The sequence below is a fragment of the Sphingopyxis sp. GW821-FHT12F08 genome (assembly GCF_058806755.1).
Genome location: NZ_JBXAQA010000006.1, coordinates 57,672 through 168,374, shown reverse-complemented (window position 1 = coordinate 168,374; position 110,703 = coordinate 57,672). Strand labels below are relative to the sequence as shown.

The 110,703-nt window shown below is 67.1% G+C and carries 107 protein-coding genes (2 of these 107 running past the window's edge); 57 read left to right on the top strand and 50 right to left on the bottom strand.

Annotation, left to right across the window (positions count from 1 at the left end):
* Positions 1–1,509, top strand: the 3' portion of a protein-coding gene (gene guaA, locus AC1RNQ_RS16840) for a glutamine-hydrolyzing GMP synthase (protein WP_493172905.1). 51 nt of this gene lie to the left of the window's left edge; 1,509 of the gene's 1,560 nt are visible here — the last part of the coding sequence; its start codon lies beyond the left edge, outside the window; the stop codon is at positions 1,507–1,509.
* 202 nt (positions 1,510–1,711) lie between these two features.
* Here guaA and AC1RNQ_RS16835 read toward each other — a convergent pair whose 3' ends face one another.
* The 5 genes from AC1RNQ_RS16835 to AC1RNQ_RS16815 form a co-directional block, all read right to left on the bottom strand.
* The gene (locus tag AC1RNQ_RS16835; RefSeq protein WP_493172903.1) at positions 1,712–3,268 is read right to left on the bottom strand and encodes a carboxylesterase/lipase family protein; all 1,557 of its coding nucleotides are present in this window, start codon (positions 3,266–3,268) and stop codon (positions 1,712–1,714) included.
* Positions 3,269–3,306: 38 nt separating this feature from the next.
* On the bottom strand, positions 3,307–5,514 hold the full coding sequence (locus AC1RNQ_RS16830) for a TonB-dependent receptor (RefSeq protein ID WP_493172902.1): 2,208 nt from the start codon (positions 5,512–5,514) through the stop codon (positions 3,307–3,309).
* A gap of 180 nt (positions 5,515–5,694) precedes the next feature.
* Positions 5,695–6,717: a sugar phosphate isomerase/epimerase family protein gene (locus AC1RNQ_RS16825; RefSeq protein WP_493172901.1), complete on the bottom strand. Its 1,023-nt coding sequence runs from the start codon at positions 6,715–6,717 to the stop codon at positions 5,695–5,697.
* Between the two features lie 23 nt (positions 6,718–6,740).
* Positions 6,741–7,901: a Gfo/Idh/MocA family protein gene (locus AC1RNQ_RS16820; RefSeq protein WP_493172899.1), complete on the bottom strand. Its 1,161-nt coding sequence runs from the start codon at positions 7,899–7,901 to the stop codon at positions 6,741–6,743.
* Positions 7,898–9,415, bottom strand: coding sequence for an MFS transporter (locus AC1RNQ_RS16815; RefSeq protein ID WP_493172897.1), 1,518 nt, complete (start codon positions 9,413–9,415; stop codon positions 7,898–7,900). The genes AC1RNQ_RS16820 and AC1RNQ_RS16815 overlap by 4 nt, the downstream gene beginning before the upstream one ends.
* A 111-nt stretch (positions 9,416–9,526) precedes the next feature.
* Here AC1RNQ_RS16815 and AC1RNQ_RS16810 point away from each other — a divergent pair, with 111 nt between their 5' ends.
* Positions 9,527–10,537: a LacI family DNA-binding transcriptional regulator gene (locus AC1RNQ_RS16810; protein WP_493172895.1), complete on the top strand. Its 1,011-nt coding sequence runs from the start codon at positions 9,527–9,529 to the stop codon at positions 10,535–10,537.
* Positions 10,538–10,554: 17 nt separating this feature from the next.
* Here AC1RNQ_RS16810 and AC1RNQ_RS16805 read toward each other — a convergent pair whose 3' ends face one another.
* Entirely contained in the window at positions 10,555–12,243 is a 1,689-nt protein-coding gene (locus AC1RNQ_RS16805) for a GMC oxidoreductase (RefSeq protein ID WP_493172893.1), read from the bottom strand.
* A gap of 14 nt (positions 12,244–12,257) precedes the next feature.
* Positions 12,258–12,827: a gluconate 2-dehydrogenase subunit 3 family protein gene (locus tag AC1RNQ_RS16800; protein ID WP_493172891.1), complete on the bottom strand. Its 570-nt coding sequence runs from the start codon at positions 12,825–12,827 to the stop codon at positions 12,258–12,260.
* A 207-nt stretch (positions 12,828–13,034) separates the two neighbouring features.
* On the opposite strand from AC1RNQ_RS16800, the gene AC1RNQ_RS16795 reads away from it, so the two are divergent.
* From AC1RNQ_RS16795 to AC1RNQ_RS16760, 8 genes are all read left to right on the top strand, one after another.
* Positions 13,035–13,436, top strand: coding sequence for a c-type cytochrome (locus AC1RNQ_RS16795; RefSeq protein WP_493172890.1), 402 nt, complete (start codon positions 13,035–13,037; stop codon positions 13,434–13,436).
* A 39-nt stretch (positions 13,437–13,475) separates the two neighbouring features.
* The gene (locus AC1RNQ_RS16790; protein WP_493172888.1) at positions 13,476–14,498 is read left to right on the top strand and encodes a sugar phosphate isomerase/epimerase family protein; all 1,023 of its coding nucleotides are present in this window, start codon (positions 13,476–13,478) and stop codon (positions 14,496–14,498) included.
* Between the two features lie 173 nt (positions 14,499–14,671).
* Positions 14,672–15,220 carry a YdeI/OmpD-associated family protein gene (locus AC1RNQ_RS16785; RefSeq protein WP_493172886.1) on the top strand — a complete coding sequence of 183 codons (549 nt, stop codon included), beginning with the start codon at positions 14,672–14,674 and terminating at the stop codon, positions 15,218–15,220.
* A 60-nt stretch (positions 15,221–15,280) separates the two neighbouring features.
* The gene (locus tag AC1RNQ_RS16780; protein WP_493172884.1) at positions 15,281–15,571 is read left to right on the top strand and encodes a type II toxin-antitoxin system Phd/YefM family antitoxin; all 291 of its coding nucleotides are present in this window, start codon (positions 15,281–15,283) and stop codon (positions 15,569–15,571) included.
* An 18-nt stretch (positions 15,572–15,589) separates the two neighbouring features.
* Entirely contained in the window at positions 15,590–15,961 is a 372-nt protein-coding gene (locus AC1RNQ_RS16775; RefSeq protein WP_493172882.1) for a type II toxin-antitoxin system VapC family toxin, read from the top strand.
* 22 nt (positions 15,962–15,983) lie between these two features.
* On the top strand, positions 15,984–16,565 hold the full coding sequence (locus AC1RNQ_RS16770; RefSeq protein ID WP_493172880.1) for a hypothetical protein: 582 nt from the start codon (positions 15,984–15,986) through the stop codon (positions 16,563–16,565).
* Positions 16,566–16,578: 13 nt separating this feature from the next.
* Entirely contained in the window at positions 16,579–17,064 is a 486-nt protein-coding gene (locus tag AC1RNQ_RS16765) for a GFA family protein (RefSeq protein WP_493172878.1), read from the top strand.
* Between the two features lie 76 nt (positions 17,065–17,140).
* Entirely contained in the window at positions 17,141–18,373 is a 1,233-nt protein-coding gene (locus AC1RNQ_RS16760; RefSeq protein WP_493172876.1) for an MFS transporter, read from the top strand.
* Positions 18,374–18,380: 7 nt separating this feature from the next.
* Here the strand turns inward: AC1RNQ_RS16760 and AC1RNQ_RS16755 are convergent, their stop codons facing one another.
* The gene (locus tag AC1RNQ_RS16755) at positions 18,381–19,085 is read right to left on the bottom strand and encodes a helix-turn-helix domain-containing protein (RefSeq protein ID WP_493172874.1); all 705 of its coding nucleotides are present in this window, start codon (positions 19,083–19,085) and stop codon (positions 18,381–18,383) included.
* 47 nt (positions 19,086–19,132) lie between these two features.
* Complete coding sequence (locus AC1RNQ_RS16750; RefSeq protein ID WP_493172872.1) at positions 19,133–19,570, bottom strand: YybH family protein; 438 nt, start codon at positions 19,568–19,570, stop codon at positions 19,133–19,135.
* Positions 19,571–19,691: 121 nt separating this feature from the next.
* Between AC1RNQ_RS16750 and purT the strand changes: the two genes are divergently transcribed.
* From purT to AC1RNQ_RS16720, 6 genes are all read left to right on the top strand, one after another.
* Positions 19,692–20,870 (top strand): formate-dependent phosphoribosylglycinamide formyltransferase, encoded by a 1,179-nt coding sequence (purT, locus tag AC1RNQ_RS16745; RefSeq protein ID WP_493172870.1) that lies wholly within the window; start codon positions 19,692–19,694, stop codon positions 20,868–20,870.
* Between the two features lie 345 nt (positions 20,871–21,215).
* Positions 21,216–21,833, top strand: a complete 618-nt coding sequence (locus tag AC1RNQ_RS16740) for a TVP38/TMEM64 family protein (protein WP_493172868.1) — start codon at positions 21,216–21,218, stop codon at positions 21,831–21,833.
* The gene (locus AC1RNQ_RS16735; RefSeq protein WP_493172867.1) at positions 21,818–22,285 is read left to right on the top strand and encodes an AAC(3)-I family aminoglycoside N-acetyltransferase; all 468 of its coding nucleotides are present in this window, start codon (positions 21,818–21,820) and stop codon (positions 22,283–22,285) included. Before AC1RNQ_RS16740 ends, AC1RNQ_RS16735 begins: the two co-directional genes overlap by 16 nt.
* 60 nt (positions 22,286–22,345) lie before the next feature.
* The gene (gene polA, locus AC1RNQ_RS16730) at positions 22,346–25,156 is read left to right on the top strand and encodes a DNA polymerase I (RefSeq protein ID WP_493172866.1); all 2,811 of its coding nucleotides are present in this window, start codon (positions 22,346–22,348) and stop codon (positions 25,154–25,156) included.
* Between the two features lie 2 nt (positions 25,157–25,158).
* Complete coding sequence (locus tag AC1RNQ_RS16725) at positions 25,159–25,662, top strand: hypothetical protein (protein WP_493173313.1); 504 nt, start codon at positions 25,159–25,161, stop codon at positions 25,660–25,662.
* A gap of 127 nt (positions 25,663–25,789) precedes the next feature.
* Positions 25,790–26,461, top strand: a complete 672-nt coding sequence (locus AC1RNQ_RS16720; protein ID WP_493172864.1) for a CDP-alcohol phosphatidyltransferase family protein — start codon at positions 25,790–25,792, stop codon at positions 26,459–26,461.
* A gap of 163 nt (positions 26,462–26,624) precedes the next feature.
* On the opposite strand, the gene AC1RNQ_RS16715 is transcribed toward AC1RNQ_RS16720, so the two are convergent.
* The gene (locus AC1RNQ_RS16715) at positions 26,625–27,515 is read right to left on the bottom strand and encodes a prephenate dehydratase (protein ID WP_493172863.1); all 891 of its coding nucleotides are present in this window, start codon (positions 27,513–27,515) and stop codon (positions 26,625–26,627) included.
* Positions 27,516–27,682: 167 nt separating this feature from the next.
* Between AC1RNQ_RS16715 and AC1RNQ_RS16710 the strand changes: the two genes are divergently transcribed.
* Entirely contained in the window at positions 27,683–28,348 is a 666-nt protein-coding gene (locus tag AC1RNQ_RS16710) for a c-type cytochrome (protein ID WP_493173311.1), read from the top strand.
* Positions 28,348–28,770, top strand: coding sequence for a c-type cytochrome (locus AC1RNQ_RS16705; RefSeq protein WP_493172862.1), 423 nt, complete (start codon positions 28,348–28,350; stop codon positions 28,768–28,770). Before AC1RNQ_RS16710 ends, AC1RNQ_RS16705 begins: the two co-directional genes overlap by 1 nt.
* Before the next feature lie 46 nt (positions 28,771–28,816).
* Here the strand turns inward: AC1RNQ_RS16705 and AC1RNQ_RS16700 are convergent, their stop codons facing one another.
* Complete coding sequence (locus AC1RNQ_RS16700; RefSeq protein ID WP_493172861.1) at positions 28,817–29,692, bottom strand: LOG family protein; 876 nt, start codon at positions 29,690–29,692, stop codon at positions 28,817–28,819.
* A 194-nt stretch (positions 29,693–29,886) separates the two neighbouring features.
* Positions 29,887–30,588, bottom strand: a complete 702-nt coding sequence (locus AC1RNQ_RS16695) for an extensin family protein (protein ID WP_493172859.1) — start codon at positions 30,586–30,588, stop codon at positions 29,887–29,889.
* 164 nt (positions 30,589–30,752) lie between these two features.
* On the opposite strand from AC1RNQ_RS16695, the gene AC1RNQ_RS16690 reads away from it, so the two are divergent.
* From AC1RNQ_RS16690 to AC1RNQ_RS16670, 5 genes are all read left to right on the top strand, one after another.
* Entirely contained in the window at positions 30,753–31,364 is a 612-nt protein-coding gene (locus AC1RNQ_RS16690; protein ID WP_493172857.1) for a ferric reductase-like transmembrane domain-containing protein, read from the top strand.
* 2 nt (positions 31,365–31,366) lie between these two features.
* Positions 31,367–31,687, top strand: coding sequence for a PepSY domain-containing protein (locus AC1RNQ_RS16685; protein ID WP_493172855.1), 321 nt, complete (start codon positions 31,367–31,369; stop codon positions 31,685–31,687).
* Between the two features lie 101 nt (positions 31,688–31,788).
* The gene (locus AC1RNQ_RS16680) at positions 31,789–32,919 is read left to right on the top strand and encodes a phosphoserine transaminase (RefSeq protein ID WP_493172853.1); all 1,131 of its coding nucleotides are present in this window, start codon (positions 31,789–31,791) and stop codon (positions 32,917–32,919) included.
* A gap of 199 nt (positions 32,920–33,118) precedes the next feature.
* Positions 33,119–34,705 (top strand): phosphoglycerate dehydrogenase, encoded by a 1,587-nt coding sequence (gene serA / locus AC1RNQ_RS16675; protein ID WP_493172851.1) that lies wholly within the window; start codon positions 33,119–33,121, stop codon positions 34,703–34,705.
* Between the two features lie 178 nt (positions 34,706–34,883).
* Positions 34,884–35,996, top strand: coding sequence for an ATP phosphoribosyltransferase regulatory subunit (locus tag AC1RNQ_RS16670; protein ID WP_493172849.1), 1,113 nt, complete (start codon positions 34,884–34,886; stop codon positions 35,994–35,996).
* Between the two features lie 96 nt (positions 35,997–36,092).
* Here the strand turns inward: AC1RNQ_RS16670 and AC1RNQ_RS16665 are convergent, their stop codons facing one another.
* The 3 genes from AC1RNQ_RS16665 to AC1RNQ_RS16655 all read right to left on the bottom strand — a co-directional run bounded on the left by AC1RNQ_RS16665 (position 36,093) and on the right by AC1RNQ_RS16655 (position 37,798).
* Positions 36,093–36,470 (bottom strand): DOPA 4,5-dioxygenase family protein, encoded by a 378-nt coding sequence (locus AC1RNQ_RS16665; RefSeq protein ID WP_493172847.1) that lies wholly within the window; start codon positions 36,468–36,470, stop codon positions 36,093–36,095.
* Positions 36,467–36,886 carry a GFA family protein gene (locus AC1RNQ_RS16660; protein ID WP_493172845.1) on the bottom strand — a complete coding sequence of 140 codons (420 nt, stop codon included), beginning with the start codon at positions 36,884–36,886 and terminating at the stop codon, positions 36,467–36,469. Before AC1RNQ_RS16660 ends, AC1RNQ_RS16665 begins: the two co-directional genes overlap by 4 nt.
* A gap of 90 nt (positions 36,887–36,976) precedes the next feature.
* The gene (locus tag AC1RNQ_RS16655; RefSeq protein WP_493172842.1) at positions 36,977–37,798 is read right to left on the bottom strand and encodes an alpha/beta hydrolase; all 822 of its coding nucleotides are present in this window, start codon (positions 37,796–37,798) and stop codon (positions 36,977–36,979) included.
* 264 nt (positions 37,799–38,062) lie between these two features.
* On the opposite strand from AC1RNQ_RS16655, the gene AC1RNQ_RS16650 reads away from it, so the two are divergent.
* Positions 38,063–39,352, top strand: a complete 1,290-nt coding sequence (locus tag AC1RNQ_RS16650; RefSeq protein WP_493172840.1) for an adenylosuccinate synthase — start codon at positions 38,063–38,065, stop codon at positions 39,350–39,352.
* Between the two features lie 327 nt (positions 39,353–39,679).
* Positions 39,680–40,423: a class I SAM-dependent methyltransferase gene (locus AC1RNQ_RS16645; RefSeq protein WP_493172838.1), complete on the top strand. Its 744-nt coding sequence runs from the start codon at positions 39,680–39,682 to the stop codon at positions 40,421–40,423.
* A gap of 5 nt (positions 40,424–40,428) precedes the next feature.
* Here the strand turns inward: AC1RNQ_RS16645 and AC1RNQ_RS16640 are convergent, their stop codons facing one another.
* Together AC1RNQ_RS16640 and AC1RNQ_RS16635 are read right to left on the bottom strand one after the other, a co-directional pair.
* Positions 40,429–41,019 carry a hypothetical protein gene (locus AC1RNQ_RS16640; protein WP_493172836.1) on the bottom strand — a complete coding sequence of 197 codons (591 nt, stop codon included), beginning with the start codon at positions 41,017–41,019 and terminating at the stop codon, positions 40,429–40,431.
* Positions 41,016–41,345 (bottom strand): PadR family transcriptional regulator, encoded by a 330-nt coding sequence (locus AC1RNQ_RS16635; protein WP_493172834.1) that lies wholly within the window; start codon positions 41,343–41,345, stop codon positions 41,016–41,018. Before AC1RNQ_RS16635 ends, AC1RNQ_RS16640 begins: the two co-directional genes overlap by 4 nt.
* Positions 41,346–41,424: 79 nt before the next feature.
* Between AC1RNQ_RS16635 and AC1RNQ_RS16630 the strand changes: the two genes are divergently transcribed.
* From AC1RNQ_RS16630 to AC1RNQ_RS16620, 3 genes are read left to right on the top strand one after another with little or no spacing between them, the layout of a single operon-like run.
* Positions 41,425–42,039 (top strand): hypothetical protein, encoded by a 615-nt coding sequence (locus AC1RNQ_RS16630; protein WP_493172832.1) that lies wholly within the window; start codon positions 41,425–41,427, stop codon positions 42,037–42,039.
* A gap of 38 nt (positions 42,040–42,077) precedes the next feature.
* Entirely contained in the window at positions 42,078–42,578 is a 501-nt protein-coding gene (locus tag AC1RNQ_RS16625) for a L,D-transpeptidase family protein (RefSeq protein WP_493172830.1), read from the top strand.
* Between the two features lie 10 nt (positions 42,579–42,588).
* Positions 42,589–43,179 carry an NADPH-dependent FMN reductase gene (locus AC1RNQ_RS16620; protein WP_493172828.1) on the top strand — a complete coding sequence of 197 codons (591 nt, stop codon included), beginning with the start codon at positions 42,589–42,591 and terminating at the stop codon, positions 43,177–43,179.
* Here the strand turns inward: AC1RNQ_RS16620 and AC1RNQ_RS16615 are convergent.
* On the bottom strand, positions 43,176–44,492 hold the full coding sequence (locus tag AC1RNQ_RS16615) for a spinster family MFS transporter (protein WP_493172827.1): 1,317 nt from the start codon (positions 44,490–44,492) through the stop codon (positions 43,176–43,178). The two genes, AC1RNQ_RS16620 and AC1RNQ_RS16615, sit on opposite strands and share 4 nt — an antisense overlap.
* 110 nt (positions 44,493–44,602) lie before the next feature.
* Here AC1RNQ_RS16615 and AC1RNQ_RS16610 point away from each other — a divergent pair, with 110 nt between their 5' ends.
* The gene (locus AC1RNQ_RS16610; protein ID WP_493172826.1) at positions 44,603–46,195 is read left to right on the top strand and encodes an amidase; all 1,593 of its coding nucleotides are present in this window, start codon (positions 44,603–44,605) and stop codon (positions 46,193–46,195) included.
* Between the two features lie 270 nt (positions 46,196–46,465).
* On the opposite strand, the gene AC1RNQ_RS16605 is transcribed toward AC1RNQ_RS16610, so the two are convergent.
* Together AC1RNQ_RS16605 and AC1RNQ_RS16600 are read right to left on the bottom strand one after the other, a co-directional pair.
* The gene (locus AC1RNQ_RS16605; protein ID WP_493172824.1) at positions 46,466–46,954 is read right to left on the bottom strand and encodes a DUF2721 domain-containing protein; all 489 of its coding nucleotides are present in this window, start codon (positions 46,952–46,954) and stop codon (positions 46,466–46,468) included.
* The gene (locus AC1RNQ_RS16600) at positions 46,954–48,174 is read right to left on the bottom strand and encodes an LL-diaminopimelate aminotransferase (RefSeq protein WP_493172822.1); all 1,221 of its coding nucleotides are present in this window, start codon (positions 48,172–48,174) and stop codon (positions 46,954–46,956) included. Before AC1RNQ_RS16600 ends, AC1RNQ_RS16605 begins: the two co-directional genes overlap by 1 nt.
* A 115-nt stretch (positions 48,175–48,289) precedes the next feature.
* Between AC1RNQ_RS16600 and AC1RNQ_RS16595 the strand changes: the two genes are divergently transcribed.
* The 3 genes from AC1RNQ_RS16595 (at position 48,290) to clpS (ending at position 51,499) form a co-directional block, all read left to right on the top strand.
* Positions 48,290–50,074: a PHA/PHB synthase family protein gene (locus tag AC1RNQ_RS16595; protein WP_493172820.1), complete on the top strand. Its 1,785-nt coding sequence runs from the start codon at positions 48,290–48,292 to the stop codon at positions 50,072–50,074.
* A 121-nt stretch (positions 50,075–50,195) separates the two neighbouring features.
* Positions 50,196–50,951 carry a phasin family protein gene (locus tag AC1RNQ_RS16590; RefSeq protein ID WP_493172818.1) on the top strand — a complete coding sequence of 252 codons (756 nt, stop codon included), beginning with the start codon at positions 50,196–50,198 and terminating at the stop codon, positions 50,949–50,951.
* Positions 50,952–51,172: 221 nt separating this feature from the next.
* Positions 51,173–51,499, top strand: a complete 327-nt coding sequence (clpS, locus tag AC1RNQ_RS16585; protein WP_144037631.1) for an ATP-dependent Clp protease adapter ClpS — start codon at positions 51,173–51,175, stop codon at positions 51,497–51,499.
* Between the two features lies 1 nt (position 51,500).
* On the opposite strand, the gene AC1RNQ_RS16580 is transcribed toward clpS, so the two are convergent.
* Entirely contained in the window at positions 51,501–51,992 is a 492-nt protein-coding gene (locus tag AC1RNQ_RS16580; RefSeq protein ID WP_493172815.1) for a winged helix-turn-helix transcriptional regulator, read from the bottom strand.
* Between the two features lie 91 nt (positions 51,993–52,083).
* Here AC1RNQ_RS16580 and AC1RNQ_RS16575 point away from each other — a divergent pair, with 91 nt between their 5' ends.
* Both AC1RNQ_RS16575 and AC1RNQ_RS16570 read left to right on the top strand, forming a co-directional pair.
* Positions 52,084–52,815, top strand: coding sequence for an SDR family oxidoreductase (locus tag AC1RNQ_RS16575; protein ID WP_493172814.1), 732 nt, complete (start codon positions 52,084–52,086; stop codon positions 52,813–52,815).
* Positions 52,809–53,411: a 2-hydroxychromene-2-carboxylate isomerase gene (locus tag AC1RNQ_RS16570; RefSeq protein WP_493172812.1), complete on the top strand. Its 603-nt coding sequence runs from the start codon at positions 52,809–52,811 to the stop codon at positions 53,409–53,411. Before AC1RNQ_RS16575 ends, AC1RNQ_RS16570 begins: the two co-directional genes overlap by 7 nt.
* A gap of 51 nt (positions 53,412–53,462) precedes the next feature.
* On the opposite strand, the gene AC1RNQ_RS16565 is transcribed toward AC1RNQ_RS16570, so the two are convergent.
* Positions 53,463–54,476, bottom strand: a complete 1,014-nt coding sequence (locus tag AC1RNQ_RS16565) for a DUF3011 domain-containing protein (protein WP_493172810.1) — start codon at positions 54,474–54,476, stop codon at positions 53,463–53,465.
* Positions 54,477–54,727: 251 nt separating this feature from the next.
* Here AC1RNQ_RS16565 and AC1RNQ_RS16560 point away from each other — a divergent pair, with 251 nt between their 5' ends.
* Both AC1RNQ_RS16560 and murA read left to right on the top strand, forming a co-directional pair.
* Complete coding sequence (locus AC1RNQ_RS16560) at positions 54,728–56,092, top strand: TIGR02594 family protein (RefSeq protein WP_493172808.1); 1,365 nt, start codon at positions 54,728–54,730, stop codon at positions 56,090–56,092.
* Positions 56,093–56,139: 47 nt separating this feature from the next.
* On the top strand, positions 56,140–57,423 hold the full coding sequence (murA, locus tag AC1RNQ_RS16555; protein WP_493172806.1) for a UDP-N-acetylglucosamine 1-carboxyvinyltransferase: 1,284 nt from the start codon (positions 56,140–56,142) through the stop codon (positions 57,421–57,423).
* 28 nt (positions 57,424–57,451) lie between these two features.
* Here the strand turns inward: murA and AC1RNQ_RS16550 are convergent, their stop codons facing one another.
* The 5 genes from AC1RNQ_RS16550 to AC1RNQ_RS16530 form a co-directional block, all read right to left on the bottom strand.
* On the bottom strand, positions 57,452–58,726 hold the full coding sequence (locus AC1RNQ_RS16550; RefSeq protein ID WP_493172804.1) for an alpha/beta hydrolase family protein: 1,275 nt from the start codon (positions 58,724–58,726) through the stop codon (positions 57,452–57,454).
* 45 nt (positions 58,727–58,771) lie between these two features.
* Positions 58,772–59,728 carry a DMT family transporter gene (locus AC1RNQ_RS16545; protein WP_493172802.1) on the bottom strand — a complete coding sequence of 319 codons (957 nt, stop codon included), beginning with the start codon at positions 59,726–59,728 and terminating at the stop codon, positions 58,772–58,774.
* Positions 59,729–59,894: 166 nt separating this feature from the next.
* On the bottom strand, positions 59,895–60,905 hold the full coding sequence (locus tag AC1RNQ_RS16540; RefSeq protein ID WP_493172800.1) for a threonine aldolase family protein: 1,011 nt from the start codon (positions 60,903–60,905) through the stop codon (positions 59,895–59,897).
* A 44-nt stretch (positions 60,906–60,949) separates the two neighbouring features.
* Positions 60,950–61,135: a hypothetical protein gene (locus AC1RNQ_RS16535; RefSeq protein ID WP_493172798.1), complete on the bottom strand. Its 186-nt coding sequence runs from the start codon at positions 61,133–61,135 to the stop codon at positions 60,950–60,952.
* A gap of 139 nt (positions 61,136–61,274) precedes the next feature.
* Positions 61,275–62,492, bottom strand: coding sequence for an argininosuccinate synthase (locus AC1RNQ_RS16530; protein ID WP_493172796.1), 1,218 nt, complete (start codon positions 62,490–62,492; stop codon positions 61,275–61,277).
* A 143-nt stretch (positions 62,493–62,635) separates the two neighbouring features.
* On the opposite strand from AC1RNQ_RS16530, the gene AC1RNQ_RS16525 reads away from it, so the two are divergent.
* The gene (locus AC1RNQ_RS16525; RefSeq protein WP_493172794.1) at positions 62,636–63,709 is read left to right on the top strand and encodes a tetratricopeptide repeat protein; all 1,074 of its coding nucleotides are present in this window, start codon (positions 62,636–62,638) and stop codon (positions 63,707–63,709) included.
* A 141-nt stretch (positions 63,710–63,850) separates the two neighbouring features.
* Here AC1RNQ_RS16525 and AC1RNQ_RS16520 read toward each other — a convergent pair whose 3' ends face one another.
* The gene (locus AC1RNQ_RS16520) at positions 63,851–64,354 is read right to left on the bottom strand and encodes a hypothetical protein (protein WP_493172792.1); all 504 of its coding nucleotides are present in this window, start codon (positions 64,352–64,354) and stop codon (positions 63,851–63,853) included.
* 131 nt (positions 64,355–64,485) lie between these two features.
* Here AC1RNQ_RS16520 and AC1RNQ_RS16515 point away from each other — a divergent pair, with 131 nt between their 5' ends.
* From AC1RNQ_RS16515 to AC1RNQ_RS16505, 3 genes are read left to right on the top strand one after another with little or no spacing between them, the layout of a single operon-like run.
* Positions 64,486–65,460: a helix-turn-helix transcriptional regulator gene (locus AC1RNQ_RS16515; RefSeq protein ID WP_493172790.1), complete on the top strand. Its 975-nt coding sequence runs from the start codon at positions 64,486–64,488 to the stop codon at positions 65,458–65,460.
* A gap of 46 nt (positions 65,461–65,506) precedes the next feature.
* The gene (locus AC1RNQ_RS16510) at positions 65,507–66,847 is read left to right on the top strand and encodes an acyltransferase family protein (RefSeq protein WP_493172788.1); all 1,341 of its coding nucleotides are present in this window, start codon (positions 65,507–65,509) and stop codon (positions 66,845–66,847) included.
* A gap of 11 nt (positions 66,848–66,858) precedes the next feature.
* On the top strand, positions 66,859–67,296 hold the full coding sequence (locus AC1RNQ_RS16505; RefSeq protein ID WP_493172786.1) for a DUF1801 domain-containing protein: 438 nt from the start codon (positions 66,859–66,861) through the stop codon (positions 67,294–67,296).
* A gap of 12 nt (positions 67,297–67,308) precedes the next feature.
* Here AC1RNQ_RS16505 and AC1RNQ_RS16500 read toward each other — a convergent pair whose 3' ends face one another.
* The 3 genes from AC1RNQ_RS16500 to AC1RNQ_RS16490 are packed head-to-tail and all read right to left on the bottom strand — an operon-like array spanning position 67,309 to position 70,667.
* Entirely contained in the window at positions 67,309–68,082 is a 774-nt protein-coding gene (locus AC1RNQ_RS16500) for a molybdopterin-binding protein (protein ID WP_493172784.1), read from the bottom strand.
* Positions 68,079–68,927: a cytochrome b/b6 domain-containing protein gene (locus AC1RNQ_RS16495; protein ID WP_493172782.1), complete on the bottom strand. Its 849-nt coding sequence runs from the start codon at positions 68,925–68,927 to the stop codon at positions 68,079–68,081. The genes AC1RNQ_RS16500 and AC1RNQ_RS16495 overlap by 4 nt, the downstream gene beginning before the upstream one ends.
* Positions 68,928–68,957: 30 nt before the next feature.
* Complete coding sequence (locus AC1RNQ_RS16490) at positions 68,958–70,667, bottom strand: class I adenylate-forming enzyme family protein (RefSeq protein WP_493172780.1); 1,710 nt, start codon at positions 70,665–70,667, stop codon at positions 68,958–68,960.
* Positions 70,668–70,744: 77 nt separating this feature from the next.
* Between AC1RNQ_RS16490 and lgt the strand changes: the two genes are divergently transcribed.
* From lgt to AC1RNQ_RS16460, 6 genes are all read left to right on the top strand, one after another.
* Positions 70,745–71,626, top strand: coding sequence for a prolipoprotein diacylglyceryl transferase (gene lgt / locus AC1RNQ_RS16485; protein ID WP_493172778.1), 882 nt, complete (start codon positions 70,745–70,747; stop codon positions 71,624–71,626).
* Positions 71,613–72,674, top strand: coding sequence for a class I SAM-dependent methyltransferase (locus AC1RNQ_RS16480; protein WP_493172776.1), 1,062 nt, complete (start codon positions 71,613–71,615; stop codon positions 72,672–72,674). The genes lgt and AC1RNQ_RS16480 overlap by 14 nt, the downstream gene beginning before the upstream one ends.
* Positions 72,671–73,189, top strand: coding sequence for a GNAT family N-acetyltransferase (locus AC1RNQ_RS16475; protein ID WP_493172774.1), 519 nt, complete (start codon positions 72,671–72,673; stop codon positions 73,187–73,189). The genes AC1RNQ_RS16480 and AC1RNQ_RS16475 overlap by 4 nt, the downstream gene beginning before the upstream one ends.
* Positions 73,186–73,947 carry a peptidoglycan editing factor PgeF gene (gene pgeF / locus AC1RNQ_RS16470; protein WP_493172772.1) on the top strand — a complete coding sequence of 254 codons (762 nt, stop codon included), beginning with the start codon at positions 73,186–73,188 and terminating at the stop codon, positions 73,945–73,947. The genes AC1RNQ_RS16475 and pgeF overlap by 4 nt, the downstream gene beginning before the upstream one ends.
* A 106-nt stretch (positions 73,948–74,053) precedes the next feature.
* Entirely contained in the window at positions 74,054–75,337 is a 1,284-nt protein-coding gene (locus AC1RNQ_RS16465) for an MFS transporter (RefSeq protein ID WP_493172770.1), read from the top strand.
* 74 nt (positions 75,338–75,411) lie between these two features.
* Positions 75,412–76,737, top strand: coding sequence for a cystathionine gamma-synthase family protein (locus AC1RNQ_RS16460; protein WP_493172768.1), 1,326 nt, complete (start codon positions 75,412–75,414; stop codon positions 76,735–76,737).
* A gap of 138 nt (positions 76,738–76,875) precedes the next feature.
* On the opposite strand, the gene AC1RNQ_RS16455 is transcribed toward AC1RNQ_RS16460, so the two are convergent.
* Positions 76,876–77,595, bottom strand: coding sequence for an HAD family hydrolase (locus AC1RNQ_RS16455; RefSeq protein ID WP_493172766.1), 720 nt, complete (start codon positions 77,593–77,595; stop codon positions 76,876–76,878).
* A gap of 97 nt (positions 77,596–77,692) precedes the next feature.
* Between AC1RNQ_RS16455 and AC1RNQ_RS16450 the strand changes: the two genes are divergently transcribed.
* From AC1RNQ_RS16450 to AC1RNQ_RS16425, 6 genes are read left to right on the top strand one after another with little or no spacing between them, the layout of a single operon-like run.
* Complete coding sequence (locus AC1RNQ_RS16450) at positions 77,693–78,799, top strand: ABC transporter permease (RefSeq protein WP_493172764.1); 1,107 nt, start codon at positions 77,693–77,695, stop codon at positions 78,797–78,799.
* On the top strand, positions 78,799–79,653 hold the full coding sequence (locus tag AC1RNQ_RS16445; protein WP_493172762.1) for an ABC transporter ATP-binding protein: 855 nt from the start codon (positions 78,799–78,801) through the stop codon (positions 79,651–79,653). The genes AC1RNQ_RS16450 and AC1RNQ_RS16445 overlap by 1 nt, the downstream gene beginning before the upstream one ends.
* Before the next feature lie 9 nt (positions 79,654–79,662).
* A complete protein-coding gene (locus AC1RNQ_RS16440; protein ID WP_493172760.1) occupies positions 79,663–80,604 on the top strand; it encodes an MlaD family protein in 942 nt (313 codons plus the stop codon).
* Positions 80,605–80,618: 14 nt separating this feature from the next.
* Complete coding sequence (locus AC1RNQ_RS16435; protein ID WP_493172758.1) at positions 80,619–81,239, top strand: ABC-type transport auxiliary lipoprotein family protein; 621 nt, start codon at positions 80,619–80,621, stop codon at positions 81,237–81,239.
* Positions 81,240–81,249: 10 nt separating this feature from the next.
* A complete protein-coding gene (locus AC1RNQ_RS16430) occupies positions 81,250–81,666 on the top strand; it encodes a RusA family crossover junction endodeoxyribonuclease (RefSeq protein WP_493172756.1) in 417 nt (138 codons plus the stop codon).
* Positions 81,663–82,331 carry a hypothetical protein gene (locus tag AC1RNQ_RS16425; protein WP_493172754.1) on the top strand — a complete coding sequence of 223 codons (669 nt, stop codon included), beginning with the start codon at positions 81,663–81,665 and terminating at the stop codon, positions 82,329–82,331. The genes AC1RNQ_RS16430 and AC1RNQ_RS16425 overlap by 4 nt, the downstream gene beginning before the upstream one ends.
* A 46-nt stretch (positions 82,332–82,377) precedes the next feature.
* Here the strand turns inward: AC1RNQ_RS16425 and pepN are convergent, their stop codons facing one another.
* Positions 82,378–84,972 (bottom strand): aminopeptidase N, encoded by a 2,595-nt coding sequence (gene pepN, locus AC1RNQ_RS16420; protein WP_493172752.1) that lies wholly within the window; start codon positions 84,970–84,972, stop codon positions 82,378–82,380.
* A 46-nt stretch (positions 84,973–85,018) separates the two neighbouring features.
* Between pepN and AC1RNQ_RS16415 the strand changes: the two genes are divergently transcribed.
* Complete coding sequence (locus tag AC1RNQ_RS16415) at positions 85,019–85,810, top strand: Rossmann-fold NAD(P)-binding domain-containing protein (protein WP_493172750.1); 792 nt, start codon at positions 85,019–85,021, stop codon at positions 85,808–85,810.
* Here the strand turns inward: AC1RNQ_RS16415 and AC1RNQ_RS16410 are convergent.
* The 14 genes from AC1RNQ_RS16410 to AC1RNQ_RS16345 form a co-directional block, all read right to left on the bottom strand.
* Positions 85,807–87,072 (bottom strand): DUF445 domain-containing protein, encoded by a 1,266-nt coding sequence (locus AC1RNQ_RS16410; RefSeq protein WP_493172749.1) that lies wholly within the window; start codon positions 87,070–87,072, stop codon positions 85,807–85,809. The two genes, AC1RNQ_RS16415 and AC1RNQ_RS16410, sit on opposite strands and share 4 nt — an antisense overlap.
* Before the next feature lie 64 nt (positions 87,073–87,136).
* Positions 87,137–90,550 carry an efflux RND transporter permease subunit gene (locus tag AC1RNQ_RS16405; protein WP_493172747.1) on the bottom strand — a complete coding sequence of 1,138 codons (3,414 nt, stop codon included), beginning with the start codon at positions 90,548–90,550 and terminating at the stop codon, positions 87,137–87,139.
* Positions 90,551–90,590: 40 nt separating this feature from the next.
* Positions 90,591–91,796: an efflux RND transporter periplasmic adaptor subunit gene (locus AC1RNQ_RS16400; RefSeq protein WP_493172745.1), complete on the bottom strand. Its 1,206-nt coding sequence runs from the start codon at positions 91,794–91,796 to the stop codon at positions 90,591–90,593.
* Positions 91,797–92,077: 281 nt separating this feature from the next.
* A complete protein-coding gene (locus AC1RNQ_RS16395) occupies positions 92,078–92,356 on the bottom strand; it encodes a GlsB/YeaQ/YmgE family stress response membrane protein (protein WP_493172743.1) in 279 nt (92 codons plus the stop codon).
* A 106-nt stretch (positions 92,357–92,462) separates the two neighbouring features.
* The gene (locus AC1RNQ_RS16390) at positions 92,463–92,726 is read right to left on the bottom strand and encodes a GlsB/YeaQ/YmgE family stress response membrane protein (RefSeq protein ID WP_493173309.1); all 264 of its coding nucleotides are present in this window, start codon (positions 92,724–92,726) and stop codon (positions 92,463–92,465) included.
* Between the two features lie 1,214 nt (positions 92,727–93,940).
* On the bottom strand, positions 93,941–94,930 hold the full coding sequence (nadA, locus tag AC1RNQ_RS16385; RefSeq protein ID WP_493172741.1) for a quinolinate synthase NadA: 990 nt from the start codon (positions 94,928–94,930) through the stop codon (positions 93,941–93,943).
* Positions 94,931–95,001: 71 nt separating this feature from the next.
* Positions 95,002–95,715 (bottom strand): adenylate cyclase, encoded by a 714-nt coding sequence (locus tag AC1RNQ_RS16380; protein ID WP_493172739.1) that lies wholly within the window; start codon positions 95,713–95,715, stop codon positions 95,002–95,004.
* Positions 95,716–95,783: 68 nt separating this feature from the next.
* Complete coding sequence (locus AC1RNQ_RS16375; RefSeq protein ID WP_493172737.1) at positions 95,784–96,425, bottom strand: DUF4230 domain-containing protein; 642 nt, start codon at positions 96,423–96,425, stop codon at positions 95,784–95,786.
* On the bottom strand, positions 96,422–97,207 hold the full coding sequence (locus AC1RNQ_RS16370; protein ID WP_493172735.1) for a hypothetical protein: 786 nt from the start codon (positions 97,205–97,207) through the stop codon (positions 96,422–96,424). Before AC1RNQ_RS16370 ends, AC1RNQ_RS16375 begins: the two co-directional genes overlap by 4 nt.
* On the bottom strand, positions 97,207–98,124 hold the full coding sequence (locus tag AC1RNQ_RS16365) for an MBL fold metallo-hydrolase (protein ID WP_493172733.1): 918 nt from the start codon (positions 98,122–98,124) through the stop codon (positions 97,207–97,209). The genes AC1RNQ_RS16370 and AC1RNQ_RS16365 overlap by 1 nt, the downstream gene beginning before the upstream one ends.
* Positions 98,125–98,339: 215 nt before the next feature.
* Positions 98,340–100,067 (bottom strand): M56 family metallopeptidase, encoded by a 1,728-nt coding sequence (locus AC1RNQ_RS16360; RefSeq protein ID WP_493172731.1) that lies wholly within the window; start codon positions 100,065–100,067, stop codon positions 98,340–98,342.
* Entirely contained in the window at positions 100,064–100,432 is a 369-nt protein-coding gene (locus AC1RNQ_RS16355) for a BlaI/MecI/CopY family transcriptional regulator (protein WP_077031943.1), read from the bottom strand. The genes AC1RNQ_RS16360 and AC1RNQ_RS16355 overlap by 4 nt, the downstream gene beginning before the upstream one ends.
* 470 nt (positions 100,433–100,902) lie before the next feature.
* On the bottom strand, positions 100,903–101,751 hold the full coding sequence (locus AC1RNQ_RS16350) for a hypothetical protein (RefSeq protein WP_493172729.1): 849 nt from the start codon (positions 101,749–101,751) through the stop codon (positions 100,903–100,905).
* Positions 101,752–101,846: 95 nt separating this feature from the next.
* Positions 101,847–103,118: a S8 family serine peptidase gene (locus AC1RNQ_RS16345; protein ID WP_493172727.1), complete on the bottom strand. Its 1,272-nt coding sequence runs from the start codon at positions 103,116–103,118 to the stop codon at positions 101,847–101,849.
* Positions 103,119–103,226: 108 nt separating this feature from the next.
* Between AC1RNQ_RS16345 and AC1RNQ_RS16340 the strand changes: the two genes are divergently transcribed.
* Both AC1RNQ_RS16340 and AC1RNQ_RS16335 read left to right on the top strand, forming a co-directional pair.
* Entirely contained in the window at positions 103,227–103,715 is a 489-nt protein-coding gene (locus AC1RNQ_RS16340; RefSeq protein WP_493172725.1) for an RNA polymerase sigma factor, read from the top strand.
* Positions 103,712–104,413 carry an anti-sigma factor family protein gene (locus tag AC1RNQ_RS16335; protein ID WP_493172723.1) on the top strand — a complete coding sequence of 234 codons (702 nt, stop codon included), beginning with the start codon at positions 103,712–103,714 and terminating at the stop codon, positions 104,411–104,413. The genes AC1RNQ_RS16340 and AC1RNQ_RS16335 overlap by 4 nt, the downstream gene beginning before the upstream one ends.
* A 10-nt stretch (positions 104,414–104,423) precedes the next feature.
* Here the strand turns inward: AC1RNQ_RS16335 and grxD are convergent, their stop codons facing one another.
* From grxD to AC1RNQ_RS16320, 3 genes are read right to left on the bottom strand one after another with little or no spacing between them, the layout of a single operon-like run.
* Positions 104,424–104,765, bottom strand: a complete 342-nt coding sequence (gene grxD / locus AC1RNQ_RS16330; protein WP_493172721.1) for a Grx4 family monothiol glutaredoxin — start codon at positions 104,763–104,765, stop codon at positions 104,424–104,426.
* Positions 104,766–104,814: 49 nt separating this feature from the next.
* Positions 104,815–105,048 (bottom strand): BolA/IbaG family iron-sulfur metabolism protein, encoded by a 234-nt coding sequence (locus AC1RNQ_RS16325; protein ID WP_493172719.1) that lies wholly within the window; start codon positions 105,046–105,048, stop codon positions 104,815–104,817.
* A 10-nt stretch (positions 105,049–105,058) separates the two neighbouring features.
* Positions 105,059–105,382, bottom strand: coding sequence for a DUF1476 domain-containing protein (locus tag AC1RNQ_RS16320; RefSeq protein ID WP_493172717.1), 324 nt, complete (start codon positions 105,380–105,382; stop codon positions 105,059–105,061).
* A 211-nt stretch (positions 105,383–105,593) separates the two neighbouring features.
* Between AC1RNQ_RS16320 and AC1RNQ_RS16315 the strand changes: the two genes are divergently transcribed.
* Together AC1RNQ_RS16315 and AC1RNQ_RS16310 are read left to right on the top strand one after the other, a co-directional pair.
* Positions 105,594–108,695, top strand: coding sequence for a CHAT domain-containing protein (locus AC1RNQ_RS16315; RefSeq protein ID WP_493172715.1), 3,102 nt, complete (start codon positions 105,594–105,596; stop codon positions 108,693–108,695).
* Between the two features lie 4 nt (positions 108,696–108,699).
* Positions 108,700–110,703, top strand: partial view of a CHASE2 domain-containing protein gene (locus tag AC1RNQ_RS16310; RefSeq protein WP_493172713.1) — the 5' portion only. 87 nt of this gene lie beyond the right edge of the window; the window shows 2,004 of its 2,091 coding nt (coding positions 1–2,004); the start codon lies at positions 108,700–108,702; its stop codon lies beyond the right edge, outside the window.

Below are 110,703 nucleotides of genomic sequence, written 5' to 3'. Positions count from 1 at the left end.
GTCACCCAGCTCATCGCCCGCCGCGTCCGCGAGGCCGGGGTGTATAGCGAGATCGTCCCCTTCAACAGCGCGGCGGAGGGTTTCGCGCGGATGAAGCCGCAGGGCGTGATCCTGTCGGGCGGCCCCGCATCGGTCACCGACGAAGACAGCCCGCGCGCCCCCCAGGTCATCCTCGACAGCGGTCTGCCGATCCTCGCCATCTGCTATGGCCAGCAGACCCTGTGCGTCCAGCTCGGTGGCACTGTCGAAGGCGGCCACGCCGCCGAATTCGGCCGCGCCGACGTCGAAATCCTGAAACCCAGCCCGCTGTTCGACGGCTTTTGGGAGGTCGGCAACAAATATCCAGTGTGGATGAGTCACGGCGACCGCGTCACCGAGGCACCCGAGGGGTTTGAGATCGTCGGCACCTCGCCCAACGCGCCCTTCGCTATCTGCGTCAACGAGGCGAAGCGCTATTACACCACCATGTTCCACCCCGAGGTGGTTCACACCCCCGACGGCGCGAAATTGCTGTCGAACTTCGTCCACAAGATCTGCGGGCTCGCCGGCGACTGGACGATGGCCGAATTCCGCGCCACCAAGATCGCCGAAATCCAGGCGCAGGTCGGCGACCAGCGCGTGCTCTGCGGTCTGTCGGGCGGCGTCGACAGCGCGGTCGCGGCAGTGCTGATCCACGAAGCGATCGGCGAACAGCTGACCTGCGTCTTTGTCGACCACGGCCTGCTGCGCATGAACGAGCGCGAGCAGGTCGAGCGGCTTTTCCGCGATCATTATAACATCCCGCTCGTCGTGGTCGATGCCGAGGAGCGCTTCATGCGCGGCCTCGCCGGCGTCACCGACCCCGAAAAGAAGCGCAAATTCATCGGCGCCGAGTTCATCAACGTCTTCGAGGAAGAAGCGAAGAAGATCGGCGGCGCCGATTTCCTCGCGCAGGGCACGCTCTATCCCGACGTCATCGAGAGCGTCTCCTTCACTGGCGGGCCGAGCGTCACGATCAAGAGCCACCACAATGTCGGCGGCCTCCCCGAACGCATGAACATGAAGCTCGTCGAGCCGCTGCGCGAACTCTTCAAGGACGAGGTAAGGCTGCTCGGCAAGGAGCTGGGACTCCCCGACATCTTCGTCGGCCGCCACCCCTTCCCCGGCCCCGGCCTCGCGATCCGCATCCCGGGCGAAGTGTCGAAGGACCGCTGCGACATCCTGCGCAAGGCCGACGCGGTCTATCTCGAAGAGATCCGCAACGCCGGCCTCTACGATGCGATCTGGCAGGCCTTCGCGGTGCTGCTCCCGGTCAAGACCGTCGGCGTGATGGGCGACGGGCGCACCTACGACCATGTCTGCGCGCTCCGCGCCGTCACCTCGACCGACGGCATGACCGCCGACATCTACCCTTTCGACGCGAGCTTCCTCAGCCGCTGCGCGACGCGCATCATCAACGAGGTGCAGGGCATCAACCGCGTGGTCTACGACTATACGTCGAAACCCCCGGGCACGATCGAGTGGGAGTGACCAACGGCTCCAGCTTGGACAATTTTCTCAGTTTTTACAACAATTTATGCGCACCTTTCGCACATTACACGATTAACCAATCCAAAACCCAAGATCGGCTGACCATCAACCGGAAACAAAGCTGATCGGACTGCCGGCATGATGGAGTGGCCGGTTTGAGACAATCGGCTCTTGGGCGCTGATTCTGGAATACAGACGTCGCTCAGTTCGGCTCTGAGCGGACAATGTCGAGTCTCTCGGTCCACAGATCGCTGCCGGATCGCGCGACGCCATCTGCCGCGAAATCCATCACCTCGCCGGAACGAAAACGGGGCCAGTCCGCCAGGCCCGGTCCATTGGGATTTCCGTTCTTTACGAAGTTGACGACAAAGCTGCTGATCGTCCCCGCCACGGCCCGGTCATTCGCCGTCGTTGCCGGCCCGTATTTGGTCGCCACCGTGTCGAGGAAATAGGGAATGTCGCTGGCATGCGCGGCGCCCTTCGCCCCTTCGCGCGCCGTTTCCGCAACATAGGAAAAACGATAATGATAGGCTGGCTGCCCGGCGGCGGCCACGCGACCGGCGACATAGCGCGCCGGCTCGACCATGAACCGGTCGCCACCGACCTTCAGCATCACGTCGAAGAAGGCGGCATCGCCCTTGGGGTCATACATCGCCTTCGCTTTCGCCGCATTCGCGCCGAAGCTTTCGAATATCTGCTCTTTCGTCGTCGCGGGCACGAAGCCGATGTCGGCGCTGGTCGCGCCGACCATCACGGGCACGGGCGCCTGTTCGCCGCGATCGAACATCGCCTCGACGCTGCCGGTCAGCGTCATGCCATCGGTGAAAGGCCTCGACCAGGTCGGCGGACCCGATGGCGGCGCGAAAAGGCTGGCGAGATTGAGCCCCGACACGATGCGCTCTGCAGGCAGCGCGCGCAGCGCGGCGAGCGCCGCGGCGTCTGTACCTTCGACGCCGGCGCTCTTCGCGAAACTGTGTCCGATCGCCGCCGCCGAGGGCAGACCGGGCAGGTCGCGCGCCATTTCGCGCTGCTGGCTGGCGGTGCGCCCGCCGCCCGACATGATGATCGCGCCGCGGAACAGGCCGCGCGCGGCGGGGGCGCCGAGCAGGCTATGCACCGACATGCCGCCGGCGGACTCGCCCATGATCGTGACTTGATCAGGATCGCCGCCAAAGGCCGCGATATTGTCGCGGGTCCAGCGCAGCGCGGCCTGTTGATCCATCAACCCCCAGTTGCCGACGGGACCTTCGCCGGCCGCCGGCAGCGCCGGATGCGCAAAGAAGCCGAAACGCCCGACCCGGTAATTGAAGCTGACGAAGACGACCCCGGCGCGCGCGAGGGCGGACCCGTCGTAAACGGCTGGCGAAGACCCGCCATTCACGAACCCGCCGCCATAGATCCAGAAAAGGACCGGCAGCTTCTTGCCCTTCGCGTCGGCTGGCGCCCAGACATTGACGGTCAGGCAATCCTCCGAGGGCGGTGTGCCGAGGGGCGCGGCATCGCTCGGGAACGGCAGCTGCATGCAGTCGTGCCCGAAGGCGGTCGCATCGCGAACGCCTTCCCAGGGAATCACCGGCTGCGGCGCGCGCCAGCGGAGCTCGCCCACCGGCGGAGCGGCGAAAGGAATGCCGCGAAAGGTCGCGACATCCCCTTCGACCGAGCCCGCGACATTTCCGCCGGTCACCGGCACGACAGGCGCCAGCTGGGCAGCAGCCGGAAGGGCGGCTCCCAGCAAGGCAACAGCGGCGAATATTCTCATGGCCCATTCTCCCTGTCGTTTGATGCCTGCTCCGGCAGCTAGAATTTGAAGCCGGCACGAACGCCATAGGTACGCGGATCGGCGAGCTGGGCCGTGGCGAACGTGCCCGTGGCAGCCGTCGTCACGACGATATTGTCCTCGAGATTCTTGGCGAAGGCCTGAACATACCAGCGATCGTCCGGTGCATTATAGGCGAGCAGCAAGTCGGTCTTGGTATAACCCGGCACGCGGAACTGGTTCAGCGTGCCGAGCGCCGCCAGCCGGTAATCGTCCGAAGCACGCGTCCGGACACCGGCCTGGATGTTGCCGCCATTCCCCAGTTCGAACGTGTGGGTATAGCCGGCCGTGAAGACGTAGGACGGCGAACGGTCGAGCTTCTTGCCGGACCAGTCGACGGTCGGTGTCGGGAAGAAATCGGCGTAGCGCGCGTTGAGCCAGGAAACCGAGAAATCGAACTTGCTCGACGGCGCGGGTGTGACGACGCCTTCGAGTTCGATGCCGTCGACCTTGGCGGCGGCGGCATTGGTCGTGACCTGGCACGGGCCGCCACAGATGGTCGACAGCTGACTGAGCTGGATCCCCTTGTAATCATAATGGAACACCGAGGCGTTGATCCGCACCGCATTGTCGAGGAACCGGGTCTTCAGGCCGATTTCATAGGATGTCAGCGTTTCGGGATCATAGTAGAGCGCCTCCGCCGGGAGGGTGCAGGCTGCGCTCGTGCCAACTTCGCAGCCATCGTTGAAACCGCCCGCCTTGTATCCGGTCGCCACCACGCCGTAGAGGAGCGTGCGGTCGTTGATGTCGAAGTCCGCACCGACCCGCCACGTCGTCTTGGAAAACTTCCGGCGCGCAATATTGGGGGTCCGGATATCGCCGGGCTGATCGCAGGCAACCGAACCACAGCGAACGGTGAAGCCGATGCGCGACTTGTCATCGTGCGAATAGCGGATGCCGGCGGTCAGGCGGAAAGTCTCGGCGAGGTTATAGGTCAGCTGACCGAACCCGGCCCAGGATTCCGCGATCGTCGGATCCTGCGGGAAACCGAAAGCATAGCCGACCGTGCCCGGCGTCGGCGACAGCAGACCGAAGATGTGGAAAGCGATGCCCGATTTTTCCTTGAAATAATAGACGCCGGCCTGCGCCTTGAGCGGACCGTCGCCATTCGTCGACAGGCGCAGCTCCTGGCTGTTCTGCCAATAATTGCCGTCGAAGCGGTTGCGGAAGGCCGCAACGCCGGCGCCCAATATGGAAGCGCTGTCGGCCTGCCGCTCGAACTCGCGATAGGAGCCGAGATAATTCACCGTCACCGGACCGAGATCGTAGCTCAAGTCGGCGAGGATACCCCAGGTCGAATCGTCGCGCGCAATCGAACCGCCAAAGGGCGCGCGCAATGTCCGGAGCGTTTCGGAATCGCTGCTGTTCCCGACATAGACCGGATCGACCCCGCTCGTGGAAAAGCCGGAAAAGAAATTGCTCGTCAGGACCGAATTGATCGTCATGCCCTTGATCGACGAATAGTCACCGCGAAGCACCAGTTCGCCGTCGCCGAGGTCGAAAAGGGCGGAAAGGCGGCCCGAGATATTCTTCTTGTAGGGATCGAGCGACGTCGTCCACGCCGGCCCCTCGATCAAATAGCTGTCGCGCCGGTCATAATTGGCGGCGGCGCGGACCGCGATGCCGTCGCTGACCGGAAGATTGACCATTGCTGTGATCTGCTGCGTATCGAAATTGCCGTAGCCCGCATCGAGCGAGCCGCCGAACTCGCCGAGCTTCGGCTTGTTGGTGATGATGTTGACAAGGCCGGCAGTGGTGTTGCGGCCAAAGAGCGTGCCCTGCGGACCGCGGAGCACCTCGACGCGCTGGATATCGAAGAAGCTGACCTCCTGCGCCTGCGTTCGCGCGATATAGATGCCATCGGTCATGAAGGCCGCCGACGGGTCGCCCTTTTCGGTACCGTCGGTGCTGGTCACGCCGCGGATCGTGATCTGGAGGCCGTTGGAGCGATCGATCGACAGGTTCGGCACCTGCTCGGCCAGCGTCGTCGGGTTCGTGATCCCCGCCGACACCAGCGCTTCACCGCTGACCGCAGTCAGGGCGACCGGCGTTTTCGACGCCAGCGATTCGGTACGCGTCGCGGTGACGACGATGTCGCCGTCCTGCGGCGCTTCCTGCGCTTGCGCGAGCGCGGGCGACGCGATGAGTGCGACGGTGACGCAAAGACGAATTCGCAGACGATGTGCCATTGACTCTCTCCCTCCTGTTTTATCTTTGAACTCGATTACAGTTCACGTTTTCCGAGGGTAAAACCCATGCAATCGGCGGAGTCAAGTAATCGATTACAAATTTATCTTCAATCGCTTCATTTTTCTATTTGATAACGTTATCATTTGAGCTCCTGAGTGCGAAGCTTCCCCGGCGGCGGCTCAGCCCCTGTCCGCGCCTCCGGCAAAGTCGTCGAACGCCCGGTCGGTCACGCGGATGATGCGATCCGCGATGAACCCGGCACCCTCGCGCGCGCCGTCCTCGGGATGCTTCAGGCAGCATTCCCATTCGAGCACCGCCCAGCCTGGAAAATCATATTGCGCGAGCTTCGAGAAGATCGTGCGGAAGTCGATCTGCCCATCGCCGAGCGACCGGAAACGTCCGGGGCGGTCGATCCAGGCCTGATACCCGCCATAAACCCCCGACCGGCCGCTCGGCCGGAATTCGGCGTCCTTCACATGGAAGGCCTTGATGCGTTCGTGATAGAGATCGATGAAGGCGAGATAGTCGAGCTGCTGCAGCAGGAAGTGGCTGGGGTCGTAGAGGATGTTCGCACGCGGGTGATCGCCGACGGCGGCAAGGAAACGCTCGAAAGTCGCGCCATCGTGAAGGTCCTCGCCCGGATGGATTTCATAGGCGACATCGACCCCGACATCGTCGAAGGCGTCGAGGATCGGGCGCCAGCGGCGCGCCAGCTCGGCAAAAGCCTCCTCGATCATCCCCGCCGGACGCTGCGGCCATGGATAGAAATTCGCCCACGCGAGCGCGCCCGAGAAGGTGACATGGGTATCGAGCCCGAGATTGCGGCTCGCCTTCGCGGCGAGCAGCAGCTGTTCGGTCGCCCATTGCCGGCGCGCCTCGGGCTTGCCGTGGAGATGCGCGGGCGCGAAGGCGTCGAACAATCGGTCCTGTGCAGGATCGACCGCGATCAGCTGCCCCTGGAGGTGCGTCGACAACTCGGTGATCGCAAGGCCATGTTCGGCGAGCGCGCCGGTCAGCTCGTCGCAATAGTCGCGGCTCTCCGCCGCAAGCTCGAGGTTCACCAGCCGCCCGCCGGTCGGAAGCTGGAGTCCCTTGTAGCCGAGCCCGGCCGCCCAGCCCGCCATTCCGGCGAGGCTGTCGAACGGCGCTTCGTCGCGCTCGAACTGTGCCAGGAAGATCGCGGGGCCTTTTATCGTTCGCATGGGAAACCTTTCGGAGGGGAGGGTCAGGTGTGCGGCCCGGCTTCTTCGACCGGTTGCCATGTGCCGCCTTGCGCGGAGGATCGAAGCGCGGCGTCGACGAAGCGCAGCCCGCGCACGCCATCCTCGATCCCGCAGAGCGGCGTCTGCGCAATCGGGGTCGCGGTACGGATCGCGCCGGCGAAATCGCGGTAAATGTTCGCGAACGCCTCGATGAAGCCTTCGGGATGCCCCGCGGGAAGCCGCGTCGCGCTGGTCGCGAGCGGCCCGAGCCACGGCCCGCCCGCGCTGACGATCTCGTCGGGGCGGTCGGGCCAGCGCAGGTAAAGATGCTGGCTGTCGGCGTGCGACCATTGCAGCCCGCCGCGCTCGCCCCAGATGGAAAGGCGCAGATCGTTGCGCGCGCCCGCCGCCACCTGCGTCGCGGCAACCAGCCCGCGCGCGCCGCGCGCGAAGCGCAGCAGCAAGCTCGCATCATCGTCGAGCCGGCGTCCGGGCACGACTGCCGCGAGGTCGGCAAGCAGATGCTCGATCCGCTCGCCCGAGACATATTCGGCAAGGTTGAGCGCATGGACACCGATGTCCGAAATGCAGCCACCGACGCCGGTGCGCGCGGGATCGGTACGCCACCCCGCTTGCTTGTTGTCCCCCTGCTCGACCGGATCGGCCAGCCAGCCTTGCGGATATTCGACATGGACCCGGCGGATGCGCCCAAGGTCGCCGCGTGCAACGCGCTCGCGCGCCTCGCGCACCAGTGGATAGCCGGTGTAGGTGTAGGTCACGGCATAGAGCGCGTCCGAGGCCGCGACATGGCCCTGCAACGCCAGCGCCTCGTCCAGCGTCGCGGTCGCGGGCTTGTCGCTGATGACGTGAATCCCGGCTGCGAGCGCCGCGGCCGCGATCGGCAGATGCGTGTCATTGGGGGTCGCGATCGCGACAAGGGCGATGCCGTCGGGGCGACCCGCTTCGGCCGCGAGCATCGTCGCGACATCGGGATAGGCGCGCGCAGGATCGATGCCATATCCCGCTGCCGCCTCGAGCGAACGCGCATGGTCGCGGCTGAACACGCCGGCGCGCAGGCGCACTTCGCCATCGAGCTCGGCCGCCATGCGGTGCACCGGCCCGATGAACGAACCGGGGCCGCCGCCGACCATCGCCATAGCGAGGGGTTGCGCGGGCAAGGTCATGCTTCGCTCCGCGCCGCCGCCAGAGTGACAGGGGCGTAGCCCCCGCGCGACCGGAAGAAGAGGATGAGCGCGAGATAGATGGCGAGCATCATCACCGGCAGCAGCGCGACTTCCCGCAGCGCGCCCTTCTTGCCCTCGACCACCACGGTCTCGACCGCGCGCCGCTCGGCCTCGGGTGCTCGCGCGACCGATGCGGCGTCGAGCGCGCGGTACGATCCGAATACACCCTGCTTCGGCGCGGACAGATGGGTATCTGCCAGCCGCGTTTCGTGTGCCCGGTCATAGGCGGCGAGCCCGGCGGCGGTCGAACGGTCCTGGATCGTGCCGAGCAGGCTCGCGCCGACGATACCGGCCGCGAGCATCCCCGCGCCCGCCATGACGTTCACCGTCACCGCGCCGCCCTTGGGAAAACGCTCCGACGCCACGGCGAGGCTCGTGCCCCAGAAGAAACTCTTGCCGATGCCGTAAAGCGTTGCCGCCGCCAGCAGCGCCGCGCCGCTCGATCCCGCCATCCAGAACAGGCCGATCGCGGCGAGCGCCGACGCGATCGCCAGCGTTCCGAGCGGCGTCGCGACGCGCACGATCGACCCCGCGAACAACCGGATCACGAAGACGATCGCGGCGGTGTAGACGAGCACCCAGCCCGCCTCGATCCCCCAGCGTGCCAGTTCGGGCTCCATCAGCGACACGATCCAGCTGTCGGTGCTGAGCTCGGTGATCGCGAGCGGGATCATCACGAGGACGAGGACGATGTAAAGCGGATGCCCCGCCGAGCGGGCGTAGAGCGCGTAGAGCGCGGTGAGCGCCGCGATCGCGAAGACGACCAGCATCCCGGGCAGGTCGGCGACGCGCCCGATCTCGACGCACATCAGCGACAGGATCACGAAGGCGCTGACGAAGCCCGCCTCCTTCAGCATCTCGCGATAGGAAACACCGGCCGCGACGCGCTCGCTCACGGGGAAACGCTGCCCCCACAGCGCGATCGCATAGATGAGGACGGGGACCGCCATGATCGCGGTCTTCGCGCGCCAGTCGACATGCGCGCCGAAGGCGATGGCGATCACCCCGCCCAGCATCAGCCCGAGCGGCCAGGCTGCGTGCAGCCGGTTGAGCCAGCGCGGCTTGTCCTCGTGGTAGAGCGTTGCGACGAGCGGGTTGGCCGCGGCTTCGACCGCGCCATTCCCCAGCGCCATGACGAAGGTGCCGGCATAGAGCGACCAATAGCCACCCGCGGTCACCAATATGCCGAGACCGACGATGTGGCACACGGCCGCGAAGCCGAAGGCGCGGCGGAATCCGATCCGGTCGATCACCAGGCTGAGCAGCACGATGGTGATCGCGAAGGGCCACAGGCCGACGCCCAGCAATTCGCCCTTCTGGGTCTCCGACAGGCCGAAAGCGACGCCCCATTCGTCGACAACCATCGCGCGCAGCACGAAGCAGAAGGATGTCGCCGTGATCGCGGCGAAGGATATGCCGAAAAGCCGCCGCCGCGAATCAAAAGGTCCGTTCACCAACCCCTCCTCCTTTATGTAATGGATTACATTATGCACAGCGACGTTGAATCGCAAGGCCAATAATACTAAGCTTACCAACGCTTTTCACGATGAGAGAACGTTTTCCGAATGACAACGATCGCAGATGTTGCACGCGCGGCTGGCGTTTCGACCGCGACGGTGTCGCGCGCGCTGAGCAACCCCGACGCGGTCAGCGAGCCGCGGCGCAGCCAGGTGCTGCAGGCGGCGAAGGCGCTCGGCTATGCGCCGAACTATGCCGCGCAGAGCCTGCGCACTACGCGATCGCAGCGGATCATCCTGACCGTTCCCGACATTTCCAACCCCTTTTTCTCCGCGGTGATCCGCGGCGCCGAGGAGGCCGCCCTCGCCGCGCGCTACTCGCTGCTGATCGGCGACACGCATCACGACAGCGAGCGCGAGGAATATTATGCCGCGATGCTGACGCGCCGCGAGGCCGACGGCATGATCTTCCTCGGCCACCGGCTCGCGCCGACAATGATCGCATTGGTCGCGAAGCAGGGCGTCGAGGCGCCGATCGTCAACGGCTGCGAGTTCGAGCCCGGGCTCAACGTCTCGAGCGTCCACATCGCCAACGCCGTCGCGGCCGCCGAGGCGATGCAGCATCTTTATGACTTGGGGCACCAGCGGGTCGGCGTGATCACCGGCCCGCTGCTGAGCCCGATCAGCCGCGACCGGTTGAGCGGCGTTCAGGGCGCCGCGGCGGGGCAGCGCCTGTGGGATGAGGTGCTGGTGCGTACGGGCGATTTCTCGGTCGATTCGGGTGAAGCGCTGACCCACGAACTGATGGCCGAAACAAATCCTCCGACCGCCATCTTCTGCTTCAGCGACGAAATGGCGATCGGCGCGATCGCGGCGCTGCGCGAACGCGGTCTCGATTGCCCGCGCGACGTTTCGGTCGTCGGGTTCGACGACATCCGCTACGCCCGCGCCTTCCACCCCGCGCTCACCACGATCAGCCAGCCCAAGGAAGCGATCGGGCGCAAGGCGGTCGAGATGCTGCTCGCCATCCTGTCCAAAAAGGCCGAGGGCCTCGCCTCGATCACCCTGCCCCACGAACTCGTTGTCCGCGAAAGCACGGCGCCTCCACGCACCCGCTGAGGCCGCGGCCAGCCCCTTCAGAGCTGGCCGGCCTTGAGCCGCTCGACCGCATGATTGGCCGCGCGTGCCGTCAGCGCCATATAGGTCAGCGACGGATTCTGCGCCGCGGTCGACGTCATGCACGCGCCGTCGGTCACGAACAGGTTGGACACCTCGTGCGCCTGATTGAAGCCGTTCAGATAGGATGTCTTCGGATCGCGCCCCATGCGCGCCGTGCCCATTTCGTGGATCGCGAGGCCGCCCGGCGGGATCGCGGTGCGGATCGCCTGCACGCCGACCGCGCCCCCCGCGGTCAGCATCGCCACCGCCTCTTTCGATATATCCTCGGCCATCAATTTCTCGTTCGCGCCCCATTCGAACCGCGTGTTGAGGATCGGGATACCCCATTTATCCTTCTTCTGCGCGTCGAGGCTCAGCCGGTTGTCATAATAGGGCAGGCACTCGCCGAAGCCAGCGATATAGATGAACCACGGCCCCGGCTCGCGCAGCGACTTTTTCAGCGGCGCGCCGAAACCCGGCGTCATCGCGCCGCGCGTCCAGTTGCTCCGCGCCGCGGAACCCTGCAGGCCATAGCCGCGCACGAAGGGCGCATCCTTCTTTCCGACGTTGCGGAACCGCGGCATATAGAGGCCCGCGGGGCGGTTGCCGACGGGCAAGCTGTCGAGCATCCCCGGGACGATGCCGAAGGCACCGCCGCTCATCAGATGGTCCATCAGATAATGGCCGAGCACTCCGCTGCTATTGCCGATGCCGTCCGGATATTGCTCGCTCGTCGAATTGAGCAGGATCTGGGTCGAGCCGAGCGTCGACGCGTTCAGGAAGACGATCCGCCCGCGATAGGTCGTGCGCGTTCCCTTGGCCGAATCGATGACGCGCACCCCCGACACCTTGCGCGTAGCGGGATCGTGATCGAGCCCCTCGACGATCGCGTCGGTGACGACGGTGAGGTTGCCCGTCGCCTCGGCGGCGGGAAGCGTCGAGCTGATCGAGCTGAAATAGGATCCGGTCGAACAGCCGCGCTGGCACGGCCCGCAATAATGGCACGCCGCGCGGTCGCCCAGATCCTGCGTCAGGATCGCCGACGGCGCGATCATCAGCCGGCGGTCGGGATAGGTTTTTGCGATCCCCTCGGCGACATGCGCCTCGCAGCGGTTGAGCGGCATCCCCGGCTGGAAACGGCCGACGGGCGCCGTCGGCGCGTCATAGTCCGACTGCCCCGAGACGCCGATGAAGCGTTCGACATGGTCGTACCAGGGGCGGATGTCCTCATAGCGGATCGGCCAGTCGACGCCGTGGCCGTCCTCGGCGTTTTCGGTGAAGTTGATCGGCCCCAGCCGCGGCGTGACGCGCCCCCAGGTGAGCGAGCGGCCGCCGAGATGATAGCCGCGGATCCAGCTGAACGGATGCTCGGCATCCTGCCCATAGGGATGCGCGCTGTCGTTCACGAAGAAGTGGTCGGTCGACTCGCCAAAGGCATAGCAGGTGCGCTGGATCGGATAGTCGCGCTCATAGCGATGCCGGTCGCCGAGGTTGCGGAAAGGGAATTCCCAGTCGGCCTTGTGCTCGCCGACATAATCTTCGGGGGTGATCGACCGCCCGCGCTCGATGAGCAGGACCTTCAGTCCCTTTTCGGTCAGCTCCTTCGCCGCCCAGCCGCCCGAGATGCCCGAGCCGACGACGATCGCATCGAAATCCTGATTCGACATGGTGATGCTCCCGATCAGAAGGCGCTGAAAGGCGACAGCGAGTAGAGGATGAAGGAATCGGCGCGGTCGCCCGGTTTGAACGGCGCGTCGGGAAGATATTCGTTCGGAACCATCTCGAGCCTGAGCTCGACCGATGCGCCGAGCTCGCTCGTGTAGTAGCCATAGACGGTGAGCCGCTTCATCAGCACAGCGAAAGGCGTGCGGGGTCGCGCGCCCGCGCCGGGCGCCGCCATCGCCGCTTCGGCGGCGGCAAGCTGCTTGCCGAACCATGCATCCTTTTCGGCCTGCGCAAGCTCGGCAAACGCCTTGCCGTGCTCCGCCCGCGTCGCATCGTCAAAGGCCGCCATCCCGTCCATGAAATGCGCCTGCTCGGCCGGGTTGAACCAGTTCGTCACCATCATTTCGATGAAGCCGGGCACGTCCGCCGCCTTCGCTCCGCCGGTGTCGGTCGCGGGGATGATCGTTTCAGCAATCTCGGCGATGAGTCTGCGCGCGTCCGCAGACCAGGACCCTGGCGCCGCCATGGCAGCGCGCGCGCCGGGGGTTATCAACCCGACGCCGAGGAATGCGGCGAGCTTGAGCAAATCGCGGCGGCCGGTGAAGGCGCCGCCGGCAGTCCCGTCGGATGGCATTGACCTCTCCCTTGCTTATGTTATGATGATTACGTAATCGATTGCAAATGCCCGTGCAAGAGGATAAATCGATATAAATATATGAATGAGCGGCTCTCTGGTGACAGGATATGTAATCATTTACATATACCGGAATCCGGGATCAAAAAGGGATCGAGGATGAACAAGAAGGCTATGCCCGTAGCACGGATCACGGTCGCATTGACGACCGGCGCATTGCTGTTTGCGATATCGGGCGTCGCCGCCACCGGCGCCGACGCCCCCAACCCAAAAGCGCGCGTCGCGTTTCAGGCCTGCGCCGCCTGCCATTCGGACAAGGCCGGCGTCACCCGGCTCGGGCCGAGCCTCGCCGGCATCTTCGGCAAACCCGCGGCGCAGGCGAAGGGCTTTCGCTATTCCCCCGCGCTCGCCAAGGCGAAGCTGCGCTGGGACCGCAAGACGCTCGATGCTTTCATCGCCAATCCCAAGGCCGTCGTGCCCGGCAATCGCATGAGCTATCCCGGCGTTTCGGACCCCGCCAAACGCGCCGCGATCATCGATTATATGCAAGGCCTGCGCTGACAGCGGGAAAACGAAAACAAGACGGAAAGGGACAGGATTATGAAGGGTCGCCACATCGCACCGCTCCTGATGATATCGTCGGCGCTCGCGGCCGGGAGCGCGTCCGCCCACGACCACAGCGCGCACAAGAAGGCACCCGCCGCCGGCCAGTGCCTTGGCCTGCCGGTCGAAAAGATCGCGATCCAGACCTATGTCTTCGCCAGCACGCTCGCCGACATTCCGGTCCCCGCCGAATGGGACATGTTGCCGGTCGGTGAGAAGTTCGAGCGGCTGAAGCCCTCCTTTGCCAAGCTCGCCGGCGCGAAGCCCGACCCCGCGCAGCTCGAGTCGGTGCTCAGGCAGATTTCGGCGATCGGCTATCGCAATATCGAGGGCATGGACCTGATCGGCGGCAGCGACCCGGCCGCCTATGCGAAGCTGCTCAAGGACAATGGCTTGCAGGCGGTGGCGAGCCATACGAACCTCGACAAGGAAAAATGGCCCGCGACGCTTGCGGCCGCCAAAGCGCGCGGACAGCGCTTCATCGGCTCGGGGGGCTTCGGCGCGCCCGGGCTCGACACGCTCGACCATGTCCTCGAGACGGCGCGGAACCTCAACGCGCTCGGCGAAGCCGCCAGCGCCGAGGGGCTCACCCTCTATGTCCACAACCATACCGGCGAGTTCGACAGCCGCTTTCCCTATGACCATGGCGACGGCAAGCCGGTGATGACCAGCGCGTGGGAGATCGTCGCCGCGAACACCGACCCGCGCTTCGTCCAGTTCGAGGTCGACATCTTCTGGGCGCGCCTGGCATTCAAGCCCGACCGGCTCGACGACCTCCTCGCCTTCCTCACGAAATACCGCAACCGCATCGCGTTGCTGCACATGAAGGAACTTGCCGCGAACGGCGCGGTCACCGACATGGGGGCCGGGACGACCGACTGGCGCCGCGTGATCGAAGCCGCCGGGCCGCAGATCGCCTATTATATCTATGAGTTCGACTTCCCGTCGGACCCGGCGAAATCGGCGAAGATCGGCTTCGACTATCTGGGTTGCGGCGGGCGGAAGCAGGCTGACGGGTGAGCCACCGGTCGGGCTTGCAAAAGCATATTTTTGACGGACCCCTGCTCGGTCATTTCGGACGAGATTTTTTATTATTATTTTGCAATTCGTTATAGCGACGTGAACATTTGAGTGGGAGTGACGCCGTGGCCGCGGTCCATGTAGATTCCGCAAGGGTCCACGAATTCGTGGACATGGATGGCTTCCACGACTGGCTTGCGGCCAATCACGCCACCGAACGCGAGGTGTGGATCAAGATCCACAAGGTCAGGTCGGGCCTGCCCTCGATCACCGCCGAACAGGCGATCCACGCCGTGTTGTGCTGGGGCTGGATCGACGGCATCCGCAAATCCTTCGACGAAAAAAGCTTCCTCCAGCGCTATTCGCCCCGCGGGCCCAAGAGCGTGTGGAGCCAGATCAACATCGACAATGTCGCGCGCCTGACCGCCGAAGGAAAGATGACCGAACATGGCCTCAAACAGGTCGAGGCCGCCAAGGCCGACGGCCGCTGGGACCGCGCCTATCGCGTCAAGGGATCCGAAATCCCCGAGGACCTCCAGGCCGCGATCGACGCCGAGCCCGCCGCGAAAGCCATGCTGGCAAAGCTGACCGCGCAAAACCGCTTCGCGCTGATCTTCCGCCTGGGGGCCATCAAGACCGAAGCCGGGCGCAAGAAGAAGATCGCCGACCTCGTCGCGATGCTCAGCCGCGGCGAGACCTTCCACCCGCAGAAGGCGAAATGACGAGCGCCCACCGGGCGCAACCTTGACCAACCAGCTTGGCCAAGCTAATTTGCCCAAGCCATGACCATCCATGTCAACATCGGCGAAGCCAAGACGCGCCTGTCCGAACTCGTCGCCGCCGCGCTGCGCGGCGAGGAGGTCATCGTGCAGCGCGACGGCCAGCCCAAGGTTCGTCTGGTCGCCCTTCCGGAAGCCGAGGAAATGGACCGCGAGGCGCGGGCGGCCAAGCGTCGCGCGGCCTTTGGCTGCCTCGCCGAAAAATATGCGGCTTATCCGCCCGAAGCTTTCGACGTCCCCCCGTCGATGACCGACGAGGAATATGAAGAGCGCATCAAGCGCAAATTCGGCTGACCGGACTCCCGACCCTTCATGCAGCTGCTGCTCGACACCCACATTCTCGTCTGGCTCGTTCTCAACGACAGGCGGCTGACCGACGCGCAGCGTGAGGTGCTCGAGGAACCGGACAACGAGCTTATGGTCGGCCCGACGGTCACCTATGAATTGACACATCTCCAGCAAAATAACCGGATACCGCTCAGCGAGCCGATCGATCGCCTTCAGCAACTCGTGGGCTTTACGCTGGTTGACCTTCCTCACGGCATTTGGCGCGCGGTTGCCGGCCTTCCGGACATCCACCGCGACCCGCTGGACCGGCTGCTCGTCGCCCATGCGCTGACGGCCAAGATGACATTGATCACTGCCGATGCCAATATCCGGCGCTATCCGGTTGCCTGCATCTGACTGCGACAAAGCGAGGGAGGCCATGCTGAAAGTCGTCACCGCCGCCGCGTTGCTCATTCTCGCCGCCTGCTCCTCACCCGAACCCGGCACCGGACCCGTACAAAAGGCCGCAGATCCCGCGCCGGTCGCACGCGATACGCCGCCTCCGAAACCTCCGCTGCCGAAGCCGGGACTCGCCGTCCTGTTATCGCCTGAAGGACTGGTTGCCGCGGGACGGCTGCTGCGCTTCGGCATCCCCCGCGCCGAAATCGAGCGCGCGATCGGCGCGGCGCAGGGTACGATCGACCGCGGCAGCAGCAGCGAATGCGGCGCCGGAACGATCGATTTCACCAGCTACAAGGACGGCCTCCAGCTCACCTTCCAGGACGGCAAATTCGCCGGCTGGACAATCAACGCCGCCGCCTCACCGCTGAAAACCGCAAAGGGGATCGGGATCGGCTCGACACGGCAGGAACTCGACGCCGCCTATAAGGATTTGACCGTCGAGGAATCGTCGCTCGGCCTGCTGTTCAGTTCGGGCAACCTCACCGGCCTGCTCGACATCGACGGGATCGAGGGGCTGGTCACCGACATCTGGGCCGGCACCGTCTGCCTGATCGACTGAGCGAGGGACGTATATGACCAACCGAATCGAAACCGACGCCTCGGGCGGCTGCCAGTGCGGCGCGGTGCGCTATCATGTGACCGCGGTGCTCGACACCTCGCACATCTGCCACTGCCGCATGTGCCAGAAGGCGGCGGGAAATTTCTTCATCGCGCTGATCGGCGTCCCGCGCGACGCGATCAGCTGGACGCGCGGCAAGCCCGCCACCTTCGCCAGCTCGGACAAGGCCGCGCGGGGTTTCTGCCGCGACTGCGGCACGCCGCTCACCTATGATTATCACGAAAGCCGGCATATCAACCTGACGACCGGTTCCTTCGACGACCCGTCTTTATTCCCGCCGCGCGTCCAGTTCGGAGCCGAAGGCCAGCTGCCGCTGTTCGAAGCCCTGCCGATCCCGGCCGAGGGCACGACCGAGGAGACGATGGCCGCCTATGTCGGCGCGATCAAGGCGAGCAACCACCAGCATCCCGATCACGACACCGACCGCTGGCCGGAGTGAGTCGTCCCGCCAGATTCCGCTAAGCCGTGCCGCGCGCCTGTGATACGCCTCGCCCCGTAAGGACGGGGAGAGGTCCATGGCGACAAAGGAAGCCGCCCGCGCGAGCGGCGCGCGCATCACATGGGTGGTCGCGCTGATCGCGCTGTCGGTGCTGCTCAACTATGTCGACCGCGGCGCGATCGGCGTCGCCGCGCCGCTGATGAAGGACGAGCTGCAGCTCTCGGCAACCGGTTTCGGCATCGCCGTCTCGGCCTTTTTCTGGGTCTATGCCCCCGCCTGCCTGTTCGTCGGCTGGCTCTGCGACCGCTTCTGCGTCTACCGCGTCTTCGCGCTCGGCGTGACGATCTGGGCGATCAGCACCGCGCTCACCGGCTTCGTCGGCGGGCTCGCCTCGCTCGTCCTGCTCCGCCTGTTCCTCGGGCTCGGCGAGAGCATCGCCTTTCCGGGCAGCAGCAAGATCTTCGCTGCCGAGGTGCCCGCCGAACGCCGCGGCATCGCCAACGCCTCGGTCTCGGCCGCGCTCGCCTTCGGCCCCGCATTGGGCGTGCTGTTCGGCGGCGCGATCCTCGGCGAATGGGGCTGGCGCGCGGTGTTCTGGTTCTTCGGCCTCGCGACCCTGCTGTGGCTGATCCCCTGGCAGATCGTCGCCGCGCCGCTTCGCGCGCAGAGCATCGCCGCGCCGCCGGCCGAGCGCGTGTCGATGGCGCGCCTGCTGCGCGTGCCCACGCTGTGGCGCATGGGGCTCGTCCATTTCCTCTCGAACTACGGCTTTTATTTCCTGCTCGCCTGGCTGCCGCTCTACCTGGTGGGCACACGCGGCTATTCGATCGGCGAGATGACGATGCTCACCACCTTGAGCTTCACGACGCAGGGCGTCGTCGCGCTCGCCGCGGGGTGGCTCTCCGACCATATGGTCGCGCGCGGCCAGCACGAGGGCGAGCTCCGCCGCTGGCTGATGATCGCCGGCCAGTTCGCCACCGCCGCCGCGATCGCCGGGATCGCGGTCGCGGACGGCGCCGCGACGCTCGCGCTGTGGCTCGTCGTCGCGGGGATCGGCACCGGCCTCATCGCGACCAACCTCTTCGCGATCGGCCAGATTTTCGCCGGCCCGCGCGCGGCAGGCAGCTGGGTCGGGGTGCAAAATGCGCTCGGCAATATCTCGGGCATCGTCGGCCCGGTGATCACCGGCCTGATCGTCGACTATCTCGGCGGCTATGGCTGGGCCTTCGCCGCCGCCGCCGCGATGGCCGCGCTCGGCGCGCTCCTGTGGTGGACGATCATCCCCGACATCCGCCAGATCGAGGCCTGACTTCGCCTCAAAGCATCGCCGCCTTGCCGCGCCCCATCGCCAGCCCGGCGATCGCCGCGCTGGGGGTCAGGCCGAAGGCGCGGCGGAACATGCGCGAGAGATGCGCGGTGTCGGCGAACCCCGCGTCCATCGCCGCGGTGCGCACCAGCGCACCCTCGGCCATCGCCTGCGTCGCATGCTGGACCGCGAACCACAGCTTGAATGCGCGAAAGCTCTGCCCCGTCGCCGCGCGGAAACAGCGCAGCGCACGCGTCCGCTCCATGCCCAACCGGCGGGCGAGCTCGTCCTGCGTCATCCGCGCCATCGGGTCGGCATAGATCGCGCGCACGACCGCCGCGACTTCGCCGGGTGGCACCGCCGCGAACGCCAGTCGGCTGCGCAAATCCGCCACCGCCGAAGCATCGCCCTGCATCGCTTCGTCCGCCGCCTGCGCGAGCTTGCCCGTCAGCGCCTGCCCCAGCGGCGCGTCGAACGGAAAGGCCAGCCCGTTCAGGTACAACACGTCGGCGCCGCGCTCGGCAAAGGCGACACTATGCACCACCCCCGGCCGCACGAGCAGCATCTCGCCCTCGATGCGCACCCCCTCGCGCTCCAGCCGCACCGGCCCGGTGCGCCCGACCAGCAGCGCGGTCACGTCATTGGCATGCGCCGCGAGCGCGCGGCTCCCCACCGGGAAACGCGCGGCGAGGAAGGGCGAGATCGGGTCGGGCATCGGCGGCGACTATCCTCCTCCGGCCGCCCTTGCGCAAGCGAGGGCGGTCAGCGCGCGATCCCCGCGCGGGCGAAGGCCGCCGCCATCGCCTGCGCATCGGGGTACACATCCTTGCTCACCACCTCGCCCGCGGCGTTGACCATGACGACATCGACCATGTCGACGTGCGCGACGAACACTTCGCCGCCCGCCAGCGGCAGCGTCAGCACCATCGTCCAGTCGAAGATCCAATAATCCTCGCCATGGACCCGCCGCCCCTCGATCATCGAAAAATCATAGGTCGCGAATAGAGCCCGGCAATGGTCGCGCAGCGCGTCGCGCCCCTCGACCGGCGGCGACCCGTCGTGCAGCAGGAATATCGTGTCGCGCGAATGGAGCGACGCGATCAGCTCGGGATCCTTCGCCTCCCATCCGACATGATAGCGTTCGAACAGCGCCTCGGTCGGCAGGATCTTTTCGGGCGGCACGGCGGCGGCAACGGACATCGGCTTTCTCCTTTTCGGCACGGCGATCCTACCGGGTGCGCTCGCGGGCGCGTTGAACGAACGTGCATTGCGCTCCGCCGCGATATCGGCTGTGGAGGCGTCCTCAGAATCGGAGCGCTCGATGACCCCTACCGCCACTATCCTCCTGCTCGGTTCGGGCGAACTCGGGCGCGAGTTCGTGATCTCGGCGAAGCGCCTCGGATGCCGCGTCATCGCCTGCGACAGCTATGAAGGTGCGCCCGCGATGCAGGTCGCCGACGGCTTCGAGGTCTTTTCGATGCTCGACGGCGCCGCACTCCGCGCCACGATCGAAAAGCACAAACCCGACCATATCGTCCCCGAGGTCGAGGCGATCCGCACCGAGATTCTCGCCGAGGTCGAGGCCGAGGGTTTCCACGTCGTCCCCTCGGCGCGCGCCGCGCAGCTGACGATGAACCGCGACGCGATCCGCGACCTCGCGGCGCGCGAGCTGGCGCTCACCACCTCGACCTTCGAATATGCCGAGACCCGCGAAGATCTCGCCGCCGCCGCCGCCCGCATCGGCTTCCCGCTCGTAGTCAAGCCGGTGATGTCCTCGTCGGGCAAGGGCCAGAGCACGGTCAAGGACGCCGCGGGCATCGACGCCGCGTGGGACTATGCCGCGGCGGGCATGCGCGGCGACCGCCTCCGCGTCATCGCCGAGGCCTTCATCGACTTCGACTACGAGATCACGCTGCTCACCGTCCGCCACAAAGATGGCGTGGCCTTCTGCCCGCCGATCGGTCACCGCCAGGAACGCGGCGACTATCGCGAAAGCTGGCAGCCCGCGGCGATGTCCGATGCGGCGCTGGCATCGGCGCAGGATATGGCGACCAAGGTCGTCGACGCGCTCGGCGGGCACGGCATCTTCGGGGTCGAGTTTTTCGTGAAGGGCGACCATGTCATCTTCTCCGAACTCAGCCCACGCCCGCACGACACCGGCATGGTGACGCTCATCTCGCAATCGTTGTCGGAATTCGACCTCCACGCCCGCGCGATCCTGGGCCTGCCGATCCCCGCGATCGACGTGCCCGCCGCCAGCGCCAGCGCCGTCCTCCTCGCCGACCGCGACGCGAGCGATTTCGCGATCAACGGGCTGGCCGAGGCGCTGACGTCGCCGGATGCGGACACGTCGGTAGACGCCCGCATCTTCGGCAAGCCGGTGACGCGCCCGTACCGCCGCATGGGCGTGACGCTGGCGAAGGTCGCGGGCGGGACGACCGACGAGGCGCGCGCCGCGGCGGTGGCGGCGGCGGGAAAGCTGGTCATCGAATATCGGTAGCGGAGCGAGCGTCGGTTGCGGGCGGTAGCGGACAAGAGCGATCCTCCCCCACCGGGGGAGGGGGACCACCCGAAGGGTGGTGGAGGGGCACGTGAGGTTTGCGTGACGTCGGACCGATATGCGCTTCATTTCCGGCGACGTCGCCGTAGCGAGCTACCTCACCGGCAAGGCCAACCGCCTGTGCCCCTCCACCAGCTTCGCTGGTCCCCCTCCCCGTTCCGGGGAGGATCGGGGAGGTCCGCTCACCACCCCAAACCAGCCCTCAGCATATTCGCTTCCCTCTCCCCTCACCCGCGCTAATCTCCTCCCATGCCCCGGCGCCCCGCCCTCCTCCTCCGCTGGCTGATGATCGCCGCCCTGCTGTTCCTCATCATCGGCATGCCGCTCGTCTTCCGCGACCAGTTCGTCGCCGCGAGCGACGCGATCCTCGCCGCCGCCGACGAGCGCCCGCTCGCCGCCGCGCTGTTCATCGTCGCCGCGCTGACGCTCGACCTCTTCCTCCCGGTCCCCAACGGCGTTACCAACACGCTCGCGGGTGCCGCCTTCGGCTTTGCGCTCGGCACGCTGGTCATCTGGCTCGGGCTGATGGGCGCCAGCCTCGCGGGCTATGCCGCGGGGCGCTGGGCGGCGCGCCCGCTCGCCAAGCGCCTGCTGGGCGCCGAGGACGTCGACAAGGCGCATGCCCTCGCCGAGCGCGTCGGCCCGGTCGCGCTGATCGTCTCGCGCCCCGTCCCCATCCTCGCCGAAGTGATGGCGATCGCCGCCGGGGTGTCGGCGATGGCCTTCGCCCGTTTCGCGCTCGTGATGGCGCTCGCCAATCTCGGCGTCGCGATGCTCTTCGCCGCGATCGGCGCCTCGGCGGTCGCGCAGGGCTCGTCGGCGCTGCTGATGCTCGGCGCGGTCGGCCTGCCGCTCGCCTTCTGGCTCGGCTGGCAGGCCATCGAAAAGTGGCGCGCCCGATGATCGTCCGCCGCCTCGGCCCGGCCGATATCGAAGCCATACGCGACCTCAACGCGCTCTACGCCGCAGCCTTCGAGGACCCCGAAACCTATCGCCGCGAAACCCCCGACGACGCCTGGCTCGCGCGCCAGCTCGGCAAGGAGGCGATCATCCTGCTCGTTGCCGAAGCCGAAAGCGGGATCATCGGCGGCCTCACCGCCTACGAATTCCCCAAGCTCGAAGCCGCGCGCAGCGAAATCTACCTCTACGACCTCGCCGTCGCCGAAGCGCACCGCCGCCGCGGTGTCGCCACCGCGCTGATCGCCGAGCTCCAGCATATCGCCGCCGACACTGGCGCCTGGGCGGTGTTCGTGCAGGCCGACTATGCCGATCCGCCCGCGATCGCGCTCTACACCAGGCTTGGTGTCCGCGAAGAGGTGCTGCATTTCGACCTGCCGCCGCGCCCGCGCGGCTGAGAGGAAGAAAGCGGGAACATCGCGCTAGGCCGCCCCGCCCGCCGCTGCTACACCGCCGCCATGTCCGAGAAGAATCACCTCTATCTGGTCGATGGCTCCAGCTACATCTTCCGCGCCTATCACCGCCTGCCGCCGCTGACGAACCCGCAGGGCGTGCCCGTCGGGGCGGTCTATGGCTACACCACGATGCTGTGGAAACTCGCGAAGGATCTGCACGACGCCGACGGGCCGACGCACCTCGCGGTGATCCTCGATCACAGCAGCCAGTCGTTCCGCAACGAGATCTACGATCAATACAAAGCCAACCGCCCCGAGCCGCCCGAGGACCTCCGCCCGCAATTCCCGCTGATCCGCGACGCGACGCGCGCCTTCTCGCTGCCGTGCATCGAACTCGAAGGTTTCGAAGCCGACGATCTCATCGCTTCCTACACCGAGGCCGCGGTGCGCGAGGGCTGGGACGTCACCATCGTCTCCTCCGACAAGGATCTGATGCAGCTCATCCGCGAACCCGCCGACGGGTCGCCGCAGGTCGACATGCTCGACACGATGAAGAATGTCCGCCTCGGCTTGGAAGCCGTGAACGAGAAATTCGGCGTCACCCCCGACCTCGTCGGCGACGTGCTCGCGCTGATGGGCGATGCCGTCGACAATGTCCCCGGCGTGCGCGGCGTCGGTCCCAAGACCGCAACCAAGCTGATCCAGGAATATGGCAATCTCACCGCCGCGCTCGACGGCGCGGAAACGATGAAGGCCAGCAAGCTCCGCGACAACCTGATCGAGCATCGCGCGATGGCCGAGCTGTCGCGCATCCTCGTCGAGCTGAAACGCGACACGCCGATGCCCGACACGCTCGACCAGCTGAAGCTCGGCGCGATCCCGCCGGCACCGCTCAAGCTCTTCCTCGACGAACATGGCTTCCGCTCGCTGTCGGCCAAGCTCGACACCGGCGTCGCGCCGAGCGGCCCGCCGACGCTGCCGCGCGTCGGCGCCGTGCCCGCGGCCGCCGGGGGCCCCTCGACGCCCACGCTACCCCCGATGCCGCCGATCGACCGCAATCTCTACGAGACGGTCACCACGGTCGAGGCGCTCGACCGCTGGATCGCATGGGCCAGAGCGGCGCATGTCGTCGCGGTCGATACCGAGACCGCGACGCTCGACAGCGTCACCGGCGAGCTCGTCGGGGTCAGCCTGTCCACCGGTCCGGGCAAGGCCTGCTACATCCCGCTCGGCCATGGCGGCACCGACATGTTCGCCGAAAAGCCGGCGCAGATTTCGATGGCCGACGCGCTCGGCCGCCTCCACGCGCTCTTTGCCGACGAGGCGGTGCTCAAGGTCGGGCACAACCTCAAATATGACATCGGTGTGCTCGCGCAGCACGGGCTGAGCATCGCGCCCTATGACGACACGCTGGTGATGAGTTTCGCGCTCGACGCGGGCAAGCATCAGCACGGGCTCGACGAATTGTCGAAGCTGCACCTCGATCACATATGCATTTCGTTCAAGGAAGTGTGCGGCACCGGCAAGTCGCAGATCAGCTTCGCCGAGGTCCCGCTCGATCGCGCGACGCATTATGCCGCCGAGGACGCCGAAGTCGCCTGGCGCCTCTGGAAACTGCTCAAGCTCCGCCTGCCTCTCGAAGGCGGCACGCGCGTCTACGAGATGGTCGACCGGCCGCTCGCGGCCGTGGTCGAGACGATGGAACGCGCCGGGATCATGGTGAACCGCGACTATCTCGCGCGCCTGTCGGGCGAGTTCGCGAACGAGATGCTGCGCATCGAGGGCGAGATCCACGCCCTCGCGGGCCAGCCCTTCGCGATCGGCAGCCCCAAGCAGCTCGGCGAAATCCTCTTCGACAAGCTCGGCCTCAAAGGCGGGCGCAAGGGCAAGTCGGGCGACTGGTCGACCGATCAGAGCGAGCTCGAACGGCTCGAACGCGACGGCGTGCCGATCGCGCGCAAGATCCTCGAATGGCGCCAGCTGTCGAAGCTGAAATCGACCTATACCGACGCGCTGCAACAACAGATCAACGCGAAGACCGGCCGCGTCCACACCAGCTACAGCCTCGTCGGCGCACAGACCGGGCGGCTGTCGTCGACCGACCCCAATCTCCAGAACATTCCGATCCGTACCGAGACCGGGCGCCAGATCCGCGACGCCTTCATAGCCGCGCCGGGCCATGTGCTGATCGCGGCCGATTATAGCCAGATCGAACTCCGTCTCGCCGCGCACATGGCCGACGTCCCCGAACTCAAGGAAGCCTTTGCGCAGGGGCAGGACATCCACGCCGCGACCGCGATCGAATTGTTCGGCGAGGTCAACCGCGACACGCGCGGCAAGGCCAAGACGGTCAATTTCTCGATCCTCTACGGCATCTCGCGCTGGGGCCTCGCGGGCCGATTGGAAGTCACCCCCGACGAGGCGCAGGCGCTGATCGCGCGCTATTTCGAGCGCTTCCCCGGCATTTCCGACTATATCACCGACACGCTCGAAGGCGCGCGCGCCAGGGGCTATACCGAGACCTTGTTCGGCCGGAGGACCTGGTTCCCGCGCATCAAGGCGGCGAGCCAGAACGAGCGCGCGGGCAGCGAGCGCGCCGCGATCAACGCGCCGATCCAGGGCACCAGCGCCGACCTGATCAAGCGCGCGATGGCGCGCATGCCCGCCGCGCTGGAGGAGGCCGGCCTTTCGGACGTCAAGATGCTGCTCCAGGTCCACGACGAACTCGTCTTTGAAGCGCCCGAGGACAAAGCCGCGGCGGCGGGCGAGGTCATCCGCCGCGTAATGATGGGCGCCGCCGAACCCGCGCTGACCCTGTCGGTCCCGCTCGAGGTCGAGATCGGGGTCGGCAAGAGTTGGGGCGAAGCGCATTGACGATGCTTGCGCTGGCGGCCGCGCTGCTGCTTCAGGATGGTGCGGCGGTGGTCCCGCCGCCGGTGGTGGCGACCGCGCCGCAGCCCGCGGCACCCCCCGCGATCGCCGACGAGGATGTCCGGCTGTTCGCCGCGCTTAACGGCCGCAAGGTCGCCGGGCGCCCGGTCGGCGGTCCCTATCCGACCGCCGACAAGATCCTGCTCCTGACCCGCGACAGCCGCGGCAATCCCGAAATCGGGGGCAGCCTCGCGATGCCGGTGCGCCAGTCGCTCCCCGCCCCGCCCGCGGACACGCTCGCCATCGTGCGGCTCCACCAGCGCTCCGAAACCGTCGTCCCCGGCCCGACCGCCGACGACCTCGCCTTCGTCGCCGCGAACCGCATCCCGCTCTTCGTCATCGGCGAATGGGCGCGCCCCGCGCCGATGTGGGAGGTCGCGTGGCAAGGCGACGCCGTGCGCTACCGCGTGATCGGCGACGTCGGCGAGATCGGTCCCTGGCAGGACTAGCGCTCGCTCGCCCCGCTGCGGCGCCCGGCCGCGCGCAGCGCCCTTTCCCAACCGCGCAATTGCGACTATGACGCCTGCGTGACGTCTGGCTGACACAGATGTGACAGCCAGCGACGAAAGGCCCTTGATGAGCAGCAACCCCCGGCAGGCTCCCCCTGTCCGCATCCAGCAGAATATCCTCGCGCGCGGCGAACGCCGTGTCCTCAACTGGATCTGCGCGCGCCTTCCGCAGTGGGTCACGCCCGACCAGCTCACCACCTTGGGCTTCCTCGGCGCGGTGATGGTCGCGATGGGGTACATGCTGAGCTGGCTGAACCCCGGCTGGCTCGCGCTGTCGATCACCGGCTATGTCGTCAACTGGTTCGGCGACTCGCTGGACGGCAGCCTCGCGCGCTGGCGCCGTATCGAACGGCCATCCTACGGCTATTTCGTCGACCATAGCGTCGACGGCCTCGCGACCTTGCTGATGGTCGGCAGCATCGGGCTCAGCCCTTACATGCGCTTCGACGTCGCGTTGCTCGGGGTGATCGGTTATCTGTTGCTCTCGATCCACAGCTTCCTCGCGGCCAAGGTCGTCGGCGAATTCCGCCTCTCGTACATGGCGGGCGGGCCGACCGAGCTTCGCCTGATGCTGATCACGATGACCGCGCTGATGCCGGCGATCGGCGGTGCCGACATCAACGGCACCAATTTTTCGCCCTTCGACCTGTTCGGCATGGTCGTCTCCAGCGTGCTGATCACGCTGTTCGTCACCCAGAGCTTCGCGCTCGCGCGCAAGCTCGCGGGCCGTCGCGACTGATTCCATTCGCCTTTTCGCGCCCGTTGCGGCGACAAGCGCGAAAGGGAAGGCGACGCATTTCGAGGCTCGATGATATTCGACGCCGTAGCCCCGAGCCTGTCGAAGGGCGCTTCTCGGAGAGGTACCCTTCGACAGGCTCGGGGCTACGGTTCAGAAATTAGCGTTAGCTGCGCGCCCGCGCTTGCCGGTACGTCCCGAGCAGGCGCAGCGTCTTGGTCTGGAAATCCAGCTCCTCGAGCGCCCGGTCGATCCGCTCCTCGCCCGGCGCCCCGACGATGTCGGCGTAGAAGGTCGTCGCGGTGAAACTGCCGCCGACCTGATAGCTTTCGAGCTTGGTCATATTGACGCCGTTGGTCGCAAAGCCGCCGAGCGCCTTGTACAGCGCGGCCGGAATGTTGCGCACCTCGAAGATGAAGGTCGTCATCAGCGGCACGCCCTGCGGCAGTTCGGGGAGCGGCGCGCGCGCCAGCACGACGAAGCGCGTCATATTATGGTCGGCATCCTCGATCCCCATCTCGTGCAGGCGCAGCCCGTAAAGCTCGGCGGCATGCGGCGGCGCCAGCGCGGCGAGGCCGACCTCGTCGCTGTCGGCGACCCAGGCGGCGGCACCCGCGGTGTCGCTGTGCGCGACGGGGTCGATCTTGTTGGCGCGCAGCCATTTGCGGCACTGGCCCAGCGCCTGCTCATGGCTCATCGCGCGCGTCACCGGGCCCAGGTCGCGGCTCATCAGCCCGTAGCGGATGCGCAGGAAATGCTCGCCGACGATCGACAGCCCCGATTCGGGCAGCAGGAAGTGGATGTCGGCGACGCGGCCGTGCAGGCTGTTCTCGATCGGGATGATCGCGCGGTCGACGCGCCCGTCGCGCACCGCCTCGATCGCATCCTCGAACGAATAGCAGGGCAGCGGCAGCGAGTTCGGGTCATATTCGCGCGCGGCAAGGTCGCTGTTCGCCCCCGGCGCCCCCTGAAAGGCAAGGCCGCGCGCGGGTTCGGCGAGCGCCGCCGCCTTCATCTCGTCGACCAGTGCCTGCGCCGATGCCGAATAACTGCCCATGTCCGCCCTTCCGAAGTGCGCGGCGGCGCATAGCGGTGCAGCGCTTTATACGCAACCGGCGCACGCTCCTTTTCATCCCCTTGCGCCGCCGTCGCCGCGCCAGTAAGGGAGCGACCAAATCAGATATGCGTGCCCACAACGGGCGCCAGCGAACGGGGCTGCAAAGCATGGACAACCGCAACAATACCATCGCCGGCTGGGTGCTCTTCGCGGGCATCTGCGCGCTCGGCCTGTCGATCGGCACCGGCATGCTGTCGGCCAGCCACGCCCCCGAACAGCCAGGTTTCGTGATCGAAGACACCGAATCCGCCGCCGGCGGCGGGGCGGCCGCGGTGCCGCTTCCCAACTTGCTCGCCGCCGCCGACGCCGAAAAGGGCAAGGCCGTGTTCGCGAAATGCGCCGCCTGCCACACGATCGACCAGGGTGCCGCCAACGGCATCGGCCCGAATCTGTTCGGCGCGCTCGGCAAGCCGCACGGCCATGTCCCGGGCTTCGCTTATTCGGCGGCGCTCAAAGGCGTTCCCGGCAACTGGGACTTCGCCGGCATGGACGCGTGGCTGACCAAGCCCAGCAAATATGCGCCGGGGACGAAGATGTCCTTCGCCGGTCTCGGCAGCGCCGAGGATCGCGCGAACCTGATCGTCTATCTCAACAGCATGGGTTCGAACCTGCCGCTGCCCGCGCCCGAAGCCGCCCCGGCCGCGGGCGAAGCCCCAGCGGAAGGCGCCGCGCCTGCCGAGGGTACCGCCCCCGCCGACAAGGGCGCGGCGGCTCCCGCCGAAGGCGCAGCCGCTCCGGCCGCTGCGCCGGCCCCGGCCGAAGCCAAGAAATAATGCGCCGCGCACCCGTCCTGCTGGCGGGCGCGTTGCTGCTCGCCGGTTGCGGCAAGGCGGATCAGCCCACGGGCGAGACCGCCAGCGGTAGCGACGCGCCCGCGGCGACGGTCGAGCCCACTGCCGCGATGGGCGAACAGGTCTTCAAGCGCTGCGTCGCATGCCACACGATCGACAAGGGCGGCGCCAACGGCATCGGCCCCAACCTCCACGGCGTGGTCGGCCGCGCGGTCGCCTCGCACGCGGGGTTCAGCTATTCGTCGGCGATGAAGGCCAAGGGCGGTACCTGGGACAGTGCGGCGCTGGATACCTATCTCGAGGCCCCGACGAAGGCGCTCCCCGGCACGCGCATGGCCTTTGCCGGGGTCTACGACCCCGCCGACCGCAAGGCGCTGTTGCTGTATCTCGAGGCGCAGAAATAGACTTCCAGATTCTCCCCACGCGCAGCGATGGGGAAGATCTTCCGCCTCAATGCCCCTCGTCGACTTTGGCGTAGAAATCCTGGACGATCTTCCACGCCTCTTCGGCGGTCTCGACGAAGTGGAACAGCGACAGGTCGCGCGCGCTGATCACGCCTTCCTCGACCAGCGCGTCGAAATTGACGACGCGGGTCCAGAACTCCTCGCTGAACAGCACGATCGGGATCGGCTTGATCTTGCCGGTCTGGATCAGCGTCAGCAGCTCGAAGGTCTCGTCGAACGTCCCGAAGCCGCCGGGGAAGACGCACACCGCGCGCGCGCGCAGCAGGAAGTGCATCTTGCGCAGCGCGAAATAGTGGAACTGGAAGCTCAAATCGGGGGTCACATAGCGGTTCGGCGCCTGCTCGTGCGGCAGCACGATGTTGAGCCCGACCGATTCCTTGCCTTCGTCGTCGGCGCCGCGATTCGCCGCCTCCATGATCGACGGTCCGCCCCCCGAACAGACGACGAAGTTGCGGCAGCCGTTCTCATCGGGCGGCACCTGGCTCGCGATCCGCGCCAGCTTGCGCGCTTCCTCATAATATTTGGACTTGGCCGCGAGCCGCTCGGCGATGCGCTGTTCCTCGGGAGTGCGCGCGGCATCGAGCACCGCCTGCGCGGCATCGGGCGCCGGGATGCGCGCCGAGCCATAGACGACGAGCATCGACTCGATCTTCGCCTCGTCGAGCATCAGCTCGGGCTTGAGCAGCTCGAGCTGGAAGCGCACGGGGCGCAAATCCTCGCGCAGCAGGAATTCGGTGTCCTGGAACGCCAGCCGATAGGCCGGGCTCTGCGTCTGGGGGGTGGAAACCGCCTGCTTGGCGAATTGCGCGTCGTCCTTGGCCTTGTGGAAACGCGAACGATGGGGTTGTTTGTCGGTTGTCATTGGCGGACGGCTACCCGTTTGGCGCGTCTTTGCCAAGTCGGGGTGCCTTCGGATCCTCCCCATCGCGCAGCGCTGGGGAGGGGGACCGCGCCCGAAGGGCGTGGTGGAGGGGTTTCGACGCCGGCGCTATTACCCCTCCGTCAGCGCTTCGCGCTGCCACCTCCCCTTGGCTTCGCCATGGGGAGGATCGTCAGCTATCGGCAATAGCCATTCCCGCTCATATCCATGTGGAAATGATTATAATGGGCCGCATTATAATCGGGGCTCAGCACCGTCCCGAAACGCCGGCACGCCGATTTGTGCAGCGCGCGCAGGAAGTCCTGCGAAGCCTTGTCGCCCGTCCACCCACCGTCCAGCATGATCCGCCGCCCGTCGGCGAGCACAAAGCCCGACACGTCGATCGCGTTCGAATAGGCGTGCTGCGACAGCCGCCCCGATCGCCCGCCATAGATGTTGCGGCAGCTGTAGGTGCCGAAGGTCTCGATCTTCACGACCTCCTGCCCGAAATATTTGCGCGCTGCGGGGCGCACCGCATAGTGCGCCCACGCCGCGAAGTTGCGCGCCAGCGGACAGGTCATCGCGCCCAGCCCCGACACCGGCGTGCCGATGTCGAGCAATTTCACCGAATCGATCGAGCTGCATCCGCCACCATGATCCTGGTTCGGCAGCGGGGTGAATTTTACCCCCGCCTGCTTCAGGTCGACCGCGCATTGCTGCGCCTCGGGGCTGTTGAACGAAGGCGTGCCCAGGGCCTGCGGCCGCTTCGGCGTGCTCGCCGTCGGCCGCTTTCCCCCGCCCTGCTTCATCACCTCGGGCGCGCCGAAGCACGCCGACAGCGACAGCGCCGCCGCGGTGGCGACGAGCGTCCGGAACAGGGGAAAAGAAGATTTCGCCATGGCGTCAATTTATCGACGATATGGTTAACAAGTCGCAAACCACAGCCCGCTTTGCGACCAGTTGCCGATGCCGGCGGACAGGATGCGAAACCGCGCCGGCGGCTTGTTGCGAACCATTATCAACATGTTGACCCTGGCGTCCTCCGCCTCTAGCTTCCTGCGCCATGTCCGCGCTGCGCCGCCTGTTGAATAGCCTGCCTCTTTTCTGGTTGCTGCTCGCCCTGCCCGGCGCGCTGATGCTCCATGGCTGGTCGACCGGCGCGATCGACACGATGGATATGCTCCATCCGACCGGCGAGACGAGCGCGCGGCTGATGATTCTCGCCATGCTCGTCGGTCCGCTGACCGGCCTCATCGGCCCGCGCCGCTGGCTGAGCTGGTGGATGCGCCGCAGGCGCTCGCTCGGGGTGGCCGCCTTTTCCTATGCCGTGGCCCATCTCGTTTTTTACGCCCTCGACATGGGCGACCTCGCCGCGATTCTCGACGAACTGCCGCTGCCCGCGATCTGGACCGGCTGGGCAGCGCTCGCGCTGATGCTGCCGCTCGCGCTGACGAGCAGCGACGCGGCGATGCGGGCGCTTCGCCGCAACTGGAAGCGCCTTCAGCGACTCGCCTATCCCGCGGCGCTGCTCACCCTTTTCCATTGGTGGTGGGTGCACAATGGCCTGGCCGGCGCACTTGTCCATTTCGCACCGCTCGCGCTCGTCTGGCTCGCCCTTGCCGCCAAGCGCGCGCGGCGCGCCGCCTCTTCCCCCCAGCAAGCCCAAGGAGCTTAATCATGCGCATCCTGTCCATCGGCCTCGGTCTCGGAATCGTCGCCGCCGCGATCGCCCTGCCGACGACGCCCGCCGCCGCCACCGGGGTGATCAAATGCAACGCCGGCCCGCAGTCGGGCTGGAAAAGTCAGGCCGATCTCGAAGCCAAGCTGAAGAAAGAAGGCTGGGAAATCCGTAAGAGCAAGCCCGACGGCGGATGCTATGAAGTCTATGCCACGCTTCCAACCGGCGAGCGCGTCGAGGCCTATTTCCACCCGATCACGTTCGAGAAACTCTATGTCGCGCAGCGCGGCAAAGTCCTGTTTCGCAAGGAAGGCTATTAATCCCGTCCGCGCTAATCATTTGACAAACCCGGCGCCGACCCTAAACGCGGCGCCGGGCCACGCGGTCCCAACGCCGCGCGAGCTCTCTGCAAGGAGAGACTATGATGAGTGAAGTGCCGACACCCGAATTGCGCCCTGCGCGCCCTTATTTTTCTTCCGGACCCTGCGCCAAGCCGCCGGTCTGGTCCCCCGAAAAACTGAACACCGAATCGCTGGGCCGCTCGCATCGCGCCAAGATCGGCAAGACGCGTCTGCAATATTGCATCGACCTGATGCGCGAGATGCTGCAGCTGCCCGATACCCACCGCATCGGCATCGTCCCGGGCTCCGACACCGGCGCCTTCGAGATGGCGATGTGGACGATGCTCGGAGCAAAGCCGGTCACGACGCTCGCGTGGGAAAGCTTCGGCGAGGGCTGGGTCACCGATGCCGCAAAGCAGCTCAAGCTCGATCCGACCGTCATCCGCGCCGACTACGGCCAGCTTCCCGACCTCACCCAGGTCGACTGGTCGAACGACGTGCTTTTCACCTGGAACGGTACCACCAGCGGCGTTCGTGTTCCGAACGGCGACTGGATCGCCCCCGACCGCACGGGCCTGAGCTTCGCCGACGCGACCTCGGCGGTGTTCGCCTACGACCTCCCTTGGGACAAGATCGACGTCGCGACCTTCAGCTGGCAGAAAGTGCTCGGCGGCGAAGGCGGCCATGGCGTGCTGATCCTCGGCCCGCGCGCGGTCGAACGGCTGGAAACCTACACCCCCGCCTGGCCGCTGCCGAAGGTGTTCCGCTTGGTCTCGAAGGGCGCGCTTGCTGAAGGCGTGTTCAAGGGCGAGACGATCAACACCCCGTCGATGCTCGCGGTCGAGGACGCGATCTTCGCGCTCGAATGGGCGAAATCCTTGGGCGGTCTCGACGGCCTCAAGGCGCGCAGCGACGCCAACGCCGCCGCGCTCGACAAGATCGTCGAAGAACGCGGCTGGCTGAGCCACCTCGCCGCCGACCCCGCCAGCCGTTCGAAGACCTCGGTCTGCCTGTCGGTCGCCGGCGCCGACGAGGGCTTCATCAAGAAGTTCGCGGGGCTGCTCGACGCCGAAGGCGCGGCCTATGACATCGCGGGCTATCGCGACGCGCCCCCGGGCCTCCGTATCTGGTGCGGCGCGACCGTCGACACCGCCGATATCGAAGCGCTCGGCCCGTGGCTCGACTGGGCCTACGCCTCGCTCAACGCCTGACCTCAATAGCCCTCTCCCCTTCAGGGGAGAGGGTTGGGAGAGGGGGATGACCCCCGCTCCTTTCCTTCATCAACATAGGGCCGGCGCAGAGACCCCCTCTCCCCGGCCAGTTTGGGGTAAAAATTACCCCGTAATTTTTAGGTCATGCCGGGGGCATGACCGACCACCAAACTCCCCTGAAGGGGAGAGGGAGATTAAAATGACCGCACCCAAAGTTCTCATTTCCGATAAAATGGACCCCAAGGCCGCCGCGATCTTCGCCGAGCGCGGCATCCAGGTCGACGTCATCACCGGCAAGACCAAGGACGAGCTGATCGCGATGATCGGCGAATATGACGGCCTCGCGATCCGCTCGGCCACCAAGGTCACCCCCGACGTCCTCGCCGCCGCGACGAACCTGAAAGTCGTCGGCCGCGCCGGGATCGGCGTCGACAATGTCGATATCCCCTCGGCATCCAAGCAGGGCGTCATCGTGATGAACACACCCTTCGGCAACAGCATCACCACCGCCGAGCATGCGATCGCGATGATGTTCGCGCTCGCCCGCCAGATTCCCGAGGCCAATGTGCTGACGCAGGCGGGCAAATGGCCGAAGAACGACTTCATGGGGGTCGAACTGACCTCGAAGACGCTCGGCCTGATCGGTTGCGGCAATATCGGCAGCATCGTCGCCGAGCGTGCATTGGGCCTCAAGATGAAGGTCGTCGCCTTCGACCCCTTCCTGACCCCCGAACGCGCGATCGAGCTCGGCGTCGAAAAGGCCGACCTCGACACCCTGCTCGTCAAGGCCGATTTCATCACGCTGCACACGCCGCTGACCGACCAGACGCGCAACATCCTCTCGAAGGAAAATATCGCCAAGGCGAAGAAGGGCGTGCGGATCATCAACTGCGCGCGCGGCGGGCTGATCGACGAAGCGGCGCTGAAGGACGCGCTCGACAGCGGCCATGTCGCGGGCGCCGCGCTCGACGTGTTCTCGGCTGAGCCCCCGGCGGCCGACCATCCGCTGTTCGGCGCGCCGAACTTCATCTGCACGCCGCACCTCGGCGCCTCGACCGACGAGGCGCAGGTCAATGTCGCGATCCAGGTGGCCGAGCAGATCAGCGACTATCTGCTCACCGGCGGCATCACCAACGCGCTCAACGTGCCCAGCCTGTCGGCCGAGGAAGCGCCGAAGCTGCGCCCCTATATGAGCCTCGCCGAAAAGCTCGGCAGCCTTGTCGGCCAGCTCGCGCACGACAATCTGACCAGCATCTCGATCGAGGTCGAGGGCGCCGCCGCCGAGCTCAACATGAAGCCGATCACCGCCGCGGTGCTCACCGGGCTGATGCGGCGCTATTCGGACAGCGTGAACATGGTCAACGCCCCGCACCTCGCACGGGAAAGGGGCCTCGACGTGCGCGAAGTGCGCCACGACCGCGACGGCGACTATCACACGCTCGTCCGCGTCACCGTCGCGACCGAGGCCGGCGACCGCTCGGTCGCGGGCACCTTGTTCAGCAACGGCGACCCGCGCCTGGTCGAGATGTTCGGCATCAAGGTCGAGGCCGACCTCGACGGCCATATGCTCTACATCGTCAACGAGGACGCGCCGGGCTTCATCGGCCGCATCGGCACGACGCTCGGCGATGCGGGGCTCAACATCGGCACCTTCCACCTCGGTCGCCGCGCCGCGGGCGGCGAAGCCGTGCTGCTGCTCAGCCTCGACTCGCCGCTGCCCGAACCTTTGCTGTGGCAGATCTGCCAGCTGCCGGGCGTGAAGACGGTGAAGGGTCTGAAGTTCTGACACCGCAAACGCCCTCCCCTTCAGGGGAGGGCAGCGAGACTTAGGTCCGGCGCAGCCGGCCTTAGTCGCAGCGGGTGGGGGCCAGCGGCCACGCGCTATCTCGCAGACCCCACCCCAACCCCTCCCCTGAAGGGGAGGGGCTTTCACTTGCGGCGCGCACCGCGTAGGAGAGCCCCCGATGCCCAAGCCCCCCGCCCTGCTGCCCGAAGGCCTCCGCGACCGCCTGCCGCAACAGGCCGAGGCCGCGTCGCGCGTCACGCGCGCGCTCGTCGATGCGATGCGCGCGCACGCCTATGGCCGCGTGTCGCCGCCGCTCGCCGAGTTCCGCGAGACGCTCGGCGGCGACGACGACCGTTCGGCCCGCGACCTGCTCCGCTTCACCGACCCGGTGTCGCAGCGTACGCTCGCGCTCCGCCCCGACATCACGCGCCAGGTCGGTCGCATCGCGACCTCGCTCCTCGCGCAGGCGCCGCGTCCCTTACGCCTCTGCTACGCCGGCCAGATCGTCAAGCTGCGCGCCAGCCAGCTGCGCCCCGCGCGCGAAATGCTGCAAGTCGGCGCCGAACTGATCGGCAGCGACGGCGTCGCCGCAGCGCGCGAGATCGTCACCGTCGCGATCGATGCGCTCGACGCCGCGGGCATCGGCCCGGCCACGATCGACTTCACCCTGCCCGACATCGTCGACCTGCTCGCCCCCGCGCTTCCCGTTGAAGCGTCGCGCGACGCACTCCGCGACGAGCTCGACGCCAAGGACGCCGGCGCGCTCGCACGTCTCGGCGCGCAGGCCTATCTGCCCTTGCTCCGCGCTACCGGTCCCTTCGACCGCGCGCTCGCCGACCTGCGCGCTTTCGACACCCGCGGCGTGCTCGCGAGCCGCCTCGACGCGCTCGAAGCCATCGCCGCCCCGGTGCGCGACCGCGTCACGCTCACCCTCGACCCGACCGAGCGCCACGGCTTCGCCTATCAAAGCTGGTTCGGCTTCCAGATCTTCGTCCCCGGCCAGGGCGATGCGATCGGCCGCGGCGGCAGCTATGCCATCCCCGTCGGCGAGGACCAGGAGGAAGCCGCGGTCGGCTTCTCGCTCTACCCCGACCCGCTGATCGACGACGGCCTCGGCGCCGAGGATATCGCCGAGCGCCGCATCTTCCTGCCGCTCGGCCATGATACCGAGCTCGCCGCGAGCCTGCGCGCCGACGGCTGGCAGACGGTGGCGGCGCTGTCCGAAAACGACGACGCACGCGCGCTGGGTTGTGGCTATGCGCTGGGCGCGGCGGGGCCGGTCGAGGCCTGAGGCACAACACATCGTCATCCCGGCGAAGGCCGGGATCTCACCCTATCGTCATACCGAACCGGCGAGATCCCGGCCTTCGCCAGGATGACGAATTAGCTAGAAATCGGCCTTCCCGAAACGCGGAATCCCCTGGTTCACCCCCGGCGGATCGAGCACGGTCACATCGAGTTCGACCGGTTTCCCGATCCACTCGGCCAGGCTGGTATGATCGGCCAGATCGTCGTCGGTCAGCGGATGTACCAGCGCGCGCAGCCCCGTCGCCGCGATTGCCCTGACCACCGCATCGCGATGCGACTTCAAAAAATGCACCTCATATTGCGCGATCGGGTGCGGCCCCGCCGGGCCGTCGGTCATCGCGCCGACGAACAATATCGCCGCGTCGCGCCCGAAACCCTCGCGCAACGCGACCGCCGCATCGCGCTCGGCGGGCTCGTAATAGATATGTGCATGATAGGGCGCGTCCGCGTCGCTCATTCGCCGTCCTCCTGTCCCAATACCAACGCCGGCCGCACGAACCCGTAATCGCCATGCCCCGGCCACGTCCGCCCGTCGGGAAAGCGCAGCTCGATCCCCGCGAGGTCGCTTTCGTCGGCGAGCCGCATATTTACCCCCATCACCCCGTTGCCGAAGCGCGCGACCGCATCGGGCGTCAAGGTGAAATGGGTGAGCGCCCCGCAGATGGCGCAAAAGCGCATCTCGGCCGCGGGCTCGGCCTTGTCGCGGCGCTGATAGACAGTCGTGGCCCCCTCGACGACGACCTCCGACGGATCGAAATAGCCCCAGCGCACCCCCGCCTTGCTGCAAAAGCCACAATTGCATTCGTTGACGAAGTCGGGCCGCCGGGCGGCTTCGATGCGGACGTCGCCGCAGTGGCAGGAGAGGCTGAGCATGGCGGGGTCATGGGGAATGGGGGCGGGCGGGGTCAAGGGGGGGGTGTCGGAAGCCGATCATCCCCCGCAGGGGGAGGATCGACAATCCCCCTACCCCCCAAACACCCGCTTCAACCACGCATCGACCACCCCCGTCGGCGCATAGCCCGTGTCTCCCAGACGCCGGTTGATCTCGGCATGCCCCTGCAATCCCTCGCCGGGGAAGCTGCCATGCTCGACCTTGCTCCCGCCCGCTTCGAGCGCCGCACCCAGCGCCTTCGCCTGCCGCACCCCGTCGGGCCGCTGGACATAGAGCAATAAAAACGCCGGCGCATTGGGCGCCCCCGAGTGCAGCGTCGGCGACAGCGCCGCCTGCCGCGCCGGATCGCTCCCGAACGCCTGTTTGTAGGTCGCCTGCATGATCGGCGGCCCGTCCTTCATCTGCGCGGGCACGTCATACGCCGCCCCGTCGATCGGGATCACCCCCGCTATGTCGGCGAAGGACAGCCCGGCGCGCTTGAGGTACCGCTCGTCGGTCCCCACCAGCGCGACCAGATGCGCGCCCGCGCTATGCCCCATCAGCACGATCCGCCGCCGGTCGATGCCCAGTTCGTCGGCGCGCGCCACCAGCGTCTTCACCGCCATCGCGACATCCTCGGCCTGCTGCTCGACCGCCGCTGCGGGTACCAGCCGGTAATCGATCGACGCGAAGGCATAGCCCTGGCCCGGATAATGTTCGGCCTTGAAACGCCCGGTCGCATTGTCCTTGCTGCCGCGCTTCCATCCGCCGCCATGGACAAAGACGACCAGCGGCGCCGGTCCTTTCGCACCGGCCGCGCGCCAGACGTCGAGCGTCTGCAGCGCATCGCTGCCATAGGCGATCGTCTGGCTGCCGGGCACTTTGGGCCCTTCGTCGGCGCCCATCCGCTGCATGATGCGATCGCGCAGCCGCTCACGCGCCTCGGCGAACGGGCCCGGGACGGCAAGGCTCAGGGCGACCAATGCCGCCACCCCAGCCCATGTCACAAATCTTCGCGCTCGCATCGCCGACAACCTCCGCTTTCCTCGTCGGCAGCAAAATTACCCGGCAAATGTCGCAAATCCGTCCCACTGCGCTTGCCTCTGCGGCCAAATCCGCTAAGGCCGCGCCGGGCCGGCGCTGGTCGTTTTTGGGCCCCAGTTCAGCAGGACAGCATCATGGCAAATGTCACCGTCATCGGGTCGCAATGGGGCGACGAGGGCAAGGGCAAGATCGTCGACTGGCTCGCCAGCCGCGCCGACGCCGTGGTGCGTTTCCAGGGCGGCCACAACGCCGGCCACACGCTCGTCGTCGGCAACCAGACCTACAAGCTGTCGCTGCTCCCGTCGGGCATCGTCACCGGCACGCTGTCGATCATCGGCAACGGTGTCGTGCTCGATCCCTGGGCGCTGCGCGACGAGATCGCCAAGCTGCGCGGCCAGGGTGTCGCGATCAACCCCGAGAATTTTGCGATCGCCGACAATTGCGCGCTGATCCTGCCCTTCCACCGCGACCTCGACGCGCTGCGCGAGACCGCGGCGGGCGCGGGCAAGATCGGCACCACCGGCCGCGGCATCGGCCCGGCGTACGAGGACAAGGTCGGCCGCCGCGCGATCCGCGTCTGCGACCTCGCGCATCTCGACAAGCTCGAACCCCAGCTCGACCGCCTGACCGCGCACCACGACGCGCTGCGCGCGGGCTTCGGCGAACCCCCGATCGACCGCGACCGCCTCAAGGCCGACCTCGCCGAAATCGCCGACTATGTGCTCGAATATGCCCAGCCCGTGTGGAAACGCCTCAAGAAAGTGCGCAAGGCCGGCGCGCGCATCCTGTTCGAGGGCGCGCAGGGCGTGCTGCTCGACATCGACCATGGCACCTATCCCTTCGTCACCAGCTCGAACACGGTGAGCGGCACCGCGGCGAGCGGCTCGGGGCTCGGCCCCGGTGCGGTCGGCTTCGTGCTCGGCATCGCCAAGGCCTACACCACGCGCGTCGGCAGCGGCCCCTTCCCGACCGAGCTCGAGGACGAGACCGGCCAGCGGCTCGGCGAGCGCGGCCACGAGTTCGGCACCGTCACCGGGCGCAAGCGCCGCTGCGGCTGGTTCGACGCGGTGCTCGTGCGCCAAAGCTGCGCAGTGTCGGGCGTCACCGGCATCGCGCTGACCAAGCTCGACGTGCTCGACGGCTTCGACAAGGTGCGCATCTGCACCGGCTACCGCCTCCGCGGCAAGATCCTCGACTATTTCCCCGCCCATTCGGCCGACCAGGCCGAGGTCGAGCCGATCTACGAGGAGATGGACGGCTGGCACGAAACCACCGCGGGCGCGCGCAGCTATGCCGACCTCCCCGCGCAGGCGATCAAATATATCCAGCGCGTCCAGGAACTGATCGAAACCCCGATCGCGCTCGTCTCGACCAGTCCCGAGCGCGAAGACACGATCCTGATCAGGGATCCGTTCAGCGATTGAAACGGATCCTCCCCGGAACGGGGAGGGGGACCAGCGAAGCTGGTGGAGGGGCACAGGCGGTTTGCCTTGCCGGTGAGGTTGTGTGCCGCAGTTACTGCCCTGGAAATAACAGCCCTTCCAGCTCATCGCCGCATAAACCTCCCGTGCCCCTCCACCACCCTTCGGGTGGTCCCCCTCCCCCTGCGGGGGAGGATCGCTTGCCGCCGCTTCCGCCCCAAAAAGGGAATACCCGCCCCCAATCCCCAATCGTCGCATCTTCGCGGCAACCCGGCGCAGTTCGCCTCGCTGTCACCGAACTGACTCGCAGCGTCCCTAGTTGGCGTGTCGATGACGACGCGCGACACCACGCAGCTTCTGGCCCGGCCGGACCTTTACGACGCGCTGCCGCGCCCCCTGCGCGAGCGGCTCGACGTCATCGCCTTCGGCGCGATCCAATGGCCGTGGCTGCTGCGCTCGCTATGGGGCGGCCGCAAGGCCGAAAAGGCCGCGCTGCTCGCCCGGCTCGACCTGCCCGCCGACGCGCTCCCCAATCTCGGCAGCTGGAAAGCCGACACCCGCTTCCTCTTCCACATCGTCGACGCGATCGAAAGGCTGCGCCCCGCGACGGTGGTCGAGCTCGGCTGCGGCGCGAGCAGCCTCGTCATCGCCAAGGCCTTGCAGAAATATGGCGGCGGGCGGCTGGTCAGCTATGACCAGCATCAGGATTTCGTCGTCGAGACCAGCGCGTGGCTCGCGAGCCAGGGCGTCGCCGCCGACATCCGCCACGCCCCGCTCGGCCCGCCGCCGGGCGACTGGCCGGGGCTCTGGTATCAGCTCGCCGATCCGCCGGCCGACATCGGCCTGCTGGTGATCGACGGGCCGCCTTGGGCGCTGCATCCGCTGGTGCGCGGCGCCGCGGAGTCGCTCTTTCCGCGCCTGACCGACGATGCGCTGATCCTGCTCGACGATGCAGCGCGGATCGGCGAGCGGATCGTTGCGCGGCGCTGGCGGCAACGCTGGCCGGACATCGATTTCGTCTACGACCGCGCGGGGGCAAAGGGCACGCTTATCGGCCTCAAGCGCGCCGTCTGACCCTGTCAGGCGATCCGGCGATAGCGATCGATCAGCCGCAGCCGCCCGACCAGCCAGATCAGCAGCACCAGCTGCACCACCCCCGTCGCGAGGATCAGCGCGCCATCCTGCCCGCCAAGCGCGGGCAGCGCCCGCGACAGACTCGCACCCGTCGACATCGCGATCGCGGCGCCGGCGAACAGCAAAGGCGCACGCATCCCCACCCCGTCCGAACGGCTCCGCCGCCATGCGACGATCAGCGCCGCCGCGCCGATCAGGAAACCGACTCCGTCGATCAGGCTCAGCACGGTCGGGTTCGCGAAAGGGTCGAACCCCAGCTGCATCGACCGCCAACGCATGAAGAGGAAGGTTGCGAGCGCGAGCCATCCCGCCGCCTTCAGCGTCTGGCGCAATCGCCCGGGCAGCGCCGCGCTCGCATAGGAGCGCGCAATATCCTCCACCGCGCCGAAGCGCCGCTCGGCCTCGCGCCGGTCGAGCTCGGGGTGGGCCTCGGCCATCTCGTCCAGATATTCGGCCAGATCCTCGCGCGCGCGGTCGGCGAGCCGGCGGTCGAAGCCGAGTTCGCGCTGCAGCGCGCGGGCATAATCGCCGCTCACACCGCCCGCGGGTCGAGGAAGGCGCCGACCGCGCGCGAAAATTCGGTCCAGCCCGTGCGGCGTTCGCCGAGCGCATCATGCCCCGCCGGGGTCAGCGCATAGACGCGCTTGCGCCGCCCCGACGGCGGATCGACCCAGTCGCTCGCGAGCAAGCCTGCGAGCTCGAGCCGATGGAGCGCGGGATAGACCGTCCCCTCGGGCAGGTCGAAATGCCCATCGCTTCGCCGCCTTATCTCCTCGATCACCGCATAGCCGTGCGCCGCGCCGCGCTCGAGCGTGGCGAGGATGACATTGTCGAGATGGCCCTTGAGCATTTCGGCGTTCATGCCGCGCTTTTACCCCTTGCAACGCTAGGGGTCAATCTATAACCTAGTGTCACTAGGTATGAAAAAGGACATCGGCGATATGCGCAACGATCGAGCAATTCCGACCGGCCCCGCCCTCTTCCTCCTCGTCGCCGCTGCGCTCGCCGCGATGGCGGGCGGCATGATCCTCGCCGACGGCGGCGGGGTCGAGGGGGTCCGCCTCGCGATCCGCGCCACCGCGCGCACTTCGCTCCTGCTCTTCCTCGCCGCCTTCACCGCCGCGGCGTTGGTCCGGCTCTGGCCGGGCGCCGCCACGCGCTGGCTGCTCCGGAACCGCCGCTGGTTCGGCCTCGGCTTCGCCTTCTCGCACCTCGTCCACGCCGGCGCGATCTTCCTGCTCCACCGCTGGCATCCCGAAACCTTCGCGCTGCTCGTCCAGCCCAGGACCTTCGTCACCGGCGGCATCGCCTATCTCTTCATCGCGCTGCTCGCCGCGACCTCCTTCAACCATGCCGTCGCCGCGCTCGGTCCGAAGAACTGGAAGCGCCTCCACACGGCGGGTATCTGGGTGATCTGGATCAGTTTCGTCTTCACCAACGGCAAGCGCATCCCCGCGAGCACGGCCTATGCGATCCCTGTCGCGATCCTCTTCGCCGCGCTGGCGCTGCGCCTCTGGGCCGCGCGGCGATCGCGCCGCGTCGCCGTCCCCGCCTGACCCCTTGCCCGGCGGCGGCGAAGGCGTAGGATCGCGCGATGCGCCGCTTCGCTTTCCTGCCCCTGCTGCTGCTCGCCGCCTGCGGATCGGCGAGCTCGCAGCCCGCGCCGCCCGCCGGGGCCAGGGCCGACCGCCTGCTCGTCGACAAGAGCGATCGCATCCTCATCGCCTACAGCGGCGAGCGCGAGATCGCGCGCTACACGAACATCCGCTTCGGCGATGCGCCCGAGGGGCACAAGCGCTTCGAGGGCGACGAGCGCACCCCCGAAGGCGACTACACCATCAGCGGCCGCAACCCGAAGAGCGCCTATCACCTGTCGCTGCGCATCTCCTACCCCAACGCCGCCGACCGTGCTTATGCCAGGGCGCAGGGGCGCTCGCCGGGCGGCGACATCTTCATCCACGGCCAGCCGGGCCGCTGGCCCGGCCCGACGCTGGCCACCGACTGGACCGACGGCTGCATCGCACTCGCCGATGCCGAGATAAAGCAGCTGTGGGACCTCGTCCCCGACGGCATCCCGATCACCATCCGCCCCTGAAGGAACCGCCATGCCGCGCCACATCCTTATCTTCTTCGGCAGCTACCGCCGCGACCGGCAGGGCATCAAGCTGGCGCGGTGGCTGGTCGATGCCATCGCCGCGCGCGGCGACAGCGCCGAACTGATCGACGCCAAAGCGGTCGACCTTCCGATGCTCGACCGCATGTACAAGGAATATCCGAAGGGCGAGGCGCCAGCCGCGATGGAGGAACTCGCGGGCAAGATCCGCGCCGCCGACGGCTTCCTGTTCGTCACCGGCGAATATAATTGGGGACCGCAGCCGGGGCTCAAGAATCTCACCGACCATTATCTCGAGGAATGGTTCTGGCGCCCCGCCGCGATCGCCTGCTACTCGGCCGGCTCCTTCGCGGGGGTGCGCGCGATGATGGGCTGGCGCGACATTTTGGGCGAGATGGGGATGGCGGTGATCTCGTCGATCCTGCCCGTCGCGCGCATCGGCAAGGCGTTCGACGCCGACGGCAAGCCCGCGGGCGACGAGGGCAAGCAGCTCGAACGGCTGTTCCCGCGCTTCGCTGACGACCTCAATTGGTGGATCGACGCGGCGAAGGCACAGCGCGCCAAGGTCGACCCGCCCTATTAACCCGATTTGAGCTCGCGCGAGAGCCTGAGGCTGGCGCGCCAGAAGAAGAAGGCCGGGATCAGCCCCAGCCATGCCGCACCATAAAGCACCCAGCGCACGCTCTCCTGCCCCGCGACCGGCGCCAGCGCGTCGGACAGCACCCCGAACAGGAACGGCCCCAGCCCCAGCCCGATCAGATTCTGCCCGAACAGCATGATCGACGCCGCGACGGCGCGCGCGCGCGGCTGCACCAGCCCCTGCACACAGCCATAGGCCGGACCATAATAGGCCGCGTTGAAGATCGTCGGCAGGACGAGCAGCGCCACCGCGATCCGCCAATCCTCCATATAATAGCCAAGGAACAGGATGGGTGCGGCGAGCGCCATGCCATAGGCCGGAAAGGTCAGGATGTGGCGCTTGTCGCGGGCGCCGAACTTGTCGGCGAGCTTGCCGCCGAGCCAGGTGCCAAAGGCGCCCGCCAGCCCGAGCACGACTGCCATCGACAGCCCCGCCTCGGTGGTCGACAGGCCATGGCTGCGGATGAAGAAGCTGATCGTCCACAGCCCCTTGCCATAGCCCAGGAAGGCGGTCACCGACGCCGCGATCAGGATGTAGACGAACGCGCGCGAGGCGAAGATTTCGCGCATCGCCTCGCCGGTCGACAGCGGCACCGCCGCCGCCGCGCTCGCCGCCGCTTCGACCGACCGGCTGTGCCGCGGCTCGCGCATCACGAACAACACGATCAGCGCGAGCAGCAATCCCGGGGCGCCGACCATCATCAACGCAACGCGCCAGCCGTAAAGATCGTTGACGATCCCGCCGATGATCAGCCCGAGCAGCGATCCGACCGGCACGCCAAGTCCGTAAAAGGCGATCGCCGACGAGCGCTTCGCAGCGGGCACACTGTCCGAAATCAGCGAGTGCGCGGCGGGCGTGCACCCCGCTTCGCCGACGCCGACGCCGATGCGCGCAAACAGCAATTGCACGAAATTCTGCGCCAGCCCGCACACTGCGGTCATCGCCGACCATATGGCGAGCGCGAGCGAGATCAGCCGGACGCGGTTCGTGCCTTCTTTGTCGGCGTAGCGCGCGATCGGGATGCCGAGCAGCGCATAAAAGACCGCGAAGGCCGGACCCGCGAGCAGGCCGAGTTCGGTATCCGAAAGGCCGAGATCGGCCTTGATCGGTTCGGCGAGGATGTTGACGATCTGCCGGTCGAGGAAGTTGAAGATGTAGACGATCAGCAGGATCCACAGCATCGTCCGCGTCTGCGCGGAAACACCATCGGCGGGCGGCGACCCGATGCCCTGCGGCGCGGCGGCTTTTTCGTTCATTCGTCTCTCCCGCCGCCAAGGGAGCAGCCGCACCGCAGCGAGTCAACGCCGTTGCGGTGCGCCGAAAATCACCGCTTGCAATTGCCGCTACGGCTGGCAGCTTTCATTCCATGCAAAAATATTCGCTGCTCGCCGCCGCCGCGCTCCTCGCCGTCGCCGCCGCTATGGCCCCGGTCGCCGCGATGCCGCCGCCGCTCCCCGAGGTCGAGGGCAAGGACGCCGCGACGCTGCGCGCCGAGATGGAGAGCGGCCAGATCTATGAAGGGCTGCTCGTGTCGGTCTACCAGGACCGCATCGGTCGACTCGACGACTACGGGCCCAAACTGAACGCCGTGATCGCGAACCTGTCCCAGACCGAAGCCTATGCGGAGGGGCAGCGGCTCTACGACGAGCGCAAGGCGGGCAAGGCGCGCGGGCCGCTGCACGGCATCCCCATCCTGCTCAAGGACAATATCGAGACCGCGGGTCCGTGGGCCACGACCGCAGGCTCGCTCGCGCTCAAGGACAATGTCACCGGCCGCGACGCGCCGATCGTCGCGCGGCTGCGCGACGCCGGGGCGATCATCCTCGGCAAGACCAACCTTTCCGAATGGGCCAATATCCGCTCGAACGATTCGACGAGCGGGTGGAGCGCGGTCGGCGGGCTCACCAGAAACCCGCATGCGCTCGACCGCAACAGCTGTGGCTCCTCGTCGGGCAGCGCCGCCGCGGTCGCCGCCAGCCTCGCCCCGCTCGCGATCGGCACCGAAACCGACGGCTCGATCACCTGCCCCGCCGGGGTCAACGGCATCGTCGGCTTCAAGCCGACCGTGGGCCTCGTCAGCCGCACCCATATCGTGCCGATCAGCCACAGCCAGGACACCGCCGGCCCGATGACGCTGACCGTCCGCGACGCCGCGGCGGTGATGAGCGCAATCGCGGGCAGCGATCCCGCCGATCCCGCGACGGCCGAGGCCGACACGCGCAAGGCCGACTATGTCGCCGCGCTGTCGGAGGGCGCCCTGAAGGGCAAGCGCATCGGGGTGCTGCGCGACCGCATCGGCGGCCGCGCCGATATCGCCGCGCTGCTGGGCGCGGCGCTGAAACAGATGGAGGGTCGCGGCGCGACGGTCGTCGACATCGCCGACAGCCGCAAGGGCCTAGAAGAATTGGGCGCCGCCGAGTTCGAGATCCTGCTGACCGAACTCAAGGCCGACATGGCGACCTATCTCGCGGACTTGCCCGCGAAGACCGGCCCCAAGACGCTGGCCGACCTCATCGCCTTCAACAAGGCGCATCCCGAGGAACTCATATGGTTCGACCAGTCGCTGTTCGAACTGGCGGAGACCAAGGGTGGACTCGACAGCAAGGCCTATCTCGACGCCAAGGCCAAGGCGGCACGCCTCGCCGGGCCCGAGGGCATCGACCGGCTGCTCGCGGCGCACAAGGTCGATCTGCTCGTCGGGGTCACCAACGGCCCCGCCTGGACCAGCGACCTCGTCAACGGCGATCATTATAACGGCCCCAGCGCCAGCCAGCTTCCCGCCGTCGCGGGCTATCCGCATCTCACCGTGCCGATGGGCGCGGTGCAGGGCCTGCCGGTCGGGATCAGCTTCATCGGCCCCAAATGGAGCGACGCCGATGTGCTCTCCGCGGGCTATGCCTATGAACAGGCGAGCAGGAAGCGCGTCGCGCCGACTTTCCGGGCGAGTGTGGGTCCCTGATCACTCGCCACGGGGTGGCTGTTAACGGGCGTTAGCGGACGAAAGCGATCCTCCCCGGCACGGGGAGGGGGACCAGCGAAGCTGGTGGAGGGGCACAGGCGGCTTGTCTTGCCGGTGAGGTGCTTCGCTACGGCGACGTTGCCGGAAATGAAGGGCTTATCAGTCCGGCGTTACGCAAACCTCCTGTGCCCCTCCACCACCCTTTGGGTGGTCCCCCTCCCCCTGCGGGGGAGGATCGGCAATGTCCGCTCCCCACCCCAAAGCCGCCTCTCAGCGCCGCCCCTGCCGCTTGCGCCAGCCCATCTCCTCAAGCTCGAGCAGCTCCATCGGCACATGGATCGTCCGCGTCGCGAGCCTTACCTCGACGAGGAACATCACCAGCGAGGCCAGCAGCAGCAGCATCGCCAGCGCGAACACCCACGCCGCCGCCGCGCCGAGGTTGAACCCGACGAAGGCCTGCGCGAACAGCAAGGCGACGAGCAGGCACACGACGATCCCGCACGCGACCGCCGACGCGATCGAATTGTTGATGATGTCCATCCGCCGGTCGACGACGCGCAGCTCGGCGACCAGCCGGTCATGCTCGTCGCCCTCGGTCTCACCCCATTGCTCGATCAAGACCCGCGACCGGTCGACGACGCGCGCCAGCCGCCCGGTAAACACGTTGAGCAAGCCCCCGGTTGCCACCAGCAGGAACACCGGCGTGACCGAGATCTGGATGATTTCCGCAATGGCGCCCAAGCCAGCGGCGGCGGACATCAGCCCCCGCCGCCCGCCGCGACCGACGGCGTGTTCACGCCGTGCATTGCCAGGAACTTGCGAATGTTGCGCGCGGCCTGGCGGATGCGCTGCTCATTCTCGACCATCGCGATGCGGACATAGCCTTCGCCGTCCTCGCCATAGCCGACCCCGGGCGCGACCGCGACCTTGGCGTGGGTGAGGAGCTGCTTCGAGAATTCGAGGCTGCCCATTTCCCTGAGCGCGGGGGGCAGCGGCGCCCAGGCGAACATCGACGCCTTGGGGCTCGGGATGTCCCATCCGGCGCGGCCGAAGCTGTCGACCATCACGTCACGGCGCTTCTGATAGAGTTCGCGGTTCTTGGCGACGATATCCTGCGGGCCGTTGAGCGCCGCGCACGCCGCGGCCTGGATCGGGGTGAAGGCGCCATAGTCGAGATAGGATTTCACCCGCGTCATCGCCGCGATCAGGCGCTTGTTGCCGACCGCGAAACCCATGCGCCAGCCCGCCATCGAATAGGTCTTCGACATCGAGGTGAACTCGACCGCGACATCCTTCGCGCCCGGCACCTGCAGGATCGAGGGGGTCGGATTGCCGTCGTAGTAGAGCTCCGAATAGGCAAGGTCGCTGAGCACCCAGACCTTATTCTCCTTCGCCCAGGCGACGAGCCGTTCGTAGAAGGCGAGATCGACCGCCTCGGCGGTCGGGTTCGACGGATAGTTGACCACCAGGATCGACGGCCGCGGCACGGTGAACGCCATCGCGCGGTCGAGCGCGCGCCAGTAATTTTCGTCGGGGGTCGTCGGCACGCTGCGGATCGTCGCGCCCGCGATGATGAAGCCGAAGGTGTGAATGGGATAGCTGGGGTTCGGCGCGAGCACGACGTCGCCCGGCCCGGTGATCGCGGTCGCAAGGCTCGCAAGCCCTTCCTTCGACCCCATCGTCACCACGACCTCGCTCTCGGGATCGAGTTCGACGTTGAAGCGGCGCGCATAATAATTGGCCTGCGCCTTGCGCAGCCCCGGAATGCCCTTCGACTGTGAATAACCGTGCGCGTCGGGCTTCATCGCCACTTCGCAGAGCTTCTCGATCACATGCGCGGGCGGCGGCAGGTCGGGATTGCCCATCCCCAGGTCGATGATGTCCTCTCCCGCGGCGCGGGCGGCCGCACGCATCGCATTGACTTCGGCGATGACATAGGGCGGCAGGCGCTTGATGCGGTAGAATTCATCGTCGGACATGGGAAACTAGAACAACTCCTTTGCGTATCGTGTCGATTGACGCGAGCGGCAATCTCGCCAGCCACGCCGCGGCTTGTTATAGGCATAATATCTCCACAGACCAGCGGGAACGAGCATGAACGAATCGGGCAGCAGCGACACGACCGACACGCCGAACCCCTTCCTGCCCGCGCCCGACGATCTGCAGCATTGGGCCAGCGTCATGGGCCGCGCGCAGCAGATGATGCTCGAATATGCGCTCGGCCAGGCGAACGACGGCAGGACAAGCGCCGCCGCGATGTTCGATCCCGGCAGCTGGCTCAGCAGCCCGGCGGCGCAGCAATGGGCCGAGCAATCTTCGAAGATGTGGGAGCAGGGCGTCGCCTTCTGGACCTCGCTCGCGACCTTGGGGCCCTCCTTCACCCCGGTTACCGACGCGCCCGCCAGTGCACCAAAGGACAAGCGCTTCGCCGATCCCGAATGGAGCGCGAACCCCGTCTTCGCGCTGATCCGCCAGACCTATGGCCTGCTCTCCGACCAGTTGCTCGAAACCACGCGCCAGATGCAGGGGCTCGACGAGGGCGCGCGCAAGAAGATGGAGTTCGCGGCAAAGAATATGGCCGAGGCCTTTTCGCCGACCAACCTCGCGCTCACCAATCCCGAGGTGATCAAGCGCGCGGTCGAGACGCGCGGCGAGAGCCTGCTCAGGGGCCTGAAGCACATGCTCACCGACCTGTCGCGCGGCCAGCTCAGCCACGTCGACCCCGACGCGTTCGAGGTCGGCGTGAATGTCGCGACCACGCCGGGCAAGGTGATCCACGAAACCGACCTTTATCAGCTCATCCACTATGCCCCGACGACCAAGGAAGTCTTCACCGTCCCGCTCGTCATCTTCCCGCCGTGGATCAACCGCTTCTACATTCTCGACCTCAACCCCGCGAAAAGCTTCGTCGCCTGGGCGGTCGAACAGGGACTCTCGGTGTTCATGGTGTCGTGGAAATCGGCCGACGCCTCGATGAAGGACGTGGTCTGGGACGATTATATCGCGGCGCAGGTCGATGCGATCGACACGGTGCGTGCGCTGCTGGGCGTCCCCGCGGTGCACACCATCGGCTATTGCGTCGCGGGCACCACGCTTGCCGCGACGCTCGCGATGCTGTCGGCCAGGGGCGAGGCGGACAAGGTCCAATCGGTCACCTTCTTCACCGCGCAGATCGATTTCGAGTTCGCCGGCGATCTCAAGCTGTTCGTCGACGAGAGCTATCTGGCGCTGCTCGAACAGCTCTCGGCGCAGGGCTATCTAGACGGGCGCTACATGGCCGCGACCTTCAATAGCTTGCGCGGGCGCGACCTCATCTGGAACTATGTCGTGAGCAATTATCTGCTCGGCAACGACTATCCGCCCTTTGACCTGCTCTACTGGAACGGCGACACCACCAACCTCCCCGCGAAATGGCACCGCCAATATCTGGTCGACCTCTACCGCGACAACCGCATGGTGATTCCGAACAGCTTGTCGGTGTGCGGGACCCCGCTCGACCTTCGGAAGATCAAGACCCCCGCCTATATCCAGGCGGGGCGCGAGGATCATATCGCGCCGCTCGCCAGCGTCTGGCGGCTTATGGACCATCTGTCGGGCGACAAGACCTTCCTTCTCGCCGGGTCGGGGCATATCGCCGGCGTCGTCAACCCACCCGCGGCAGGCAAATATCAATATTGGACCGGCGACAACGCCGCGACAACGCTCGCCGACTTTGAAGCCTCTTCGACCGAGACCAAGGGCAGCTGGTGGCCGCACTGGATCGGCTGGATCGAAGCACGGGACGGCGCAAAAATCGCCGCAAAGGGTTCGCGCATTCCCGGAAAAGGTGCTAAGAAGGCGATCGAGGATGCCCCCGGCCGCTACGTCAAGCAGCGGTAAAATATCGGGAATAAAAGGCCAACAAGGCCGCGAGCAGAATTTTTTGTGCACTGCACAAAAATATCCTTGAAATCGCCACGCCACTCCTATATTGTGCACTGCAACATAAAGGAGTTCCCCGATGGCTACCAAGATGGATAGTGCCGAAAAGGCTTTCGAGGCCGCGACGCTGGAAACGCCCGCCAAGCCGGTGGTCGCTCCCGCTGCGTCGGTCGCTGCCGCTGCTCCCGCAGTGGCGAAGGCCGCTCCGGCACCCGTGAAAACCCCGACGGTGAAGGCAAAAGCCAAGCCGGTCGCGAAAAAGGCCGCTGCCCCCAAGGCAGTTGCCAAGAAGGCCGTCCCCAAGAAGGTGGCCGTGAAGACCATTGCCCCCAAGCCCCTGAAGGCCGCGCCGAAGCCGGTTGCCGCCGCCACCAAAGGATTCAAGACCATGAACGACACCGTCAAGAAGTTCGCCGACGAAGCGAAGACCCGCGCCGAAGCCCTGACCGCCGACTTCAACGAGAAGGCGAAGGAAGCCATGGCCAAGACCAGCAAGTTCGCTGAAGACGCCGTCGAGTTCAACAAGGCGAACCTCGAAGCGTTCGTCGAAGCCGGCAAGATCGCCGCGAAGAACGCCGAAGTCCTCGGCCAGGAAGGCGTGACCTTCGCTCGCAAGAGCTTCGAAGACACGACCGCCGCGCTGAAGGGCTACACCGCCGTCAAGACCCCGGCCGACTTCTTCAAGCTCTATGCCGAAAACAGCAAGAAGGCGTTCGACGCCGCTGTCGCGCAGACCTCGAAGACCAGCGAGCTCGTCGTCAAGATGGCGAACGACAGCTTCGCGCCGATCTCGAACCGCGTGTCGGTGATCACTTCGAAGATGAAGGCCGCCTAAGGGCTTTCTCTTCCGCTGTCGGCGCGGGCCTCTCTCCCCTCCTCCCCGCCTGCGCCGGCGCACCCAAGACCGCTCGCTTCCCCTAGGAAGCGGGCGGTTCTTGTTTTCGGGTCGTGCAGGAAAAGGGGGTTAATGATGCCCCTCCCCCTTGCGAATCCACCGCGGCGTGCGATATTCGGGCAACGATGCTTCCAGTTCAGACTCTTCCCCCCATCCGCGCCATGGCGGACAAGGACGACGGCACGCCCGGCACCCCCGGAGTCGGCATCGCGACGCGCACGCGCGCGAAGGCGAAAAAGCCGTCGATGTACAAGGTGCTGCTGCTCAACGACGACTACACGCCGATGGAATTCGTCGTGATGGTGCTCCAGCGCTTCTTCAACATGGACATCGAACAGGCGACGCAGGTGATGCTCCACGTCCACCAGCAGGGCGTCGGCGTTTGCGGCGTGTTCAGCTATGAAGTCGCCGAGACCAAGGTGAACCAGGTGATGGACGCCGCAAGGCAGAACCAGCACCCGCTGCAATGCACGCTGGAAAAGGCCTGACCTAACCCGCCCGCCGCGCCTGCTCGGCCCTGAGCGCCGGCGACGGCTCGCCCTTCAGGTCGCCATAGCCCAGCGCCGCGCCGCACCCCGGACATACCAGCGCCGTCCCGACATCGGCCCCGCACGCGCGGTGGATATAACGCATCGCGGGCCCGTCACCGGTCTCGCCCTCGCGATACGCCCAGCGCTCGGCCCAGCCGCGCATCGCATAGAGCACGCCGAACAGGTCCTTGCCCTTGTCGGTCAGCCGATATTCGTGGCGCACCGGCTTGTTCTGATAGGCGTGGCGCTCGACCACGCCCCCGGCCTCGAGCAATTTGAGCCGCGCCGACACGAGTTGCGGGCCCAGCCCGGTATTCGCCGCGATCGCCTCGAACCGCCGCCGCCCGAAAAACAGGTCGCGCAGGATCAGCAGCACCGCGCGGTCGCCGAGCAGCTCGGCCGAGCGTCCGACGGGGCAGAAGGTGTCCGAAAGATCCGTGCGTTTGGGCATGATGTCCGTCTATCTCAAATCCTCAGGATGCGAAATTTCGCTTGTTACTATGATTATCATAGTTACTATGCAACACCAAGAGGAGAGTCGCATGCCCAATCCCGCCGCGGTCATCATCGGAGCCGGCGACGCTACCGGCGGCGCGATCGCCCGCGCCTTCGCCGCCGAAGGCCTCACCGCCTGCGTCAACCGCCGCCCGCGCAGCGCCGACCAACTCGAAGCGCTCGCGCGGTCGATCCGCGACGCCGGCGATCAGGCGCGCGCCTTCCCCGGCGACGCCCGTAGCGAAGACGACATGATCGCATTGTTCGATCAGGTTGAGGCCGAGGTCGGCCCGGTCGAGGTCGCGGTGTTCAACATCGGCGCCAACGTCAATTTCCCGATCACCGAGACGACGGTGCGCGTCTACACCAAGGTCTGGGAAATGGCGTGCCTCGGCGGTTTCCTGATGGGGCGCGAGGCCGCGAAGCGCATGGCGCCGCGCGGCCGCGGCACGATCCTCTTCACCGGCGCGACCGCGAGCCTGCGCGGCGGATCGGGCTTTTCGGCCTTCTCGGGCGCCAAGGGCGCGCTGCGCATGCTCGCGCAGTCGATGGCACGCGAACTCGGGCCGCAGGGCGTGCATGTCGCGCATACGATCATCGACGGCGCGATCGACACCGACTTCATCAAGGGCCGCCACCCCGATTTCGACAACGCCAAGGCAGCGGACCTGATCCTCAACCCCGACGCCATCGCCGCCAATTATGTGATGCTCCACCGGCAGCCGAAAAGCGCCTGGACCCACGAACTCGACCTCCGCCCATGGGGAGAAAAATGGTGACCAAAAGCCTCGAACTCATCTTCGATTTCGGCAGCCCCAACGCCTACCTCACGCTCAAGGTCCTGACCGAACTGCTCGAACGCACCGGCGCCGACCTGGTCATCACCCCCTGCCTGCTCGGCGGCATTTTCAAGGCCACCGGCAACAAGGCGCCGATGGTCCAATACGCCGAAGCGCCCGCTAAAATGGCCTATGAAAATCTCGAGATGCGCCGCTTCATCGAAAAGCATGGCCTTATCAAATTTCGCCTCAACCCGCATTTTCCGATCAACACCCTGCTCATCATGCGCGGCGCGATCGTCGCCGAGGACGAGGGCGTGCTCGACGACTATGTCGATGCGGTGAACCGCGCGATGTGGGAAGAGGGCGTCAAGATGGACGCCCCCGAGGTCGCGGCAAATTTCCTCACCGCCAACGGCTTCGACGGCCCCGCCTTGCTCGCGCGCACGCAGGAGCCCGGGATCAAGGCGAGGCTGGTCGCCAACACCGAAGCCGCCGTCGCGCGCGGTGTCTTCGGCATCCCCACCTTCTTCGTCGGCGACGACATGTTCTTCGGCAAGGACCGTCTGGGTCAGGTCGAAGAGGCACTCGCCTGACCCGTGCTTCGCCGCCCCCGCCGTGGCGGGGGCGGCGACTTTGTCGCGCTCCTAGCTGAAGTCGAGCTGGATGATCTGGCTCGGTGTCGCGCGGCAATACATTTCGATCGACCTTGCGCCGTCGGGATAGGTCGCGGTCATCGCCGCGCGGATGCGCCAGCCCCCATTGCCCTGCTCGAGGCTGACGAGCTTGTCATAGCTCAGCCGCGTACCCCCGGTGACCCCGATCTGCCGCGCCGCGTCGGTCATGCAATTTTGCACCGACGGCCGCGCCGCGCTCGGCAGTGCCGACAGATTGGCGCTCAGCGTCGCGGGCGGGCCCGCGGGGTAGGTCGGCGTCGCCACCTCCTCGACCGGCGCGGCTTCGCCCTCTTTTTTCTTCTTGTTCTTGCTCGCGAGCAGCGCGATCAGCCCGCCCGCGACGACGATGCCGCCGATGATCAGCCCGGTACTCGGCCCCTTGTCCTTCTCGGGCTTCGGCCCGGGCAGCGGGACGAGGTTGTTGTAGCCATAGCCGAACTCGGCGCGGCACCCGTCGTTCACCCAGATATAATTGGCGGTGTAACCCCACTGACGCCCGTCGTTGCAGCGCCCGCCGAGCCGGCGCACCAGTTCGACACGATTGTTCGTCGGGACATTGCACTGCTCGTAACGGCCGCCGCGCGATTCGCAGCGGATCGTTCCGGCATAATCGTCGACCGGCCCGGGCAGCGGCACCGGATAGCCGCCGCCATTCGCATAACCATAGCCGAATTCGGCGCGGCAGCCGCCCGACACCCAGATCTGGTTGGCGGTGAAACCCCAGTCGCGCCCCTTCGAACAGCGCCCGCCGATCACGCGGAGCAGGTCGACGCGGTTCGCGGTGCGGACGGTACAGCGCTGGATCTTGTTGTTCCGCGACTCGCATCGCAGCGTCCCGGCATAGCCGTCGCCGGGCCGCGGCGGCTGGATCTGCGGGCCGCCGGGTGGCGGATAGGGCAGCGTCGACTGGGCGAGCGCGGGAACGGCGAGCTGTGTGGCGATCAGCGATGCCGATGTGGCGATGGTAACGACAATATTCCTCATGCCCTTGCCCCTTCTGTTCTGAAAACCGACTCCGTCCAGTAACGTCCTTCTACTTCCCGATATTTGCACCAATGTTTCCACGTTTCGGTGCGCATTGCCATCGCAAAAGACCGGACACGGCAGACATCATTTAACCATAGGCGGCGTCGCTTCCCTTTCGGCGCAGGCTCGCTTAGGCTGCGCCGCGCCATCCACCGCGACCGGAGAGCGGATGTTATCGCCATGATCGATCATCGGGGACTGTGACAGTGATGCCGCGCAAGCACATAATATTGCTCGTCCACGGGATCAGGACCCACGCCAGCTGGTACGAGCGCGCGCAACAGGTGTTTGCGCAGCTCGGCGACGTCGAGATCGAGCCGATCAAATATGGCCGCTTCGACCTGTTCCGTTTCCTGATCCCCGGTCCCTGGCGCCGCGGCCCGATCGACCGGTCGGAAGACCGGATGCTGCCCATCATCGACCGGGTCCGCAAAGAGGGCGGCCTCGTCAGCGTCATCGCGCACAGCAACGGGACCAATGTCGCCGCGACGCTGCTCAAGGAAAGTCACTTGTTCAAGATCGACAATCTGATCCTCTGCGGATCGGTGGTCGACACCGATTTCGACTGGGAAGGCGTTTCGCACAAGGTCAGCGGCAAGATCATCAACGATTATGGGGTCCGCGACATCTGGCCCGCCGTCGCGAAATCCTTCACCTGGGGCTATGGCTATTCGGGCACCAACGGCTTCGGCGCGCCGGTCAAGGACCGGCTGCACGACACCACCCATTCGGCCTATTTCTCCAAGGATTTCATGGAGAAATACTGGATCAGCTTCTTCCGCGACGGCACGATCGTCCGGCCCGAATATGGCGAGGTCGAAATCCCCCAATCGCCCTGGTGGTTCTATTTCTTCGAGATCCCGTGGAAATGGGTGATCGTCGCGCTGCTGGGGCTGCTGGCCTTTTTCGCCTGGTCGGGCCGGGCGGGGGCACCCGAAGTTTCTCCCGGCGACGGAGACCCCACGACAACCGCGGCGCCGGCGGACAGCGGCGACCCTGTCACCGCCGGCCCGCCCGCCGAATCCACCGCGGTTCCCGCCCTGAGCCTCGCATGCGACCGTGGCTCCTATGTCGTCAATCTCGACGAGCTCGGCCAGCTGCGCAGCGATGCCGAACTGGTCAACACCGCGGCGTGGGTGAACATCGCGATCGGCGAGCTGGGGCAGCGCGAATATTCGGGCGACGAGGCCAACCCGCGCATCCTCGCCTATATGGCGACCGGGCAACCGAAATTCACCTCGGACGAGCAGCCGTGGAACAGCCAGTTCGTCAACTATGTCCTGAACCGCGCCGGCAAGACCGGCACCAACAGCGGGCTGGCGCGATCCTGGCTGAGTTGGGGCAAGGATAGCATCGCCGAAGTCGGCGACCCGGTCGTCGGCTCGGTCGTCGTCGCCAGCCGCGACGGCGTTCCCGGCGGGGGCGTCGCGGGTTTCTATCTGGGTTCCGCCCCCGACGGCGGCGTCCGGGTGCTCGCGGGCAATATCTGCAAGGAGGTGTCGATCGTCTCGGTGCCCGAAGGCAAGATCCTCGGCTATCGCCTGCCCTCGGACTGGCTCGGCCCCGCGCAATGAGCATCGGGCCCGCTTGCGCGGCCCCGCCCATCCGCTAAAGACTGCGCATGGATCAAATCGTCATTCGCGGCGGCCAGCGACTCAAGGGCCGTATCCCCATCTCAGGCGCGAAAAATGCGGCGCTCACCCTGCTGCCCTGCGCGCTGCTCACCGACGAGCCGCTGACCTTGCGCAACCTGCCGCGCCTCGCCGACGTCGACGGCTTCGGCCATCTGTTGAACCAGCTCGGCTGCTCGACGACGATCGAGGGCTCGCGGCCCGAGGATTTCGGCCGCGTACTCACCGCGCGCGCGACCACGCTCACCTCGACCGTCGCCCCCTATGACATCGTGCGCAAGATGCGCGCCTCGATCCTCGTGCTCGGCCCGCTGCTCGCGCGCGCGGGCGAGGCGACCGTCTCGCTCCCCGGCGGCTGCGCGATCGGCAACCGCCCGATCGACCTCCACCTCAAAGCGCTCGAAGCCTTCGGCGCCGAAATCGAGCTCGCCTCGGGCTATGTGAAGGCCGTCGCCCCCGGCGGCCGGCTCAAGGGCGGCAAGTTCACCTTCCCCGTCGTCTCGGTCGGCGCGACTGAAAATGCGGTGATGGCCGCGGTGCTGGCGAAAGGCACCTGCGTCCTCGAAAACGCCGCGCGCGAGCCCGAGATCGTCGACCTGTGCAACTGCCTCGTCGCGATGGGTGCCTCGATCGACGGCATCGGCACCGAAACGCTGACGATCGAAGGCGTCGACCGCCTCCACGGCGCGACCTATCGCGTGATGGCCGACCGCATCGAGGCGGGCAGCTATGCCTGCGCCGCGGTGATCACCGAGGGCGATGTCGAACTCGTCGGCGCCAAGGCTGAGGAAATGGAAGCGACGCTCTCGGCGCTGCGCCAAGCCGGCGCGACGGTCGAGGCGACCAAGACCGGCATCCGCGTCGCGATGTCGGGCCGCGCCCAGCCGGTGACGCTGTCGACCGCGCCCTACCCCGGCTTCGCGACCGACATGCAGGCGCAGTTCATGGCGATGGCGACGCTCGGCTCGGGCGCGTCGCTGTTCACCGAGACCATCTTCGAAAACCGCTATATGCACGTCCCTGAGCTCGCCCGCATGGGCTGCGACATCGACGTGCGCGGCCGCAGCGCGGTGGTGCGCGGGGTCGACCACCTCGTCGGCGCGCCGGTGATGGCGACCGACCTGCGCGCCTCGATGAGCCTGATCATCGCCGGCCTCGCCGCGCAGGGCCAGACCGAGGTCAACCGCGTCTACCACCTCGACCGCGGCTACGAACGGCTGGAGGAGAAGCTCCAGGCGGTCGGTGCCGATATCGAACGGATCAGCGCGGGTTAAATCCTTATCTATACCGTGAGGTTGGTGACTAGCGCTTCGCCGTCAGATGCTCCGCGCGGCCATAGGCTCCGCGGGCATCGCCCTTCGCCCAGTCGCCGAGCAGCTTGAGATAGCCGTCGGTGATCCGCGTGACGCTGCGCCCGCCGTCGGCACCGGTGGTGAATTCGAACATGCCATGATCGGTGTTCGGGAAAAGATAGACGTCGACCGGCTTGCCCGCGGCCTTCAGCCCCATCAGCGCGCCGCGCGTCGTCTCGATCGGCGCCTCGCGGTCCTCGCCCGCGAGCACCCACAGCAGGGGCGCGTCGAGCTTCCGCAGCGCCGCGACCGCGTCATAGTCCCAGATCAGCTCCAGATTGTCGAAACGCGCGCGCCCAACGCGGCGGAGCTCGTCGTTGCTCATCCGCGCGATCGCGCCGCTATGCTCGCCGGCGATTTTCGCGGCCCAGGGCTTGTCCGCCATTTCGGCGCGCACCGCGTCGAGCTGGTCATAGCCTTCCCTGAAATTCGAGAGCAGCAGCCGCGCGGTCGCGGCCGACAGCCGCGTCACCAGCGCCTCGGCATCTTTGCCGAGCCCGGCGGCGCGCACCTCGACGACCATCTGCTCGCGGTCCTCCTCGATCGGGGAGGCGACGAGGCCGAAGCCGACCGCGACGAAATCGGCCTTCGTGAGCGTCGCGGCGCGCGGCGCGACCCAGCCACCCTGGCTGCCGCCGAAAAGGCCCGCACGGCCATGGCGTCCTGCGGCGAGCCCGCGCGCGGTCTCCAGCGCCTTCGCCGCATCGGCCGCGAGCAGCTCGAAATTCTGCGTATATTCGCCTTCGGACCCGCCGGTGCCGCGCTTGTCATAGACGAACACCGATATGCCCTGCGCCGCCATCGCATAGCCATAGACGCCGCCGATCGGCGAGCTGCGTTCGGAGCCGTGGACCATGACCACCAGCGGCCGCTTGGCATCGGCTGCACCCGGCGGCTCGATCAGCACCCCGGTCAGCCTGGTGCCGACGCTGTCGAAACTCGCCGGCGTCTCGCGAAAGGCGATCCTGTTCCAGCGCGCGCCCTGCACCTCGACGATGCCGTCGCGGCAGGCCAGCGGCGCATTCGCTTCGCTCGTTGCCCCGCGCCGCCCGTCGCGGAACAGATAGCGCAGCGCCGGCGCCGGGATGCTCGGCACCGCCGCGAGCACGACGAAATCGCCGCTTTCAGCGCTATAGGTCCCCGCGGTGCAGGCCTGCTGCTGGGCGGAAGCGGGCCCAACGGACGCGAAAAAGGCGAGAGCGAGGCCGAGAAATATCCTGTGCATGGCGCCCGATAACCTCCCCCCGCGCGGCGGGCAATCGCAGAGCGGTCAGCCGTCCTTGTCGCAGGGCACCGACACCACATTGCCGCCGCTTACCGACGGCTTGTCGGGCCGCTTGACCACCGCGATCACCAGCCCGACCAGCGCGACCGCACCGCCCGCGATCGACAGCGGCGCCCAGCGATAGCCCTCGAACAGCGTCGAGAAGCCCATTGCGATGATCGGGATCAGCACGCTCGACCACGCCGCCTGCCCCGGGCCAACCGCGCGGATGATGTTGAAATAGAGCGGAAAGGTCACCGCGCTCGCGATCACGCCGAGATAAAGGACGCCGCCCAGATAGGCCGGCGTCGTCTCGATCACCGGCGGCCCCGTCGTGATCCACGCAAAGCCCGCGTCGCCGAGCGCGCCGAACAGCATCGCCCAGGCGATCATCACCACCATCGACTGCGCGCGCGCGATCCCGGTGCCCTGCATGACGTTCGCGGTCGAGGCGCTTAGCACCCCCGCCAGCGTCAGCGCGGTGCCGAGCAGCACCTCGCCGGCATCGAGCGTCGCCACGCGATATTCGTGGAGGATCATCAGCCCGACGCCGACGATCGCGATCCCCGCGCCCGCGAGGAAGCGTCCCTCGACCTTCGTCTTCAGGAAGATCCGGCCGAGCAATGTGTTGGGCACGATCAGCAGCGCGAACAGCACCGCGACCAGCCCCGAAGTGATATGCTGCTCAGCGCGGTAGACGAAGTTGAAGTTGAACGCGAATTGCGCGAGCCCCAGCAGCGCCGCAAAGCCCCACGCCCGCCCCGACAGCAACAGGTCTTCGCGCCGCCACGCCGCATAAGCGAACATCGCCGCCGCGCCGACGAAGAAGCGGTACGCGACCGACCAGCTCGGCGGCACGACCCCCAACTGCCCAGTGATGACGATCCACGTCGATCCCCAGATCAGCGTGACCAGCGCAAAGGGCAGCAGGACGCGCGGGGACAGGAGCGACGGTGCGCTCATATCCGATCCTCCCCACGCGCAGCGATGGGGAGGTGGCAGCGCGAAGCGCTGACGGAGGGGTCGACGCCGTCAGGCGTCGGGGCAAGGCCAGACCCCTCCACCACCGCTTCGCGGCGGTCCCCCTCCCCATGGCTGCGCCAAGGGGAGGAACCTATGCAGATCGATTTCACAGCGCCGCGATCGCCGCCGCCAATGGCGCGACGGCATCGGCGTCCTGGTCCCAGCTGACCACCAGCCGCGCCGCGCCCTCGCCCCAGTCGTAGAAGTCGAACCCCTTGGCGCGGAGCTCGGCGGCGTCCTCGGCGCCGATCCGCACGAACAGCTCGTTCGCCTCGACCGGGTGCATCAGCCGCGATCCGCACGCCGCCGCCAGCGCAGCGGCACCGGCATTGGCCGCGCGCGCATTGGCGAGCCACAGATCGTCCTTCAGCATCGCGCGGATCTGCGCCGCAACAAAGCGTCCCTTGCTGAGCAGATGCCCGCCGCGCTTCTTGAGCTCGCGCACCCCCGCGCCGCCGCTGCCGCCGAAGAAGACCAGAGCCTCGGCCATCATCGCACCGTTCTTGGTGAAACCGAACGACAGCGCGTCGACCCCCGCACGCCACGTCACATCGGCGGGCGCACAATCCAGAAAGGCGACGGCATTGGCGAAGCGCGCGCCGTCCATGTGCAGCTTCAGCCCAGCGGCCTTCGAAATCGCGCTGATCTCGCGCACCTCGTCGGGGCGCCACGCCAGGCCATATTCGGTCGCGTTGGTGATGCTGATCGCCGCGGGCTGGACCTGGTGGACGTCGCTCCGGATTCCCGCGATCCGCGCCTTCAGCGCCTCGGCATCGATCTTCGCCCCCGCGCCGGGCAGCGTCATCAGCTTGGCGCCCCCCGAATAGAAACTCGGCGCGCCGCATTCGTCGACCTCGATATGCGCTTCCTCGTAACAGAGGATGCCCTGCCACGGCCGCACGAAATGCGCGAGGATGATGCTGTTCGCCGCGGTGCCGGTCGGGATCCACACGACCTCGCAGTCGGTTTCGAACAGCTCCGAAAAGGCCGCGTCGAGCGACTGGCTGAGCGCATCGCCGTCATAGGCGGTGTCGACATGGTTGGCGGCGGCCAGCGCTTCCATCACCTTGGGATGGACGGTCGCGGCGTTGTCGGAAAAGAAGCGGGTCGCGGTCATGCGCCGCGCCTTAGCGCAGCAGATCGCACCGCGCCAGCACCCCCTCAGTGGCGGCGATAGACAAGGCGTTTATAGGTCCGCGACCAGCGCACCAGATAGCGCCCCGGCCAGATCCAGCGCGTCTTCATCCCCGTACGATTGACGTTCAGCGCGAAGCGCGGGATCAGCACAGTGCGCCATTCCCATTCGTCGCGCTCGGACGGCGCGTCCTCCACATTCCAGTCGTCCATTCTGAGCTACCCCCAACAAGGACGGCAACCTCATCCCGGTGATTATCGTTCGCCTGCCACTGCCAGCTATTGCTAGCATAGGCAGCGCGATCCGCGCGTCGTCCTGCGGCGACACCTGTCCCGAACGCGGCGGACCGCGTCAGCGGTCGCGTTTCGCCAGCAGTTTCAAACGCAGCGCGTTGAGCTTGATGAAGCCCGCCGCATCCTTCTGGTCATAGGCGCCGGCGTCGTCCTCGAAGGTCACATGGCGTTCGCTGTACAGGCTGTTCGGCGACTTGCGCCCGACGACACCGGCATTGCCCTTATAGAGCTTCAGCCGCACCGTGCCGCTCACCTTTTCTTGGCTATGGTCGATCGCCGCCTGCAGCATCTCGCGCTCGGGCGCGAACCAGAATCCGTTGTAGATGAGCTCGGCATATTTCGGCATCAGCTCGTCCTTGAGGTGCGCCGCGCCGCGGTCGAGCGTGATGCTTTCGATGCCGCGATGCGCGCGGGCATAGATTTCGCCGCCGGGGGTCTCGTACATGCCGCGCGACTTCATGCCGACGAAGCGGTTCTCGACGAGGTCGAGCCGGCCGATGCCATGCTTGCGTCCGAAGTCGTTGAGCGCCGCGAGCAACGTCGCGGGCGACATCGCCTCGCCGTTCAGCGCGACGCCATCGCCGCGCTCGAAATCGACCGTGATATATTCGGGGGTGTCGGGCGCATCCTCGGGATTGACCGTGCGCGAATAGACATAGTCGGGGGTCTCGTCCCACGGATTTTCGAGCACTTTTCCTTCCGACGACGTGTGCAGCAGGTTGGCGTCGGTGCTGAACGGGCTCTCGCCGCGCTTGTCCTTCGGCACCGGGATCTGGTGCTTCTCGGCGAATTCGATCAGCGCGGTGCGGCTGGTCAGATCCCATTCGCGCCACGGCGCGATCACCTTGATGTCGGGGTTGAGCGCATAGGCGCTGAGCTCGAACCGCACCTGGTCGTTGCCCTTGCCCGTCGCGCCATGCGCCACGGCGTCAGCTCCGGTTTCCCTGGCGATCTCGACCAGCCGCTTCGAGATCAGCGGCCGCGCGATCGAGGTGCCGAGCAGATAGTCGCCCTCGTAGCGCGCATTGGCGCGCATCATCGGAAAGACGAAGTCGCGCACGAATTCCTCGCGGACGTCGTCGATATAGATATGCTCGGGCTTCACCCCCATCAGCACCGCCTTGGCCCGCGCGGGCTCGAGCTCGTCGCCCTGCCCCAGGTCGGCGGTGAAGGTCACCACCTCGCAGCCATAGGTCACCTGCAGCCATTTCAGGATGACGCTGGTGTCGAGCCCCCCCGAATAGGCGAGGACGACGCGCTTGAAGGACTCGGACATGGGCTGCACCTTTGGCGAGAAAAGACGGGGGCGCGCCTAACAGGCCGATCCGCGCGGCGCAACGCCTTGGCGCGTTCTTACAAGTTTCCGGCCCGAAGCTCTGGCATGATGGCGGCGGGGACGCGCTCGCAAGGATATCCATCATGCGGATAGTTTACGCTATCGCCGCGCCCTTTCTCATGTTCGGCGCAGCTTCTTCGCTCCAGGGTGGGGGCGGGTCGATGCCCGACCCGGCGCGCGAATATAACCAGAATGTCGATTGCCATAACGCCTACGACCTTCTGGTGCACGACCTTCACGCCGGCACCGCCATGTCCGTCGCGGCGCGCGACTGGGCGGTGGCGCACGAGGCGAGCGCCAGGAACGGCACCCCCTGCGCCCCGCCGCTCCCCGAAATGATCGCGCGCGGCGGCAGCTGGCAGATCAAAACGATCGAGGGCCGCGACGCCGCCGCGGCCTTCTATCACAAGCAGAAGGACCCCGCCGCGCTCAGCGAGCTCGGCATCGCCTGGCTCAACGGCACCGTCGAGGGCGGCAATCCGCAGGAGGGCCTTGAGATGATCAACGAGGCGGCAAAGCTCGGCGACCCGGTGGCGCTGTTCACCATGGGCACGATCCACGCCGCGGGCGCGCTGGGCGCCACCAAGGATTATGCGAAGGGCTTCGGACTGCTGAGCCAGGCCGCGGCGGCGGGCCATATCGACGCCATCTACCGCGTCGGGCTCCACTATCACGAGGGGCTCGGGGTCAAGCGCGACTATAAAAAGGCGTTCGAGAATTTCAAAATGGCGGCCGAGCGCGGGCATTTCTACGCGATCATCATGGCGTTCGACATGATCAACAGCGATCGCGGGGTAAAGAAGGATTTCAAGCTCGCCTATCGCCTGTCGCGCACCGTCGCCGAGCAGGGCGAACCCTATGGCGCGGTGATGGCGGCCTCCTCACTGCTCCAGATGAAGGACCCGCTCAAGAATGAGGACGAGATCCTCTACTGGATGGACCAGGGCATCACCCGCGGCGACGAGAATATCCGCGGCCAGCTCATTCCCCTGCGCGAACAGGTGGTCGCCGCCTTCACCAAGGCCAAGGCGCCGCCGCAATACACCCCGCGCGCGTTCAAGGCGTGCCCGATGAAGACCGTGTGCACGGTCAATCACTATTCGGGGCTGCAGAGCTGCACCACGAACAAGGATTATTGGAACGACTGCGACGGGTGAGGCCTTCAACCCCTCCCCTAAAGGGGAGGGGCAGCGAGACTTGGTTCGGCGCAGCCGGGCCTAGTCGCAGCGGGGTGGGTCAAGCGACCTCGTCTAAAATTACAGGCCCCCACCCCAACCCCTCCCCTAAAGGGGAGGGGCTTAGCCGACCCTGGTCCAATCCATGAACCACCCGTCGTCCCACGTCTTCCCGCCGTCGCGCGACACGCCCTGGAACCAGCGACAGCTGGTCGCGGTGATCCGGTCCCAAACGCCGCGATAAAGCTCGGGGCCCTTCTCGCCCTCGCCCTCCGACAGAAACGTCCCGACGCCATCCTCGAACACGCCGAGCTGCCCCGGCACCGCCACCACGCCCGACTTGGCGTTGACCCAATGGTCCGACCAGATCTTCTTCTCGACGTCGAGCAGCCGCAGCCCCATCCCCGAGAAGCCGCGCGCCGGAATGCGCAGTTCCTCCACGCTCGCGACGCCGCCGAGGATGGCGACCACCGTCGCCTCGCCCGGGAACTCGATCCATTTCCCGCCTTCGCGGAAGCGGTTGTGGATGCGCCATTCGCCGGTCAGGAAATCGAAGTCGCCGGGCTTGCCGACGGGCTTGGGGGTAATCGCGGCGGCGGCCACGGCCACGGGTATCAAACTGGTCATAAGGGCTCCTGCGCTGAGGGCCACGAGGCGGCGTCGGTCGATGTCGGTCATGCGTCCCTCCGGGTTGATGCCCCGCCCTACGCCCCCAATCCTGACATTCCCTGTCAGTTATTTTCTGCTAGGGCGAAAAAATGCGCGCGAGCCGCCTCCTTTCGATCCTGATCCTGCTGCAGCTGCGCCAGCGGCTCACCGCCGCCGATCTCGCGACCGAGTTCGAGGTGTCCGAGCGCACTATCTACCGCGACATCGACGCGCTCAGCGCCGCCGGCATCCCGGTCTATGGCGACCGCGGCCCCGGCGGCGGCTTCCAGTTGCTCGACGGATACCGCACGCGGCTGACCGGCCTCGACCCGCAGGAGGCGCAGGCGATGCTGCTCGTCGGCCTGCCCGACCATGCCGCCGCGCTCGGCCTCGGCGGCCCCGCGAAGCGCGCCCGCGGCAAATTGCTCGCGGCGCTGCCCCAGAGCGGCAGCGCCGAGGCCGACCGCATCGCGCGCGCCTTCCACATCGACACGCTCGACTGGTATCGCGCCGCACGTCCCGCGCCTTTGCTCACCGCCGCCGCGCGCGCGGTGATCGACCGCCGCCGCGTCGCGATCCGCTACACCAGCTGGCGCAGCACGCGCGACTGGACCCTCGACCCGCTCGGCATCGTGCTCAAGGCCGGCAACCATTATCTCGTCGCGGCGAGCGGCGACCGTGTCCTGACCTTCACCGTCGCCGACATGCAGACGCTAGCGATCCTCGACGAGCAAGCGGCGCGCCCCGCCGATTTCGACCTCGCCGCCTGGTGGACGGCCTCGACCCGCGATTTCGAAACGCGTCTTCGCCCCGGCCACGCGATCCTCCGCGCCTCGTCGCTCGGGCTCGAACGCCTGCGCCTGCTCGGCGCCTGGGCGGCCGACGCGGTCGCGACAGCCGAAGCCCCCGACCTCGAAGGCCATCGCCGCCTGACCCTCCCGATCGAGGGTATCGACGCCGCCGCCCCGATGCTGCTCGGTCTCGGGCCCGAGATCGACATCGAGGACCCGCGCGAGCTCCGCACCGCGGTTGCCACACTCGCCCGGGCGGTCGCCGGGCGGCTGGACGTTGCGGATCGCGGCTAACCCTTTATCATCCTTTGTCGTCCACCGGTCCGGCGAGGGGAGATTCATGGACATCGCGACGCCGCCCAAGAAGACGCTCTGGTCGCGCGCCCGCGCGATGGCCGAACAGGCCCCGCCGACACGCAACCGCTACGTCGATTTCCTGCGCGCCTTTTCGATCCTCGCGGTCGTCGTCGGCCACTGGCTCGTCGCCGCGCCCTATATGAAGGACGGCGCGGTCGAAGGCGGGCACCTGCTCGGCATATTGCCCTGGACGCAGTGGCTGACCTTGGGGTTCCAGGTGATGCCGCTCTTCTTCCTCGTCGGCGGTTTCTCGAACGGCCTGTCGTGGGCGGCGACGCAGCGAGCGGGCGGGCGCTTCACCACCTGGTTCGCGGCGCGCGTCCGGCGGCTGATCAACCCCGTGCTGCCGCTGCTGCTCATCTGGTCGCTCGTCACGCTGTTCGGCACGCAGGTCGGCATCGACCGCGCGGTGGTGAAGATGGCGGCGCAGCTCGCACTCGTCCCCGTCTGGTTCCTCGCCGTCTATCTGATCGTCACGGCGCTCACCCCGTGGAGCCACGCGGCGTGGCAGCGCTTCGGCCTCGCCTCCTTCTTCGCGCTCGTCGCCGCGGCGGTCGCGGTCGACGTCGCTACGCTGCAATTCGGCATCGCTTATGTCAATTTCCTGAACTTCGTCTTCGTCTGGGTCGCGATCCATCAGCTCGGCTATGCCTGGCACAACGGCCGCCTCGCCGCGCCCCTGCTCTGGGCGGCCGCCGGCCTGACCGCGCTCGGCCTGCTCGTCGGCCTCGGCCCCTACCCCGTCGCGATGATCGGTGTCCCCGGCGCGACCTTGAGCAATTCGATGCCCCCGACGCTCGCGCTGCTCGCGCTCGGCATCGCGCAAACCGGCCTCGCGCTCGCGCTCGAAAAGCCCGCGCGCCGGATGCTCGATGGGATCACCGCCTGGACGACCGTCGTGCTCATCAACGGCATGATCATGACCGTCTACCTTTGGCACCTCACCGCCTTCGTGCTGGCGATGATCGCCGCGTGGCTGCTCGGCGGCGTCGGCCTGTATGCCGAACCGGGCAGCACCGCATGGTGGCTCGCGCGCCCGATCTGGTTCGCGCTCTACATCGCTTTGCTCTTCCCCTTCATCCTGCTCTTCGCGCGCTACGAAAGCGGCGGCAAGGCGGCCGAGGGCGACGTCACCCACGCGCGACTGATCCTCGGCATGCTGATGATCTGCGCCGGGCTCGCGATGACTGCGGCGATCAGCATCGCCAGCCCCTTGGGCGTCACCGGGGTGCGCCTGTGGGTCGTCGCTTTGCCCTTCCTCGGCGCCGCGCTCGTCGGCTTCGGCCCCGCCGCGCGCCTGCTGATGCACCGCGCCGAAACCTGAGGAGAAAAGCCATGGCCAAGACCGAGGTGAAGACCAAGCCCACCGAAATGACCGTCGCCGACTTCATCGCCGCGATCCCCGAAGCGCGCCGCCGCGAGGAGGCCGAAGTCGTCGACGCGATGCACCGCCGCGTCACCGGGCTCGAGCCCAAGATGTGGGGCCCTTCGATCATCGGCTATGGCAGCTATGACTATGTCTATGACAGCGGACACTCGGGCACGATGTGCCGCGCCGGTTACAGCCCGCGCAAATCGGCCATGACACTGTACCTCATGGGCCATTATTGCGACCGCCAGCCCGAGGCCGACGCGCTGCTCGCCAAGCTCGGCAAATACAAGAACGGCAAGTCGTGTCTTTACGTCAACAAGCTCGCCGACGTCGACCTCGACGTGCTCGAACAGCTGGTCGTGCTCAGCTGGGACGTGATGAATGCGCGCTACCCGACCTGACGCACGCGACGGCTATATCCCCGCATACCATTCATAATCGACGCGATCTTCCCAGAAGCCGCCCTTGCCCGCGCCGATCCCGTCGAGGCTCGCGACCGCCTCGATCCCGGTCAGATATTTGGCGTGCTTATAGCCCAGCTGCCGCTCGATCCTGAGGCGCAGCGGCGCGCCATTGGCGATCGGCAGCAGCTCGCGGTTGAGCGCCCACGCCAGGATCGTTTGCGGATGCAAAGCATCGACCAGGTCGCAGCTCTCGTAATAGAGCGCATCGCCAATCCGATCGGCGCAGCGAAAGACGATGTAACGCGCACGGTCCTTGAGCCCCGCCGCCGCGAGCACGCGCGACAGCTGTACCCCGGTCCATTCGCCGATCGCGCTCCACCCCTCGACGCAGTCGTGGCGCGTGATCTGCGTCCGCTGCGGCATCGCGCGGATATCGGCTAGCGACAGCGACAGCGGCGCGTTGACGAGCCCCGTCACCGCGACGCGCCAGTCGGCAAATCCGCTCGCCGCATGGCCGGCATAGGCGGCACCCGGCGGCAGTTTGGTCCCGTTCGAACGGAAAGTCGGCGACAGATCGGCGCGGCCGAACTCGCGCGCCAGCGCGTTACGGTCCATCAGCGCGCGCTGGCTCGCCTGGTGCATCTCCTCGCCCATCGACAAGATCTTGCGCGTGAGCGGCGCCTCGTTGATCGCGTCGCACGCCGACAGCAAGGGCAACGCCGCGACGAGCCCGCCCGCCCCCGCGATCAGCCGCCGTCGCGGCATGAGGATCCCGCCGCTCATGCGTCCTTCTCGGGCGGCAGGCGGAACCAGCCGGTCACCATCGAGCGCAATTCGTTCACCGGCCCCGCGAGCAGCACCATCGCGATATGCACGACGAAGAAGGCGACCAGCGCCCACGCCGCGATGAAGTGGATCGATCGCGCCGACTGGCGCCCGCCGAAGACCTCGACCAGCCACGGCCAGGCGGCGTTCATCCCCGGCGACATCGCCAGCCCGGTGAAGATCATCAGCGGCAGCAGCACGAAGATCACCCCGACATAGGACAGCTTCTGCAGGATGCCGTAGCGCGCCGCCGCCTCGCCGCGCGGGAAGCGCAGCCGCGCATGGTCCTTGATGTCCCGCCAGATATGCCGCGGCGCCCATTCGTGCCGCCGCACGTGCAGGTCCTTCTTCAGATGCCCGCCGACCGCGGTCCACAGCATGAACAGCGTCAGCCCGATCGCCAGCACCCAGGCGAAGAACAAATGCCAGCGCCGCCCGCTCGCGAGATCGTAGCGCGTCGGGATCGTCGCCCAGCCCGGAAAGGCGAGCTTGCGCACCGCTCCCTCGCCGTCGGTCCAGCGCCCGAGCAAGCCGGTGGTCTCGATCCGCGTCTCGCCGATCCGCAGATAGCCGGTGTCGCCCTGCGCCGCGATCGCCAGCCAGGCATGGTCGGCGTTCGCACCATAATCGCCCCAATAGAGGCGCGGATGCGCGTTGAAGATCATCAGCCCGCTCATCAGCAGGATCAGCAGCGTGACCGCATTGACCCAATGCCAGATGCGCACGGGCAGCCGGTGGCGATAGACGCGCGCAGGCGGCGCCGCGCCGGCGGGGGGAGCGGTGGGGGCTTCAGCCTCGGCCATATTCCCCATTCGCTCCCTTCGCCCCTTTGGTTACGCCGCGACCTCCGTGGCATATTCGCCGCGATAATGATTGCGCAAGCTGACCTTGTCGATCTTCTCGCTGCCGAGCTTGGGCAGCGCATCGTTCGACATCCAGATACGGCACGGCACCTTGTACGGCGCGAGCCGCTGGCTCAGGAACGCCGTCAGCTCGTCGGCGGTGACTCCGCTCCCCGGCTTGACCCAGACCACCGCGCCGACGCATTCGCCCAGCCGCTCGTCGGGCAGGCCGAACACCGCGCATTCGTTGACGTCCTCATGCTCGTAGATCGCCGCCTCGACCTCTTGGCAGCTGATATTCTCGCCGCCGCGGATGATGATGTCCTTCTTGCGGTCGACGATGAACAGATAGCCGTCCTCGTCGAGGTAACCGAGGTCGCCCGAGCGGAAATAGCCATTGTCGAAAAAGGCCGCCTTGGTCGCGGCTTCGTTGTTCCAATAGCCCTCGAAATTGCACACCGACCGGATGCACACCTCGCCGACCCCGCCCTGCGGCAGCGGATTGCCGTCGTCGTCGAGGATCGCGAGGTCGACCAGCGGCTTCGACGCCGGCCCGGTCGACATCGGCTTGGCGAGGTAATTTTCGTTGATGATGCCGCAGCCGACCGCATTGGTCTCGGTGAGCCCGTAGCCGAGCAAGGGCTTGGCATCGCCCATCTCCTCCGACAGGCGCTTCACATGCTCGGGCGGGCGCGGCGCGCCGCCCCCGGCGTAGCTCTTGCACGTCGACAAATCGTAATTCTTGCGGTTGGGGTTGGTGAGGATCTCGTAACTCATCAGCGGGACGCCCACGAAATAATTGCACTGCTCGTCCTGGATCAGCCGCATCGCCTCCTCGGCGTTCCACTTGGGCATCAGCACCAGTTTGCGTCCCAGCGCCAGGCTCTGCAGGAACACCGGGATTTCGGCGGTGACGTGGAACAGCGGCGTGCACACCAGCGTGGCGGGCTGGATGTCCGACATCAGCCCGTCCTCGGTGAGCAGATGCACGATGCTCGCGGTCTGCGTCACATAGTTGAAGATCGCCTGCACCACCGCATGATGCCGCGAATAGGCGCCCTTCGACTGGCCGGTCGAGCCCGAGGTGAAGAGGATCGTCGCGAGGTCCTCGCCGGTCAGCTGCGGCAGCACCGTCTCGGCGCTGCCCCCCGCCGCGATCGGCGCGATCGCCGCGGCGATCGGCTGCGCGATGTCGAGCGTGATCACCTTGGCGCCGTGGCTCACGCCCGGCTCGGCGAGCCGCGCCGCGCGCTGGACGTCGGCGATGACCAGCTTCGCCTCGGCGTCGTCGATCCCCGCGGCGAGCTCGCCGCCCTGCCACCAGCCGTTGAGCAGCGTCGCGCAGCCGCCCGCGAGCAAGATGCCCAGATAGGTGACGCACCAGGCGTTGGCGTTGCGCATCGCGATGCCGATACGATCGCCGCGCTGCACGCCATGGCCGTCGATCAGCCCCGCCGCGACCTGCCGCGCCGCGAGATACACCTGCTTGAAGCTCAGCCGTTCGTCGCCCTCGACCAGGAAGGTCGCGTCGCCATGCTGCATGGCGAAAAAGCCGGCATAGTCGGCGAGGTTCGCCGGCGCGTTGGCGATGACGGGCAGCTCCCGCCCGAAACGTTCGACCGACCCGATCTGGATCGGCCCGCCGGGACCGGTGATCAGATTATAGGCGGCTTCCAGGCGCAAATCGAGCGCGGATGGCATCGGGCATCTCTCCTCTTGGTCTCGCTCGCCATACCCCTTATGGGGAGGCCTCTCCTGGGGAAGGACAGCGCGACTATATGTTTCTTTTTGCAACCTTAGCCGAAGCGACGCAATATGTGAACTTCACCCAGCTGATGGGGGAGAACAGCGAAGTCGCGTTCAGCGTCTTCGGCCTCCCCATCCGCTGGTACGCGCTCGCCTATCTCGCGGGCATCTTCCTCGGCTACTGGTACCTGCTGAAGCTCATCGACCAGCCCGGCGCCCCGATGGCGCGCCGCCACGCCGACGACATGATTTTCTATGCGATGCTCGGCATCATCCTCGGCGGCCGGCTCGGCTATGTGCTCTTCTACAATCTCGAATCCTATCTGAAGGCGCCGGTCGAGATCTTCAAACTGTGGGACGGCGGCATGTCGCTCCACGGCGGCGCGATCGGCGTGCTGATCGCGATCTGGTATGTGACGCGCAAGGAAAAGCTCAATTTCCTGCGCTTCTGCGACTATATCGCCTGCGTCATCCCGTTCGGCCTGTTCCTTGGCCGCATCGCCAATTTCGTCAACGGCGAGCTGTGGGGCCGCGTGACGACGGTGCCTTGGGCGATCGTCTTTCCCGGCGCGGCCGGCCCCGACCCGCGCCACCCGAGCCAGCTCTACGAAGCCGGAATGGAGGGCCTGGTGATGATGGCGATCCTCGTCTGGCTCTTCTGGCGCACCGACGCGCGCTACAAACCGGGCCTCCTCTTCGGCGTGGCCGCCATCGACTATGGCGTCAGCCGTTTCCTGATCGAATTTGTGCGCCAGCCCGACGTACAGCGCCAATGGGTCGTCGACAGCACCGGCCTGTCGATGGGCCAGTGGCTTTGCGTGCCGATGATCCTCGGCGGCATCTGGCTCGTCGCCACCGCGAAGAAGCGCCGCCAGCGCGTCGAGCCCATCGCCGGACCCGATGCCGTTGCCTGACGGCCCGCCGACCCCCGAAGCATTGATCAGGGAGTTGGCGGCGGCGCGGGCGACCACCGTCGCCGACTATATGGCGCGCGCCAACTCCCATTATTACGCGACGCGCGACCCGCTCGGTGCCGCGGGCGATTTCACCACTGCGCCCGAGATCAGTCAGATGTTCGGCGAGCTGGTCGGCCTCTGGATCGCCGACCTCTGGTCGCGCGCGGGCCGCCCCGCCTTCGACTATGCCGAGCTCGGCCCCGGCCGCGGCACGCTTGGCGCCGACGCGCTGCGCGCCGCCGCGCGCTTCGGCTGCGTCCCGCGTCTGATCCATCTGGTCGAGACCAGCCCGACGCTCCGCGCGGCGCAGCTGGCGCGCCTTCCCGCCGCGCAGCATCACGACGAGGTCGACGCGCTCCCCGACGACGCGCCGCTCCTCATCGTCGCCAATGAATTTTTCGACGCGCTCCCGATCCACCAATATGTCCGCACCGCCGCGGGCTGGCGCGAACTGATGATCAAGCGCCGGGGCGGCAAGCTGGGGCCCGTCCCCGGCGACACCCCGGCCGACGACGCCATCCCCGCCGCGCTCGTGAACGCCCCCGAAGCCAGCATCGTCGAAACCGCGCCGCTGTCGGCCGCGATCATGCAGCGCTGCGCCTTCCGCCTCGCACGGCAGGGGGGCGCGATGCTCGTCATCGACTATGGCTATGCCGGCCCCGCCGCGGGCGACACGCTGCAGGCGGTCAAGGCGCACAGCTTCGCCGACCCCTTCGACACGCCGGGCGAGGCCGACCTCACCGCGCACGTCGATTTCACCGCGCTCGCGGCCGCCGCACGGCCCGCCAAGGTCGCGGTCACCCCGCTCGCCACCCAAGGCGACTGGCTCCGCCGCCTCGGCATCGACGCGCGGCTGCAGGCGCTGAGCGCCGCCGCCCCCGATCGCGCCGCCGACCTCAAGGCGCAGCGCGACCGCCTCGTCGAAGCAGGCGCAATGGGCCGTCTCTTCAAAGTCATGGCCTTCGCCGCCCCCGGCTGGCCAGAGCCCGCAGGATTTGCCGCATGACCGACATCCAGATCGCGCAGCCGACCGACGCCGAGGCGCTCTCGGCCTTCGCCGAGGCGAGCTTCGTCCACACCTTCGGCCATCTCTACGACCCCGCCGACCTCGCGCTCTTCCTTTCGACCTGGAACCCGCCCGAACGCGTCCGCGCCCAGATCGAAGACCCCGCCTACGACATCGCGCTCGTCCGGGGCGAAGCCAGCGCGATCCTCGGCTATATCAAGATGGGCCCGCTCGATTTCGACCTGCCCCCCGGCCAGCCGACCGACGACGCGGTCGAACTCCACCAGATCTACCTCGCCGAGGCCGCCAAGGGCACCGGGCTCGCTACCCGCCTGATGGACTGGGGCATCGCCTGGGCGCGCGCGCGCGCGTCGATACTCTACCTCTCGGTCTTCACCGACAACCCGCGCGCGCAGGCGGTGTATCGTCGCTACGGCTTCGTCGACGTCGGCCGCAACGCCTTCCGCGTCGGCAATCATGTCGACGAAGACCGCTTCTTCCGGCTCGACCTGTGAGCGCGCCCTTCGCCACCGCCGCCCCGCTCGAAGGCATCCCCCACGGCTTCTTCGGCCGCCGTGGCGGGGTGTCGAGCGGCGACCTCGCCTCGCTCAACTGTGGGCTCGGCTCGAACGACGATCCCGCGCTGATCGCCGAGAACCGCCGCCGCGTCGCCGGGGCCGTGCTGCCCGGCGCGGCGCTCACCGGGCTCTATCAGGTCCATGGCAATCGCTGCGTCATCGTCGACGAGGCGAGCGACCTCGCCGCCCGCCCCGAAGCCGACGCGCTCGCGACGCGCACCTCCGGCATCCTCCTCGGCATCCTCACCGCCGACTGCGTCCCCGTCCTCTTCGCCGACCGCACCGCCGGCGTCGTCGCCGCCGCGCACGCCGGCTGGAAGGGCGCCATCGCCGGGGTCACCGACGCGACGCTCGCCGCGATGGAAAGCCTCGGCGCAACCCGCGCCAACATCGCCGCCGCGATCGGCCCGTGCATCGGCCGCGCCTCTTACGAGGTCGACGACGGCTTCGTCGCGACCTTCGTGACCGACGATCCGGCGAACGAGCGCTTCTTCGCCGCGGGCAAGCCCGGCCACGCGATGTTCGACATCGCCGCCTATGTCGCCGCGCGCCTCGCCGCCGCGGGGCTCAGCCGAATTGCCATCGGCGGACAGGACACCTATGCCGAGGCCGAAGGCTATTTCAGCTATCGCCGCGCCTGCCACAAAAGCGAAAACAGCTATGGTCGCCAGTTATCGGTGATCGGGATCGGCTGATACATATGCATCCGTCATCTCGGCGAAGGTCGGGATCTCGCCAGTGCGCCATGACGCGAGGTTGAGATCCCGGCCTTCGCCGGGATGACGAAAAAATGGGGAAGAAATGAAAAGCCTGGCGATACCGCGCAAACGGCTGGTTTCGATCGTCGGCGGGTCGCTTGGCAACCTCGTCGAATGGTACGACTGGTTCGCCTACGCCTCTTTCGCCATCTATTTCGCCCCCGTCTTTTTCCCCAAGGCCGACCCCACCGCGCAATTGCTGAGCACCGCCGCGATCTTCGCGGTCGGCTTCGTCATGCGCCCGATCGGTGCCTGGGTGATGGGGCGCTTCGCCGACACGCGCGGGCGCAAGGCGGGGCTGTCGCTGTCGGTCGCGCTGATGTTCAGCGGCTCGCTGCTGATCGCCGTCGCCCCGACTTACGCCGTCGCCGGGCTGCTCGGCCCTGCGACCTTGCTCGTCGCGCGCATGCTCCAGGGGCTGTCGCTCGGCGGCGAATATGGCGCCAGCGCGACCTATCTCTCCGAAATGGCGCCGCGCAAGAATCGCGGCTTCTGGGCGAGCTTCCAATATATGACGCTGATCGGTGGCCAGCTCTGCGCGATCTTCGTCGCGGTCGTGCTGCAAAGCTTCCTGACCGAGGCCGAACTCACCGCCTGGGGCTGGCGCATCCCCTTCGTCATCGGCGCCTTGCTCGCGCTCGGCGTCTATGTGCTCCGCCGCAACCTCGTCGAAACCCCGTCGTTCCAGAATCAGGCGGTCGACCGCCCGGTCTCGACCGCGAAACTCTTGTGGAAGGAGCATCGCCGCGAATCGATCCTCGTCGGCATCTTGTCGGCCGGCGGCGGGCTCGGCGCGTACACCTACACCAGCTATATGCAGAAATATCTGTTCAACACGGTCGGTTTCGACAAGGCGACCGCGACCTATATCATCGCCGCCGTCCTCCTGTGGTTCACCGCGATGCAGCCGGTGTTCGGCGCGCTTGCCGACAAATTCGGACGCAAGCCGATGCTGCTGCTGTTCGGGATCGGCGGCGCGATCGCCGCAGTGCCGACCTTCCTGACGCTCGAGACGGTGACCTCGCCGATCGTCGCGACTTTGCTGATCATGATCCCGATCACGCTGCAGAGCGGCTACAGCGCCAACAACGCGCTGGTGAAGGCCGAGCTGTTCCCCGCGCATATCCGCGGCCTCGGCGTCGCTTTGCCCTATGCGATCGGTAATGCAATGTTCGCGGGCACGCTCGAGATGGTCGCGCTCTCCCTCAAGGGCGCGGGCGTCGAGTGGCTCTTCTATTTCTACGTCGCCGCCGTGATCGCCGCGGCGGGGGTCGCGACGCTGATGCTTCCCGAAACCAGGGAGCGCAGCCTGATCGTCGAGGATTGATGCGATCGCGGGGTGACCGGGGACCAAAAGCGCGCTAGTTGCGCGTGAAACTATATTGCGCAGGAGTCTTTCGCATGCCCCCCATCGACAACAGCGACCTCACCGGCACCACGCCGCGCCGCGCGCCCAAGAAGGACGTCACCGAGATCGGCGGGCGCGCGCTTTCGCCGACGACGCTGATGATGGGCTATGGCTATGACCCGATGCTGTCCGAAGGCTCGCTGAAGCCGCCGATCTTCCTGACCTCGACCTTCGCCTTCGAAAGCGCCGCTGCGGGCAAGCGCCATTTCGAGGGCATCACCGGCAAGCGCCCCGGCGGCGCCGACGGCCTCGTCTATTCGCGCTTCAACGGCCCGAACCAGGAAATCCTCGAGGCGCGCCTCGGCGTCTGGGAAAGGGCCGAGGACGCGCTCGTCTTCTCCAGCGGCATGTCGGCGATCGCCACACTGCTCCTCGCGCATGTCAGCATGAACGACGTCATCGTCCATTCGGGCCCGCTCTACGCCGCGACCGAGACTTTGATCGGACGCATCCTGTCGCGCTTCGGCGCGACTTACGTCGATTTCCCCGCCGAAGCCTCGCGCGCCGAGTTGGATGCGATCCTGGCCCGCGCCAAGGAGATGGCCGACGCGCAGGGCGGCAAGGTCGCGATGGTCTATCTCGAAAGCCCCGCCAACCCCACCAACGCGCTCGTCGACGTCCAGGCGATGCGCGCCGCGACCGACGCCGCCTTCGCCGAGGGCGCGCGGCCGCCGATCGCCATCGACAACACCTTCCTTGGGCCCCTCTGGTCGAAGCCGCTCGCGCATGGCGCCGACATCACCCTCTACAGCCTGACCAAATATGCCGGCGGCCACAGCGACCTCGTCGCGGGCGGCGTCGTCGGCTCGAAGCATTGGCTGGGCCCGATCCGCATGATGCGCAACACCATCGGCACGATCTGCGACCCCAACACCGCGTGGATGCTGCTGCGCAGCCTGGAGACGATCGAACTCAGAATGAGCCGCGCGGGCGAAAATGCCGAAAAGGTCTGCGCCTTCCTGCGCGATCATCCGAAGGTCGAGGGTCTCGGCTATCTCGGCTTCCTGCCCGAAGGATCGCAGAAGGATATTTTCGACCGCCACTGCACCGGCGCCGGATCGACCTTCTCGCTGTTCATCAAGGGCGGCGAGGCGGAAAGCTTCCGCTTCCTCGACGCGCTCAAGATCGCCAAGCTCGCGGTCAGCCTCGGCGGCACCGAAACCCTTGCCAGCCACCCCGCCGCGATGACGCATCTCTCGGTTCCCGACGCGCGCAAGGCGGCGCTCGGCATCACCGACAATCTGGTGCGCATCTCGATCGGCATCGAAGACGCCGACGACCTGATCGCCGATTTCGCGCAGGCGCTCGACGCGGTTTGAGAACCAGGCCCTCCCCTTCAGGGGAGGGCAGCGAGACTTGGCGGCTTGCCGCCTAGTCGCAGCGGGTGGGGCCAGAAGCCTTGCGCTATCTCGCAGACTCCACCCCCAAACCCCTCCCCTGAAGGGGAGGGGCTTTCCTCACTTCCGCGCCCGCCAATCGACCACCGTCCACCCCATCGTCGGCGCGAGCTTCTTGAGCTTCCGCGAGGGCGTCGTCGCCACCGCCTCGTCGGCGAAGCGCAGCATCGGATGGTCGGACACATGGTCCGAGTAAGCGCGGATATGCGCGGCATCGCGGATGATCTCGTTCGCCGCCATCCAGTCCGAGATGCGCGCGAATTTCGCCTCGCCGTAACAATTGTCACCCGACAGCCGCGCATGGACATGGTCGGCGCCATCGGGCTCGTCGAGCCGCGTCGCGAGCACATCCTCGATCCCCAGCCGCTTCGCGATCGCATCGACATAGATATGGAAGGACGCGGTCGCGAGCAGCACGCGATACCCCGCCGCGCGGTCGGCCTCGAGCTGCGCGAGCGCTGCGCCGTGCAGCCCCCGCGCGATCACCTTGTCGGCATAGCTTTCGGCGAGCGGCGCGATCTCGTCGCGGCGGAAGCGCGGCCCGACCAGCAGCCGCAGATTGATCGCCTTCAGCCGCGAGCGGTCGATCAGCCCCAGCGTATAGGCGGCGCCCGCCAGCCCGACGAGCGGGGTCAGCAGCACGCGCCATTGCTGGCGCCGCCGCACCACATGCATCAGGAATCCGCTGTAGGTGCCCGCGCGCGTGATCGTGCGGTCCATGTCGTACATCGCGACGCGATGCGCATAGTCGGGCACGACGGGGACAGATAAATCATCCATTAGAGCCTCTTAGCCGCGATCGGCGGCGCGGCCAAGGCCGGTGCGGGCGGCGGGATTCGCTTGCCGTCATTCTCCAAATAATACAAGGTCGTGCCCGATGGTGGCCCGGGCGGACTTCGAAACAAGCGATGGCGCCGGCGGCGCCGATGTCCGTTTCACCGGGCGGCTGACGCTCGCGCGGCTCGGCGACCTGCCCGCGCGGCTCGACGCGCTCGGCCCGATCACCTCGCTCGACCTCTCGGCCGTCGAACGCGTCGACACCGTCGGCGCGTGGATCGTCACGCGCACCGCGGCGCAGCATGGCGCGACGATTGCCGGCGCCAGCGAAGAGGCGCAGCGCCTGCTCGACGCGCTCGCCAGCGACAAGAGCGATTACCGCGTCCACCGCGACCGCCGCCCCGCGCTCACCCGCATGCTCGAACAGGTCGGCGTCGCCAGCACCGCAGTGTGGCACGAACTGCTCGGCATCATCGGCTTCTTCGGTGCGATGCTCATGGCGCTCGGCACCCAGGTTCGCGCGCGCCGCCGCCTGCGCTGGCACGCCATCGTCACGCGCTTCCAGACCGTCGGCGTCGACGCGCTGCCGATAATCGGGCTGATGACCTTCCTGATCGGCATCGTCGTCGCGCAGCAGGGCGCGGTGCAGCTCCGCCAGTTCGGGCTCGAGGTATTCACGATCAACCTCGTCGGCCGCGCCTCGATCCGCGAGCTCGGCCTGCTCATGACCGCGATCATGGTCGCGGGCCGCTCGGGCAGCGCCTTCGCCGCGCAGATCGGCACGATGAAGCTGACCGAGGAAATCGATGCGATGCGCACGATCGGCGTCTCGCCGATGGAGGCCATCGTCCTCCCCCGCGTCGCCGCCGCGACGATCCTGATGCCCTTGCTCGGCTTCTACGCCAGCATCTGCGCGATCATCGGCGGCGGCGTCTTCTGCTGGATCGGGCTCGAAATCCCGCCGCTCACCTATATCCAGCTGCTGCGCGACATCATCCCGATGACCGATTTCTGGGCGATGCTGATCAAGGCGCCGGTGTTCGGCGTGCTGATCGGCGTCACCGGCTGCTACGAAGGCATGCAGGTCCGCCAGAATGCCGAGGAAGTCGGCCAGCGCACCACCTCGGCGGTGGTCGCGGCGATCTTCCTCGTGATCGTGCTCGACGCCTTTTTCGCAGTCTTCTTCTCGTCGATCGGGTGGAACTGATGGCCGAGGAACAACAGATCGAGATCGCCGAGGAACTCGCCGCCGCCGACGCGGTGCGGCCCGAGAAGTTCGAACGTGCGATCTGCATCCGCGGCCTCGTCAACAAGTTCGGCGACGCGGTGATCCACGACGGGCTCGACCTCGACGTCCGCTCGGGCGAGATCCTCGGCGTCGTCGGCGGCTCGGGCACCGGCAAGTCGGTGCTGATGCGCTCGATCATCGGCCTCCAGATCCCCGACGCCGGCGAGATCGAAGTTTATGGCAAGACGCTGGGCGAGATCGCCGACGAAGAGGAATCGCGCGACCTCCGCCGCCGCTGGGGCGTGATGTTCCAGGGCGGGGCGCTCTTCTCGACGCTCAGCGTCGCCGAGAATATCCAGGTTCCGCTGCGCGAATATTATCCGCGCCTCGACCAGAAATTGCTCGACGAGATCGCCGCCTACAAGGTCGCGATGGTCGGCCTGCCCTCCGACGCCGGGCCCAAATATCCCGCCGAGCTGTCGGGCGGCATGGTCAAGCGCGCCGGCCTCGCGCGCGCGCTCGCGCTCGATCCCGCGCTGCTCTTCCTCGACGAGCCGACCGCGGGGCTCGACCCGATCGGCGCCGCCAAGTTCGACGAGCTGATCCGCGAGCTCGCCGACACCATGGGGCTCACCGTCTTCCTGATCACCCACGACCTCGATTCGCTCTATGCGACCTGCGACCGCGTCGCGGTGCTCGCCGAAAAGAAGGTGATCGCGATCGGCACCATCCCGGAACTGCTTGCCACCGAGCATCCGTGGATACAGGATTATTTCAACGGACCGCGCGGCCGGGCGGCGGCGGGCGGGAACCAAACCGCGCAGCGGCGATAGGAAAAGCTGATGGAAACTCGCTCGAACAACGTCCTCGTCGGCGCCTTCGTCCTCCTCTTCACCGCGGCGCTCGCGATCTTCGTCGTCTGGCTCGCCAACGACAGCGGCGGCGACAAGCGCGAATATGACATCTTCTTCAAGCAATCGGTCGACGGGCTGAACAAGGGGGCGCAGGTCCAATATTCGGGCGTCCCCGTCGGCCAGGTCAGCCAGATCGCGCTGCTCCCCGACGACCCGCAGTTCGTCCGCGTGCGGATCGAGGTCAACGAGGGCGTGCCGATCGTCCAGGGCACCACCGCCGCGCTCGAAGGCGTCGGTTTCACCGGGGTCTCGCAGATCTCGCTCGCCGGCGGGGTCAAGGGCGCGCCGCCGATCACTGACAAGGGGCCGAACGGCAAGCCCGTCATCCCCAACCGCGTCGGCGGCCTCGGCGAACTCCTCAACACCGCGCCGCAATTGCTCCAGCGCCTCTCGACGCTCAGCGAACGCCTCGCCGAACTCGCCGACGACGAAAATCAGGCCAGCATCCGCGGCATCCTCAACAATGTCGAGGCGTCGACCGCGATCCTCGCGCGCAACGGCCCCGCGATCGAGCGCGCGCTCGCCGACACGCGCATCGCGATCCAGCAGACCGGCCTCGCCGCCGAACAGATTGGCAATCTTGCCGCCGCGACGCAGGGCACGATCGACCGCAACGTCGACCCCGCGATGGCCAATCTGCGCGACACGCTCAAATCGGCGAATGCCTCGATGAAGACGCTCGAAAGCGCCATCGCCGACGCGCGCCCGGGGCTCAAGACCTTCAGCGAGACGACGATCCCCGAGGCGAATGCGCTGATCCGCGACCTCCGCCGCACCTCGGCCTCGCTCTCCAGCCTCACCGACAAGCTCGACCAGCAGGGCGCGGGCGCCGTCATCGGCGGCAGCAAGCTGCCCGACTACAAGCAATGAGGATGATGTCCGTCATGTCCACGCCCCTCCGCTCCTTCGCCCGCCGCGTCCGCGCGCCCTTGCTCGCGACGCTCGGCGTCGCGCTGCTTTCGGCCTGCGTCAGCTTCGGCGCCAAGCCCCCGCCCTTCCTGCTCACCCTGGACGCCGACGCAGCCCCGCCCGCGGGCGCCGCGCGCACCGCAAGCGAGGCATCGACGCTGACGATCCTCATCCCCACCGCGCCGCAGAAACTGCGCACGACGCGCATCCCGGTCCAGCAGGACGGATCGAGCGTCGCTTATGTCAAGGACGCGCAATGGGTCGAGGCGCCGCAGCGCCTGTTCCAGCGCCTGATCAGCGAAACCGTCGCCGCGCGCTCGGGCCGCGTCGTCCTCGACGAAGGCCAGTACCTGACCGCGCCGGGCGAACAGCTCGCGGGCCAGCTGATGGAATTCGGCGTCGACGCGCGCACCGGCGAGGCGGTGGTCGTCTATCAGGCGATGCTCGTCGCCGCCGGCGGCAAGAGCGTCACCCAGCGCCGTTTCGAAGCGCGCGAGAGCCTCGGCGGCGTGGTCGAGGCGAAGCCGGTGGGCGAGGCGCTGACAAGGGCGGCGAACAAAGTCGCGGTGGATGTGGCGGGGTGGTTGGGGGGATAGCGATCACGCGATGGAGCCGGAGTTTCCCTTTGAATTTGTCGTGCCTGCAGCACCGGTGTCATTTCAGCGTAGCAATACGCAATCGAAACAAGAGTGGAAGGATTTGGTGCGCGCGTCTCTCGCTCCAAACCTGCCAGAAATGCATTTTGCGACTGAACAGCGCCTCTCTGTTACCCTTTACTATTATCCAGTCGATGTGATGGACGGCGATCTCGACAACGTGCTTAAACTGACTCTCGATGCGATGACTCACCATGTGTATGTTGATGATCAACAGATTGAGCGCATCCTGATCCAGAAATTTGAGAGCGGACACGTATTTGCCTTCAACGACCCCAGTGAGACGCTCGCAAACTGCATATTGGGTCAGAAGCCGGCTCTCTACGTCCGGCTTTCGAATGATCCGCATGAGGATCTCGGAACATGACCGGAACCAGCAACACTGAACGAGCCATGCTCGATGCCACCGCTCGGGAATTGACGGCGAAGGGCTACGACGTAATTGTGCAACCTTCGCCAAACCTGCTCCCATCGGAACTATCAGCATTCCGTCCAGATGCAATTGCACTGGGGCGGGAGCCTAAACTCATCATTGAAGTCACGACGGAAGGTTCAAATGCCGCTGAAAAAGTCGCGAATCTTCAGCGTGTGCTCTCGAAACTTCCGGATTGGAAACTGCATTTGGTGGTACGCCGGGCGACGAGTAGCAACCTCTCGGTAGTGCCAGATCAGGCCATCCAAGAGATTTTGATACGTGGGAAGAACGTCGCACAAATCGATGCGCAGGCAGCCCTGCTACTGGGGTGGTCTGCGTTCGAAGCAATTGGGAGGTCACGACGACCTTCAACGTTTGCTAGGCCACAATCTCCCGGTCGGCTTATCGAACGCCTAGCCGCCGAAGGCATCTTGACGCCGGAGAACGCATATTTTCTTCGCCAAATGGCCGAAACTCGCAACGCCTTTATCCATGGCGATCTACGGCGGTCAGTAGCAGTCTCAGATATCGAGCACTTCCTCTCCTTACTATCGTCGCTATTACTATCCGGAGATTGGGGCGAGATGCAGACACACAACCCCGAAACCCAAATTTAGTCCGATGAGGGTGTGAGCTTACAGAGACGCAGTTCGTCGCAGGACCTCACCCCATCAAACTCTTGCTAGCCTGCTCCGTCGTATCCCTCGACAGCCCGGGCTGCGCCAATATCCGCTCCAGCTCGGCCCGCATCATCGCCGCCCTTCCCTCGTCGAAGCGTTTCCAGCGGCCAAGCGGCGGGATCATCTTCGCCGCGGTCTGCGGGTTCCTCGGGTCGAGCGCGATCACCAGGTCGGCGATCAGGCGATAGCCCGCGCCGTCGGCCTGATGGAACGCCGCCTGATTGCCCGTCAGCGCGCCATAGAGCGAGCGCACGCGGTTGGGGTTCGCCAGCGTGAAGTCGGGATGCCCCGCCAGCTCCTTCACCGCCGCGACCGTGTCGGGGCGCAGCGACCAAGCCTGCACCTGGAACCATTTGTCGAGCACCAGCGGATTGTCGCGATAGCGCTGGTAGAAGATGTCGAGCGCATGGACGCGCTCCGCGCTGTCGCCATGCGCCAGCGTCGCGAGCGCCGCCTGGCGTTCGGTCATGCCGTCGGCGTTCGAGAAGATGCCAAAGACCAGAGCCGGCACGTCGGCGATGCCCGTCGCGGCGAGATAGGCGATCGCGACCCCGCGCAGGCGGCGGCCGCCCTTGGCCTTGGGCGTCAGGTCGGTCGCGGGCGGGCACGCGCCCGCGAGAATATCGCGCCACTCGGCCTCGAGCGCGCGACCGATCGCCGCCTGCAGCGCCAGCCGCTCGCGGCGGATCGCGTCGGGATCGACCGTCACCATCTGGTCGCCGATAAAAGCCTCGCTCGGCAGCAGCACCGCCTCGGCGACGAAGGCCGGGTCCTCGGCGCGCCCCGCAAGCGTGCCCGCAATCGCATCGATCACCGCCTGATGATCCCCCGCCTCGCCCGACACCGCGGCGACCAGCGTGTCGAGCATCAATTGCTGTAGCGCCTCATAGCGTGCGAAGGGATCGTCGTCGTGCGCCGCCAGCCAGGCGAGTTCGCCCGGCGCGCGGACATAATCGACGATCACCGGCGCCGAGAAGCCGCGGTTGATCGACAGCGCCGGCCGCGCATCGAACGCGCCGAGCGGCACGCGCTGGCTCGCCCCGGTCAGCGTCACCAGCGTATCGGCCATCGCCACGCCGCTGCCGTCCATCGCGAACGCCGCGAGGCGCAGCGGCATCATCATCGGCGCCTTGTCGGGCTGGCCTGGGGTCGGCGGCACCGTCTGCGCGATGTCGAGGACCCATGCGCCGCCCTCTTCAACGAGCGAAAGCGTCAGCCGCGGCGTCCCCGCCTGCTCGTACCAGCGGCGGAACTGCTGGAGGTCGATATCGCCGCCCGCCTCCATCGCGCGCACGAAATCCTCGCAGGTCGCGGCCTCGCCGTCGTGGCGCTCGAAATAGAGGTCGGTGCCCGCGCGGAAGCGCTCGGCGCCCAGCAAGGTCGCCATCATCCGGATGATCTCGGCGCCCTTGTTATAGACCGTCGCGGTGTAGAAATTGCTGATCTCCTGATAGCTGTCGGGCCGGATCGGGTGCGCGAGCGGCCCCGCATCCTCGGGGAATTGCGCGGCGCGGAGCAGGCGGACGTCCTCGATGCGCTTGACCGGGGGCGAGCCCATATCGGCCGAGAAGCTCTGGTCGCGAAAGACGGTGAAGCCCTCTTTCAGGCTCAGCTGGAACCAGTCGCGGCAGGTGACGCGATTGCCCGACCAGTTGTGGAAATATTCGTGCGCGACGACGCCCTGCACCCCGTCATAGTCGACGTCGGTCGCGGTGTCGGGGTCGGCGAGAATATAGCGCGTGTTGAAGACGTTGAGGCCCTTGTTCTCCATCGCCCCCATGTTGAAATCGCTGACCGCGACGATGTTGAACAGATCGAGGTCATATTCGCGGCCATAGACGCGCTCGTCCCACGCCATGCTGTCCTTGAGCGCCTGCATCGCATGGCCGGTGCGCGGGGCGTCGCCGCCGCGCACCCAGATGCCGAGCTCGACCTCGCGCCCGCTCATGGTGGTGAAGCGGTCGCGGTTGACCACCAGGTCGCCCGCGACGAGCGCGAAAAGATAAGAGGGTTTCGGCCAGGGATCTTCCCACAGCGCCCAATGGGTACCGTCCGGCCCTTCGCCCCGCTCGATGCAATTGCCGTTCGACAGCAGGATCGGGAACAGCGCCTTGTCGCCCGCCATGCGCACCTTGTAGCGGCTGAGCACGTCGGGGCGGTCGGGGTGGAAGGTGATGCGCCGGAAACCCTCGGCCTCGCACTGGGTGCAGAGCATATTGTTCGACGCGTAAAGCCCCATCAGCTGGGTGTTGGCGCTCGGGTCGATCACCGTGTCGACCTCGACCGTCGCGGCGCTGCGATCGCCGAGGTCGATCACCAGGTCGGGGCCGTCCATCCGCCAGTCGTTCCACACCGCGCCATCGACGCGCACTTCCGCAGCGGTCAGGCCGTCGCCGCGCAGCACCAGCGACACCGGGGCATCGGCGTGGCGCTCGACCGACAGGTGCGCCGAGACCCGCGTCTCGGCGATCCCCAGCGCGAAATCGAGCGCGATGTCGGGAACCCGCCACTCGGGTGGACGATAGTCGCCGCGGTGGATGGTAACGGGGATGGCGGGGGTCGAGGAGGCGTCGGTCATCCGGCGGGTCTAGGCTTGGCCCGCGGCCTGCGCAATAAGGCGCGGTATGAGCGAGATGCTGATCTTTGGAATGGGCTATGCCGCGCGCCACCTCACGCAGCGGCTGGAGGCGCGCGGCTGGGATGTTGCCGGCACCACGCGCGACGGCCGCGACGGTACAATCACGTTCGAAAACAAAGGCTTGGTTTTCGAAAAGCTACGCAGCGCGACGCATATCCTCTCGTCGGTACCACCCGGCGACACCTTCGACCCGGTGCTGAGGGCTTATGGCGAGGCGATCGCCCTCGCGCCTGCCGCATGGGTCGGCTATCTCTCTTCGACCGGCGTCTACGGAAACTGCGGCGGCGCGTGGGTCGACGAAAGCGCGCCGGTCAAGGGCCGCCGCCCCGACCGCAACGCCGCGGACGCGGCCTGGCGCACGCTGCGCGGCACTATCTACAACTTCCGCCTCCCCGGCATCTATGGCCCCGGCCGTTCGATCCTCGACCGCATCGCCGAAGGCCGCGCGCATCGCATCGACTTGCCCGATCAGGTCTTCAGCCGCGTGCATGTCGACGACATCGCCGGCGGCGTGATCGCCTCCTTCACCGGGCCGCCGGGCATCTACAACCTCGCCGACGACGAACCCTGCCACCAGAACCGGCTCGTCGAATGGGGCTGCGCGATGCTCGGCGCGCCGCTGCCACCGCTCCAGACGCTGGACGAAGCGGACCTCTCGCCCGCCGCGCGCGCCTTTTATGCCGAGAACCGCCGCGTCGCGAACGGCCGGGCGAAGCGCTTGCTCGGCTGGACGCCGCGCTATCCGAGCTTTCGGGAGGGGCTGACGGCCTGCCTTTAGAGCAGCACGTCCACCGTGTGGATCAGCACCCCGACCAGCCCGCCGACCAGCGTCCCGTTGATGCGGATATATTGCAGATCGTCGCCGACCGCATTTTCCAGCCGGTCGGTGATCGTCTTCGCGTCCCAGCCGCGGATCGTGTCCGACACCAGCTTGAGCGCGGTCTCGCCATAACTGTCGACCGCGCCGACCACCGCGCGCCGGGCATAGCGGTTGAGCGTGCGCTTGATATGCGCGTCCTCGCCCAGCATCGTGCCGAACTGGGTGACCAGCTCGCCGATCCGCCCCGCCAGCATCGTGTCGGGGTTGCGCGCTGCCTTGAGCAGCGCGCCGCGTCCCTGTTCCCACAATCCGTCGAGCCAGCGCTTGACCGCCTTGTTCTCGAGCAGTTCGTCACGCACCTTGGCGACCTTCGCCTGCACCTCGGGATCGGTCTGCAGGTCCTGCGCCATCTTGGCCAAACCCTCTTCGACGCGGAGGCGCAGCGGATGGTCGGGCTCGACCGCCATTTCGCTGAGCAGCTTGCCCAGCCCCGCGACGATGCGGTTCGAGATGCTCTCGTCGAGCCCGGTGAAGCGCACGATGGCGTTCGAATTGTCGTGCACCATCTGGTGGATCAGATGCGCGTTGAGGTCGAGCGTCTTCGACCCCCATTTGACCATCGCGTCGAGCAAAGGCTGGTGCCGCCCCTCGGCGAGCGCGGCCTGCAGCGCCTGCCCGAGCAGCGGGGCGACGTCGAGTTCGCGCAGGCGGTCGGCGATCGCCGACTTGACCATGCCGCCGAGCCGTTGCTGGTCGAGCGCACCCAGCGCGTCGGCGATGATCCGCGACGCGCCGAGCTTGAGCCGCCCGCCACCCTCGGCGGGCTGCGACAGGAATTTGCCCACCGCACCCGCGACGTCGAGCGTCTGCATCTTGCGCGCGATCAGCCGCGGCAGCAGGAAGTTGGTGAGCAGGAAGCGCGCGAGCGTGTCGCCGATCCGGTTCTTGTTGCGCGGCACGATCGCGGTGTGCGGGATCGGCAGCCCCATCGGATGGCGGAACAGCGCGGTGACCGCGAACCAGTCGGCGAGCCCGCCGACCATCGCCGCCTCGGCAAAGGCGCGGATGTAGCCGACCGCCGGATGGACGTCCTGATAATATTTGGCGGCGATGAAGATTGCCGCCATCGCGACGAGCATGCCCGTCGCGACGACGCGGATGCTGGAAGGCTTCGCCGGGATGGCGACGCCAATCGGCCGGGGGAGCGCGCGGTCGGTCATTCCGATCAAATGGCGAAGCGCGGCGAAGGTTGCAACCGGCGCGGCGCCGGAACCGCCGCCGGCGTCATTCCGCCGGCTGCGGTTCGGCCTCCAGATGCGGCTTGCCGTCGTCGCCCTTGCGATAGGTCAGCAGGGTCCGCGAGAAGAAGCGGCCGAGGCGCTTTTCGGCGCTATCGGCGAGACTGAAGCCCGCCGGCACGATCAGCAGGGTCAGCAGCGTCGACAGGATCAACCCGCCGATGACGACGACGCCCATCGGCGCGCGCCACGCACCGTCGCCCGATAGCGAGATCGCGGTGGGTACCATGCCCGCGACCATCGCGACCGTCGTCATGACGATCGGCTGCGCACGCTTGCGTCCGGCGTCCATCAGCGCCGCGTCCTTCGCGACGCCATGGTCCATTTCCTCGATCGCGAAATCGACGAGCAGGATCGAGTTTTTCGCGACGATCCCGAGCAGCATCAGCAGCCCGATGAACACCGGCATCGAGATTTCCATGCCGGTGATCGCCAGCCCGAGCAGCCCGCCGAGCGGCGCAAGCAAAAGCGACGACATATTGACGAATGGCGACAGGAAACGCCGATAGAGCAGCACCAGCGTCGCAAAGACGAGCAGCAGGCCCGCGACGACGGCGACGAGGAAATTGTTCATCATCTCCGCCTGCCACTTCGCGTCGCCCTGGATCACCTTGCGGATGCCCTGCGGCATGCTGGCGATCGACGGCAATTTGTCGATCTTGGTTTGTGCATCCCCTGTCACCAGCCCCGGCGCCAGATCGGCCCCGATCACGATGCGCCGCGTCTGGTTGTACCGGCGAAGTTCGGTCGGGCCCGCGCCGAAGCCGATCTCGGCGACCGATTTCAGCGGCACGGTGCCGCCGCGCGCGGTCGGAACCGGCAGGTTCTCGATCGTCGCGAGGCTGCGCCGCGAATCTTCGGACAGCAACACGCGGATCGGAATCTGGCGATCGGACAGCGAGAATTTCGCCGCATTCTGGTCGATGTCGCCCAGTGTCGCGATGCGGATCGTCTGGCTGAGCGCCGCGGTGGTCACACCGAGTTCGGCGGCGAGGTCCATGCGCGGATTGACGATGATCTCGGGCCGCGGAATGTCGCCCTCGATGCGCGCCGCGCGCAGTTCCTTGAGCGCGCTCATCTCGCGGACGATCCGGCGCGCGTGATTTTCGAGCGCGACGGGATCGTCGCCGCCGATGATGAAGGTGATGTCGCGGCCGGAGAAGCCGCCCGACTGGCTCTGGAACGAGACGCGCGCGTCGGGGATCGCCGCCATCTTCGGCTGCAGCCCGCGCTCCCATTCGACGCTGCTGGTCGGGCGATCCTTCTTCAGCGTGACATACACGCTGCCGCCGCCGACATTGACGTCGAAGAAGGCGTTGTCGACGACGCTGTTCGCCGCGAGGATGGCGTTGACCTGGTTCGCGATGACCTCGCTCTGCGCCAGCGTCGAACCCGGCGGCAGCTCATAGCTGATCTGGCTGTAATCGCTGTTGATCGTCGGCTGGAACTGCTTGGGCAGGACGATGAACAGGAGGATGCTCGACGCGAAGGCGAGCACGCCGATGCCGACGATCCACACGCGGTGGTCAAACAAGCGCGCATAGGCGCGCTGGAGCATATACTTTGACCAATTGGTGAACGCAAATTGACGCATACCGATCAGCCAAGCGAACGCTCCGACCAGAACCGTTATCAGCGTTCCCTGCAAGAATACACCGAGCATTTGAAGCGGGGTAAACACCAAGAAATATATAGCGACAACCCGTTCCGTGCCCTCTGGCTCTGGCATAAAAAACCACGCTATTCGGCCAAGCAGCCACAGGGCCGTAAGCGCGATTGGAACGGCCAGGAAGATAAGGCGCGTCGGGAACACCTCATAACGTGCCTTCACCGCCTTCTGCTTCGAGCTATCGAGCGTCCAGCGGAGGATATTTTCATAGCGATCGACCCACGGTCCCTCGGCATGGTCCTGCTCGCCCTGCGCCGACAGAAAATAGGCCGCGATCATCGGCGTGATCATGCGCGCGACCGCGAGGCTGACGAGCACCGCAAACACGACGGTCATGCCGAACTGGATGAAGAATTGTCCCGATACGCCGGGCATCAGCGCGACGGGCAGGAACACCGCGACGATCGACATCGTCGTCGCGACGACCGCGAGCCCGATCTCGTCGGCGGCGTCGATCGACGCCTGATAGGCGGTCTTACCCATTCGCATATGCCTGACGATATTCTCGATCTCGACGATCGCGTCGTCGACGAGCACCCCGGCCACGAGGCTCAAGGCCAGCAGCGACAGCCCGTTGAGCGAGAAGCCCATCAACTCCATGAACCAGAAGGTCGGGATCGCCGACAGCGGGATCGCGAGCGCCGAAATCAGCGTCGCGCGCCAGTCGCGCAGGAACAGGAAGACGACGACGACCGCGAGCACCGCGCCCTCGATCATCGCGAGCATCGAACTGCGATACTGCTCCTTGGTATATTCGGTGCGCGTGAAGAGGATCTTGAAGTTGACCTTGGGGTTGTTCTTCTTGATCTCGGCCAGCTTCTTCATCGTCTCGTCATGGACGGTGACGTCGGACGCGCCCTTCGCCTTTTCGATCGAGAAGCTCAGCACCTGCTTGCCTTGGATCTTGGCCAGGTTGCGCTGCTCGGCGTAGCCGTCGGTGACCTTGGCGACGTCGCTCAGCCGGATGGTCCGGCCGCTGCCCAGCGACAATTGATAATCGCCGAGCTGATAGGCGCTGCCGGCGTTGCCGAGCACACGCACCGCCTGTTCGGAGCCCGCGATCTCGGTGCGCCCGCCCGCGGCATTGACGTTGATCTGGCGGAGCTGCTGGTTGATCTGGCTGGCCGTGATGCCATAGCTTTGCATCCGCGCGGGATCGAGGATGACGCGAATTTCGCGATCGACCCCGCCCGAGCGGCGGACCTGGCTCATCCCCGGGATCGACAGCAGGTCCTTCGCGACGGTGTTGTCGACGAACCACGACAGCTGTTCGAGCGTCATGTCGGTCGCCTCGACCGCGAAATAGGTGATCGGGCCGCCCGCGATGTCGACGCGCACGACCTGCGGCTCGAGGATGCCGTCGGGCAGGTCGCTGCGAATCTGCTGCACCGCCTGGTTGACGTCGTTATAGGCGCGGTCGATCGGGGTGCCGATCGCGAATTGCACGAAGGTGCGGCTGTTGCCCTCGCTGACATAGGAGGACATTTCATCGACGCCGCTGACGCCGCGCACCGCGGCCTCGACGCGCTGCGTGACCTGTGTCTCGAGCTCGGTGGGCGCCGCGCCGGGCTGCACGACCACGACCTGCACCGCCGGGAATTCGACGTCGGGATTGTCGTTGACGTCCATCCGGTTGAAGCTGACGAGGCCCGCCAGCAGCAACAGGATGAACATCACGATCGGCGGCACCGGATTGCGGATGCACCAGGCGGAAATGTTGCGGAAACTCATGACTCAAACGCCTTTGTGCGGGTGCCTTGCCGGGTAGCTCTTATTGCGACGATTTCTGCAGCACGGGTTTCACGAGATCGCCGACGTTCAGGAAGGCGCCAGCGAGCACAACCACGCGCTCGTTGCCCGTCAGCCCCGATGCGATCGACACGCCGTCGTCGCTGACCGTCCCGACCTTGACCGGCTTGCGCTCGATCTTGTTGTCCTTGCCGACGACCAGCACGAAATTGCCCTCGGGACCGCTCTGCACCGCGCTTTCGGGCAGCAGCGGCGCCTCGGCCGATCCCGCGATCAGCCGCGCATCGGCAAAACCGCCGGGGCGCAGCGCGCTGCTGTAGGGGATCGAGATGCGGACCATGCCCTGGCGCGTGTCGGCGTTGATCACCGGCGACACCTGCCACACCTGGCCCACGATGTTGAGGTCGGTGCCGACGGGGGTCACCGACGCGCGCGTTCCCACCGGGACGCGCTGCAGGTCGGCCTCGGCCATCTGCGCCATCATTTCCATCTCGCCGCCCTTCGCCATGCGAAACAGCACGCCGCTGCCTGCGCCGACGACCTGACCGGGCTCGACCTGGCGCGTCAGCACCAGCCCCGCCGCGGGGGCGACGATGTTGAGCCGGGTGTTGCGCGCCTGCGCCTCGGCATGCTGTGCCTGCGCGACGCGGACCCGCGCGTTGGCCGCGTCGCGCGTGGCGCGCTTGCGGTCCATGTCGGCCTTGGAAATAAAGCCGCGCGACACCAGCGCCTCGGCGCGCTCGAGCTCGGCCTGCGCCAGGCTGGCGTCGGCCTGCGCGACGCGGATCGAAGCGGCGAGCGCCGATGCCTGCTGCGTCTGGACCGCGCGGTCGATCACCGCGAGCGTCTGCCCGGCGCCGACCCACTGGCCGGGTTCGACCAGCACGCGCACCACCTGTCCGCCCTCGCCGGCGATGCCGATCGGCATCTCGCGGCGCGCCGCGATCGTGCCGTTGGCCGAAATCGTCGCCTGCACGGACTGGCGGCCCGGGATGACCACGGTGATGTTCGGAGCGCTTTCCCCGCCCTTGCCCGCCGCCGCCGCATCGCCGCCCGCGGCCGCTGCACCGTCGCCCTTGCCCGCCGAAAAGGCGAACCAGGCCACGGCCAGGGCCACGACGATGAGCACGGCCCCGATGATCAGCCGCGTCCGGCGACGCCGGTTGTCGGTCTCGTCATGATACCCCGCCAGGCTGTCCATCCCGTCCACTTTCCGCTCGTAGTTCACGTCAATTTCCTCTGTCCCGCCCCCGGCCATGCCATGCGAGGGGCCCCTCGGCTCCGCGCGAAACGTCAGCGCCCCGGAACCTCGGCCTGTTCGACGGTGTATTACCCAATTAAACCACCCCTGACAAGGGGGAGAAACGCGACCGCGCCGCTTCACCGGCGCGGCGCTTCTTAGGCCGGTTTGTGGCCGTATTCCAGTATGCTGCACTACGAAAAAAGGCGGCCGGCGCACGCCGACCGCCCTTTTCGGAACGGCCCCGAAGGACCGCTATGGCGGCGCGATCAGCGAACCCGGCCGCGCCGCACCAGATTGACGATGCCAAGCAGCACCACCGCTCCGACGAAGGCGGCGAGCAGAGTCATCGGATCGAAGGCATTGCCGCGAAGATGTCCGCCATCGCCTATGCCGACGAGACCGAACAAAAAGCGGCCAAGGAACGATCCGAGGCAACCGACGATGATGTTGAGGAAAATGCCCTGCTGGGCGTCCGTGCGCATCACGATGCTGGCGAGCCAGCCGATGATGCCGCCCATGACGATTGCGATGATGAAACCAATCATATGTGACCCCCTACGATCATTTTGAGTGCCCGCTGCGATCGGGCAGAGCGGATGCTAAACCAAATCTTGCCAATCGCCTAGCGATATGGCGGCGGCGCGATGCACCTCAGCGCACGCTGCCACGGCGTACCAGATTGATCAGCCCGAGCAGCACCACCGCGCCGATGAAGGCCCACAGCAGGCCGATGGGGCTGAAGCTGCTGAGGCTGGCGCCCATGCCGAACAATCCACCGAGGATATTGCCCAGAAACGCGCCGACGATACCGACGACGACGTTCAGGATGATGCCCTGCTGCGCATCGGTGCGCATCACGATGCTGGCGAGCCAGCCGATGATCCCGCCGACGATCAGCGTAACGATAAGCCCGATCATTGCATGACTCCCATTTTTGCCGGAACGCGCGGACCGGCCTGGTTCGGCGACGCGTTATCGCATCCGAAGCTTGTTCTGGCTTGTGTCAGCACAATGCGATGCGGGAGCAAAAGGTTCCCGGCCGGCCCCGTGGGGGCGCGGCCGGGAAAGTGGGATCAGTTCCGATCGGGGAACTGCTCCGGGTCGCAAGCACGACATAAGCGGCCGCATGCGACGGCGATGTGACATGCATCACAGGTGAAAGATTTTTGGGGTGGGTTTGATTTTGGGGGCGGCGATGGCTTGGGGGTGGGGAGCGGTCAGTGCCGATCCTCCCCGGAACGGGGAGGGGGACCAGCGAAGCTGGTGGAGGGGTACAGGCGGGTTGCCTTTCCGGAGAGGTCGCGCACGACGGCGACGTCGCCGGAAATGAGAGACTGATCGGTTTGACGCCGCGGTAGCCTCCCGTGCCCCTCCACCACCCTTCGGGTGGTCCCCCTCCCCCGTTGGGTGAGGATCGCTTATGTCCGCCAACGCCCGAAACCGTCCATTCCCGAGCAACCGAAATCCTTATCGGCCCCCGCCCCGCCGCACATCGCGCGCAAACGAAATGGGGGCCGGCATCGCTGCCAACCCCCACTATCCGGTATCCTTCCGGTCGCTGCCCGCTTGCCTCATCCCGGTCCGCCTCTCTTGCGATCGGCGGCCCGCAAAACGACGCTTGCGGCGCGCTCCGGAGCTATCCGGCGATGGTTTGGTCGGCCCCCTTTCGGGGGCCGGCCGCACCTGGAAAGCCCTTCATCATCTCTTCTCGCGTCTGCCGAAGCAGTCGCTGTCCAAGCGATGGACTGCATTTCCTCCCTGATCGGGTCCGCCTCAACTCGTGGGAATCGCGGCGTTCCGTGACCAAGTATCGGTCCACTTCCTCGTCGATCCGGCCCGTTCTCTTCCGGCTGGTCTTGCAACCTTCCTTCGTGTCCCGGCGGTCCGTCGTCTCCGTCGTCCGATGATTGGAAGCTGACATGAGTTGCCGGGGGCGCCAACAAAAATTGCAGCGAGACGCCCCCGATTGCGCTGCCGACTGTGGATAAGTCCGGCATTAGCAATTAGCGGATTCGCTGCAGCATTTTTGTAACAAGGCTGCAGCATTTTCGGATTCGACCCGATGCACGATGCGGCGGGATTCGCACGGCGACTCGCCGCTTTGGACGAGCGACTCGCGCGCGACTCGATCAGGCCCGTCCCAAATCGCCCTTGCCCACCGTCCCCGACGCCATTTCGAGCATCCGGTCGAGGCTCTTGCGCGCGGCGAGGCGAAGCTCCTCGTCCATCTCGATCCGCGGCTGGAGGTCGCGGAGCGCGATATAGAGCTTCTCCATCGTGTTGAGCGCCATATATGGGCAGATATTGCAGTTGCAGTTGCCGTCGGCCCCCGGCGCACCGATGAAATTCTTCTCGGGCAGCGCCAGCTCCATCTGGTGGATGATGTGCGGCTCGGTCGCGACGATCAACGTGTCGCCGGGAAATGTCTTGGCGAATTGCAATATGCCGCTGGTCGAGCCGACATAATCGGCATGATCGACGATATGCGGCGGGCATTCGGGGTGCGCTGCGACCGGCGCGCCCGGATGCTGCGCCTTGAGCTTGAGCAGCTCGGTCTCGCTGAACGCCTCGTGGACGATGCACACGCCCGGCCACAGCAGCATCTCGCGCCCGAACTTGCGGTTGAGATAGCCGCCGAGGTGGCGGTCGGGGCCGAAGATGATCGGCTGGTCCTCGGGGATCTGGCTGATGATCGTCTCGGCGCTCGACGAGGTGACGATGATGTCGGAGAGCGCCTTCACCGCCGCCGAGCAATTGATGTAGGTCAGCGCGATATGGTCGGGGTGCTTTTCGCGGAAGCGCTTGAACTGCTCGGGCGGGCAGCTGTCCTCGAGGCTGCATCCCGCGTCCATGTCGGGCAGGATGACGATCTTTTCTGGCGACAGGATCTTCGCGGTTTCGGCCATGAACTTGACGCCGCAAAAGGCGATGACGTCGGCATCGGTGTCCGCCGCCTTGCGCGACAGCTCGAGCGAATCGCCGACGAAATCGGCGAGGTCCTGAATCTCGGGCTTCTGGTAATAATGCGCGAGGATGACGGCGTTGCGCTCCTTGCGGAGGTGGTCGATTTCGGCGCGCAGGTCGACGCCGGTGAGATTTTCGCGGACGGGAGCAGTCATGGCTTTTCCTTATGCGGCTTTTGCCTTGCGCGTCCCTCTACACCGCCGCCCCGGAGAGGGCAATTCCGCCCTCAGCGCCCGGTCAGCTGCGCCGCGAGCGCGATGACGGGGGGCGCCATCGCCAGCAGATAGATGGTGGCGCGCACCGCGATGACAACCAGTGCGATCGTCTTGGTCGCGGGATGGACGCGGCCGAGCGTGCGGCGGTCATGGAGCGCAATGAGTCCCACGACGGCGAGCTGGAACAGCCCGATCGGGATATCCGACCAGCCGATCATCAGCGGCATCGGCAACAGCCGCCCAAGAGCGGGTTCGAGAATGATAATCGTCGCGCCGATCATCAGCCGGCGGTGCCATTGGGTCGAACTGCGCCGCCGCACCGCCGCCCACACCATCAGCCCGAAGACCAAAGCCTCGACCGTGGTCAGCGCAAGGAAATAGGGCGGCGAGAAAAAGGGTGGGAAGCGGTTGAGGACCAGCGAAGCGAGCCCGGTAAAGACGCCGAGCGCGGCGATGACCAGCGCGAGGCCCGCGCCGATCCAGCCGAGGCGGCGATGCAGCGGCAGGTCGCCGCGCGACACGAGCGTCGGCTGGACGATCAGCAGCCCGAGCCACGCGAGCATCAGCACGCCGTGGAGATGGACCCAGAAGGGCGCTGCCACCGGATCGACGAAGCCGCGCAGCGCGAATTGCGCAAAACCGAAGATAATGAAGAGCGCGAGGCCGATCGCCATCCGCTGCCAGAAACGCTCGGCGCTTGCCGCGCCCGCCGCTGTCGTCGCCATGCCGCACCCCCCCGATTGGCTGGAATCGGCGCCTGACTAGCGCAGCGTAGCGCGCGGGCAAAGATGTTTCAGCGGGCTTCCTCGCCCGCGAAACGCGCGGTCACTTTCGCGTCGATCCCCGCGGCCTTCAGCGGCATCGCGAAGCTCTGCTCGACCGCATTCCTCGCCGCGCCTTGCGCGAGCCGCATCGGGGTCGCGCCCTTGGCCTGCTTGATCAGCTCGGCCTGCGCCGCTTTGCGGTTCGCGGTGTCGAGCGTCTTTTCGGCATCGGTCAGCGTCAGCAGGATCGCGCCGTCGCGAAACTCGCTGATCGCATTCAGATCGATCTCGGGACCCGCAAGCCGCAGCGGCGGCAGCGTCACCGTCAGCGCGCCGCTCGCCGCGTCCCAGTCGAGATCGGACTGCTCGAGCTTCGCGAGATCGAGTTCGTATCGCACCGTGCCCGGCATGATCAGCGTCTTCTTCGCCTCCAGCCCCAGCCGGCTCTGCGTCGAGGTGACCACCGCGACATAGCGCGCGGTGAAGGGCACGAGGACATTCTGTTCCTGCAGCCCCTGCAGGCTCGCCGCGACGACGGTTTCGGGGTCGTATCCGCGCTGCCAGTCGCGCCAAGCGGAGAAAGCCCACCAGGCGGCGAGCGCGAGCAATGCCGCGGCGGCGAGGAGGATCAGGCGGGGGAGCAGGCGCGCTGTGGCGGAAGATGTGGTCATGGCGTGGTATAGTCCGAACAATCGGGCGCCGGCCGGTCCATCTCGTAGCGCGACGTCGCGGGGTTGTAATGCAGCACGCGCTCGTAGCTGCATAGGGGATCGGGGGCGCGGACCAGGTCCGCCTTCTGCAGCTTCAGCGCGCTATTATCACCCGAACGGCGCACGCCGCGCGGATAGGTGCTTGCGGCGGCGCGATAGGTGAGCGCGGGCATCTCGGCACCATCGGACGGCGCGGCGGCGAGCGTCGCGGTGAAGCCATATTCGTCGTGGCAGGCCTCGCGCCGGTCCTGCATGTCCGCTTCCGAGAAGCAGGCGCGGATCATCAGCGAGCTGTCCCAGACGACATCGAGCACCTCGTCGCCGAGCCGGGTCGAAGAGGGGGTGGTATCGAGCCGCAGCAGATGGAGCCGGCTGCCGTTGCCGCCGCCGCCCGAATACATGGCGCTGGTGCCGACCACGACGCCCATCAGATATTGGCGCGCCTCGGGCGCGGCCTCGGCGTGCGGGGGCACCGCGATGAGGTGCGGCCAGAGCGCCAGCGTCTGTCCGTCCGCTTGGGAATAAGGGAGCGCAAAGGAACTGTCGTCGGCCCTGCCCGTTGCGGCTGCGGAGAGCAGCAGGCCGCCCGCTTCCCCCGACGCCTCGTCACGCGGCAGCTCAAGGCACAGGCTGCCGTCGGGCAGGCATTGCCGCTCGCCTTCCTTGCCCACCAGCGCGATGACGACCGGATCGGGCGCGGCCGTAGCAGGCGCCGCCGTTGCGATCAGAAGCGACAGCAGCATCAGGCGAGCGTCCAGACGTCGTCGGCATTGTGCACGACACCGCGGGTCTTGAGGTCGAGCAGATGCGCGAGCACCGAGCGCCCCGCCGCGCCGGTCAGCCGCGGATCGAGCCCCTTGTACATATGCGTGACCATGTCGGGGATGACGCGCGTGCCCTTTTCGAGTTCGCGCAGGATCTGCCGCTCGCGCTGCTTGCGGTGGCCGAGCATGCCGCGCACCAGCTGGCGCGGTTTGGTCACCGCGGGGCCGTGCGCGGGATAATAGACGCGGTCGCCGCGCTCGTAGAGCTTTGACAAACTTGCCATATAGGCCGCCATGTCGCCGTCGGGCGGGCTGACGACGCTCGTCGACCAGGCCATGACATGATCACCGGTGAACAGCGCGCCCGTCTCGACCAGCGCGAAGCAGAGGTGGTTCGAGGTGTGCCCAGGGGTCGCGACCGCCTCGATCGTCCAGCCGTCGCCCGAAATCCGCTCGCCGTCGGCGAGTATGCGATCGGGGGCGTAATCGGGGTCGAAGGCCGAATCGGCGCGCGGGCCGTCGTCGCGCAGCGCGAGCGGCGCGCAGCCGATGATCGGCGCGCCGGTCGCCGCCTTCAGCGGCGCGGCGGCGGGGCTGTGGTCGCGGTGCGTGTGGGTGCAGAGAATCGCCGCGACGCGCTGGCCCTCGACAGCGCGCAGGATCGCGTCGACATGCCCTTGGCCATTGGCGTCGGGCGGGTCGCCGATGCTCATGCCGCTGCCCGTCGGACCAGGGTCGATCACCGCGACGTCGCGGCCCGCGCCGACGATCCACGTCTGGGTGCCGGTGAAGGTATAGGGCGAGGGATTGGGCGCAAGCACGCGGCGCACCAGCGGCTCGTGCTGCTCGCATTCGCCGGCGCGGATGCTGTCGGGCCAGGGCTTGTCTTCGCTCATGCATGCAATGTGGCATCGCAGGGGGCGGAGCGAAAGGGGTGGCGACCGTTTTCGGTTGGTTGCGACAACTTAGGAATCCTCCCCATCGCAAGTCGATGGGGAGGATATTCAGGTCCGCGCCCAAGAAAAAAGGGAGCGGTTGCCCGCTCCCTTTCCCCGCCCCTGCCGCAGGCCCCCACCGGGGAGAAGGGGCCTGCGTCAAAAGCCCAAAAGCGTCAGTCGGCCGGCTTCTCGAGGTCGGCGATCGCCTTGTCGAGGTCGGCGGCGACCTTGGCGCGGATCTCGTCGGACATGGCCTTCGACGCCCGGCCCTCGGCAAATTGCTCGCGCGCCTTTTTGAGCGCCGACAGCTGCGCGGCCTTGTCGCCCGCGCCGCCGCAGCGGATCATCATCACGCGGCTGTGCTTCTTGCCGTCCTTGTCGTCGCGGTTGACCAGCGGCACGGCGGCCTGGCCCTTGCCGCAATGATGGACGGTGAGTGCCTTGCCATCGACCGACTGCCAATGCATCGGCGGCATGGGGGGCATCGGCGGTAGCGGCGCCATCGGCGGCATCGGGGCAAAGGCGAATTGCTTCTTCCGCTTCGCCTCCAGCTTGTCGGCGATCGCCTCGGCCTGGCTGCCCGTGATGCCCTGTTCCTTCAGCGTCGCGAGGATATCGTCGCGCGACAGGCTGCCCGGCATGCGCATTTCGAAGCGCTTCGCCTTGGCGTCGCCGGGGGCGAACATCGTGACATTGCCCTCGCCGTCCTTGACCTCGCCATTGCGGATCACGATGCGGTGCACTTCGCGCTTCTTCTTGCCGTCGTCAGCCGTGGCATCGCCCTCGCCATCCTCGTCGCTGGTGAAGATCATCACGCGATGCGCGTCGGTGATCACCTCCGGCGCTTCGGGCGGGGCCGGCGCGTCGGAGGCCTCGGGCGGCGGCGGGGGTGCCGGTGGGGCGGGCACGTCCGACTGTGCCGTCGCGCTCGCGATCCCTGCCGGGACCAGCGTCGCGGTCGTCGCGAGCACCGCCAGCGTCGCGCCGCCAACGAGCAGCCGCCCGACTAGCCCGCGCTTCTTCGAAATATCTTGCCGCATCAGCATCGTCAGTCTCTCCTGTAGATTGTCGTGGACCGCCATCGGCGCGGCGAGCGACAGCCGCGATCCGACCGCCGCCTTGGCGATCGCGGTCGCGTAGCGCGCAGTGCGAAGCTCACGCGGCGCGCTGTCGGTCATCGTCAGCACGCGCGCGTCGCACGCGGCCTCCTGGTCGAAACGAAAGGCACGGATCGCGCGCCACGCGAAAGGGTTGAACCATTGCACCGACAGCAGCAGCAGCGCCGCGGCATTGGCCCACAAATCGCCGTGGCGGTGGTGCGCGAGTTCATGGTCGATCGCGAGCGCGCGTTCCTCGGCGATATAGCGCGCGAAGAAATCCTGCGGCACCGCGACGAAGCGGCGCCAGAGGCCGAAGGCGACGGGACCATCGACCGCGTCGGTCATCACCAGCCGGATGTTGCCGATCGGTTCGAGCTCGACCGCGCCGGTCAGCACCGCGCGCCGGAAGCGGCGGTGCGACAGCATCGCAGCCGCGAGCACCCCCACCATGCCCGCCGCCCAGATGGCGAAGAGCAAGGGCAGCAAGTCGGCGAAGGACCAGAGCGGCAGCGCGGACGCGGCGGGTGCAGCGCCGACGGTGTCGACGGCGTCGATCAGGATCAGCTCGCCCATCGGCGCGGCGCTGGCGGGCATCGCCGTCGCAACGGGCGCGACCACCGGGTCGGCGAAGGGCAAGGGCGGCAGCATCAGCCGCAGCGCGGGCACCGCCCACAAGGCATAAGTGAGCCCCGGCCCGAAATGGCGCACGAAGGGCTTGCGAATGACGAGGATCATCAGCACGAGCAGCGCGGTGGTGACGAGCGTGTCGCCCCACGCCTGGAAGAACATGTCTGCACTCATGACTTCAGCCTCCGCAGCAGGGCCTCGATCTCGGCGATATCAGTGTCGGAGAGCGCCTCGCGCTCGGCGAGATGCGCGATCAGCGGGCTGACGCGGCCGCCGAAGAGACGGTCGACGAAGCGCTGCGATTCGTCGCCGACCGCGTCGGCGCGCTCGACCGCGGGGCGGTAGAGATAGCGCCGACCTTCGGCTTCGGCAGTCACCGCGCCCTTCTGGACGAGGCGCGCGAGCAGCGTCTTGACCGTCGCGAGCGTCCAGCCGTTCGCGGTGCCGACGGTTTCGGCGAGGTCGGCCGCGGTCTGCGGGGATTCGTCCCACAGCGCCGACAGCACCTGCATCTCGGATTCGCTAGCGCGCTCGGCCATCGCGGAACCCCTCCCTTGAGCCTCATCTGCAATACGACTACAGATGTAGTCAATTGACTGAACGCTTGCTGAACGAAGCTGAACGGCACGCAATCGATCCTCCCCACGCGAAGCGATGGGGAGGATCCGGTTGTCGGGATTTTTGACACCCCCGCACCCCGGTAAGGAATCGCTAACCAGCGTCCGCCGCCGAAAACCGCGAAGCACCCGAATTGGCACGGCGCTTGTATGGTATTCCGTGTTCCCGAGTGTTCCGCTCAAAGGAGCGGTGGGGGACATCAGTCTGGTCCCTGATGTCCCCTGCCCCCACCCGGGAAATTCCTCACTTGCCCCCGAAGCAGACGGGGGGCGGAGCGGCCGAAAGGCCCCGCCCCCCGGAAGCCCCCTCCCAAAAGAAGAAGGACGGGCCGCAAAGGCGGCCCGCCCCGATATCGGTCGCCGCGTAACCCGCGACGACCACCCCGATCGGCCTATTCGGCGTCCTGCTGCTGTTCGGCGGTCTCCTTGAGCTGGCCCTTGGTCATGCCGGTCACAAGTACGTCGCCCGAGCCGGCGAAGCTGGCGGCGGGGAGCGTCGCGACGCGGTTGCCGACCTCGACGGTCACCGCCTCGACGACACCGCGGCCGGTCTGGCGCAGTTCGTGGACATAGCCGATCACCTTGCCGCGCGGATCGGTGACGGGCATGCCCGGTTCGACGGCGAACATGCCGTTGCCACTGGCGGCCCCGCTGCCCGCGGCGGCTAGCTGGCCGAGGCTACCCTGGAAACTGCCCGCGGCCGCGCCGGCGGCGCCGGCGGCGCCCGAAATATCGGGCAGCGCGCCGCGCGCCTGGTCGCCGGCACCGCTCGCCACGCCGCGCGCCGTACCGGCCACCGTCGCGGCGCTGCCCCTGGCGGTGCCGATGGCGCCGCGCGCGGTCTGCCCGACGGCATCGGTACCGACGAGCTGGGCATCGAGGCTGCCGCCGCCCGACGCGCTGCCCGAGCCGTCGGCGCTGCCGCCGATCGCCTGGCCGAGCAGGTCGCCATTGCCGTTCGCCGATCCCTTGCCATTGGCGTCGGCGCGGCCCTTGCCCTGCACGCGGCCCGACCGGCGATCGACGCTGGCGTCGCCGCGCCCCGAGCCGGCCAACTCGCCCGCGGAACCGATCGTACCGCCGACGGGACCGGTCGGGCGGCCGAGCGTACCGCCCAGCGTGCCGCCGAGGCCACCGGTCAGCCCGCCGCCGCCGCCGAGCAGCTGTGCCGACGCCGGAACCTGGAAAGCCATGGCCGACGCGGCGAGCGCGACAGCCGGGATGAAGATGCGATTTGCCATTTGTCCTACTCCTGAGTTTGCGGCCCGGGGGGAGACGAGCCTGTGGGGAGAACGATGGCGCTTTCGATTTTCTTCCGAAAAAGTCCGGGCGCGCGTCAGCGGCGGCCACATGCCCCGCAGAGGAGGCCGTGCCCGTAGATTTTATCGCGGCCTTTTTTGCCGAGATCGCGGGCTTCCATGACGAGGCCGGCGACCGCGGGGCCGATGCGATCGATGTCCGGGGCGGGGTAGCGGAGCGCAAGCCGTCCGGCGACCAGCGGGGCAGCAAAGGATGTCCCGCGCAGCCGATCGGTCGTCGCGATCCCGGTCGCGGTCAGCACCGCATCGCCCGGCGCCGCGAAATCGATGTGCAGCGCGCGGCCCGCCTCGGGAAGCGCGCGATCCTTCGCATCGACCCCGGTGACGGCAAACACGCCGCGATAGGAGGCCGGATAGGCGGGCGGCGCGGCGGGGCCGTCGTTGCCGACCGCCGCGACGATAAGCATGCCGCGTTGCTGGGCGCGCGTGACCGCTGCGGCGAGCAGCTTGTTGTCGGGGCCGACGAGGCTCATCGTCGTCACCGCAACGCCGTTTTGGGCGAGCCAGCCGAGCGCGCGCACGATGGCGCTGACGTTGCCGCCCGCGGGATCGGTGCCATAGACATCGGCCGCGAGGAGACGCCGGCCGGGCGCGGCGCCCTGCACCGTCCCGCTGCCGACCAGCAACGAAGCGACCGCGGTGCCATGGCGGCTCGCCGACGGGGCTCCCTTCGCGAATCCCTTTTGCTCGACGCGCCCCGCGACCGACGGATGCGCGGCGACGCCGCCGTCGATCAGGCCAAGCGAGGCGCCCCCGCCGGCCGACGATGCCGCGAGGGTGGCCCCCGGCAAGGCGCCGCCCGGCCCGCTTGCGAAATAGATATGGTCGACGTCGACCTCGGCCTCGGGAAGCAGTTTCGCGAGCTGTTTGCGCGCCCGCGCGAGGCTGCGTCCTTCGGGCACGCGGAAGCGCGCGAGGTCGAGGTCGAGCCCGTCGACATGCTCGCGGTCGATCAGCGCGAACCCCTCTTTGGCCGCGCGGCCGACCATCGCATCGTCGACGCCCGTGACGATCAGGACGCCGCGCACCGCCGGTTCGCCCCGCTCGTCGAGCTCGATACCGTCGCGGTTGCCGCGCACCAGCGCCGTGATGCGGTCCAGCCGCGCCAGCGCCAGCGTGTCGCCGATGGTAATCAGCGGCTCGGCCGCGACGTTCGGGAGGGGCGGCAAGGATCGCGTCAGGTCGGGCAGTTGCACCGGCGGCAGCGCGACCTGCGCCGCCGCCATCGGCCCTGCCCCGATCAGGAGCAGGCCGGCGACGATCGGCAATATGGCTTTCACTCGCATCATTGGCCTTCATACGCGCCGGCCACGGAGGCCGATGCAAAAAATTTAGCATGATGCGGAAGAAACGATAGAAGCGCATCGTTTCTTCCCCGCGTGCAAGAAAAGGCGAAGATGCGCTTCGAAGACGAACTGGTCGAATTGCTGCCCCGGCTGCGCCGCTTTGCGCGCGGGCTGGCGCGCGACGCCGGCGATGCCGACGACCTGTGCCAGGCGGCGATCGAGCGCGCGCTGAAATCGCAGGGTCAGTGGCAGCAAGGAACGAGACTGGATAGCTGGATGTACCGCATTACCCGCAACCTCTGGATCGACGACCGCCGCGCCGCGGGCCGGCGCGGCGTCCATGCCCCGATCGACGAGACCGTCACCCAGATTGCCGGCGAAGGGACGGCGGACGTCGAGGCGGCGACGCTGCGCGGTGACATCGACGGAGCCATGGCGCGCCTGCCCGACGAGCAGCGCGAGGCGGTGATGCTCGTCCTCGTCGAAGGCTATGCCTATCGCGAGGCGGCGGAGATACTCGACGTGCCGATCGGCACCGTCACCTCGCGCCTCGCGCGGGGCCGCGAGACGCTGATGCATTTGCTGGGAGAGGCGGCATGAGTTTCGATCCCGCCACCGTCGCCGCCTATGTCGACGGCGAACTCGACGATCTGACCGCGCGCCGGATCGAGCGTGAGGCGACAAGCGACGCAGCGCTCGCCGCCGAGATCGCGCGGCACCAGGCGCTGAAGGCGCAGCTCGCGGCGCATTTCGCGCCCATCGCCGAAGAACCGGTTCCCGACCGGCTGCGCGCGTTGCTGGCGGTCGACACAGCGATCGACACCAGCCTGGGCGCGCGGCGCGCGGCGAAGCAATCGCGCTTCGGCGCGATCCACTGGGGTGCGATGGCGGCGGCGCTGGTGCTCGGCCTTACCGTCGGCATGCAGCCATGGACCCCCGCGCCGGGCGTCGCGACGTCGAACGGCGCACTCGTCGCCACGGGACCGCTGGCAGAGGCGCTCGATGCGCAGCTCGCCTCGAACCAGCCGGCGCATGCCGATATACGGATCGGCCTCAGCTTCCAGGACAAGGACGGCCGCTTTTGCCGCAGCTTCGAGAGCGCGACGCTCGACGGCATTGGCTGCCGCGACGAAGGTCGCTGGCAACTCGAGCGGACGATGCAGGGACGGCCCGGAGCGGAATATCGCCAAGCCTCATCGGGCGAACTCGCCGCAGCGGCGGCGGCGATGATGGCGGGGGCGCCGCTCGACGCCGACGCCGAACGCGCCGCCCGCGATGCGGGCTGGCGCGGAAAATAGGGCCTGCGCGCTATTCGGCGCGCGTCGGCACGTCGGCCATCAGCTGGTGCAGTTCGCCCGCTTCCCACATCTCCATCATGATGTCGGAGCCGCCGACGAATTCGCCCTTCACATAGAGCTGGGGGATCGTCGGCCAGTCGGAGAACTCCTTGATTCCCTGGCGGATCTCCATGTCCTGCAGCACATCGACGGTGTCATATTCGACGCCGAGCCGGTCGAGCATCGCGATCGCGCGCGAAGAAAAGCCGCACTGCGGAAACAGCGGCGTGCCCTTCATGAAAAGCAGGACGGGGTGGTCGGCGACCAGCTTGGCGATGCGGTCGCCTGTGGTCTGGGGGGTGGTTTCGGTCATTTCGAGTCTCCGGAGCGGCGCAGCCTTGCGCGCGAATGGCGTCTCGTCCCTATGAAGGAACGGCGGTGGTCAATTGCAAGGCATGAAGTTCGCCGCCCATGCGCCCGCCGAGCGCGGCGTAGACCGCCTTGTGCTGCGCGACGCGGCTCATTCCCTGGAAAGCGGCGCTGACGACATGCGCCGCATAATGGTCGCCGTCGCCGGCGAGGTCGGTGATCGTCACCTCGGCGTCGGGAAAGGCCGCGGCGATCATCGCCTTCAAGTCGGTTTCGTGCATCGCCATCGGCGGGGTCCTATGATTTGTCCATGAACTGGCGGCGCGCCTCGACCGCCTGGTCGCCCAGCGCGGCGCGGATCTCGGCGTCGCTGATCTCGACCCCGGCGGCGGTGAGGTCGCCCGCAAGCTTGCGGATCACATCCTCGTCGCCGGCTTCCTCGAAATCGGCCTGCACCACCGCCTTGGCATAGGCGTCGGTTTCCTCGGGGGTCAGCCCCATGCGTGCGGCCGCCCATTCGCCGACGAGCCGGTTGCGCCGCGCGGTGATCCGGAACTGGGTCTCCTGTTCGCGGGCGAACTGCGCCTCATATCCCTTTTCGCGGTCGTCGAATGCGCTCATCTTGTCCTCGTGGGCTGGAAGCTGTGCTTTGCAGATAGGTCGCGGACCCCCGGGGCGCAAGCCGCCTGTGCGGCAGATCACTTCCCTTTTGGATGCGAAGGGGTTAGGGTCCGCGGCAAGGGTTATCGGGTCGTACCGCAACAACGAAGACTGCGCCTTGCCGCCAATCATCGGCACGGCGCCTGGACGCTTGGTTTGGGGGAATGCGACAATGACCGCTCGACGTCCGTTCGTGCTGCCGATTCTGGGGGCCTTTGCCTTGGCCCTTCCCGGCGTCGCGGCCGCGCAGGAGGTGCAGGACCCGACGCTGCGCGACAGCTTCGCGATCGGCGACAAGGGCGGGTCGCTGTGCGAGGTCCAGGCGACGGTGCGCGATTCGGTGATCGACGGGATGTTCGACCGCGCGTGGATGATCCTGTGCCGCGATGCCAGCCAGCCCGTCGGCTATGTCCGCATGCTCCGCGCTACCCCCGCCGAGGCGCAGGCGCGCGTCGACCGCGCGCGCAGCGGCACGATCGTCTGCACCGCGCCGAACAGCTGCACGGTCAAGGACAGCCCGGTCCAGTGGAACACCCGCATCGAGGCCGCGGGCAACACCAGCTACGCGGTCGAGGGTTTCGCTGCTTACAATGACGCGCTCAATCTCGCGCTCGAATCGATCCGTCATCGCAAGGTCGCGCCGGGCGTGATCAACGTCGCGACCACCTCGATCGGCGGCAACGATGGCTTCGCGCGCACGCTCGCGGGGACGATCGACGTCGACCGCGCGCTCGCCGAGGGCTATCGCCGCAACCACAGCGGCGACTATGCCGAGGCCGCCGAATTTTTCGAGGCGCTGTCGCGGCGCGCGCTCGAGCAGCAGGCCGCGGCCGACATCGACCCGACCGAATTCACGCTCAACCGCGCGCTGCAGAAATCGAACCTCGGCGAATTCGCCGAGGCCGAGCGGCTGTTCGGCGAGGTCGAGGCGGTGCCGACCACCGACCCGGTGCAGCTGCGCCTCCGCCGCAATTTCCGCGCGATCCACGCGCTCAACCAGCGCGACTATGCCGGCGCCGCCGACCTGCTGAACACCCCGATCCCGCCGCTGACCAGCGCGGTGACGGTCGAGGGCAGAGCGGTGACGCTGACTCCCGAGATCGTCGCGGGGGTCAACAGCGGCAGCACCTCGCGCGCGATCCGCCAGAGCTCGGACAACGAACGGCTGACCCCGCTGGAACGGGCGCAGATCATCGACGCCCAGGCGGTCCACCTGCTCGGGACGGTCGAGCGGCTGCGCGGCGAGCCCGCGGCGGCGAAGGCCGCGCAATTGAAGGGCCTCGCCGACGCGATGGCGGTGCGCGAGGGGCGCGTGACCTCGATCGTGCGGCTGCGCTCGCAGATGCTCGGCGAGCTCGCACTGGCCGAGGAAGCGGCGGGCGACGCCGCCGCGGCCGATGCGCGCTTCCTCGAATCGATCAACGCGCTCGCGATCGAATATCCCGAAACCAACGCGCTCGCCTCGGCGCGCGCGCGCTACGCCGCCTTCCTGACGCGCCACGACCGCAGCGCCGAAGCGATGGGCATCTACAAGAATGTCGTCGCCGCGCTCGCGAGCTCGCAGCGCTCGACGAGCGGCATGGCGAACATGATGGCGCCCTATTACCGTCTGCTCGCCGAACGCGCGGCGAGCGATCCCGCCGCGGTCGCCGACTTCTTCGTCGCCAGCCAGCTGCAGGTGCGCCCCGGCGTCGCCGACACGCAGGCGGTGCTCGCACGCGAATTGTCGAGCGGCACCGAGGAAGGCTCGCGGCTGTTCCGCCAGGCGACGACGCTGAACCGCGACATCGAGCGCGCGCGGATCGAGGATGCGCGGCTCGCGCAGCTGCCCGTCTCGCCCGAAATCAACGCGCTGCGCGCCGATTTGAAGACGCGGCTCGACAACCTCGGCTTCCAGCAGGCCGAGACCCTCGCGTCGCTCTCGGCCTTCCCGCAATATCGCGTCGTCGCGCCGGGCAAGCTCGACCTCGCCGAGCTGCAGGCGGTGCTGCGCGCCGACGAGGGCTATCTCAAGATGCTCGTCGTCGGCGACGCGGTCTATGCGATGCTGATCGACAACAAGGGTGCACAGCTGTGGCGCGCCGACATCGGCGCGGGCGCGCTCGACGCCGCGGTCGACAGCATCCGCTCGACGATCTCGATCGTCGAGAACGGCCGGCGCGTCACCTATCCCTTCGACGCCGCGACCGCGCGCAGCCTCTACACCCGGCTGTTCGGCCCCGCCGCCGACCGGCTGCCGACGATCGCCAACCTGACCTTCGAACCCGACGGCGCGATGCTGCGGCTGCCGATCAACCTCCTGATTACCGCCGACACGGGGCTTGCCGAATATGAGCAGCGCCTGCTCGACCCCAATGGCGACGCCTTCGACATGCGGCGGATCGCCTGGCTGGGGCGGACGACGCGGCCGAGCACCGCGGTGTCGGCCCTCGCCTTCCGCAACGCGCGGCAGGCGCCGCCGTCGACCGCCGCCAACCAATATTTCGGGCTCGGTCAGAACCAGCCGGTGGGAACGACGCTCGCGGGGCTGGGTTCGCGCGGCGCGACCGGCGGCGTCGACGACAGCTGCCAATGGAGCCTTGCGCAGTGGAACCGCCCGATCTCGGCCGACGAGCTGGTCACCGCGCGCAGCGCGATGGGCGGCACCGCGGGCACCTTGCTCACCGGCGGTGCCTTCACCGACACGGCGGTCAAGACGCGCGGCGACCTCGACGATTATCGCATCATCCATTTCGCGACGCACGGGCTGGTCACCGCGCCGCGCCCGTCGTGCCCCGCGCGCCCCGCGCTCGTCACCTCCTTCGGCGGCAGCGAATCTGACGGGCTTTTGACCTTCCAGGAGATTTACGACCTCAAGATCAACGCCGACCTGGTCATCCTGTCGGCGTGCGACACCGCGGGCGCTGCCTCGGTCCGCGCGACGCGCGAAGCGGGCATCGCCAGCGGCGGCGGCAATGCGCTCGACGGGCTGGTCCGCGCCTTCATCGGCGCCGGCGGACGCTCGGTGATCGCGAGCCACTGGCCCGCGCCCGACGATTTCGACGCGACCAAAAGGCTGATCGGCGGATTGTTCGGCGCGCGGCAGGGCGAGAGCGTCGCCGACGCGCTGTGGTCGACCCAAATGCGGCTGATGGACGAAAAGCAGACCTCGCACCCCTATTATTGGGCGGGGTTCGCGATCATCGGCGACGGCGGCCAGCCGCTGCTGCACGGCGCGACGGCCACCGCCGCGGCGCCGCAGGACGGGGAGGCCGCCGGCCGCGCCGCCCGCTGACCCGATGACCGAAAACCCGACGACCGAGACAGCGCCGGCCGCCGAGGCCGCGAGCGAGACGCGCACCGCGGTGCCGCTGCGCAAGCAGTTGCGCCGGCTCGCGACGCAGCTCGGTCCGTGGCGCATGGTGGCGACCCTGCTGTTCCTCGCCGCTGCGGTGTTCGTCGCGCGGTCGAGCTGGGATCTGCCGCTCGCCGGCGACGCCGAGCGCGCGCTCTACGACAGCCGCGCGTCGCTGATGGCGCCACATGTCGAACAGGATCCGCGCATCGTCATGGTCACCTATAATGATCAGACCCTGTTCAACACGGGCATCCGCTCGCCGCTCGACCGCACCCTGCTCGCCAATGCGCTCGCCAATATCGACCGGATGGGCGCGAAGGCGATCGGCATCGATATCGTGTTCGACTCGCCGCGCCCCGACGACGATGTGCTGAAGGCGCAGCTCAAGGCGATGAAGACCCCGACCTGGCTCGCCTATGCCGACCAGGCGACCAACCAGAACACCATCTATTTCGAGCAGCAGAAGTTCCTCGAGGCCTATCAGGCCGATGTGCGCACCGCCAAGACGCACCCGACGAGCGTGCGCTTCGAGGTCGACGAGGACAATGTCGCGCGCAAATGGCCGAGCCGGCCGAAGCACCTGCCCCCGCTGATGTCCAATGCGATGGCGCCGGTCGACGCCGCGCACACCGATTATCAGGGCAATATCCGCTATCTGTTGCCGCTGCGCGCCGATGCGAACGAGGAAGTCGAAGTCTTCAACAACCTGCCGATCGACAATTTCGGCATGCCGATGGACGACGAGACGCTCGCCGCCTTCGCCGAGGCGGTGCGTGGCCGCTATGTGCTGGTCGGCGCCGACATCATCGACACCGACCAGTTCATCACCCCGCTGACCCGGCTTCCCGACCTGCAGTCGGGCGAGCGCGAGACGATGCCGGGGCTGGAGATCCACGCGCATATGCTGGCGCAGCAGCTCGACGGCGCCTGGTCGAAGCCCGTCCCGGGCTGGGGGCTATGGTCGCTCGCGCTGCTCGTCGTGATCGCCGGCGGGCTCACCAGCCTGATCGACCTCAAGGCGCGCTGGGTGGTGGTCATCTTCGTCGGGCAGCTGATCTTCTTCCTCGCCTATCCCTTCTGGCTCCAGCGGATCGGGGTCGACACCACCGACCTGCCCGCCTTCGGCCAGGCGCTCGGCTGGATCTTCGGCTATGCCGCGGTCGGCACCGCGGCACGCACCATCGGGTCGCGCCAGCGCGCCTTTGCGCAGTCGGCGCTCGGCAAATATCTGCCCGCCGACGTCGCGGAGCAGATCATGCGCGACCCCGACCAGCTGTCGCTGCACGGCGAACGGCGCAACATCTTCTGCGTCTTCACCGACCTCGAGGGCTTCACCAAACTCAGCCATGCGACGACGCCGGAAACGGTCGCGCGGCTGCTCAACGAATATCTCGACCGGCTGTCCGACGTCGTGCTCGGTCATGGCGGGACGATCGACAAATTCGTCGGCGACGCGGTCGTCGCCTTCTGGGGGGCGCCCCTCAGCCGCCCCGACGACGGGCCGCAGGCGGCGGCGGCGGCGCTGGCGATGTACGAGGCGGGCGAGAAGTTCCGCATCGACCTTGCCGCCGCGGATGTCCCGCCGCTCGGCATGACGCGCGTCGGGCTGCACGTCGGCGATGCGATCGTCGGCAATTTCGGCGGCGAGGGCCGCATCCAGTATACCGCGCTCGGCGACAGCATGAACACCGCCTCGCGGCTCGAGGCGGCGAACAAGAGCCTGAAGACCGGGGTGCTGATCTCGGCCGAGGCCGAGGCCCGCGCCCGGCGCGACGATCTGGTGCCGATGGGACGCGTGACGCTGCGCGGGCGCGCGCAGCCGGTCGATACCTTCACCCCCCGCCCCGACCTGTCGCCCGACCAGCGCGCGCGCATCGCCGAAATGGTCGCCGCGCATGCGTCGGGCGAAAAAAAGCGCTATGTGACCTGCGCCACAGCATTGGGC

Excerpts from the sequence above, each read along its gene's own strand:
- AC1RNQ_RS16835 (WP_493172903.1), bottom strand. The coding sequence starts at position 3,268 with ATGAGAATATTCGCCGCTGTTGCCTTGCTGGGAGCCGCCCTTCCGGCT.
- AC1RNQ_RS16830 (WP_493172902.1), bottom strand. The coding sequence starts at position 5,514 with ATGGCACATCGTCTGCGAATTCGTCTTTGCGTCACCGTCGCACTCATC.
- AC1RNQ_RS16825 (WP_493172901.1), bottom strand. The coding sequence starts at position 6,717 with ATGCGAACGATAAAAGGCCCCGCGATCTTCCTGGCACAGTTCGAGCGC.
- AC1RNQ_RS16820 (WP_493172899.1), bottom strand. The coding sequence starts at position 7,901 with ATGACCTTGCCCGCGCAACCCCTCGCTATGGCGATGGTCGGCGGCGGC.
- AC1RNQ_RS16810 (WP_493172895.1), top strand. The coding sequence starts at position 9,527 with ATGACAACGATCGCAGATGTTGCACGCGCGGCTGGCGTTTCGACCGCG.
- AC1RNQ_RS16805 (WP_493172893.1), bottom strand. The coding sequence starts at position 12,243 with ATGTCGAATCAGGATTTCGATGCGATCGTCGTCGGCTCGGGCATCTCG.
- AC1RNQ_RS16795 (WP_493172890.1), top strand. The coding sequence starts at position 13,035 with ATGAACAAGAAGGCTATGCCCGTAGCACGGATCACGGTCGCATTGACG.
- AC1RNQ_RS16790 (WP_493172888.1), top strand. The coding sequence starts at position 13,476 with ATGAAGGGTCGCCACATCGCACCGCTCCTGATGATATCGTCGGCGCTC.
- AC1RNQ_RS16785 (WP_493172886.1), top strand. The coding sequence starts at position 14,672 with ATGGATGGCTTCCACGACTGGCTTGCGGCCAATCACGCCACCGAACGC.
- AC1RNQ_RS16780 (WP_493172884.1), top strand. The coding sequence starts at position 15,281 with ATGACCATCCATGTCAACATCGGCGAAGCCAAGACGCGCCTGTCCGAA.
- AC1RNQ_RS16775 (WP_493172882.1), top strand. The coding sequence starts at position 15,590 with ATGCAGCTGCTGCTCGACACCCACATTCTCGTCTGGCTCGTTCTCAAC.
- AC1RNQ_RS16770 (WP_493172880.1), top strand. The coding sequence starts at position 15,984 with ATGCTGAAAGTCGTCACCGCCGCCGCGTTGCTCATTCTCGCCGCCTGC.
- AC1RNQ_RS16765 (WP_493172878.1), top strand. The coding sequence starts at position 16,579 with ATGACCAACCGAATCGAAACCGACGCCTCGGGCGGCTGCCAGTGCGGC.
- AC1RNQ_RS16760 (WP_493172876.1), top strand. The coding sequence starts at position 17,141 with ATGGCGACAAAGGAAGCCGCCCGCGCGAGCGGCGCGCGCATCACATGG.
- AC1RNQ_RS16755 (WP_493172874.1), bottom strand. The coding sequence starts at position 19,085 with ATGCCCGACCCGATCTCGCCCTTCCTCGCCGCGCGTTTCCCGGTGGGG.
- AC1RNQ_RS16750 (WP_493172872.1), bottom strand. The coding sequence starts at position 19,570 with ATGTCCGTTGCCGCCGCCGTGCCGCCCGAAAAGATCCTGCCGACCGAG.
- purT (WP_493172870.1), top strand. The coding sequence starts at position 19,692 with ATGACCCCTACCGCCACTATCCTCCTGCTCGGTTCGGGCGAACTCGGG.
- AC1RNQ_RS16740 (WP_493172868.1), top strand. The coding sequence starts at position 21,216 with ATGATCGCCGCCCTGCTGTTCCTCATCATCGGCATGCCGCTCGTCTTC.
- polA (WP_493172866.1), top strand. The coding sequence starts at position 22,346 with ATGTCCGAGAAGAATCACCTCTATCTGGTCGATGGCTCCAGCTACATC.
- AC1RNQ_RS16725 (WP_493173313.1), top strand. The coding sequence starts at position 25,159 with ATGCTTGCGCTGGCGGCCGCGCTGCTGCTTCAGGATGGTGCGGCGGTG.
- AC1RNQ_RS16720 (WP_493172864.1), top strand. The coding sequence starts at position 25,790 with ATGAGCAGCAACCCCCGGCAGGCTCCCCCTGTCCGCATCCAGCAGAAT.
- AC1RNQ_RS16715 (WP_493172863.1), bottom strand. The coding sequence starts at position 27,515 with ATGGGCAGTTATTCGGCATCGGCGCAGGCACTGGTCGACGAGATGAAG.
- AC1RNQ_RS16710 (WP_493173311.1), top strand. The coding sequence starts at position 27,683 with ATGGACAACCGCAACAATACCATCGCCGGCTGGGTGCTCTTCGCGGGC.
- AC1RNQ_RS16705 (WP_493172862.1), top strand. The coding sequence starts at position 28,348 with ATGCGCCGCGCACCCGTCCTGCTGGCGGGCGCGTTGCTGCTCGCCGGT.
- AC1RNQ_RS16700 (WP_493172861.1), bottom strand. The coding sequence starts at position 29,692 with ATGACAACCGACAAACAACCCCATCGTTCGCGTTTCCACAAGGCCAAG.
- AC1RNQ_RS16695 (WP_493172859.1), bottom strand. The coding sequence starts at position 30,588 with ATGGCGAAATCTTCTTTTCCCCTGTTCCGGACGCTCGTCGCCACCGCG.
- AC1RNQ_RS16690 (WP_493172857.1), top strand. The coding sequence starts at position 30,753 with ATGTCCGCGCTGCGCCGCCTGTTGAATAGCCTGCCTCTTTTCTGGTTG.
- AC1RNQ_RS16685 (WP_493172855.1), top strand. The coding sequence starts at position 31,367 with ATGCGCATCCTGTCCATCGGCCTCGGTCTCGGAATCGTCGCCGCCGCG.
- AC1RNQ_RS16680 (WP_493172853.1), top strand. The coding sequence starts at position 31,789 with ATGATGAGTGAAGTGCCGACACCCGAATTGCGCCCTGCGCGCCCTTAT.
- serA (WP_493172851.1), top strand. The coding sequence starts at position 33,119 with ATGACCGCACCCAAAGTTCTCATTTCCGATAAAATGGACCCCAAGGCC.
- AC1RNQ_RS16670 (WP_493172849.1), top strand. The coding sequence starts at position 34,884 with ATGCCCAAGCCCCCCGCCCTGCTGCCCGAAGGCCTCCGCGACCGCCTG.
- AC1RNQ_RS16665 (WP_493172847.1), bottom strand. The coding sequence starts at position 36,470 with ATGAGCGACGCGGACGCGCCCTATCATGCACATATCTATTACGAGCCC.
- AC1RNQ_RS16660 (WP_493172845.1), bottom strand. The coding sequence starts at position 36,886 with ATGCTCAGCCTCTCCTGCCACTGCGGCGACGTCCGCATCGAAGCCGCC.
- AC1RNQ_RS16655 (WP_493172842.1), bottom strand. The coding sequence starts at position 37,798 with ATGCAGCGGATGGGCGCCGACGAAGGGCCCAAAGTGCCCGGCAGCCAG.
- AC1RNQ_RS16650 (WP_493172840.1), top strand. The coding sequence starts at position 38,063 with ATGGCAAATGTCACCGTCATCGGGTCGCAATGGGGCGACGAGGGCAAG.
- AC1RNQ_RS16645 (WP_493172838.1), top strand. The coding sequence starts at position 39,680 with ATGACGACGCGCGACACCACGCAGCTTCTGGCCCGGCCGGACCTTTAC.
- AC1RNQ_RS16635 (WP_493172834.1), bottom strand. The coding sequence starts at position 41,345 with ATGAACGCCGAAATGCTCAAGGGCCATCTCGACAATGTCATCCTCGCC.
- AC1RNQ_RS16630 (WP_493172832.1), top strand. The coding sequence starts at position 41,425 with ATGCGCAACGATCGAGCAATTCCGACCGGCCCCGCCCTCTTCCTCCTC.
- AC1RNQ_RS16625 (WP_493172830.1), top strand. The coding sequence starts at position 42,078 with ATGCGCCGCTTCGCTTTCCTGCCCCTGCTGCTGCTCGCCGCCTGCGGA.
- AC1RNQ_RS16620 (WP_493172828.1), top strand. The coding sequence starts at position 42,589 with ATGCCGCGCCACATCCTTATCTTCTTCGGCAGCTACCGCCGCGACCGG.
- AC1RNQ_RS16615 (WP_493172827.1), bottom strand. The coding sequence starts at position 44,492 with ATGAACGAAAAAGCCGCCGCGCCGCAGGGCATCGGGTCGCCGCCCGCC.
- AC1RNQ_RS16610 (WP_493172826.1), top strand. The coding sequence starts at position 44,603 with ATGCAAAAATATTCGCTGCTCGCCGCCGCCGCGCTCCTCGCCGTCGCC.
- AC1RNQ_RS16605 (WP_493172824.1), bottom strand. The coding sequence starts at position 46,954 with ATGTCCGCCGCCGCTGGCTTGGGCGCCATTGCGGAAATCATCCAGATC.
- AC1RNQ_RS16600 (WP_493172822.1), bottom strand. The coding sequence starts at position 48,174 with ATGTCCGACGATGAATTCTACCGCATCAAGCGCCTGCCGCCCTATGTC.
- AC1RNQ_RS16595 (WP_493172820.1), top strand. The coding sequence starts at position 48,290 with ATGAACGAATCGGGCAGCAGCGACACGACCGACACGCCGAACCCCTTC.
- AC1RNQ_RS16590 (WP_493172818.1), top strand. The coding sequence starts at position 50,196 with ATGGCTACCAAGATGGATAGTGCCGAAAAGGCTTTCGAGGCCGCGACG.
- clpS (WP_144037631.1), top strand. The coding sequence starts at position 51,173 with ATGGCGGACAAGGACGACGGCACGCCCGGCACCCCCGGAGTCGGCATC.
- AC1RNQ_RS16580 (WP_493172815.1), bottom strand. The coding sequence starts at position 51,992 with ATGCCCAAACGCACGGATCTTTCGGACACCTTCTGCCCCGTCGGACGC.
- AC1RNQ_RS16575 (WP_493172814.1), top strand. The coding sequence starts at position 52,084 with ATGCCCAATCCCGCCGCGGTCATCATCGGAGCCGGCGACGCTACCGGC.
- AC1RNQ_RS16570 (WP_493172812.1), top strand. The coding sequence starts at position 52,809 with ATGGTGACCAAAAGCCTCGAACTCATCTTCGATTTCGGCAGCCCCAAC.
- AC1RNQ_RS16565 (WP_493172810.1), bottom strand. The coding sequence starts at position 54,476 with ATGAGGAATATTGTCGTTACCATCGCCACATCGGCATCGCTGATCGCC.
- AC1RNQ_RS16560 (WP_493172808.1), top strand. The coding sequence starts at position 54,728 with ATGCCGCGCAAGCACATAATATTGCTCGTCCACGGGATCAGGACCCAC.
- murA (WP_493172806.1), top strand. The coding sequence starts at position 56,140 with ATGGATCAAATCGTCATTCGCGGCGGCCAGCGACTCAAGGGCCGTATC.
- AC1RNQ_RS16550 (WP_493172804.1), bottom strand. The coding sequence starts at position 58,726 with ATGCACAGGATATTTCTCGGCCTCGCTCTCGCCTTTTTCGCGTCCGTT.
- AC1RNQ_RS16545 (WP_493172802.1), bottom strand. The coding sequence starts at position 59,728 with ATGAGCGCACCGTCGCTCCTGTCCCCGCGCGTCCTGCTGCCCTTTGCG.
- AC1RNQ_RS16540 (WP_493172800.1), bottom strand. The coding sequence starts at position 60,905 with ATGACCGCGACCCGCTTCTTTTCCGACAACGCCGCGACCGTCCATCCC.
- AC1RNQ_RS16535 (WP_493172798.1), bottom strand. The coding sequence starts at position 61,135 with ATGGACGACTGGAATGTGGAGGACGCGCCGTCCGAGCGCGACGAATGG.
- AC1RNQ_RS16530 (WP_493172796.1), bottom strand. The coding sequence starts at position 62,492 with ATGTCCGAGTCCTTCAAGCGCGTCGTCCTCGCCTATTCGGGGGGGCTC.
- AC1RNQ_RS16525 (WP_493172794.1), top strand. The coding sequence starts at position 62,636 with ATGCGGATAGTTTACGCTATCGCCGCGCCCTTTCTCATGTTCGGCGCA.
- AC1RNQ_RS16520 (WP_493172792.1), bottom strand. The coding sequence starts at position 64,354 with ATGACCAGTTTGATACCCGTGGCCGTGGCCGCCGCCGCGATTACCCCC.
- AC1RNQ_RS16515 (WP_493172790.1), top strand. The coding sequence starts at position 64,486 with ATGCGCGCGAGCCGCCTCCTTTCGATCCTGATCCTGCTGCAGCTGCGC.
- AC1RNQ_RS16510 (WP_493172788.1), top strand. The coding sequence starts at position 65,507 with ATGGACATCGCGACGCCGCCCAAGAAGACGCTCTGGTCGCGCGCCCGC.
- AC1RNQ_RS16505 (WP_493172786.1), top strand. The coding sequence starts at position 66,859 with ATGGCCAAGACCGAGGTGAAGACCAAGCCCACCGAAATGACCGTCGCC.
- AC1RNQ_RS16500 (WP_493172784.1), bottom strand. The coding sequence starts at position 68,082 with ATGAGCGGCGGGATCCTCATGCCGCGACGGCGGCTGATCGCGGGGGCG.
- AC1RNQ_RS16495 (WP_493172782.1), bottom strand. The coding sequence starts at position 68,927 with ATGGCCGAGGCTGAAGCCCCCACCGCTCCCCCCGCCGGCGCGGCGCCG.
- AC1RNQ_RS16490 (WP_493172780.1), bottom strand. The coding sequence starts at position 70,667 with ATGCCATCCGCGCTCGATTTGCGCCTGGAAGCCGCCTATAATCTGATC.
- lgt (WP_493172778.1), top strand. The coding sequence starts at position 70,745 with ATGTTTCTTTTTGCAACCTTAGCCGAAGCGACGCAATATGTGAACTTC.
- AC1RNQ_RS16480 (WP_493172776.1), top strand. The coding sequence starts at position 71,613 with ATGCCGTTGCCTGACGGCCCGCCGACCCCCGAAGCATTGATCAGGGAG.
- AC1RNQ_RS16475 (WP_493172774.1), top strand. The coding sequence starts at position 72,671 with ATGACCGACATCCAGATCGCGCAGCCGACCGACGCCGAGGCGCTCTCG.
- AC1RNQ_RS16465 (WP_493172770.1), top strand. The coding sequence starts at position 74,054 with ATGAAAAGCCTGGCGATACCGCGCAAACGGCTGGTTTCGATCGTCGGC.
- AC1RNQ_RS16460 (WP_493172768.1), top strand. The coding sequence starts at position 75,412 with ATGCCCCCCATCGACAACAGCGACCTCACCGGCACCACGCCGCGCCGC.
- AC1RNQ_RS16455 (WP_493172766.1), bottom strand. The coding sequence starts at position 77,595 with ATGGATGATTTATCTGTCCCCGTCGTGCCCGACTATGCGCATCGCGTC.
- AC1RNQ_RS16450 (WP_493172764.1), top strand. The coding sequence starts at position 77,693 with ATGGTGGCCCGGGCGGACTTCGAAACAAGCGATGGCGCCGGCGGCGCC.
- AC1RNQ_RS16445 (WP_493172762.1), top strand. The coding sequence starts at position 78,799 with ATGGCCGAGGAACAACAGATCGAGATCGCCGAGGAACTCGCCGCCGCC.
- AC1RNQ_RS16440 (WP_493172760.1), top strand. The coding sequence starts at position 79,663 with ATGGAAACTCGCTCGAACAACGTCCTCGTCGGCGCCTTCGTCCTCCTC.
- AC1RNQ_RS16435 (WP_493172758.1), top strand. The coding sequence starts at position 80,619 with ATGTCCACGCCCCTCCGCTCCTTCGCCCGCCGCGTCCGCGCGCCCTTG.
- AC1RNQ_RS16430 (WP_493172756.1), top strand. The coding sequence starts at position 81,250 with ATGGAGCCGGAGTTTCCCTTTGAATTTGTCGTGCCTGCAGCACCGGTG.
- AC1RNQ_RS16425 (WP_493172754.1), top strand. The coding sequence starts at position 81,663 with ATGACCGGAACCAGCAACACTGAACGAGCCATGCTCGATGCCACCGCT.
- pepN (WP_493172752.1), bottom strand. The coding sequence starts at position 84,972 with ATGACCGACGCCTCCTCGACCCCCGCCATCCCCGTTACCATCCACCGC.
- AC1RNQ_RS16415 (WP_493172750.1), top strand. The coding sequence starts at position 85,019 with ATGAGCGAGATGCTGATCTTTGGAATGGGCTATGCCGCGCGCCACCTC.
- AC1RNQ_RS16410 (WP_493172749.1), bottom strand. The coding sequence starts at position 87,072 with ATGACCGACCGCGCGCTCCCCCGGCCGATTGGCGTCGCCATCCCGGCG.
- AC1RNQ_RS16405 (WP_493172747.1), bottom strand. The coding sequence starts at position 90,550 with ATGAGTTTCCGCAACATTTCCGCCTGGTGCATCCGCAATCCGGTGCCG.
- AC1RNQ_RS16395 (WP_493172743.1), bottom strand. The coding sequence starts at position 92,356 with ATGATTGGTTTCATCATCGCAATCGTCATGGGCGGCATCATCGGCTGG.
- nadA (WP_493172741.1), bottom strand. The coding sequence starts at position 94,930 with ATGACTGCTCCCGTCCGCGAAAATCTCACCGGCGTCGACCTGCGCGCC.
- AC1RNQ_RS16380 (WP_493172739.1), bottom strand. The coding sequence starts at position 95,715 with ATGGCGACGACAGCGGCGGGCGCGGCAAGCGCCGAGCGTTTCTGGCAG.
- AC1RNQ_RS16375 (WP_493172737.1), bottom strand. The coding sequence starts at position 96,425 with ATGACCACATCTTCCGCCACAGCGCGCCTGCTCCCCCGCCTGATCCTC.
- AC1RNQ_RS16370 (WP_493172735.1), bottom strand. The coding sequence starts at position 97,207 with ATGCTGCTGTCGCTTCTGATCGCAACGGCGGCGCCTGCTACGGCCGCG.
- AC1RNQ_RS16365 (WP_493172733.1), bottom strand. The coding sequence starts at position 98,124 with ATGAGCGAAGACAAGCCCTGGCCCGACAGCATCCGCGCCGGCGAATGC.
- AC1RNQ_RS16360 (WP_493172731.1), bottom strand. The coding sequence starts at position 100,067 with ATGAGTGCAGACATGTTCTTCCAGGCGTGGGGCGACACGCTCGTCACC.
- AC1RNQ_RS16355 (WP_077031943.1), bottom strand. The coding sequence starts at position 100,432 with ATGGCCGAGCGCGCTAGCGAATCCGAGATGCAGGTGCTGTCGGCGCTG.
- AC1RNQ_RS16350 (WP_493172729.1), bottom strand. The coding sequence starts at position 101,751 with ATGGCAAATCGCATCTTCATCCCGGCTGTCGCGCTCGCCGCGTCGGCC.
- AC1RNQ_RS16345 (WP_493172727.1), bottom strand. The coding sequence starts at position 103,118 with ATGATGCGAGTGAAAGCCATATTGCCGATCGTCGCCGGCCTGCTCCTG.
- AC1RNQ_RS16340 (WP_493172725.1), top strand. The coding sequence starts at position 103,227 with ATGCGCTTCGAAGACGAACTGGTCGAATTGCTGCCCCGGCTGCGCCGC.
- AC1RNQ_RS16335 (WP_493172723.1), top strand. The coding sequence starts at position 103,712 with ATGAGTTTCGATCCCGCCACCGTCGCCGCCTATGTCGACGGCGAACTC.
- grxD (WP_493172721.1), bottom strand. The coding sequence starts at position 104,765 with ATGACCGAAACCACCCCCCAGACCACAGGCGACCGCATCGCCAAGCTG.
- AC1RNQ_RS16325 (WP_493172719.1), bottom strand. The coding sequence starts at position 105,048 with ATGGCGATGCACGAAACCGACTTGAAGGCGATGATCGCCGCGGCCTTT.
- AC1RNQ_RS16320 (WP_493172717.1), bottom strand. The coding sequence starts at position 105,382 with ATGAGCGCATTCGACGACCGCGAAAAGGGATATGAGGCGCAGTTCGCC.
- AC1RNQ_RS16315 (WP_493172715.1), top strand. The coding sequence starts at position 105,594 with ATGACCGCTCGACGTCCGTTCGTGCTGCCGATTCTGGGGGCCTTTGCC.